The following is a 99,062-nucleotide window of genomic DNA, read 5'->3' as shown; positions in this document are numbered from 1 at the left end:
AACCCAAAGCTTCTGACTGAAGCCCCAGTAAACGGCGGCCGTAACTATAACGGTCCTAAGGTAGCGAAATTCCTTGTCGGGTAAGTTCCGACCTGCACGAATGGTCTAATGAGTTGGACACTGTCTCTACCACGAGCTCGGTGAAATTGTAGTATCGGTGAAGATGCCGGTTAATCGCAACGGGACGGAAAGACCCCGTGAACCTTCACTACAACTTAACATTGATTTTGAACAACAGATGTGTAGGATAGTTGGGAGACTATGAAGCAGCTTCGCCAGGAGTTGTGGAGTCAACGTTGAAATACCAACCTTCTGTTGTTTAGAGTCTAACCTTGTAAGAGGGACATTGTTTGGTGGGTAGTTTGACTGGGGTGGTCGCCTCCTAAAAAGTAACGGAGGCTCGCAAAGGTACCCTCAGTACGGTTGGTAATCGTACGCAGAGCGCATTAGTAAAAGGGTGCTTGACTGTGAGGCCGACAAGCCGAGCAGGAGCGAAAGCTGGCTAAAGTGATCCGGTGATTCTGCATGGAAGGGTCATCGCTCAAAGGATAAAAGGTACTCCGGGGATAACAGGCTGATCTCCCCCAAGAGCTCATATCGACGGGGAGGTTTGGCACCTCGATGTCGGTTCGTCACATCCTGGGGCTGGAGAAGGTCCCAAGGGTTCGGCTGTTCGCCGATTAAAGTGGCACGTGAACTGGGTTCAGAACGTCGCAAGACAGTTCGGTCCCTATCTGTTGTGATCGTTAGTAAATTGCGGGGACATGACCTTAGTACGAGAGGACCGGGTCGTACGTACCGCTGGTGTATCAGTTGTGCCGCCAGGTGCAGTGCTGAGTAGCTATGTACGGAAAGGATAAACGCTGAAAGCATCTAAGCGTGAAACCTACCTCAAGATGAGTTTACTTTTAAGGGCCGTCGGAGACTACGACGTTGATAGGCTACAGGTGTAAGGGTGGTAACATCGAAGCCGAGTAGTACTAATTGCCCGTAAGCTTTAATTTTATTTTTTTGTGACTACTGTTATAACTTTCCCAATATGTAACTTATTGTAAAGTCTGTTATCGGAATATCGCTGTAAAGTGCTGATGACAAGACGAAGATCATATTAAAGATCTTATGGTGGTTTTGCCAAGGGTGTTCACCTCTTCCCATTCCGAACAGAGAAGTTAAGCCCCTTATGGCCGATGGTACTGCACAACCATGCGGGAGAGTAGGTAGCTGCCATATTTATTGAAAAAAGCTCCGGACGTAAGTCTAGGAGCTTTTTTTATTTATATACTTCCTAATTGCATGATCTTTTTCTAAAATCATCATACCAATACTCCTCCTCTTGTATTTTTATCTATAAACAATTCCTGTCCATCTGAATCGTCTATATTAACATTGTAATTATGGACATATTGCCCATTAGCCATAATAGCGATATTCTAAATACTGCAAATGCTGCCTGGAAGTAGGTAGGAGAAATACTGCCTTTAAATTATATTTTTCTTCAAGCAAAGGCTCGTTTACAATATTAGGTACATAAATATGGCTGTACACGCAGACAATATCAACAGCATGCTGGAATAAGAAATAGCTGCCACGGGGAAATAATTTCGTATGACAGAATAGGGATAAGCGTTTACTTATTGCCTGCTTGACTCTCGCTCAATTAGCTCAACGGGGAATACAAAATGTTTGGTAACCTTCATAGTATCACCATAATTAATCAGCTGAACAAGCGTATCAACTGCTTTTTGTCCCATTTTGTAACCTGATTGCTCTATAGTAGTAAGCGCAGGGGTGATAATTCTGGAAGATTGGTCGTTGGAATAACCTACAACTTTAATCTCTTCAGGAATTTTGACATGTTGCCGTTTGGCTTCCTGGATAAATGCAACGGCCGAAGTGTCATTTGCCGCAAACAATCCGTCCGGTCTCTCAATCTCTGATAATAATTCTTTTGATGCGGTAGTAGCAGCTTCCGTAGTAAGATTGTGCACGTATACCAGTTTCTCGTCGTAAGGGATAGCGTAATTGTCAAGTGCAGCTTTGTAGCCGCTCAGACGTTGCTGGTAAAGATTACAACTGAGTATTCCAGAAAATAAAGCGATTCTTGTGCAGCCTTGCTTAATTAAATGTTCAGTAGCAAGAAATCCTCCTTTAAAGTCATCTCCCGTAATAGTATAGCCTGAAAATTCGGCAGGAACACGGTCATAAAATACCAGAGGAATATTGTTTTTTATGAATGGGGTGAAATGTTCATAATCAGTTGTGAACATAGAAGACACAGCCAATAATCCATCTACCCGAAGTGAAAAGAAAGTATTAACCAGTTCTTTTTCCATTTCGATAGTATCATCAGACTGACCTATTACGATACTAAATCCATACTTATGTGCTTCATGTTGTATGCCACTGATGGCAGTACTTTGAAAGTACATAGAGGTACGAGGTACAATAAGGCCGATAATATTGGAACGGTTCTTACGCAAACTGGAGGCGATCCAGTTAGGGACATAGCCCATATCGGTGGCTGTCTGGCGCACCTTGTCTCTGGTTTCCTGGTTAATCAGTTTATTATTTTGTAAAGCTCTTGATACCGTGGAAGCAGATAAGTTGAGCACTTTGGCGATGTCGTAGATGGTAATTTTTGTACTTCGTTCTTTCACATTTTTGAGGTTCAGTATATAAATATAGCGATATATTGACCAACTTTAATAGTAAGCAACCTCATTATTTTCATAGGGTTAAATATTATCATTTAGAAACCATAAAGGCCTAGGTATACCCAGGCCTTTATGGTTAAATTATAAACAGTTAAGTTATTTGGGCTCAAGTGCCTGACCAATTCTTTCAGAAAGATCATTGAGATGATAACGGCTCAATGGGTCCTGAATTGCAGTTGCTGCAGCACGGATGTCACTACGCAGAGATACCAGATGTGCACGTGCAATACTGCTAACATCTGATTTGGTAGGGTCAGCAGGTGCCGCTCCAAACATTATAACCATACCACCCATACTTGGCTGATCTTTAGGCGTAAGAAGCTGAATGATATGATCAACGTAAGACTTCTGAAGATTACGGCGGAATACGTCTATGTTCTTTCTGGTATATACTTCGCTAAAAATACCCTTTTTAACATCATTGAGGAAAGTAGTGGCCTGATAGCTACCAGCTCCGTCATTAGCTTCGGTGTTAATAAGCTTTACCAGTGTATTAGTGCTCAGTATGCGATCTAATACCGGGTTCTGGCGGGCACTGACGATAGTAGTAGCATTAGTACCAGTACGGGCCAGTATATCTTTATCAAGTAGCCATTTAGGAGTTGTAAACACTTGGTCGTTCAGGAACTGAACAGCTTCCAGCTGAATGCTTTTTGGAACAGCTTCATACACGCCGCCTTCCTGTTCTACAGTTTTAGGGGTCTCATAAATACCGCCTATGTTTTTAGCTGCATGACCAAGGTAACGTCCGAACTGGGTATTTACCTCCCGATATAGTTCTGTGAGATTGGCATATCCTTCATTATCTTCTTTCGTCCAGCTAAGTAGATTAGGCATGATGCGCTGAAGATTTTTAATACCATAAGCGCCCGCTTTCATAGCGTTGTCACCCAAATCCTCATTCTGAGATCTTGGATCATCAGGATTCATTTCTGTTCCAAACCAATATTTCTTGTCTTTGAGTTTCTCAACAGTCCATTTATTCAATATAGCTTTTTCGGATTCAGCAGTAGTCGATTCTGGGATGAGTTTATACCCCCATTCGATTGCCCATTTATCATAGAAGTTTATGCGAGGATAAAGATCGCTGCCAGTAATGCCATCTTCTGCTTGCGCAATGTAGTTAAAACGGGCATAATCCATAATAGATGCAGCAAAGCCGTTTTCCTTTGTCCAGGCTTTGTCTCTTAGTTTCTCTACAGGGTAGGTTGAACTTGAACCGAAGTTATGTCGAAGACCAAGAGTATGACCTACTTCATGAGAAGATACAAACCGGATCAGTTCTCCCATTAATGCGTCATCAAACTGCATTTTACGAGCCCGCGGATCATTTGGAGAACACTGTACAAAATACCAGTTACGGAGCAGGCGCATTACATTATGATACCAGTTGATGTGGCTTTCCATAATCTCACCGGAACGAGGGTCATGGATATGAGGGCCGCTAGCGTTAGGAATATCTGAAGGTTTATATACTATAGCAGAAAAACGAGCATCTTCGAGACTCCAGGTCGAGTCCTGGTCGCGTGTGGGGGCCACCTTTGCAACGATAGCATTCTTAAAGCCCGCTTTCTCGAAAGCAGATTGCCAGTCATTTACCCCTTGAATGAGATACGGTACCCATTTTTTGGGTGTAGCTGGATCGATGTAAAAGATAATTGGTTTTACAGGCTCTACTAACTCACCACGCTTGTATTTTTCGAGATCTTCTGCTTTAGGCTCTAAGCGCCAGCGGGTAACCATGGATAGCCTTTTTACACCCTGAGGATCCTGATCGAAGTCTGTTACCGATGTAGTAAAATAGCCTACGCGAGGGTCAAAGTATCTTGGTTTCATTGGAACAGCAGGAAGCAAAATCATTGAAGAGTTCAATTCCAGAGTTGCATTACCTCCGGATGCAGCCATACCCGGACCAGGTTGACCAGCAGATTTTGAATAAGTTTTGACAGTCTTTATTTCGGTGTTGATAGGATAAGATTTAACATCAACTATATAGGATTTGTCCTGCTGTACCGCCCCTAGTTTAAGCATTGATTTGACGCGTGAGTCAAAGAAAAAGATGTCATTATCGCCCTGGAGATAATCGGTCAGATCAATGACGGTACCTCCCTTATCTGAGAATGCCTTAATGTCAAAGGCCGCTGCAATTGGCTGTATGTTAGAGTTCATAACAGCATGGAACATTGGCTGGCTGGAATCCCTGGATATTTCTGAGTAAGAAATGTTCTTAAGGAAGATGCGGTTATTAGGTCCTTTTTCAAACCGGATGACATTTTCGCCGATTTCATCACCACTATAACCAATCATAGCAGCACGTAAACCCGCGGCTGATTTGGAGATACGATTTACTACCAGGATATCTCGACCTAATAGTGAATCAGCTATTTCAAAGAAGACTTTATCATCCTGTTTGTAGATGTTAAATAGACCAGAGTCTGCTACAGCAGCGGATGTGATTACTTCCCCAAACTTCTTGGGCGCTGTTTTAGGGCCATTTTTAGCCAGCATAGGTGGACGTACAGTCGAATCTTTAGCGGGAACGGGTTCCTGTTGGGTCTTCTTTCGCTTTTGTGCTATCGACATAGTGTTGATACTCAGTACCAACAGTAGCGTACCTGCTGTTGTGGCGATGGTACGGATTGAATGTTTCTTCATTTGCGTTTATTAAAAAAGGTCGGTTTATTTAGAATTTGGCAGGGTAATCTTGAAAATACACATATTAAGCAGTAACTTATCGGGTAATTCCATGAACGCTTAAAATATTACAGGAATGGAGATAGGGGAAGGGAGCAGAGATATCGTTACACCATTAATATGGAGACAGCGTTATGAATAAATTTATTGATATGGTATCTTTTATGCTTATATTACAGAGTGAATGAACTAATGCCATGTCAATAATATAAAGGTTTTTCAGCGGGCAATGAAGATTTCATTCCACGTTTAAAACAGTGAAACGAATATGTAATCTGCTGTAATTGTGTGGCGTTATAATGACTACAAGGGAAAGCGAAAAAGACGCAAAGTGTGGATGGTAGCGGATAAGGGGAGAAAAATATGGCTGAAAATTTCTGTTGGAACATTTAAAAAATTTCTTAAATTGTGCGTCCAACTTTGAAAAAAATCAATAAATTTCAGGTTCCAAGGGATAGTTATCATAAGGGGTATAACCCATTTCTTTGATGTAGGTTGCAATTGACATTTAAGTGTATGCTCAATAAAACAGGAGATTGTAAGGCTGCCTGCTGGCGGCTTTCGGTGGTAGCGTTAAATTTTGTGAGATTTTAAGAGCTGCACTTGTTTTTTTGGGTCAACCGTATAACTTTGCGAATCACGTATTTATATTGCAGAAATAACAAAAAACAATAGTTTAATCTTTAACACTAAAATTCAATCAACATGGCTGAGACTAAAACAACTGTGACTGCAGGTTCTGCCAAAGCATCTTCTCATCAACCTAAGAAGTCATCCAACGTATTTGCAATGCTGGCTGTACCTATCTGTATTGTTATAGGTGTTCTCTTCTACATTTTTGTATTAGGTAATGACGCTAACTTCCAGGGCGGTGTAAAAGGTCCGAACGCTCATCCAGTTGAAGATGGTATCGGAAAATGGTTCGCAACAGTTTATCAGGGTGGGGTTATCGTACCTATTCTTATTTCTGTACTATTAATCTGTGTAACTTTCGTAATTGAGCGTTTCCTTTATATCAACAAAGCTAAAGGTAAGTTCAGCGGCGCTGATCTGGTAAGAAGAGTTCAGTTCCACCTGGCTAACAAAAACGTAGACGCAGCTCTGGCTGAGTGCGACAAACAGAAAGGTTCTGTAGGTAACGTGTTGAAAGCAGGTCTGAAAAAGTACAAAGAAATGATCACCAACACTGAGCTGGACACAGAACAGAAGATCCTGACAATCAAAAACGAGATCGAAGAAACTACAGCTCTGGAACTGCCAATGATGGAAAAGAACCTGGTGTTCCTTTCTACTATCGCTTCAGTAGCAACCCTGCTTGGTCTGTTCGGTACAGTATTGGGTATGATCAAATCCTTCTCCGCGATGTCTGCTGGTGGTGCTCCAGATTCTGCTAAACTGGCATTGGGTATCTCTGAGGCGTTGATCAATACCGCTCTGGGTATCGGTACTTCCGCTATCGCAATCATCATGTATAACTTCTTTACTACAAATATCGACGGCATTACTTATGCAATCGACGAGTCTGGTTTCACTTTGACTCAGAGCTTCGCAGCTAACCACAAATAATTTTTAATTATTTGTGTGGAAAACGCGCAGTTTTGAATCTATATAAAGTAAACTAAAAAAGGAGTAAAGATGCCTAAAGTTAAAATGCCCAGGAAGAGCACGTTGGTTGACATGACCGCGATGTGTGATGTGGCTTTCTTGCTGCTCACTTTCTTCATGCTGGCAACCAAATTTAAGCCGGATGAGCCGGTAACTGTGGTTACTCCGTCTTCCATCAATACTAAACTGCTGCCGGATTCTGATGTGATCATGCTGACAGTTGATAAAGACGGTAGAATATTTTTCAGCATGGACGGCCAGCCTAAAAGGCAACAGCTGATCAATGATCTGGATCAACAGTTTAAGCTCGGTCTGACTGAGACAGAGAAAAACAACTTTGTCGTTGGCTCCAGTGTAGGTACCGACATCAAAAGTCTGAAGACTTACCTCGAAATGAAACCAGAAGAGCGTAAGAAAGCAGGCCTTGAAAAAGGTATTCCTTCTGATTCTGCCAATAATGAAGTAGCTGTATGGATCGAATATGCAAGATCTGCACAGGGTGGAAACCCAAGACTGCAGTACTGCATTAAAGCCGACAATGGTACTCCATATCCTAAAATCAAGGAAATACTGGATACCTTCAAGGAGAAAAAGATTCAGAAGCTGAACCTGGTTACTAACCTTGAAGCTGCTCCTGCAGGATCTGCAGCAGCTCTGGCACGTGCCGAAGGTAAATCCGAAGAATAAACAGATTTCAAGCAAACGGCAGGCAGCGCTGCGGCACTGAGTTGCTATTGAAAACTAAAAAAAAGAGCTACTATGGCAGAAATGGATACCAGCAGTAGTGGTGGGAAAGGTAAACACCAGGGTACGAAATCCAAGAAGCAGTCTACGCGCGTAGACATGACTCCAATGGTGGATCTCGGCTTCCTGCTGATAACATTCTTCATGTTGACTACGACTATGAGTAAGCCCAAAACAATGGACTTGATCATGCCGAAGGATACTAAGGATGAAAAAGAGCAGAACAAGGTAAAAGAAAGTACTGCACTCACTATACTGCTCGGACAAAAGGACCGCGTATACTATTACGAAGGTCTGGCACAGGACCCGAATGCTTCGGCAAATCCTGACTTTTTCAAAGCAACTAGCTTTGCTAATACCGGCGGCATCAGAGATGTAATTATTAAAAAGCGTGATGAGGTTGCTCAGTTAAGGAACTCAAAGGGAGAGCCTGAAGATGTGGTGATAATCATTAAAGCAGATGATAACGCTACATACAAGGATTTCGTTGACATTCTGGACGAAATGGCCATTAATCGTATTCAACGTTATGCTACAGTTGACATCAGTGACCAGGATAAAACCTGGATACAACAGACTGAAACAGCTAACGGTGGAGGAGGTGGCTCCAAGTAATTTAGAAACAATCTTTGTATCCATCCTTAAAATTTAAACAATGGATTCCGCTAAAGTCTTAAAGTCCGATTTTCTGGATATCCTGTTTGAGAACAGGAATAAGGAATATGGGGCTTATGACCTCAGACGACAATACGACAAAAGGGTGCGCAACGCCGTTATCGGTAGCGCAGCACTGATGCTTGTTGTTATCGCAGGTTATGGTATCAGTAATTATATCAACAAATTAGAACGGGAAAATCCTGATAAGAAACCCGTTATAGAACAGATTAAGATGGAGGATGTGAAGATTCCGGATGATCCGAAAACTCCACCTCCGCCTCCACCACCACCAGCTCCACCACCACCGGTGAAGCCATCCGTACAGTTCACTCCTCCTGTAATCAAGAAGGATGAAGAAGTACCGGAAGATGAAGTACCGCCTAAAATCAAGGAAATTGAGAATAAGGCGATCAGTACTAAAACTGTAGAAGGTGATCCTAACGGTATAGATCCGGGATTGCTGGAAGACAGTAAAGGTACAGGTGTGGTAGAAGCTCCTCCTCCTCCTCCAAAAGAAGAGATCTTTACATTCGTAGAACAGCCTCCTACCTTCCCTGGTGGTGAAGAAGCGCTGGCTAAGTTCCTGAGCAAAAACATCCGTTATCCTCGCGTTGCGCAGGAAAATGCGATCTCTGGTACTGTGTTCGTACAGTTCGTAGTTGACTCAGACGGTAACATCAAAGATGTGAAAACTGTAGGTGCTGCGAAAGGTGGCGGTCTGGAAGAAGAAGCAATCCGTGTGGTAAAAATAATGCCTAAATGGAAAGCTGGTAAACAGAACGGCCGTCAGGTATCTGTACAGTTCAACCTGCCAATCCGCTTTACTTTGCAAGAGTAGCAGATCTAAGGATATTTATCTAAAACCCGGTCCCGGCTTTGCTGAGACCGGGTTTTTCTATTTATTGGTATATTGCTGCCTGAATTGTGAATAATTATGCTAGGGAATAATCTTACAGGATACGACGAAACAATAGTAGCATTGGCGACCGCACCAGGTATAGGCGCAATTGCGGTGATCCGCCTCAATGGAACAAATGCAATTGACATCTGTAATACCCTCTTTCCTGCGAAAGACCTGCATAAACAGCCAGGACACACACTACACTTCGGATCTATTATAGACAGAGGACGTACGATTGATGAAGTCGTAGTCAGCCTCTATAAGGCACCCCGCTCTTACACCGGAGAAGACATCGTGGAAATCTCCTGCCACGGATCTCCTTATATACAGCAACAGATCATTGATGCATGTATCAACGCCGGCGCCAGAATGGCCAAGCCAGGAGAGTACACCATGCGTGCTTTCCTCAATGGCAAACTGGATCTTACACAGGCGGAATCTGTGGCTGACCTCATCGCTAGTAACTCGGCAGCCAGTCACCAGACGGCCATGCAACAAATGAGAGGCGGCTTCTCCAAAGAGCTATATGCGCTCAGAGAACAACTGATCAGCTTCTCCGCTCTGATAGAACTAGAACTAGACTTCAGTCAGGAAGACGTAGAATTTGCCGATCGTACTCAATTATACAAACTTATCAATGAAGCTAACGGCGTAGTGACTCATCTCGTAGAATCTTTCCGAATGGGTAATGTCATCAAAAATGGTGTTAACACTGCTATTGTTGGTAAGCCAAATGCAGGTAAATCTACCCTGCTCAACACGCTCCTGAATGAGAATAGGGCTATCGTAAGTGATATTGCGGGTACTACACGCGATACCATTGAAGAAGTGCTCAATATCCAGGGAGTATTATTCCGTCTTATTGATACGGCAGGTATTCGTGAAAGTGCAGATGTCATCGAGAGTATCGGGGTGCAGAAAACCATGGAGAAGATCCGGGAAGCCGGTGTAGTCCTTTATATGTTTGATACAAATCAGACTTCACTAGAGGAACTGCGAACCCAGGTAGAAACATTCGATAAAGAAGGAATCAACTACCTGCTGATTGGTAACAAAACAGATGTTCTTGGACTACCTGTTATGCAGGAGAAGTTTGCACCCATAAAAGACATCCTTTTTATCTCTGCCAAGCAGCATGAACATATACAGGAATTAAAAGACCGCCTGGTACAGAAAGTAATGAGCGGCGACGTGAATACAGAAGATACAATTGTTACCAACGCACGGCATTATACCGCTTTGCAGGAAGTCCTCAAAGCTTTACAGGATGTCAGAGCCGGACTGGATAATCAGTTACCAGGAGACCTGCTATCCCTGGATATCCGCAGATGCCTTCATTACCTGGGTGAAATAACCGGACAAATTACCAATGAAGATCAGCTGGATTTCATATTCAGCAAGTTCTGTATCGGAAAATAGTGCTGTATAATAACTAGCATTATACCTTGGCGGATTACCAACAGCTGCGGGATGACAAACCGGGATAAGCAGTAACTTAACCTACTATGCCATCCGGTTACTTCTCCACTCTGCATTCCTCTTTGAAGAAGAATTGAGCTGGTGGAGAGACCTCGGCATTTGCCTGGCCACTACTAGGGATAATACCAATTGGTCAGCTGCGCTGTCAAAAAAAACTATAACAGATGGCAATGCCCGTATAGGCCTTATGATAAGTATTACCACTATCTCCAGAAGAGGGCGCTTATATTGCCTGGGGTCGATCGCCTCCTCCAGAAACTCTGTGTATCCCGAAAATGATGTACAGGATAATGTGGCATGCTGCTAATATCACTTCGGCAATTGATGTATACCAGGAACCGACAATCTGAATTTCACCGTAGGCAAAAGATCAAGGCGGTGCGGCAGGCTGCAAATATTACCTTGAATATTGATGTACACCAAGAACCGACTATCCGGAGTCCACCACAGGTAAAAGAACAGCGAGTGTTGCGACACGATAATGTAAACTGCTTGGATTGTGTACGAGTAAACAATTAGGGTTATCTTTGTATAACCTCAGAACAACTATGATTTTCTCCACAGCTCCACCAACTAGTCAATATGGACTGTTACATATTGTGCCTTATAAATCAGTAATTTTTATCTTGTTATCCAGCAGTTAATCGAAAGGGACAGGTCCTACATTGATCAAGTCCACCTCTTGTTCGTCGCTTGTTCGTCGCTTGTTCGTCCCTTGTTCGTCCACAGTACTACCAAATAGCATCTGCCCCATGGTTATTTAAGCCCGGCCAAGTTCAGCGGTCGTATTTTATTCTTAAGTATAAAAACGCTAACCAATAATGCACATCTTTCGCTTATTCTTCAAAAGTACTACCGGATAACATTTGCCTACACCAGGCCAAGTTCAGCGGTCGTATTCTATTCTCAAGTATAGAAATGCTAACCAATAATGCACATCCTTCGCTTATTCTTCAAAAGTACTACCGGATAACGTTCGTCTAAACCAGGCCATGGTCAGCGATTGTACTTTATTATCGAGTATAAAAACGCTAACCAATAATGCATATCCTTCGCTTATTCGTCAAAATTACTACCGGATAAAGTTTGTCTCAAACGGGCCAAGTTCAGCGGTCGTATACTATTCTCAAGTATAGAAACGCCAACCAATAATGCACCTCCTTCTATTGTTCGTCCAAAGTACTACCGGATAACATTTGTCTAAAACAGGCCATGTTTAGCGATTGCACTTTATTCTCAAGTACAGAAATGCTAATTAACAATGCATACCCTTCACTGATTCATTAAAAGTACTACCAGGTATCATTTGTCTAAACCAGTCCAAGTTCAGCAGTCTTATTCTATTCTCAAGGACAGAAACGCTAATTAACAATGCCCCTCCTCCGCTTAATTGTCCAAAGTAATACCGGGTAACATCTGCCTGATGATGGTTTTCAGCAGGCCATGTTCAGCATTTGTGCCGTACTCTCAGGTATGTAATTAGGCACATCCACCTTATATATGATAAAAATTAATGGATCAGTCGGAAGGCTGCTTACCTAAGTATATTTTCATCTTATACTAAACCAATTCAATATTCCGTTGTTTTAAGAGATATAATCAGCATATTACAATTATACCAGGGAATCTATGTCGGAAAGACAAGCAACAAATGAACGGAATCCCATACCCCCATCGGACAATCGCCTTTTATCTTTATCGGACCTACGTTCCCTGCAGGAACTTATCCATGAAAAAGCGCTCCTCCAACCCGATAAGCCAGTGCTACGCTTCAGGGATCACGTAATAACATATCATAAATTAAATAATTCTGCCAATCAATTCGCCCGCCTGCTCGCTGACTATGGCATCCGTAAAGGAGCTATTGTCGGATTGGCTGTTGACCGCTCGCCGGAAATGGTGTATTGCCTGCTGGCTATTGTAAAAGCCGGCGCAACTTATTTGCCGTTAGACCCGGAATATCCGAAAGCAAGAATTGAATTTATGCTCAAAGATGCCGGCGCAGGTTATCTCATCACTTCAGAGAAATATAGCGGACAATTCACGACTGACGCCCGGGTCATATTAATGGAAGACATCCTCCGGCAGGCTCCCCAATATGCGGTAACGCCTCCTGATGTGCCCATCAGTATGGACGATGTAGTGTATGTTTTATATACTTCCGGGTCAACCGGCCAGCCCAAAGGTGTACAGATTACGCAGCTTGGACTGGTTAACTTCCTGATCGGTATGCTCAAAGCGCCCGGACTGGACGAAAACGACCGCGTTCTTGCCCTGACTACTATCTCTTTCGATATCTCCGGACTGGAATTATACCTCCCTTTGCTGGCAGGTGCTGAGATTATTTTAACTGATGTACAAACATCCAGAGATACACGGCAACTCATGGAGATAGTTCGCCAACGAGGTGTTACTGTTATGCAGGCAACGCCTGCCACCTGGCGCATGATGCTGGAGTCTGCCTGGGAAGGAAAACTCCCTCTGAAAGCACTAATCGGAGGAGAAGCCCTGTCCAAAAAGCTGGCAGAGCGACTGCTGGAAAAATGTGATAGTCTGTGGAATATGTACGGTCCTACTGAGACTACCGTATGGGCCACACTCAAGCAGATACATCTGGATGATGAAGTGATCACCGTTGGCCGGCCGATAGAAAACATGGTGGCCTACATCCTGGACAGCCAGTTAAAGCCTCTGCCTGACGGTACTGTGGGAGAGATATTTATCGGCGGAGCAGGCGTAGGTCCTGGTTACCTTAACAGACCGGAACTAAATGCGGAACGTTTCATGGATGATCCCTTTTCTACCGTTCCCGGTGCCAGGATGTACAAAACAGGCGATCTGGGCAGGATTGTAAATGGGGATGAAATTCAATGCCTGGGACGAATGGATCACCAGGTAAAAATCAGAGGTTACCGCATTGAACTTGGCGAGGTAGAACATGCTCTCGGTAAACAGCCGGGAATCAAAGACGTTGTTGTGCTCCCGAAAGATGAACGACTGGTCGCCTATGTAGTTATGGAAGGCAACGATCCTGTTAATTTCGCAGACTGGCAACATGCATTGAGAGATTATCTGCCTGAGTATATGGTGCCAAGTAATTTTGTGCTGTTACCCAGGTTTCCCTTATCACCCAATGGAAAAGTAGATCGTAATGCATTGGAAGCCATGGGTATTGAGCTAGAAAAAGCCAATAGGGTCTATGTGGCCCCCCGTACGGAACAGGAGAAGCTGGTAGCTGGTATATGGGAGGAATGCCTCCAGGTGAAGAAAATAGGCATCAAAGACGACTTCTTTGAGCTGGGGGGTACATCTATAGTCGCCATGCAGATAATGGCCCGTATTGAGCGGGAAACAGGCAAACGTCTTCCACTTGCCAGCCTGTTCACTGAAAATACCATCGAAAAGCTATCCAGGGAAATGCTGTTGGATGATCAGGCTATCTCCTGGGATTTGCTGGTTCCCGTCAAACCCACCGGTAATAAACCACCCATTTTTATTGTCAATGGTCTTGACATGAACGTGCTGCTGTTCAACAACATCGCCCGGAATATGGATGCCGACCAGCCAATATATGGTTTCCAGCCCCGCGGACTTAACGGTGTGGATAAGCCCTTTGAAACACTGGAAGATATGGCCGCGGAATACATTGCTGCATTACTGGAAAAAGGGTTTACTGACGGCTACGCCCTGGCTGGATATTCCTATGGAGGGGTGGTCGCATTTGAAATGGCCAGGCAGCTGCAGGCCATGGGAAAGACTGTAAAGCTGCTGGCTATGTTTGATACCTACGCCTACAATAAAGGTCACTTTGAAACAGGAGTACCCAAGTACGTCAGCAAGGTAAAAAGGCAGTTTCCTAAATTCCTGTTCATTACAGGATCGTTGTTCCGTCATCCGAAGGAGACGATTAGTTATCAACAGGCGTACTTCGTCAGGAAATACAATGAACTGGCAGTATATGTTGGCTTGCAGCAAACCCCCGAATCTGACAGGGCAGAAGATAGGATCAATGAGAAATATGAAGCTGCCTACCGCAAATATTATATGCAACCATCCGACGCCTGTATTATTGACCTGTTCCGGGTAGGTACCAGGCTGTATTACCTGGATGACCCCATCTACCTTGGATGGAAACCCTATGCCAAAGCCGGTATCCATGTACATGATGTGAATGGTGATCATAAGACGTTTCTGATGCCTCCAAATGATAAAGATTTTGCTATCTTGCTGCAACAACTGGCAGACGAACGCATGAAGTCATAATGCCAGTCGCTAAAGCCTCCAAACCAAATGAGAAACTGTATCTTTTCCTGCGCTATCGCGCTCCTGTCCCTGTTATCTTATAAACATAGTACTGCGCAGAAGAATACTATCAGACAAAAAATCGCCACTATTGCTGCTACTGCCCGTGGACACGTAGGCATGGCCATGATGTCACTGGAAGATGGAGATACCATCACCCTGAACGGATATGACAGGTATCCGATGCAAAGCGTATTTAAAGTGCCGCTTGCCATTGCTGTACTCGACCAGGTAGATAAAGGCAAGTTATCCCTGGATCAGCTTATCCATATCAGGAAAGAAGAATTACTTCCCACATGGAGTCCTATAGGTAAGAAATTCCCGGAAGGAACAGATATGAAATTACGCGATGTACTGGCATACACCGTATCGCAAAGTGATAATAACGGCTGCGATATCTTATTCCGCCTGGTAGGAGGTACTACTTATGTGGAACAATATATTCGTGGTCTGGGCATTGACAGCATATCCATAAAAGCCAACGAAGAGCAAATGGCAAAGGCCTGGGAAGTGCAATATACCGACTGGTGCACACCGGTAGCTATGCTGCAGTTGTTAAAAGGAATACATGCCGGCCAATATCTCTCTGCCTCCAGCAATGACTTCCTTTTACAAATCATGCGGGAAACAACTACAGGACCTGGCAGAATGAGAGGACTGCTTCCCAAGAATGCAGAAGTGGCTCATAAGACCGGTACTTCCGGCTCAAAAGATGGTATTACTGCAGCTACAAACGATGCCGGTATCGTTACTTTACCCAATGGTAAGAAGTATGCCATCGTAGTATTTGTCAGTGATGCCAGGGCAGATGAGGCAACGCGCGACAGCGTAATTGCACAACTGACGAAATTATTCTGGGATAAAGCTAAGTAAGCTGCTGCTGCTTTTGCATCGCTACCATGGAATCATAATATTTACTCAGAAAATGATAGATCACTAACTCATGTTTCCTTTGATTAGAAGACAACATTCTGTTCAGGAACATGTGTATATAACTCGATAACAGATTGTCCCGCAGACTGAATGGTATATCGCTGATAGCCGCTCTGATGCGGGACGATCTTTTTTCAAACAGCAATACGGCGTCTTCAATGGCATTGTGAACATCCCGTTGCGGATCAAGAAAGCTGCTGATCTGACGCATCTGTTTGCGGTAAGTATTATTCAGCTGTTGCTGTAACGGTTGACTACCGCCAAATTCCTGGAAGAAATGCTGCTGTAAACGCTTCATCCAGGCAGCGCGCTGTACAAGCGAATAATCAAAATCCTGCAGTAGCATATCCACCCCTCTTATCGCCAACAGCCAACGGTATTGTTCTCCTTCTTCTCCTTCCAGGAGATCCAGGCAGCCAGCTACAGCCTCGCTGTCATACCAGAATACAAGTTCACTCAACGCCATTGTGGCTGCACCATAACGTTCTATCTCCCTGGTATAAGTGTCTGTTTGCACGCGGTGTATCAGTCCCGGGGCAATGGCAGTAGCCAGCCGGGTATTCAGTTCTGATAGTACTGTTTTCCAGAAGTCTTTGTTTGTGGCATGATGGAATCGTACGCGCAGATGGTCATCAGGATCAGTATAGCGGATAAAGAACCATTGATCGATAATGTCACCTGCCAGCAAGTCTTGCACTAGTGGAAGGAGGACTGTTTTCAACACCTTCTCTGCTGTGTTAATTCCTGTGTATATCTTGACGTACAACCATTCACTGCCGGGAGGAAAGTGACGTTGTGGTACCGTATGATGGCCTGGCGGTATTACATCAACTGACTGCTGCGTTACGTGACTAAAAGGGATGATCACTTCATTGGTAAATCTACCTGCATCTCCTTCCACCCAGCATCGTTCCGGCGTTTGCAGTACTTCCTGTAATGTCAGCTGCGTCTTTTTCAATAATGTGGTTACCAGCAAATAAATACAGGTTTCATTATCAAGATCAATAAATAGTTCATTATCCCGTTCTGCAATAGAAATATACCTTGGTAACCTTAAAGCTGCTCTGATAGCTTTGAATGCCGTAACATATACCTCAAGGCTGTCGTTTCTCTTCAGTGCAGGGTAGTCTTTACTGTGGATAACCCATGTGGCTTTCTGTAAGACGAATTGCCTGTACCTTACCCGGGGTAAAAAGGGAGCGTCTATGGGTAATTGCCATTGCCAGCCGGTTGCATGCTTTAACTGCTGAAACTGGAGATCACAGAGAAACTTGTATATGGGCAGACTTCCAGTTGTGAAGTTATGTGCGGTGCTTAATCTTGGTATCACCTGTTTATTAAATTTCTTTGAACGTAGGATGATCTTATCCTGTTGTACGCTTACCAGCAAGTCTGTCACCGGAATTTGTCTTTCTGCAGCTACACTGCCAATGCCCAGGTAAGTTATTTCATAATCCCTGAGTTGTGGCCTGAGCAATATATTTCCGGTGCGGGCTTCTGGCAGATGGATAATTTCGGCAAAGATAACGTCAGGCCGGCATTGCGCTTCTTCATCCAGGCAATCTCTGACAAGCGTTTTCAGTTGCTGATCTCCGTGACAGAATCGTCCCAGCAGATTAGCAGCAGAGGGTCCTCCGCAGGAACTGAAATCGAAGAGGTAATTTCCATTGTCTACCGCAGTAGCATTGTCGGCTATGATACTTCCCATCAGGTAAAAACTATCCGGAACCGGGGCTTCATCCGGAGAGGCGAGGCTATTGATATCATCTTCCGTTAATTCAAGTTCCATGTATTGCTGCTGTAAGCAATCGATATACCGCCTGAGCTGAAACTGGCGCATGTTATTCCAGGGAATAGTATCACTATTAGCGGTATTGCCTGCGGTGATCTCTTCCAGTAATGGCGCAAAGGCTGCATAATGGCTGGTATAAGCACCGTAACCAATGCCGGTTTCTGTATCCAGTGCAATTGCCAATGGAATTTCCTGCTCTTCATAACGCTGACTGAAATTTTTGCTGAACTGCTGAAGATCAGGGTGTTTATTTACAGCAGATAACTTCCATAAAGTAGTCATCTGATCTTTGATATCGTCGATGATGTGCCGGCTGATAGTATTGATAGTTGTTGCAAGGAAGAGGTCCGTCTGTATCAGGTCTTTATTAGTGGTGTTGGGCAATAACTGTTTTACCAGTGCATGCGTTTGCAGATATTTCTCTATCCCTGCTTCCGGTAGCTGCAATAGCTGCCGGATACTTATCAGTACCTGGTAGATGTCATTCATGCTTTCTATAGGGCGCAGCGTTTCGCAGAGTACATGAAAAAATTCATCTCCGGTGATGGTGGGAGAGAGGTCACTGACGAGCAGCTGTGCATTTATCAGTTCCTGAATGAAGTCCTGGGCTTCCTCCTGATCAATTTCTGCATCTGTAATATGTGTATAGAGTGTTTGTCTGGTAGCTCCTGTTGCGGCCCTGTCAAGCACAGCCTCCAGGTAGGTAGAGTGATTGACTGCGGTAAGGTCATACTGGCGGAATTTGTCTTTTACAGTAAATGCCGCATAGCGGTAAGTGTCTCCGGTTCTGTACAGTGAATTATTGGGGAAATACAGCAAGTGGTCCTGCATAGCGGGTAATGCTTCTATCGCTGATGCAAGTTCTGCAACATAGTTCATGTCAAGTCTGCAATGCTTTGTATGCTGGTCGGTTGTCTGAATATGTATATCAGAACGCGTCCCTATTGTGCCTGTAGCACATCCGGCAAAGAGACCATAGGGTGTACAGCGCGTACTCATGCGTAGTACATATCTGAACAAGGAGAGCACTAGTTTTTGTGTGTCTTTTTCATGCAGAGCGTGACCTTGCTGCCATTTCCTTAGTTCGCTGCTCAATTCCGGGGAAGCTATGTAAATCGCTTCAGCAAGGTAGGGTAAAGAAAAAACTGATTTAAGTTCATCAGCCAATGCTGCATGTGGCAGCTGCAGGATACGGGTCACAAAATCTACCGGCATCAGCGGAGATCTGAGCAGGTAAAATCCTTTATTAACAATCATAATCTTCTGAATAGGGATAATAAGTTAGCGCTTATCCCGAGATTGGCTGCCCCCCTTAAAAGGTGATATTTTGTGAACAGGAAAAAAAGGCAAGAAAATCCCCCTTTCCAGTGATAGGGGAGAGCAGGCATTATCGTTATCTTTAAGACTAATGAAACCCGGAACCCTCATTGTCCACAAAAAAAACTGACCACTAAAGAGATAGTATTCATTTCCTAATATAAATCATTTGTTAACTATGAAAAAAGCGACAAGCAGAAAGCTAAGTCTCGGCAAGATAAAAATTGCAAGATTGAGCGCAACAAAGCAGGAAGTAGTCAATCAGCAGGCGAATGCGCCAACTTATACTGGTTGCAGTCTGTTCAAATGCCCTCCTCCTCCGGATGCCAGAAACTAAGTACAGCTGATTATTGAAACTCTAAAACCGCATTTTTATGAAAAAGACAGTTGAAAAGAAACTTGATCTGGGTAAAATTAAAATTGCCAGTCTGAACCGTGCTAAACAGGATATGATGAATGGTCAGGCGTTAGTGCCTACCACAACAATCATTTCCTTTAAAGTTTGCACTGACAACATTAGCCAGGGTGCACCCATCTGCAGTGTTGACTCCTGCCGTTTCTAATTTTATGTATCGTAGTGCGGTGGAATGCTTTCTGCCGCACTATGATGTTTTGTGAGGATCTAATATGGATTATAAGAAAAGTGCCGGAAAGACGTTACGGGAAATCAGCGCTTCACTTGACAGCTTAGTACTACATGATACCGGTCCCGGCTTATTGGGGGGCTATACCGGAGCTGCTTTATTCTATGCTTACTATTACCAGCTCACAGAAAAAAGAAAACACCTGAAGAGGGTGCACCAGCTCCTGGAAAATGCCTTGCAGGATATGGGAACCAATGCATTACCATTTTCGTATTGCAGCGGTATTGCCGGTATTGTATGGGGGGTGCAACACCTGATGAAGGCTGGTTTTGCGGGTGAAGACGGTCTTGAAGACATCTTTGAAGACGTAGATGAAGTACTTGGTACGGAAATGACAGCTGCCTTACAACAGGGCGGCCATGACTTTCTGCATCAGGGATTGGGCATTGCCTTATATTTCCTGGAACGGGAACAGCACCCGGTTGCCGGCCAATGGCTGGAGGCAGTGGTGAACAGTTTACAGAAAACTGCTATTACAACAGCTGCCGGGATCACCTGGCAGGATCACCTTACAGCCACACCTGACCTACCAGGAACAACCATGTCCTTTAACCTGGGCATGGCGCATGGGCTACCTGCTATTTTGTCTATTTTAGGCATGATTCATCAGAAAGGTATCGCTACCCGGAAGACTGCTGACATGCTTAGAAAAGGCATCAGCTGGCTTCAGGCATGTAGGAATCCATCAGATGAAGGAGGCGTTGCATTGTACCCGGTACTAGTAAATATTGAGCATCAGCCGCTTACCGGCAGACAAAGCCGTATGGGCTGGTGTTATGGAGACTTAGGTATAGCTACGCTGTTATTGAATGCTGGCAGCTGGCTGGGAGATGACAGCTATAGAGAAAACGCTTTACAGATATTTGAACATACCCTGAAGCATAGGAATATAAGTAACAGCCATGTTCATGATGCTTGTCTTTGTCATGGTAGCGCAGGCATTGCGCATATTTACAGGCGTGCATGGTTGCAAACGAAGGAACCCTTGTTATTGGAGGGAGCTACCTATTGGTTACAACATACTTTACAACAAAATACACATCAGGGAGGACCTGCCGGTTTCCGCTTTTATGGTAAAGAAGAATATGAAAACAGCTACGGCATTCTGGAGGGAGTGGCCGGTATCGGACTGTCACTGATTGCTGCTGTAAATCCTGAGATCAATCCCGCATGGGACCGGTGTATGTTATTATGCTAATATTTTTGGTATATTTAGTATAAAGCCGCTTGCCCGCTGTAAGTTAAATGTTACCCGTAACTGCCCACTTTGGCATATTTTAAATGGATACACATGATCCGCCTGTTTCTCGTAAACAATCATCCTCTTATCCTGGAAGGCCTGCACTCTTTTTGTGATGATGAAAATGATATCATAATAGCCGGCCACGCCAGAAGTGGCTATGATTGCCTAGAATTTCTGCTGCACAACAGCGTTGATATGATCGTTATTGATACTTGCCTGCCTGATATAGACAGTGCAGAATTGTGTGCCAGCATCAAAGTAGAATATCCTACCGTAAATATTGTAGTACTTAGTTTTCTAAAGGAAGAAAGATATATAGCAAGGCTGCTGCAAAGTGGAGCCGGGGGTTATGTATTAAATACTGCTGAGAAAGAAGAACTTTTGTTTGCTATCCGTTCCATACAGGATGGAGAGCTGTATTTGTCACCTGCTATTAAACAGGCTATGAGCAGTGAGCGGGGAGGGCTACAAAAAAATTTCCCTCCTCTTACGAGAAGGGAAAAAGAAGTTTTAAGTCTTATATCTGAAGGGAATACGAATGCAGAAATTGCAGAAAAGCTGTTTATCAGTGCAGATACTGTGAATAGTCACCGGAAGAAGTTACTTGCCAAACTGGAAGTAAAGAATACCGCTATGTTGATAAAGTATGCAGTTGATAACAAGCTACTGGTGTGATTAATTGCTTTTGAAAGCGATCTTGTCTATGACTACACCCAGCTTTTTCATAGCAGAAGCGTCACTCTTTACTCTTTTATCGCCTGTTACCTGGTCATAGAGTTTTGGGTCGCTGGAGTTATTGGCTTTGAACATAATGTTTACACCTTTACCGGCAAATGCACCGCCTTCCCAATCAGCTATTTCACCACCGTTATCCCATTCAAAACCATGGATTCTGAAGTCGCGGCCGTTCACTTTTACTACTTTATCTAACGGGTCGCCAACTTTGATACCAAAGGGAGGCTTCCATTTGGAATTTTCTTTGGTCAGGATAATTCCAGTGCCTTTCTCTCCATCGAATATTACCTGCATCTCATTGTCGGTATCCGGAAACACATAATAAGCAGTACCTATATCATTTCCCTGGAAGTCCTGGGCGGAGCGTGCAGATACATTTTCCTTTCCATAGAGCGCATACAGCTGCTCAGGATCTCGCAGTTTGAAGACAGGACGTACATCCCAGTTAAAGTTATCAGTGGCTGCGTTAGCTGGTTCTGCCGGAGTAGTTCCTGGTTCCGCAGGAATGCTGGTATTACCTGGCGTTGTGGTATTGCTGGCGGTTGCGGCAGACTCATTGCCGGAGTTATTTGCATCCGGCGAAGTATTGTTATCAGCTACTGCAGGTACTGGCAGTTGTAAAGGTGGAAGTTGGGCAGGAATAGCGCCGGTTGTATAAAGAGTTGATTTCTCTTCCAGCAGTTCCTTAGCTTCACCTTTAAACTTGTTGACCGTATAAGTAGCCAGTGGAAATACACTATTGGTTTGCAGGTTCATTTCACGTAAATTGGTAATGAACTGTTGCCTGTTGGCATTGCTATACTGGTAGATGAATTTTAAAGATGCATCGAGAGCGGCAGGATCTTTTTCCAGCTCGGTCATTGTCTTATCAATATCCAGACCTGCAGCTCCGCTTCTGGACATTTGTTCGGTTACGAAAACGATAAGAGAATCAGTCCTCACTTCATAACGCTTTGCGAACTTACTGGAATAGTCTTCCGCAATTTTGTCCTCCAACTTTGTCTGCGCCTGAATGGTAAGGGGTAAAGTGAATGCTAATATGGCAATGATGCGTTTCATGCATGGTCGTTTTAGTAACAGGAAATTGCCTGTAACAACCAGGCTATTACCATGACTAAATTATATAATATTCCTGATTGTTGGCGCGGGTACAGCCATTTTACCTCACGGAAGAACAGCAATAAGAAGATGATAGTTCTCTTTATGCCAAATATTCCGGAAGAGTGTAACCATGAAACGTTGCTAAAACTGACGTTTCCTGGCAAGCAGCTGTGTACCCCAGGCTGAAGGGCTAACGTTGAAGGGACGTGAAATATTGCATACCGGGGTACTGTATGAATCAGGAAGAGTATTTCATAACGCGGAATTTTTCAAGGCAGATTGGCTGGCACTGTTCAATATTCCAGCCTGGATGATCAATGTTCACTGTTCGGCTTATAATTATCTTTTAACGTAGATATAGATGTATTTCAGTCAGGCAAGTGGGATAAAAGGGCGACTTTGTTGAGGGCAATATTGACTAAAGAAGTCATTATGCCAGGGTAATAAGACCTATAAAAAGTTAATATGTGTCTGAGTATACAGGATGCATATTACCAGACCGGGTAGATGCTTTTACAGGTCCGATAAAGCTAATAAAAATAAATATTAAAAACCAAGCAAACAGCAGACTAATATCAGTGGAAAACTGATGTGCTATGGATTTTTTGTTTTATATATCTCCACATTAAAAAAGTGGAACATGCCGGCGTATAGCCATTATGTTCCACTTTATACTCTAAATTGGAGGACAATTAGTTGTCGGCAGATAGTTTACCTACAAGCTTATATCCCCGTGAATTATCGGCATTGGTTACTTCCTGATAATACATACCATCCGGAGAAACATACAGTTGCTGGCCATTGATTTCTACACCACGGCAGCCGTCCGGTAAGGTGGCCATTATTTCTTCTGACTGCGGCGCTTCTGTATTGTCCTGATCCTGCTGATCGTCGCCGGTGTTCAATTCGCCGTTTTTACCAACAACAGCGTATTTAGTCTGGTTGTCCTGTAATACTTCCTGGTAGAAAGTGCCATTCTTCTCATAGTAGGTATTACCATCAATCACGACTGTTTTTGCGCCGCTTGGCAGTGATGGAACCACTACTCCCATAGGCGGATCAACGACCTCATATTGCTCTGTCTGTGTCTGTGTATTGGCGTAAGACCGGTAAAAGAAGCCATCGTAGTAATAGTATGGCCCCCAGCCGGTGTTAAAGGTCAGGAAACCATATGGCAGTACTCCGACTCGGAAGCCGATAGGCGGACCGAAATAGCGGTAAGGCCGGTAGTAATATCCACCACGGTAATAGTGGCGGCCGTAGTAGCGTACGGGTGGACGATAATAACTACCCCAGCGGCGGTATCCACCGTAGCGGGCACCCACACCTATCCTTGCAGATACATGTGGGGCAGAAACAATTCTTCTGCTTACTCCCGGGCCTACAGATACCCGTCCACCTCCGCCGAAACGTCCGCGTTGCGCATATGCACTGCTGATGGTACTCAAAGTGGCCAGTACAACCAGTGTGCCCAGAAATAATATCCTGTTTTTCATTGTGATGAATTTAGTGTGGTGCTACAAGCTCGATCATCTGGCTGCAAATCAACCGTTTTTGTACCAGTTGAATGAGTGCTGATTGTCCCGCTGTATTGGTAATTAGACGTATTTCTTATAGCAGAGTTTAACTGCTAATGGATTTTAACAATTCCTATACCAAATAAGTATTGTTTGATAATCAGTTAGATAGAAGTTATAGTGCTGGCTGATATCATAGGGGAGGCTTCCAGGAGATATGGGCTAGGAAGTGTTGCTCAGTGACCGGGTAATAGGTGGTAACCTTGCGAAGCATGAGTAAGTTTAGCTGTGATAGATTAGTGGGGCTAACTAACAGTGAAACATCTGACAGATGTCGAGAAGATATATTATTAAACGAACTAATAAAGCTGATTGCGCAGAATCCGCTTGATCATCTGTATAGTGGTGCGGCTGATCTGGCCTTTGTATCTTTCAAGGATTGCATTTTCGCTTAACCCTTCTCCAAGGTCATTTACTATACGCAGCCATTTACTGAGAAACTCGGAGTTAGGAGTACGATACTTGAGCAGGCGGCGTACCGTTTCTATCACCGCTTTGCTGACCTGCCCTTCATTAAGTTCAAAGATTTCGTCTGTATTAAGTCCCAGTTCGATGTCCTGGGCAACACGGGAGTAGTCCTGGAGGTATTTTTCGTTAGCCTCCATTACCTGAAGTAATGGATTATCACTATACCTGATAACCGCATATTTTCTTGCCTGCTTGTGTAATTCTGTCAAGGCATAGTTTCGGGCTATATTATCGCAGATCACCAGATCATCTTTACTGAGTTCAAACCATTCACCTTTTACCCGTTTATGCTGAAAGACGATATGGAGACATTCCTCCAGTTCACTCATGTTAGCAGCGGTATACTGCCTGATGACCCTGAACATAACAGGCAGGTGGGTATGATAAGCTGCAAGCCTTTTTTGAAGGTCCTGCGTCTTTCCAATTTTAAAGAGGTTTTTACCCGTATTGATAATGTAAACACACTTTCCGATCTGTACCTGCTCCATCGGTGACTTGTTACGAGGGTGTCATAATAGGTTGCTACTGCAAATTGCCGATTTTTTTTGACAATTGTCCATTTTATATGATTCGACGGCCTTGTCTTTGAATACCTGCTTATCATTTCGAGATACAGCTCTGAGCAGTTTACAGCCTGCAGGAAAGGTGATTGCCTGCTGGCCTAAAGTACTATGTGCTGGCTTTGGGCGAATCTCTTCGAGGATATTATATGCGTTAAATATTGCCTCTAATAATGGCAGACTAAGGTAAATAAAGTAGTGTCTGGTTAGGGATGATTATCAATATACCGTAAGTTGTGCGATTCTCATTCTGATAATGTAATTATTACAATGATAAATTATTGATTAACAGTGTATTGAATGCTATTTTGAAATAAATTGCACGCTATGAAACGTGCACGGGTATATGACATCAGAAACGGAGACACAGATTACCATAACATGTTGTCTCCGGATGGAAACTTCATATTCTGGAGCGAAGAACAGCTTTCGGGCAGCATATCAGGAGAACATATATTTTTCATCAACCGTGCGGAAGGAATAGGGTTATTTGCGATTGCAACGGGCGTTCTAAGAAGGGCAAAGTTGGATCCGGTTACCATGAAGCCGGTATTTAGCTATCTGTCAAAGACATATACGTGCGAGACTGGTGAGGTATTCAGAAAATATACGATCGTGCAGCGCGCGTCCATCCCACAACAATGGAAATGGCGCAAGGCCTTCCGGCATCATGCAACTGCCAACCTATGGGTGAAACATGATGGTAATACCCGCAGGCTTGAAATGATACAGGACCTGCAGCAGATATTTACAGATGGGCCAGCGTGGGAGCAGCTGGACCGTTACCACGTAGAGGTCACCAACCTGGAAATACCAGTTAACCAGAGTAAAGTAAAACTGCAACTTGTGTCGCCGGCGCAAAATTCTTCTTCCATTCATTCTAGTGACAGCCAAGAGTCAGTCAACCGGCCTATTGCCTTCGATGATACATACCGTAAGCTGTTGATGGCTATCAGAACAAGGCCTTTCCTGCTGTTAGGCGGTGTAAGCGGCACGGGCAAGTCATGGACAGCACGTAAGCTTGCTTATCTTACCTGTACAGATGAGGCATTGAGGAATGTAAGTAGTCCCGGTAATTTTCTAATGGTCCGCGTCAGGCCGGACTGGCATGAGCCGGATGACCTGCTGGGATATGAGGCCCGGCAGGGGGGATTACTCAGATACCATTGTACAGATCTGCTCCGCTTCATAGTAAAGGCATGGCAATATCTGCAAGTCCCATTTTTCGTATGCCTGGATGAAATGAACCTGGCCCATATTGAGTATTATTTCTCTGACTACCTGAGCATACTGGAAACGGCAAGAACACATAACGGAAAGATTGCGTATGACCCGTTTATCACTGGTTCCAATGTAAGGCAATATGACAGAGAAGACGATACGTTCTGGGTACAGTTAAGAGTAGAGTCAGACTATAAACTGCAACAACATTTTAAGGAGAATGGCATCGCCATGCCATCAAATCTGATAGTGGTAGGCACCCTGAATATGGATGAGACAACGAAAAGTCTGAGCATCCGGTTGCTGGACAGGGCAATGGTAGTAGAGATGACGAGGCCGCAGCTGAGAAGCGTCTTGTCAGCTGCGCCCGAAAAGTGGGAGTATAGTGAGGACGATAAGTACGCCAGGTTGCTCGTAGCTGCTCCGTTAGACAGGGTTCAGGCTTATAATGACAATCCTAGTATAGGAGAACGCATTATCAGAGAACTGGAAAAACTGTATGCCATCCTGGATGAGCCTCCATTTGAGCTATCAACGCGGGTAACTCATGATACCCTGGTGTACTGTTTTCTGCATTGTGAAATGGTCGCTGATATGCCCGAAGAGTGGTTATATACCTGCCTGGACGAGATTATTTCCATGAGAATAATTGTGAGGATATCCGGAGAGGACGAAGCCTGCCGTCCCCTCTTAAATAAACTGATAGCTGCTACAAAGCATTATCCGGTAAGTAACAAAAGATTGATACGCATGCTGTCTATGCTTGAAAACGGAAGTCATACCTATTACTGGTAAGTTATGGAGATACTATATATAGAGCATGAACATTTTGTGTTGGATGTACGATTGCAGGACGGGACAGATGATCTTGATTTCATAAAGATGTACCATGCTGCAGAAAAATGTCATGGGCCTGAGTGCTTTGTCACTTCCTACCAGTTCTCATCCCCGTATGAGCAGTTTTTTATCTGGAGAAGTGACGTGACCGGATTTAAGCAGTCGGACATAAGCAGGGCTATACATCCGGTATTTTTCAATAATACAGGCTACTATTTTGATCTGGACTTCAAGGGAGAGGTCATACGTCCATATATCTTTACCAGATTAAAAAGCGAAGAACGGCAATTTCACATGCGATTAACAGCGGTGGACACCTGGAATGCTTCAGCATTACTTAACTTCAGAGACGAACCCGGCTATTATGAGCTGCACATCTACTATCACTATAGGACTATACCGTATCATGTCACTTTCCGGTTTGAAGTGTTTCCGGTAAAGCTGAACTTCAAGCAGCATTTCCCGGCAATGCTGCGGCAGATAGATATTATTTACCCTCATCTGGCGCTTGACTACCTGAAAAAGACCTATCACAATTTTGAGCTGAAAGGTATTGATACAAGCAACATCGTATGGTGGACAATTTTCAGTAATCTCTACAGTGCTATACTAAGAAATGTGAGAATTATTATTGATGATCCATATAAGACTTTTGGTATCGTAAAGCATCCGGTAAAGGCACGGAAAATAAAGAAGCCCAAAGGGGCGGTAGCGTATAAAATGGACTTGCTGGCGGGTGATCCTACCCAGTATTTCGAGGTATCAGGCACGCAGCTTATAGAGGATAATTATGAGAACAGATTCGTGAAATACATGCTATTGGATATCCTTTCAGATTATGACCAGATATACAGGCAAGTAGTCAAAGACAATAGTATTAAGCGGATATCCAAGCAATACCAGGTTCAGCTTGAGTTTTTTGGCGAGGCCCTACGGCCGGTATTGAAGCATCGGATTTTTAAATCTGTGAAGAAGTTTGATGGCCGCAGGTTACCCTCACAGGTGTTGAGGCTCAGAGCAGGATATGCGGGCCTTTTTAAGAGCTGGCAGGCTTTAGAAAAAAGCTACAGGTTACTGGATGGATTATATAAGATTGAATTGAAGGATATAGCCTACCTATATCAGATCTGGTGTTTCCTGGCGATAACAGATTTGCTGAAGCGTATTACTGGTGTTACGCCTGATATTACCAAAATGCCGGTTATTAAAGATGCCGGTTTCCGGCTTTCCCCACCAAAGGACATGCAATCGAAAATTACCTTCAATTGCAAGGACAGAACCGTGGTGGAATTGTATCAGGAACTGCGGTATACAGCAGACTTTAACGAAACAAATGCAGGCACAGTGGAAGGATTGGTACGGCCGGATATTATTGTTCGGATCGGTAAAAAAGACCAGCCACGTAATTTATATCTCACCTATCTGTTTGATGCCAAATATAGATTCAGGGAGTCAGAGAAGTACGGGAATATGGATGTTCCGTTAGTAGAAGACCTTGAGCAAATGAGCAACTATAAGGAAGCGATTTACAATAGAAAAATGCAGGGTAGTGGCTATGAATATACAAAAGAGATTGCAGCCGCCTATGTATTATACCCGGGTAAATGTAAGGAAGACAGCTACAGGCTATATTATGAAGAAGTGGTACTGAGAGGTAATAAGGGCGGTATTCCTTTGCTACCTGACGAAGTAACAGGTAGTATATTCCTGGAACAGCACCTGCGTATGCTGCTAAGTTCAGACAGTAAGACATTGCTGAACAATCAATCTATACAGAAGGGGCTTGACGCAAAGAATGTTGACGCTTACGTCTTTGTTGCTCCGGTATCTGCCGCTGACGGGATCATGGGCGAGCTGCTGGTTGACCAGGTGGCCTTGTTGTTCCCCTGGAGAAAATGGGAGTCGCTGATAAGTTTATCTGTAGTAAGGTATTTCGCGCCCTACATTGAGGGGAAGGGTATTAGTTGTTTCTATGAAATTGCAGGTACCGACAAGCAGGCCTGGCGGGACATATATCCACCAACACATCCATTGTTCAGAGATGACGGGCATCAGTATATGGTAATTAAGCTGAAGTATAAAGAGTTACTGGATGGGGATGTACATATAAAAGGAATGGCTAACAATAAACGGTATACGCAGATCAAACACCTATACAGGCCAGTCAACGGATATATTCATACTATTTCCGAGGCGGTAGTAAAGGCTGCTTCCCGTGATAAAATGTAACTGTATTAGCAATAGACAGGATGGAGGGAAATGCTTAAATTAGTTCTATGAACTACAATATACTAGGCAATTCTAATCTGGATATCAGTGAAATCGCTTTTGGATGTATGTCCCTGGGTAATAATGCCACTGAAAATGAGCAGTTAATCAGACAGGCACTTGATAAAGGAATTAACTTCTTTGATACCGCAGATCTGTATCAGCAAGGAGAAAATGAACGGCAATTAGGTCAGGCCCTTAAAGACCGCAGGGGCGACGCGATCATTGCAACTAAAGTAGGAAATCAGTGGCGTAGTGACGGAAGCGGATGGGATTGGAATCCTTCGCCTGAATATATTGTGAAAGCGGTAGATGAGAGCCTGCGTAGATTGGGTACAGATTATATAGATCTGTATCAGTTACATGGCGGTACGCTTGAAGACCCTATTGATGATATTGTTGCCACTTTTGAGCAATTGCAGCATATAGGTAAGATCCGTTACTATGGTATTTCGTCCATCAGGCCTAATGTGATCCGGGAGTGGGTACACCGTTCTAATTTAAGTAGTGTCATGATGCAATATAGTCTCCTGGACAGGCGCCCGGAAGAAGATATGTTACCATTACTCGATAAGCACAATGTAGGGGTACTGGCAAGGGGTAGTGTGGCGAAGGGATTATTAGCCGGCAAGCCAGCAGAAGCCTACCTGAACTATAGTGCAGAAGACGTGAGGAAGATGGCAGACGCAGTTGTCAGGTTTTCGGAAGATAAGCGTACACCTGCACAGACAGCGATGTGTTATATCCTGGGCGAGCCAGCTGTAAGGGCGGCAGTAGTAGGAATAAGAACGCCGACGCAATTGGAAGAGGCAGCAGGTTTACCAGCGACCACCCCGCTCACGTCAGCGGACAGATTATTGTTAGGCTACGAGCTGGTCGCTAATTATTACGATCAGCATCGTTGATAGTCTTTACTGGATTTGTTTACTTCTGCGGTAGTCTACCATCCCGTTAAATCTTGGAGACGTAATGGAATGCTGTATAGCCGAACGTTGAGAAGCCGCGGTCTGGGTAAGCACCCTGGCGTTAGCGGAGGTTCGGGCAAAGCTACCAGTGTTGATATAATTAAAAATCCGATCAAGGTTATCATCATCAGTATGATATCCCCAAGGTACATTGATATAATCATTGGCCACCTGGTCAGGTGCGATACCTTTATAGTACCCGCCTGTGCGGTTCGCGTTTTCAGTAGCAAAGTTGATAGCATACAGATCGGCAAGGCGTTGCTTGGTATGTGTGCTATCATACTTTGAAATATTAAACGTGATAAATCCTACGGGCTTACCGTAAGTAGTATCTCCGACAAGTTTCACATTCATGTAAGGTAACAGGTTATTCAGCGTTAATTCGCTGGCGGATGCTGTTTGCGAAGAGGTAATGAAGAATACGTTATTCAATGACAATCCGCCGGTTACAGACGGGAACTGCACGTTGGTTTCCAGTCCTGTTCCATCAATGTTGGCCGTCAGCTTGTCATTGTACTTGTAATAGTACATTGTTTTGCCTGCTGCTGATGCAGGTGCAATAGCGCTATCCAGGTATTCAGCCGTCGTTACCGATCCCCCGCCATTGTAACGGAAGTCTACGATCAGGTTGGTGATACCTGCGGCCTTGAATTTGGAAAAGAGTCTATCCAGGCTGGTTTTGGTCAGCGTTGCCGTGCCTTGGCTATTATAGGTATTTGTAAAAGTATATAGTACAAAATAGCCTGTCTTCTGATTATTTACTGTATATACAGTATCAAACAATACTGGGTTAATACTAAAAGTTCCGGCCTGCAGGGAGTAGTTAGCTATAGTACCAGTTACAGCTTTTTTAACCCGCAAGGTTACAGAAGGAGCGTAGTAAATGGCGTTGGTTACCTTCTGTACATTGGAGCCGTTGTCATAGGAGATGTTGGTATCACCATTGACAGCGATAATTTCGTCGCCCCGTGTCAGTCCTTGTTTACCGGCAGGCGAGTTCTTGTCAGCATATACAATATATAGAAATGACTGATTACCGTCGGAGGCATAGCTGACTTCCATTCCGAAATTGCCTGTAGCGCTTACCTTATTAAAGGTTTCAGATAGACCATCCTGCAGGGAATTGGACAGGTCTCCGGTACGGTCGAGGAAGCTATAGCGGTCCATTAATTCACCGTTCGTCACAGCATATCCTTTGATAGCCTGTAGCAGATCTTCTGCAGAAGTATAGCTGTTACTGGAAGGGTCCAGCTGGGGTACCTGGTTGTACCAGAGGTAAGTAGGCAGGTCAGTAGTCTTATTACGGCCGCCGTTAATGTACGTCACTTGCATGATGCGGTACATAAGATACTTCAGAGAGTCTTCGTCACTTACTACTGAAGAGGAGGTTGGCGTGGTGTTATCGATCTTGCCGGCGTCGTTCTTACGGCAGGCATAAAGCAGCACACTGCAGAAAATACCCACTAGGGCCACTTTCGCGGCTATCGTAAAATGTCTGATCATATGTTCAAAGTTCATTATAGCTTATATGTAGAACAGGAATAATGCTGATATGAAGGCTGATTTGCGTCGAACGGTAATAGAACGGCAGATGCTGTATTTCTGGTATGTTATTCACTCACATGGTCTTATTTAATCTGCCGGCAACTCAAATCTATCGTTTGACTGGACAGTTGGGGGGCAGGTTTATTCCCATAACAAAACATATTAGGTTTTTGATAAAGACGGTCTGATAATTCATACAAAGCTAAAACATTTTAGCCGCGCCACTGGTCATAGTATCGCCATTTATAAAATAAACTAGTACTTTTCAGTCGAAACGCTATTTTTACAGATACATAAAAGCTAAAATTCCATTCAGTCTCAACATGAAAAGAGTTATCTTATCTGCCCTTATGCTGGCGTCGTGCTGGGTAAAGGCACAGACCGTCAACAGTGTAACCGATCCGGTAGAGTGGGTGAACCCACTGATGGGTACCGATTCTAAAGTTTCCCTCTCTACAGGAAACACTTATCCTGCTATTGCCACACCATGGGGTATGAACTTCTGGATGCCGCAGACAGGTAAGATGGGAGATGGCTGGGCTTATACCTACGCTTCTGATAAACTGCGCGGTTTCAAGCAAACTCACCAGCCTAGTCCTTGGATCAACGATTATGGACAGTTTGCCATCATGCCTGTAACCGGGAAGGTGAAATTTAAGGAAGACGACAGAGCAAGCTGGTTTTCTCATAAATCGGAAGTATCTAAGCCCTATTACTATAGTGTATATCTGGCTGACCATAATGTAACCACCGAGATAACACCAACCGAAAGAGCAGCAGCGATCCGCCTCACCTATCCTCAGACAGATAGCGCATTCCTGGTACTCGATGCATTAGACAAAGGATCTTATGTAAAGGTTTTACAATCTGAACGTAAGATTGTGGGGTATACAACCAAAAATAGTGGTGGTGTACCTGCTAATTTCAAGAACTACTTTGTATTGACTTTTGATAAGCCATTCACCTACGTTGCTACCTTCAAGAACGGTGAGTTGAAGCAGGGTGAGGCAGAAGCACAGGATAAACACGTAGGTGCTGTAATTGGTTTTGCTACTGCGAAAGGGGAGAAGGTAAACATAAAAGTAGCCTCTTCTTTCATTAGTCCTGAGCAGGCAGAATTAAACCTGCAGTCAGAGATTGGCAGCAGCAACTTCGATCAGGTGAAGGATAAGGCAAAGGCAGCCTGGAACAAAGAGTTGGGCCGTATTAAAGTAGAAGGTGGCACTTACGAGCAAACCCGCACTTTCTATTCCTGCCTCTATCGTACAATGCTGTTTCCTCGCAAGTTCTATGAATATGATGCAAAAGGCGCAGTAATGCACTATTCTCCATACAATGGTCAGGTATTGCCGGGCTACATGTTCACAGACAATGGTTTCTGGGATACATTCCGCGCTACCTTCCCGTTCTTCAACCTGATGTACCAGTCTATGAATGCGCATATCATGGAAGGTATGGTGAATGCTTATAAAGAAAGTGGATGGTTGCCGGAGTGGGCAAGCCCTGGTCACCGCGATTGTATGATCGGTTCTAACTCTGCTTCCCTGATAGCTGATGCCTATTTAAAGGGCGTCAGAGGTTTCGATATTAATGTAGCTTATGAAGCGTTGCTGAAAAATGCAGACAACGCGGGTCCACTGACATCCGTTGGTCGTGCAGGTGTTAAATATTACAATGAACTGGGGTATGTGCCTTACGATGTTAATGTAAATGAGAACACCGCTCGTACATTGGAATATTCTTATGACGACTTTACAATCTATAAGCTGGCAAAGGCGCTGAACCGTCCTGCTGCTGAAGTAGACAGGTTTGCAAAACAGGCTCGCTATTATCGTAATGTGTTTGATAATGAGACTAAGCTGATGCGTGGTAAGAACAAAGACGGTAAATTCCAGACACCTTTCAATCCTTTTAAATGGGGTGATGCATTTACCGAGGGTAATAGCTGGCATTACACCTGGTCAGTATTCCATGATGTACAGGGACTGATCAATCTGATGGGTGGTAAAGAGACATTTGTTTCTATGCTGGATTCCGTATTCTCTATGCCTCCGGTATATGACGACAGTTACTACGGTGGTACTATCCATGAGATCCGTGAAATGCAGATTATGAACATGGGGCAGTATGCACATGGTAACCAGCCTATTCAGCACATGATCTACCTGTACAACTATGCAGGTCAGCCGTGGAAAGCACAATATTGGCTGAGAGAGGTAATGAACCGTATGTATACAGCAACTCCTGATGGCTATTGCGGTGATGAAGACAATGGTCAGACTTCTGCATGGTATGTGTTCTCGTCTATGGGCTTCTACCCGGTATGTCCTGGTACACAGCAGTATGTAGTTGGGGCACCACTTTTCAAGAAGACAACTGTAACCCTGGAGTCAGGAAAGAAAGTCGTGATCTCTGCACCTAAAAATAACGAGGCTAACCGTTACATCAAAGGCGTTACCCTGAATGGTAAACCTTATAGTAATAACTGGTTGGATCACAACGAATTGATGAAAGGTGCTGTCATCAATGTCGATATGGATGCAGTTCCAAACAAGTCAAGAGGTGTTGCAGAAGGCAATGTGCCTTACTCCCTCACACAAGAACTTAAATAAGATACCAGCGTTAAAGAGATAAAACTTCCCTTAGCGGCATAAATCAAGCCCGGCTCCCCTAAAAGGAGCCGGGCTTTGTTATTAATTAATAGATAATCATTAAATTAAATTACCAAAGAAGCATTCGATGACGCAATATGTCTGTTTACTATTATGGGTAATCGCAGCAACCATATATAGTTGTGCCCCGAAACCCTACGCAGCAACCAATAAAATATACCGGCAACAGGCCAAACAGTATGCTAGTATACTAAAAGCAGAGCCGACCCCTATACCTGCCAGTGGTGCACCAATACCGGCAAGCTGGATAGGAACGACCAATTTTAATATGCGTAAGCCCAATTACGTAATTATTCATCATACGGCCCAGGGCTCCTGTGATACGACTTTTAACACCTTTACACTACCCCGCACGCAGGTAAGTGCGCATTACGTAGTTTGTAAAGATGGTACCATCACGCAGATGCTGAATGATTATCTGCGGGCATGGCATGCAGGTGTGTCTAAATGGGGCAATGTGACAGATATGAACTCTTGTTCTATCGGTATAGAACTCGATAATAATGGCCTGACGCCTTTCCAGCCACAACAGATTAATAGTCTATTAGTACTGCTGGATACCCTTAAACATAGATATAACATCCCTGCTGCCAACTTCATAGGTCATGGAGACATTGCACCTGGCCGTAAGGTAGATCCAAGTGCCTGGTTCCCCTGGCAGCAACTTTCAGAAAAAGGTTTTGGCCTTTGGTATGGAGATACCTCCAAGGTGATATTACCGGTGGATTTTAACAGCCGGCAGGCATTACGTATTGTCGGCTACGACACCAGAGATACTTCGGCCGTTATCAAAGCATTTAAACGGCACTATATACCGGTAGATTCAACCAATAGTTCCAGTCTCGATGAAGGTCAGAAGAAAATATTATTTACATTGATGCAACAAAGCGAATAACCCTTTAACTGCTGTTTATGACACCCAAAATATTCCGCTTTTATTATATTTTATCCTTAGCATGTTTGATGTCCATCTCTCTATTTGCGCAGAAGGGAGATTGGTATACCAGTACTGCCGGCGCTTCGCCTATTTGTCATATTAAGATTAGTGATGACGAGCTGGTAATAGGAGATGCCGGTATTCCCTCAAGAGAAGTGAAGCTGGCAGGCGGAGGGAAAAAAGATGATGGACTGGTGCATATTGCGGTCAAGCGTATGAATGCTAATGGGCGTACTTATATGTTCCACATGTCAGAGGATGATTTATATTTTTGTACCACCTTTAAATACTTCAAAGAGCAGGATTCCCTGGTCATGTTCTGTGCCGATGGCGCTGACGACGCTTACAAAACCTTGCAGGATGCAATGAATGCCGCCAGAAAAGATACTGGTTCTCATTTCAGTATCACTTTATACAGAAAGGAGCGGCTGGATGCACAAAAACGTAAAATACCTATCAGTAAAGTTTCGGAACAGGGGTTTAGCGAAGGACTGACTCGTTTTACCGGCGAGATGGACAAGTTCTGGCAGTATCGTGGCTATGGCCGGTACGAGCCCTTTTACCTGTGGATGAATCTTATTAATGGGAATGCTTTTGCGAACGCGTTCAGCGACCAATATAATCCCCTAACTCTGGACGCTAAAAACCTGAAGGTGGCTATAACTAAATATGGCAGTAACCCGGCCATCAAAAAGCAATTACAGGATGCTGGCCTATTAAGTGAAGAAAATCCATAAGTGCTATCTTGTTAATAATCAATCTGATTTGTACTGAAATAAATATTATTTCAGTCTATTTAGTCTACTCGCTTTGTAGATTACTAAATGTATGTTAATTTTGTCCCGTACTTAAAGCCATACATTAAAAATGTTTACAGCCTATAGGGTAAATAACGGTGCTGCAAAAGGGGTCTGTACCAATGTCATATCTTCCATGTCCGGGTGTTGTACCAGGACGTGTCATGCTTCTTGTTCGTGCAAGTAAATTGATGCCATCTTTCAAGAGTAATTAAATCAAATATAGGAACCAGCTAACAGCAACTACCGGTCTTCTCCGGCGGACAAGGACATTCCTTTGCCTGCCAGGCCAGTAATCCTTCATATAACAATCTCGATAAATCTGATACAATGATTAAACAATTACAAAGAACAGCTGCGATACTGTTATTTGTGCTTCTGGGTCTGCAGAGTGTTCAGGCACAGGAAAACAAAGTGTCTGGTGTGGTAACAGCCCGCTCTGATGCACAGCGTATTCCTGGTGTTATCGTTACCATAAAAGGTACAAACCGTGGTACCAGTACTGATGCAGATGGTAAGTTCTCTATTTCTGCCAGTCCAACAGATACACTTCATTTCTCTTTTATAGGATATAGCGCTGTTGACCAGGTTGTAGGTAACGGCAAAGTTGTGAACGTTGCCCTGGAAAGTACAGAAAGCCGTCTGAATGAAGTAGTAGTGACAGCATTAGGTATTACCAGAGAAAAACGATCATTGGGATATGCCGTACAGGAATTAAAGTCAAAGGACATTGCGGAAGCCCGGGAGAGCAACCTGGTAAATGCCCTGGCAGGTAAACTGGCCGGTGTGACTATCACCAACAGCCAAGGTAATATGGGTTCTTCCCGCATTATCATCCGTGGTGAGACTTCAGTAGCAGGTAATAACCAGCCATTATTTGTTGTGGATGGAATACCTGTAGATAATAGCCAGCTTGGTGTAGGTAGTGGCCGGGACTTTGCCAATGCAATATCTGACCTGAACCCAGACGATATAGAATCACTGAACGTATTGAAAGGCCCCAATGCAGCCGCTCTCTATGGTTCACGCGCTGCTGCCGGCGTACTGGTGATTAAGACAAAGACAGGAAAAAGCGCAAAGGGCCTGGGTGTAACTGTTAATTCCAGCGCTACCTTTGAAAGCCTGCTAGTGCTGCCAAAGTTCCAGGACGTATATGGTCAGGGTACAGGCGGACAGTTCTCCTATGTAGACGGTAAAGGCGGTGGATTGAATGATGGTGTGGATGAAAGCTGGGGCCCTAAAATGGATGGTCGCCTGATCCCCCAGTTCTTCTCTAATGGTGAGGCAGTTCCTTTTGTACCTCATCCGGATAACGTAAAAGATTTCTATGAGACAGGTTATACTTTAAACAACGGCGTATCTGTTGGTGGCAGCAACGAAAAGCTGGATTACCGATTCTCTTATAATAACACCAAACAGGAAGGTATTCTGCCAAATACTGGTATTACCCGTAACTCATTCGCTTTAAACAGTACCTACCGCATCACGCCAAAGCTGACATTGAGCACCTTTGCTAACTATGTAAGAGCTGGGGCTGATAACCTACCGGGTGTAGACGGCCGCCGTGGTAACAGTGTTACCCTGCAGTTCATCTGGTTTGGCCGCCAGGTAGATACCCGTTTACTGCGTAACTATAAAAATCCCGATGGTACTGACTACAACTGGAACCACAGTTACTACAGCAACCCATACTGGATACAAAATGAAAATACGGTAGGTCAGGCACGTAACCGTTTCTTCGGTAATGCACGCCTTTCATACGACATTACAGACTGGTTATCTGCCAACCTGCGTGTAGGTACAGATACTTACAACGACAAACGTAAATACAAAGTTGCCTTCTACACAAATGGTACACCATTCGGGTCTTACACAGAGGATAACTATGTAGTAACAGAAACTAACCTTGAATTTACACTGAATGCAAAGAAGAAGCTGAGCAGTGACTTCTCAATTGACGGACTGATAGGTGTGAATGAACGCACGAACCAATATGAACAAAACTATCAGCAGGCACCTAAACTGGCAGTAAGAGATGTGTATACACTAGCCAACTCCAGAGATCCGTTGATTTCTACCAGCCTGTTTACCAAGCTGAAGGTATATAGTGCTTTCGCATCTGCTCAACTGAGCTTCAGAGATTGGGCATATGTGAATGTGACGGCACGTAACGACCGTTCTTCCACACTGCCATCTGAGAACAACTCCTACTTCTATCCGTCTGTGAATGCAGCTGTAGTATTAAGCGACGCGCTGAATATTAAGAGTCCTGTGCTATCTCTCCTGAAGGTCAGAGGTGGTTGGGCACAGGTAGGTAAGGATACTGATCCTTATAACCTGATCAATACATATCCTTTTAGTCAGCCGTTTGGCGCTAATCCAATGCTGACTGTAAATGATAAATACCTGAAAAGAGATCTTAAACCAGAGCTTACAAGAGCAGCGGAAGTAGGTCTTGAAGCTAGTTTCCTGGATGATCGTATCCGCACGGACATCACATATTATACCTCTAACAGTTATAACCAAATTCTGCTGGCAGACGTAAGTGCGACCACGGGTTATCTGAAAAAGCTGCTTAACGGAGGTGAAATCAATAACCATGGCGTTGAAGTAACATTAGGTGCAACCCCTGTATCTACTGCTTCCGGTTTCCGTTGGGATGTTAACTTCAACTATGCGAAGAACATCAGCAAGGTAATCTCGCTGGATGAAGAAGGATACCTGAATGACTATGTACTGGGTAGCTCCGGCAATATCCAGGTACTGGCCAGCATGGGCAAACGTTATGGCGCACTGTATGGTAAAGCATATGCACGCGATGAAGAAGGACGTATTCTGGTCAATGCCAATGGTACGCCGCAGATCGCTAACGATAAAAAAGTACTAGGCTACTTTACTCCGAAATGGACTGGTAGTGTAAATAATAGCTTCTCCTTCAAAGGATTCTCCCTGGGCTTCCTGATCGATACAAGACAGGGTGGTTCTATCTGGTCAGGTACCAACTATACAGGTATTTATACTGGTGTACTGGCGGCGAGTCTGCCTGGTCGTGACGCGGAAAATGGTGGCCTCCCGTACTACTATGCAAATAACAGCACTAATGGTACCGCTATTCGTCTGACAGACCATAACGCAGCAGCGCCCAACGGCGAAACTGTTTATCATGATGGTATGATCTTCGACGGCGTTACCGCAGATGGTAAGAAGAATGAGGCCATACTGCCTGCACAGCGTTACTATAAATCAGTATATAGCTCTGCACTCAACGAGAGTAGTGTATATAGCGCCTCTTTCATCAAGCTGCGTGAAGTAAGACTGGGATATGCCCTCCCGCAGGAGTTGATCAAAAAATGGGGACTGCAGGCGGTAAACCTGACGGTTACCGCACGTAACCTCTGGTATATTGATAAGAAGGTGCCTAACATTGATCCGGAAACAGCGTTCAATACTGGTAACGGACAAGGCCTGGAAACATTGCAGATCCCTACTACCCGTAGCCTTGGTCTGAATCTGAGGGTATCCTTTTAATTGAAACGATTAAAGCAGTAAATCATGAAACTAGTTAAATATATATTAGGTCTTGCAGGTGCCGCTCTTCTCTTGAGCAGCTGCTCTAAACTGGAAGATATTAACAAGAACCCGAACGAATCAGAGCAGGTGCAGCCAGATTACCTGTTGACAAATGGTATCAAGCAGAATGTGGATACTTATTGGGGTAACGATGCGGCAATGGAAACAAGTCTGTTGTATGTACAGTATTGGGCAAAAATCCAGTATACTGATCCTGACAGGTACATTCCTGCTGCTACCAGTATCCAGACTGTATGGAACAACTTCTATGCGCAGGGTGTGGCTGACTTCACAAAACTGATCGAGTTGGGAGATACCCTGCAGAATCCCAATTATAAAGCAGTTGGTATCATCATGCGGTCATGGATATTCCAGGTGCTGACCGACTTTTATGGGGATATTCCATATACCGAAGCCGCAAGGATTGAAAGGTACTTAACGCCAGCCTATGATAAGCAAAAAGACGTATATCTTGGCTTGCTGACTGAATTGAAAGGTGCTGCAAGCATCATTACGCCAGCTGCTAATCCTATCAGTGGAGATATTCTGTACAACGGAGATATGAACAAATGGAAGAAGTTTGCCAACTCCCTCCGGCTTCGTATTGCCCTGCGTATTTCTGACAAAGAATTTGCTGCGGCAAAGGCAGTGTTTGACGAAATAGGTACAGATGACGCCAGCCTGATTGTCAGCAATAGCGATAACGCCCAACTGGTATACCAGGCATCTCCAAACCAGAATCCGGTAGCCAGAAACAGGGAGACCCGGAATGACTATAGAATTAGTAAGAGTGTGGTGGATAAGCTCAATAGCCTGAATGATCCGAGATTGACTATATATGCAGCAATGCCAAGGGATACAAATAAGATTATTGGTGTAACAAATGGTCTGGCTACTGACTCAGCATCCCGTCTGGGCTTTAATAAAACTTCCGACGTAGGTGCTGTATTTACGGCAACTACTGCTCCGGCAGTGCTGTTCAATGCAGCTGAACTACTATTCATCAAAGCAGAAGCTGCACAGGTTGGTTTGATATCCGGTAATGCCGCGACATTATATACCCAGGCAGTAACAACCTCTCTGAAGCAGTATAATGTAAGTGATGCTAATGTTGCTACTTACCTGTCACAGGCATCTGTTGCATACAATGCGGCTAACTACAAGCAGTCAATTGGAGATCAGAAATGGCTGGCGCTGTTTGGCGACGGACTGGAAGGTTTCGCAGAGTGGCGTAGATTGGATTACCCTAAATTACCGGCCGCATTTACCGGTAATCTGAGTGGTAAAATACCTTTAAGATTAACATATCCGTCTTCAGAGCAGGCGCTGAATGGTACCAACTATAAAGCAGCTGTCGCCAATCAGGGAGCAGATGCTTTGACTACGCGCCTGTGGTTTGACAAGGAATAACTAAAAAGCGGGATACTTTTCCCGCTTGCGTAAATAAAATTCCGTTTTTGCTTTACTGGATGAAACAGGAATGTGGACTTTTGTTATCTCAGATACACACTTGTTCAATTTGTAATAGTAAAAAGTGATGAATTAGGCCCCGGTTTATGCCGGGGCTTTTATATTACTATAAGTTTAAAGTACAGGAGTTCTGCCACCGTCTACACATATGTTGGTGCCGGTAATGTACGCTGCTGCGGGTGTAGCCAGAAAGGCTGCCGCCGCCGCAATCTCTTTAGGGTCTCCAAATCTTTTCATGGGAATCTCTTTCAGTAGCTCTTCCTCGATGTTATTGAGTGTAGTATTGCGTTTATCGGCATTATACTCCAGCATTGACTGCAGGCGGGCTGTATTAGTCATGCCAGGCAGCACATTATTTACCGTTATGCCATAGGGGGCTAATTCGCCCGCCATCGTTTTCGCCCAGGAAGCAACACCTCCCCGGATAGTGTTGGATACTCCCAGGTTCTTTAAGGGTGATTTAACTGATGTTGAAACAATATTGATAATGCGTCCATAGCCTGCAGCTGTCATGCCGGCTATCACTGCCTGTACCAATATATGATTGATGATCAGATGCTGCTGAAAGGCATCTGTAAATTCATGAATGTCTGCTTCTATGATCGGACCGGCTTTGGGGCCGCCGGTATTGTTAACAAGTATATGTACCGTTTTGCGCTCGGTAATACTTTTTATGGCCTGTTCTACCTGTTTGGTATCACGGAAGTCAGCTACCACATAGCTATGCTCCTGCAAATGTTCAGTAGCCAGTTCGGCAACTGCCATTTTCAGACTTTCTTTGTTCCTGGCCAGTAGAATACATTCTGCTCCCAAAGCTGCCAGCTCACTGGCTGTCGCCAATCCTATTCCCTGAGTGCTTCCACAGACAACGGCGGTTTTCCCCTTTAACGATAGTTCCATACTATTAGATAACTGATAATTACACAATGATCTGCAAAAGCCGTTGAGATAGTTTTAGCTAAGATAGGATATCCTGTTCTATTCTAAACACGTATGTATATACGTCTTTTGTCCAAAACCTTCCCTATGCTCCAGCAAAACAACATAAATACTAACGCAAATAACAGCGACCCAGGTTTGCCCGGAGCTATCGGCTGAAAAATATTTGCATTGATCCATCTGTAAAGACTAATATCGCCTACCCTAAAAAAGAAGAAGAGTATCACTACTACTTCGGACAATAAGTACAGGAACAATGGGTTCTTACCAAAAACAGTAAAGAAGCCTGTCCATCTTTCCAGCTTCAGAAAGTCGATCACATAAATCAGGATGGCCAGCAACAACAGGTCAATACCCACAGTATATAACACATAAGAGCTTGTCCATAACTTTTTGTTGATAGGGAATACGATATTCCACACCAGTGCCAGCAATATGAGGAAGGTACCCATTTGTACCAACCTGCCCAGCCCTGATCTTGTCTTACCTTTTTCCTGCATAAATAGTCCTGTATAATAACCAGCAAGCACATTTACAATAGCCGGCATCGTGCTGAGTAGGCCTTCCGGATCAAAGGCAATTCCTTCCCCGTGGTACAGGTGACTATCTCCCATTATCAGCTTATCAAAATAGATGGCGGCATTGCCGGTCAGGCTATATGGATCTGCCGGACTGCCATAGGTATACATGATGGCCCAGTAGCCAAGCAGCAATAAAGCGCTCACTGCCCATACTGCTTTCTGTGGCAGATAATGAATCAGGAGTGAGGCGAAGCAATAACACAGGGCGATACGTTGCAATACCCCCAGAACACGGGTATCAGATAGTGGTATAAATTCAAGGCCTGTATCGGTGTGCCTAACAAAGGGCAGCCAGTACATCAGGAATCCTAACAGGAATATCAGCAAGGTGCGTTTGAATATCCTGGTTAACACAGTGGCATTATCCAGTTGTTGAAACTTGCGCATGCTAAAGCTCATCGCATTACCTACTGCAAATAGAAAGGACGGGAATACCAGGTCTGTAGGGGTACAGCCGTTCCACTGCGCATGGTTAAGGATGGAATAGGAGGTATCCCAACCGGGTGTATTCACAATGATCATGAAACATACGGTCAGGCCCCTGAACACGTCCAGGGGTAAAAAGCGCTGCGGTGATGTCGTAGTCATAGATTTCTGTTGGATATTCTATAAATATAATACAACCATTTTACTACGCATAGGCAGAAATTTTAGCGTATCCGGAATGATTTTTTTACTTTAGTGGTAAAGCATCCCCTTAGTTGAATAACAAAGTCACCATAGCAGACATCGCCAGAGAACTGAATTTAACAGGTGCTACTGTTTCCAGAGCCTTAAATAACCGTAAGGGTACCAGTGAAGAGACGCGGAAGCTGGTACAGGCAGCCGCCGAGAAAATGAATTACCGCCGGGATCGAATTGCCTGGTCACTCCGCTCAGGACGTACCAATATCATCGGTGTGATCATCCCCAGTGCAGAGATCAACTTCTTCGGTTCTGTGGTCCACGGTATTGAAAGTATGGCCAATCAGCATGGCTACAATGTGCTGATCTATCAGTCTAATGAGCAGCCGGAATACGAGAAGAAGGCCATCGAAACCTTCCTCAGTACGCGTGTGGATGGTATCCTGGCGTCTATTGCCAAGCAGACGATGGAGTTCAGCCACTACCTGGAGATCAAAGAACGGGGCGTACCCCTGGTCTTTTTTGACCGTGCAAATGATAGTCTGAATATACCCTCTGTAGTAATAGATGACTTCAAGGGTGCCTATTTTGCTACAGAACATCTATTAAAACAAGGATATGCCCGCGTTGCCCATATAGCAGGACAACAGCACCTGAAGATCTTCAAAGACCGTCTTGAGGGCTATAAAGCCGCTTTAACTGCCTATAATGTTCCCTTTGATGACTCCCTGGTCTACTTCGGAGACGTTTCTATTAATGCCGGCCGCCAGGCTATCGCTCATCTGCTCTCATTATCTCACCCGCCGGACGCTGTATTCGCAGTGGAGGACTTTACTGCTTTAGGTGCGGTCAAAGAACTGAAAGACCGTCAGGTGGATATTCCGGCCTCCTTCGGTGTAGTCGGATTTGCAAATGAATCTTTCGACGAGCATATTACTCCCAGTCTTTCCAGTATAGATCAACAAACCGTTGAAATGGGAAAAGAAGCTTGCCGCCTGCTGATGGAACTCATTGAAGGGAACGGTGCTGTTACTACACAGGTCCGTTCCAAGGTGGTGCTTGACCCCGTTACCCGTTTTCGTCAATCCTCCCAAAAACACTAATCTGACCCTTCCCTAACTGCTCAGCTAAAGCGAGGCTTGTAAAATTGAAAGTAAACGATTACATTTAATGTCTATTCCACAGTCTTTTTTAGATACAGTGCTGTTTATCAATTATTTATTGTAAATGATGTCAATAGGTTGAAAGTGCCGCACAGTATTTTAGAAGCAGGTATTGTAATCGTTTACGTAAATCTTTTAACTTTGAGTATTATTCCACAAAAAGCAAATTCCATGGATATCTCCGCAGTCAGTAGATAATGCCAACAATGTTTCTTTCTATTCAATCATATAAGCTCCACAAAATTGAAAAAACATGAAAATGAAAGTATTTCTGACTGCTCTGCTATCAGCAACAATGGCCACTGTTGCTTTTGCGCAAGAGACTCCCAGGGAAATCTGGTCCAAAAAGAAAGCCGCTAAATGGTATAAGCAGCATGCCTGGCAACGGGGAAGCAACTTCATTCCCAGCTACGCAATCAACCAATTGGAAATGTGGCAGGCAGAAACATTTGATACTGCCGCCATCAATCGGGAACTGGGCTATGCAGCAGGCATTGGGATGAACTCTATGCGCGTATTCCTGCATCATGCGGCCTGGGAACAAGATGCGGAAGGATTCAAGCAAAGAATAAACAATTACCTGGATATATCTGACAGAAACGGCATCTCCACCATGTTCGTACTATTCGACGACTGCTGGAACAATACCTACGCAACTGGTACACAGCCTGCACCTAAAACAGGTATACATAACTCCGGCTGGTTACAGGACCCTGGCATACGACGGGAAACATCCCCGGCGCTGACCGATACCCTGGAGCGATATGTGAAAGATATACTTACCACCTTCGCAACAGACAAACGCATACTGCTGTGGGACCTGTATAATGAACCAGGTAACTCCAAATACGGTAACAAAAGCATGGACCTGCTACAGAAAGTCTTCCGCTGGGCCAGACAAACGCCGGCAGAACAGCCACTGTCGGCAGGCGTTTGGTCCAAAGACCTGACAGACCTGAACGTGTATCAGCTGAACAACTCAGACGTTATCACCTATCATAACTATGCAGATGAAAAGGAACATCAGCAGGCCATTGACAGCCTGCGTAAGTATGAACGTCCGCTGATCTGTACAGAATATATGGCTCGTACCAGGAATAGCCTGTTCCAGAACATAATGCCCCTACTCAAGAAGGAAAAAGTAGCCGCTTATAATTGGGGACTGGTATCTGGTAAGACCAATACCATCTATGCATGGGATACACCCATGAGAGATGGCGGCGAACCTGCTATATGGTTCCATGACATCTTTCGTCAGGACGGCACACCTTACAAGCCAGAAGAAGTAACAGTTATTAAATCATTGACGGGAGCACAATGACCTCCCTTTAGTATATCATCAAAAAAATAAATACAGTGGAACAAGCTAAATTAAACGCCTTTTCCCGGCAGCATTTCGACCAGGAACCAATTATGGTAAGAGCGGCAGGGCGTATTAACCTGATCGGAGAGCATACTGACTATAACAACGGGTTCGTATTGCCCGCTGCCATAGATAAAGCGATTTACCTGGCTATCGTAAAACGTAACGACCGTAAGATCGTTTTACATGCACTGGATGTAAACGATCGCTTTGAAGGCTCGCTGGATAACCTGGTGCGTACTGCCCAGCAATGGCCTGACTACCTGCTGGGTGTTGTACAGCAGCTACAGCAGGCGGGCCACATCATTGGTGGTTTCGAGTGTGCTTTTTGCGGTAATGTTCCCCTGGGCGCCGGCCTTTCATCCTCCGCAGCATTAGAATGTGCAACTATCTATGGTCTAAATGAACTTTTCGGACTGGGAATAGGCCGCAAAGATATGACCCTGCTGGCACAGGCAGCAGAGAACCACTTTGTGGGCGTACGCTGTGGCATCATGGACCAGTTTGCAAGTATGTTTGGTAAAAAGCAACAGCTCATTAAACTGGACTGCGCATCACTGGACTATGAATATATTCCTTTCAACTTTGATGATGTAAGCCTTGTGTTACTGGATACCCAGGTAAAACACTCACTTGCCTCCTCTGAATATAATACCCGCCGTGAAGAATGTGAGACTGGTGTGGCATTAATAAAGAAGCACCATCCGCATGTGAACAGCCTGCGTGATGCTAACATGGACATGCTGGATGCATATGTGAAATCATATAATGCAACTGTATATGACCGTTGCCGCTACGTGGTAGAGGAAATCCAGCGTTTGCAGGATGCATGTGAAGACCTGCAGCGCAACGACCTGGAAGCCTTCGGTAAAAAGGTATTTGCTACGCACGAAGGACTGGATAAACTGTACAATGTAAGCTGTCCTGAACTGAACTGGCTGGCAGAATTTGCAGCAGGGCAGCAGGGAGTACTTGGCGCTCGTATGATGGGTGGGGGCTTTGGCGGCTGTACCATCAACATAGTGAAAAAATCGGCCGTGCCTGAACTGCTGGAGAAGGCAGGCGCAGGTTACGAACAGGCGTTCAAAACTCCGTTGAAAGCTTATGTAACCAGTATTGAAGATGGTTGCCGCACTGTAAATGATCTTGTTAATAACTAAGTAATGATAGCGTAGGGTGGTCTGATACCATGTCCCGGACCACCCTTCATTAAATGTTCTGAGAGAATGTCTGAAAATACCTTTGATCTGACTGCACATCCCCATACCCGTTTAAACATCCTTACAGGAGAGTGGGTATTGGTATCACCGCATCGTTCTAAACGCCCATGGCAGGGAAAAGTAGAATCGCCCGCCCTGGTGCAGCGTCCCGCCTATGTAGAAGACTGTTATCTGTGTCCGGGTAATACCCGCGCAGATGGTACTGAAAATACGCAATACGACGGACCAATCGCCTTCACAAACGACTTTTCTGCACTGCTGGCAAATACTCCGGCTGGTGCTGTAGATGAAGATGAATTGCTGATAGCACGTTCACAAAAAGGCATCTGCCGAGTGATCTGCTTTAGTCCGAGACATGACCTGACATTACCTGAAATGGAACTGCCGGATATCCGTAAGGTAGTAGACCTCTGGCATACCGAGCTGGAAGCGCTGGCGGCAGTACCATTTATCAAATACATACAGATCTTCGAGAATAAAGGAGAGATCATGGGATGCAGTAATCCGCACCCGCATGGTCAGATCTGGGCGTCTGAAGATGTGCCGATGGAGCTGGAAAAAGAAACTCGTCAGCAACGTGAATACTTCAGGAAACATGGCCGCAGCCTGCTGTCTGCCTACCTGGAAAAGGAACTGAAACAGGAAGAACGTATCATCGCTCAGAATGAACACTTTGTAGCACTGGTACCTTTCTGGGCAGTATGGCCATACGAGGCGATGATTATCAGCCGCCGTCATGTCACCAATCTGTTACAGTTCACACCTGCAGAACGCGATGGACTGGCAGCTATCCTGAAAGATCTTACCACCAGATATGACAATCTGTTTGAGACATCATTCCCATATTCAGCTGGTATGCACCAGATGCCTTTCAATGATGGCGACGACCATCCGGAGTGGCACTGGCATATGCACTTCTATCCGCCATTATTACGCTCAGCTACTGTGAAGAAATTCATGGTAGGTTATGAGATGCTGGCGCATCCGCAGAGAGATATTACGCCGGAATTTGCGGCGGCACGTCTCAGAGAACTGCCGGTAGTGCATTACAAGAAAGCAGGCATACCCGCTTAAACTGTTTATTTTTTTGAACCAATAATGTGCAGGGACTGCTTTTTAGCAGTCCCCTTTTATTTACTGCTGATGACAATAGCTTAACCATCAACCATTGACTCCATAAAAAAAAGCTGACCCTTGCAGATCAGCCTTTGTATGTTCGTGTTGTTATATTAACAGGTCAGAGTGTAACTCTTACACCACCGTAATAGTTTCTGTCAGGGGCCGGGTTGTAGTACCGGGAGCCTACTGCATTCAGGTCATTACCGAGGCTGTAACGCTGATTCAACAGATTGTCAGCGCCTGCATATACTGCCAGCCATCTGTTTACTCCCCAGTTTACTTTTGCCTGTACCAGGTGATATTCATTTGCAAAAGCAGTATTCCCATCATCCAGAGGCAGCCTGTCTGTGTAGTTATACTGCCCGTACACTGATACGCGGGCAGGCAAGGCAACAAGCAGGGAGGTAGCTACTACATGTTTCGGTACTCCCGTCAGCATATTACCAGAAAGATCTTTACCGGCACTATTGTAATTACTGAACCGGAAATGGCTGTAGGTATAACTGCTGGTGAGTTGAATACCGCGTACAAATCCGGTTGTTTTAGGCACCTGCAGCCAGGCGCTTCCCTGAAATTCTACCCCTGTCTGGTTGGTGCCACCGGCATTGGTGAAGAACTCTGCCCCGTCATCACGGAGATTACGTACTATAGCATCTTCCAGCTTGTAGTAGAATACAGATGCATCGGCCTGGAAACGGTTGTTACGGGAGTTCACCCGGAGTCCTGCTTCATAGTTCCAGCCGGTTTCAGCCTGCAATGCTGTGTTAATAATATTGTCAGAAGCCCTTACTTCCGCTATGGAAGGAGGGGAGTATCCTCTGCTGACGGTTGCACGGGCTGCCAGGGAAGGTGTGACCAGGTAAGACAGGGAAAAGCGGGGCATCAGCTCTGCGGAGAACTTTTTTCTGCCATCAATGCCTGCTGCTACATCATTAAAGTGATAACGATAATAGTTGACACTCACGGCTGCTTCAGCTACCCATTGCTTTCCCGGACGCAGGGTCAGGCCTGTAAAATAGAAGTACTGTCTGGCGGTGATATCGCTGGCTGCCTGCAGGGTATCTCTTACTCCGGCACGGTTGCCATAGTTGTCGATATCTGAAGACGTCTGCTGCCATTCTATACCGGTGGTCCAGTCGAGGCGCATACCACTGTTACCCAGTGGCTGATCCTGTAAGGCGATGTAGGTACGTGCACCGGCGGTATTCTCATCCCTGGCTTCATAGTTAGTAATGAACGGATTCTCGAAATGTGTGTTACTGCCGTATACTGTAATTACATGCTGCCAATGTGTGGCCAGCTGGGAGGTATGTACCAGACCGCCGAAAGCTGTCTTATTGCGGATGCCCGCTTGCTGTGTTACAGCTCCAGGTAAGGCGGGCGTGGCCGGACGCGCAGCTTTAGGGTTAGCTTCCATCTGCGCCAGTGTCAGGCCTCCCGGTGTATGATAGTCCAGATCACTGTAGAAGGCAATCAATTTCAGTTGATTGCGGGGATTGTACTGCCATTCCTGAGCGGTCTGTATATAATACCGCTTCATGGCGCTATTATCTCTGTATCCGTCTGAGCGGTGTACCGCCTGAAAGATGTTCAGTTTATAGTTGCCCCACTGATGCTGCCATCCGAGTTGTTCACGAAAAAGACCGTAACTGCCACCCTGTATATCAGCACGGAGGTGATTACTGTCTGGCAAGGTACCTGCGGGATGCAGCCGTATTACCCCGCCGGAGTTAGCCCCAAACTGGCTGCCGTCAGGCCCTTTCAATACTTCAATACCCTGGAAGCTGCCGGGATCAGACAGATTGAGATAGGTGTTGCCACCGGCATCTGTCAGCGGGATCTCGTCCAGGTATAGCTTTACATTCCTGATGCCGAAAGGTGAACGCAGCAGGCTACCTCTTAATGATAAGCGGTAACTGCCCGGAGAACGTTCTTCCATACGTACCCCTGGCACTGTATTCATGGCAGGTAGCAGTGTAACGCCCTGCTGTAATGATAATTGCCTGGAGGTAAGTACAGTGCTGCTGGTAGGTACCTGCAGCAGAGAGAATTGTTTGCCAGGGTATGCCTGTATCACTACTTCCCGTAAACGATGGGTAGTATCGGCATCTGACTGCGCATAACTGGCCAGTGGTAGTATTCCAAGGGCCAATAGAATTTTTTTCATCAGGTAGTGTCTTCTATTCGTTCAAAGCTAGTTGTATTTTCCTTATCTCACCCGCCAAATGGTATTACCGGCATCGTCGGCTACCAGGAGTGCGCCATCTGCCGCTACAGCAATACCCACCGGACGTCCGTACACTTCGCTTTGTTCTTCATCAGCGATAAACCCTGTCAGGAAGTCTTCAGGTCTTCCTGCCGGTTGGCCGTTTTTGAAGGGCACAAAGACAACTTTATATCCCGCTAGGGTAGAACGGTTCCATGACCCATGCTGGCCAATGAATGCGCCGTTTCTGTACTTTTCAGGTAAGGCCTTACCCTTGTAGAAAGCGAGTCCTAATGAGGCGGTGTGTGCGCCCAGGGACAGGTCTGGTGCTATCGCCCTGTCTACCAGGTTAGGCTGCTGCTTGTCTTCCATTCTCGGATCGGGATTCTTACCCCAGTACGAGTAAGGCCATCCATAGAAGCCACCTTCCTTCACACTGGTGAGGTAGTCGGGTACCAGTTCGTCGCCCAGGTCATCTCTTTCATTTACCGCTGTCCATAACGTTTTGGTACCTGGTGCCCAGTCCATGCCTACAGGATTGCGTAACCCGTTGGCATACAGCTTTTCACCGCTACCGTCAGGATTGATTTCCAGGATGGCGGCACGGCGGTGTTCTACTTCCATACCATGTTCGGCATTGTTACTGGCAGAACCTACGCTGACATATATCTTGTTGCCGGCGGCATTGGAAATGATATTACGTGTCCAGTGGTTGTTATAACCGCCTGCGGGAAGTTCAAGGATCTTCTTACCCTTTGCTGTAATAACAGTATCACCATTAGTATAAGGAAACTGCATTATACCGTCGGTATTGGCCACGTAAAATGTTTTATCCAGCAGTAACATGCCAAAAGGCTGATTCAGATCTTTCAGAAAAATGCTACGCACTTCTGGCTTACCATCTCTGTCAGTATCGCGCAATAAAGTAATGCGGTCTGCACTGTTGCCGAAATTCCCCGAACCGGCTCTGCCGCTTACTACATCTTTTACCTTTTTACCCACATCTGAACGGGTACTGGATTCTGCCACCAGGATGTCGCCATTAGGTAATACATATATCCAACGAGGATTTTTCAGGTCTGTTGCCAGTGCAGATACAGTAAGACCTGCTGGCGCAACCGGTGTTTTACCTTCATGCCATCCCATCACATTACTATACCTCGTTACTGACTTGGTGGCATAAGGTGCAGGCAATGAATCATTACCGGTAATGTTCTCTTTGTTGACAAGACTGTCTGCTGATTGGTCGGCAGGCTTCGGAGCGTTGTTACAGGCAGCTATTGATAACAATACAATAGCTGCAGTTGGTAAATGTTTTCTCATATGATAATCAGTAGTTTGCTCTGTACTATGGGTACACAATTATTCTGCCTGAAAAAAAAATACAGCTTCTGATTTGGAAATATAATTTACTGCTGTATATTTGTCTACAGAATCAGTAGACTATTAGTATTTACCACCACCCGGAGAAAAGCGCTGAGTATTCTCCTTGTTCTGAACCACCAGCAGAGCAATCTTTATCAGCTCGTGAAAATCAAAAACTGACGATATTATGCTCCAGCATAACCAATTATTGATACATACTTATTCAGTGGGTGAAGTGGTGATGAATGATCATATCACATCTTGCAAGGCAGTTGTTGATAACAGCTGTTGCTGATCACTAAAGATATTGTTTGCTATTAGCTGTAAATAAAAAATGCCCGGTCAGGTTAGCGGGGAAGGTGTGTTGCAGATTTATTGGTGGTAAATTCTATGTAATATACCTCCCGCGCCCCCTGGCATTATTCCTTCACTCATGTACAGCTATAGGCAGAAACAGTTTGCCTGCATTAACTTTCCACCTTACTTCTTATCAATATAACGATATTATACCTGCCAGGTAACATCATCATTGTGACCTGGAGAAGATAGTGAATACTTCCTTTAGCAAATAGGTGATCCCAATCTGGATCTCAATCTGGAATGGTGACTTTTTTGAGTACTATTTATGCCTGACCTGAAGATATTTGTGTATCAACATAGTTGTTATCACAGAGAAATAGTGAATACTTCCTTTAGCAAATAGATGATCCCGATCCGGATCTTGATCTGGAATGGTAGTTTTGTTGAAAGATTTAGACCTTACATTTTATCAACCAGCATCTTCCCACATGGTAGCACTGTTGTCAATGAACTGAATAAACAGTGCCTACCCACTGGGGTATTGATCTTTGCACCTCTCTATCATCAACACTTCCAGCATTTTTTTTCGAAAGTATTTAACGGCTGTTCTATCATTATTGCATGCTATCTATCTCCATTCGAACAGTCTATCGCTGTTTCGTAAGATGCTGTATATACCTGTTATACAATCGTAAAACCATGCTCCGGATAACCACAGTCGTTTGTAGTATTTTTATGATATCACCAAATACAACAACGATGGCAAAGCAAACCTCATTGATCACGTTCACTGGCCGGTTAGGTAACCTGATCGGTTATTCCCGCAAGGGTAAATATTTTCTGCGCAGTAAGCCGGAAGTAGTACGGCAAACGCCTGCCACACGGCGTGCTGCAAAGCGATTCGGTAAAGCCAGTAAAAGGGCTGCGCTGATTCGTCAGGCATGTGTACAAGAGCTGGATATAATGCCTGATGGTCAGCATGTAAACCGGTTGACCAGTATGTTATTGCGTACCGGTATGCATCATATCAGCAAGCTTGCCGGCTTCCGGTTCCATCAGCATACAGGCATCAACCGTTTCTTTGCGTCGATGCCTGTTTTATCAGCTGATAATACCGTACATATTCCTGCTCAGGTCTTGCCGGTACATAAGCATATGTCAGCGCTGGAAGTGAAGATCATCGCTACGCGTATTGACTTTATCACACAACAGGTTACCAGCACAGATGTAGCCTGTATGGTCATTGACTTACATGTACCATTCACAGGAGCGGCTATGACCATGTATGCACCTGGGCAGGGATGCCTTGTGATGACCCTGCAGGTAAGATGTCTCTCTGGCGATGTGCCTTCAGCGAATGCGCAGTATATAGCTGCAGATATTATCGCTGTACAATTACCTGCTGTGCAGCCATCAGCTGATAGTGCTATCTGCTACGTATATCCGCGTGCGTACAGATATACGAGGTATTCGTCTGCATGTGCGTATGATACAACTGCTACAGGATTTATTCAACGTGAATAAGGGATGACTGCCAGGTAGTTGTATTGTGGTGAGTCAACCTATCCATTCCGTAACATATCTTTTACTGCATCTACTGGGTCGTCTTCCCAAAGATGCGCTGCCTGAATAACGGGCGGCGGGCCATCTCTTGCCTTATCATACGCTCGCCAGCGTTTTCCTTTACTTTCATTGTCTCTCCTTGCCGGCATACCATCTCCGGATCAAGTCCACCTTCTGGGCATGGCTACTTCTATGTCTGCAGGTAACTGCTTCGGTGTATATATTACTTCGACTGTCTGTTATTATTAATCATACAGCAGGCAGTAACTAAAGTAAAAAGAAATTTTTTTTATGAATCCGTATGGAAAACTATTTACCCCGCATCTATATTGTAAATGTTTATCCCATGAATGCAAGAACTATTATTAACGCAGATTTTCTCGACATTCTTTTTGATGGTCGCAATAAAGACTATGGTGCCTATGAGTTACGTAGAAGTGAAAACAGGCGTGTACGCAATGCTATTGTAGGCACTGCATCCATCGCACTGGTAGTGATAGGTGGATATGTGGTGAGTAATAAACTGATGGCTGCGGACATGCATACACGAAAGGAAATTATTGTTCCACCTACTGTTATTAAAATACTGGAGATACCGGAAGAAGCGCCGGTTACACCGCCGCCACCAGCTGTTCATACACCCCCGCCGGCCTCTTCAACCATTGGCTTTGTAACACCTAAAATTACGGATCAGGAAATTGCTGAAAATGAGACAGAAGTACCACCTATGGATAGTATAGGTAATAAAGCTATCGGGCTTGCCAACACAATAGGAGACGATATCAACGGAGTAGACAATCCATTTGAGAGCGGCGACAATCACAATGGCGTTGTTGAACCGCCTGCTGCCAAAGCGCCTGTAGATCATCCACCCTATGTATGGGTAGAACTGATGCCTTCTTTCCCTGGTGGAGATGCAGCATTGAGTAAATTCCTGCAGAAGAATATGCGTTATCCCCGGATGGCGCAGGAAACGGGTATTGAGGGGAAGATATTTGTGCAGTTTGTCGTGAACAAGCAGGGTAAGATCAGTGATGTACAGACGGTAGGTGCGCATAAAGGTGGTGGACTGGAAGAAGAAGCGATGCGCGTTGTGAAGATGATGCCTGACTGGAAGCCTGGAAAGCAGAACGGGGAATATGTAAATGTGCGATTTAACCTGCCTATCGGTTTCCAGCTGGAGCACTAGTATGACTGATTTCTTTTTATCAGATAGTATTATTTAATTAACAGATTTATTCTCTCAATACACCCCGGATTTACGGGGGACTTGCAACAAGCCGCGGCATTATGCTGCGGCTTATTTGTTTCAATAACTTTGCATACTACTTTGTAAGTATTTTATATTATTTTTAGCTCCCGGTTGGCAAAGGCTCTTTTAATATTACCAAATTTAGTTATGGAAGCACCGGTTAATAATACCTTACAGTTGTTTAAGAACCTGGTTGGTACCAAGTTCCAGTTATACAATAGTCTTTTTACCGCATTACCTTTTCATAAGGTGGAAAGAACCGGCGTATTTCTGTCTTTATTTCTCATCCACTGTGAAGAAGGGTACTCAAAGGAAAAAAGTCCCCAGGAAATTCTTGACTCTTATTTTAAACAGTACACTGCTTGCAGCAATGAGCAGCAGAAGCTGGATCAGATGTTCCGCTTTGTGCAATATGCTGAAAGGCAGGTAGTCTTATTTGACGCACTGGAAGATGCAGCCTTCCGTCACATCCACGATGTGCATGGTACAGGTACGCTCAGTCACCTCTTGTCGGAAATTACCGCAGAACAGGCAGAGGACATGCTAGCCAAAAAGCTGCAGGACTTTTCTGTAAGACTGGTATTGACTGCTCACCCTACCCAGTTCTATCCTGGCGGGGTGCTGACTATCATCAACGACCTTTCCCGTGCACTGATCAATGACAATACCGCCCAGGTGAATGCTTACCTGCAGCAATTGGGTAAGACCCCATTCTTCAAGAAGGAAAAGCCAACCCCATATGATGAGGCTATCAGCCTGATCTGGTTCCTGGAGAATACATTCTACCCTGCAGCCGGCCGTATCATGTCTAAGCTCAAGGCGCATTTCCCCACTGCGATCAATAGTAATAACCCCGTTATCAGAATGGGCTTCTGGCCCGGTGGCGACCGTGATGGTAACCCATTTGTAAATGCGGATATTACCCTGCGTACTGCGGAAGCATTGAGAGGCGCAATCCTGAAGTGCTACTACCTGGACGTCCGTAAGCTGAAACGCCGCCTTACCTTCAAAGGGATTGAACCTGAACTGAACACGCTGGAGCAACGGTTGTATAATAAGCTGTTCGTACCCGGCCATCCTGAAACAATTACACAAAAAGAGATACTGGATGTGCTTGCGGGCATCCGTATCATCCTCATAGAACAAAATAATGGTCTGTTCCTGAATCTGCTGGACGACCTGGCAAGCCGCGTAGAGCTTTTCGGCCTGTTCTTCGCTACCCTGGACATCCGTCAGGATAGCTCAGTACACGGACCTTTGCTGGATTGCCTGGCAGAGAAGACCGATCTGTTACCTGACAACTACAAAGAGCTGTCAGACAATGAGAAGATCACTCACCTGCTCAATATCAAAAAGAAGGCAGATCCGGAAGTGCTGACAGATGAGCTGCAGAAAGATACACTGGCTACCATTGCTGCTGTGAAGGAAATACAGCTTAACAACGGAGAGTTTGGTTGCCACCGATACATTATCAGCCATAGCATGAATGCGCTGAACGTAATGGAAGTCTTTGGCCTTTTCCTGGCATCAGGGTGGGAGAAAGAACACCTGAGCGTCGATATAGTACCGCTGTTTGAAACTATTGATGACTTAAGAGCTGCCGGCAATGTAATGCGGGAACTGTATGACAATGAGGCTTACAGGGCGCATCTGAGCAAGCGGTATAACAAGCAGACTATCATGCTTGGTTTCTCTGATGGTACCAAAGATGGTGGTTACCTGATGGCTAACTGGAGCATTTATAAGGCAAAGCAGGAGCTTACCCGTATATCCAGGGAGTATGAGATAGACGTTGTCTTCTTTGACGGCCGTGGAGGTCCTCCTGCGAGAGGTGGCGGAAAAACCCACCAGTTCTATGCCTCAATGGGTAAAGACATTGCCAATGAGGAAATTCAGCTTACCATCCAGGGCCAGACTATCAGTTCTAATTTTGGTACAGTGGAATCTGCCCAGTTTAACATAGAGCAGCTAGTACATGCCGGTATTGCCAATGAATTGTTCTCTTCAAGAGCCAAGACATTGTCAGACGAGGAAGAAGCATTGCTGCAGCAACTGGCAGATGAAGGCTATGTATCATTCAATAAACTGAAGCATCATCCTGATTTCCTGGACTACCTCGATTTTGCCAGTCCGCTGCGTTATTACGCAGAGACTAACATCGGTAGTCGCCCTTCCAAGAGAAATGCATCAGCTAAACTGAGCCTCAATGATCTGAGGGCGGTACCCTATGTGGGTGCATGGAGCCAGCTGAAACAAAACGTGCCTGGCTTCTACGGTGTAGGCGCTGCACTGGAAGCACTGGAAAATGCCGGTAAATGGGAAGAACTGAGGGTGTTGTATAAAAATTCACTCTTCTTCCGTACATTGCTGGGTAACTGTCAGATGGCGATGAAGAAAAGCTATTTCCCATTGACGGCAGCATATGGAAAACATCCGCGTTTCGGTGAAGTATGGAATATGATCCATGACGAATATCAGCGTACCCGTACGTTTATACTTAAACTGGTAGGAGAAACGGAACTGATGGCTGCATATCCGACAGACCAGCTGTCTATCCAGATGCGTGAACGTATCGTATTGCCACTGCTGACCATACAGCAGGCTGCATTGGCACGTATCCGCGAACTGAATGAAGGCGGTAATGGCGACGGACTGAAAGAACTATATGAGAAACTTGTTGTACGTTGTTCTTTCGGAATCATCAACGCCGGCAGGAACTCGGCTTAATTTACAGGCTATACACTTGTCATATAAAAAGGCTCAATGCGATACTGCATTGAGCCTTTTGCATTCTGTATTTTTTGTGTAAATTAACGCTGGGAAGATCACTGAACAATTCATTAACCCATTCCCTCCGGCCAGCGGTCAGGAAAGATAAGACACTATTAAACCAAAATCACTATGCACTTAACGGCAAGGGAGACTGAAAAGCTATTGTTATACCTGGCGGGAGAATTGGCAGAGAAGCGTAAAGCCAGGGGACTCAAACTCAATTATCCGGAAGCCATAGCACTTATCAGCAGCCGACTGCAGGAAGCCGCCAGAGATGGACAGACCGTTGCACAACTGATGCAGTTTGGTGCTACCATACTAACACGCGATGATGTAATGGAAGGTATTCCGGAAATGATTGATGAGATACAAATAGAGGCAACCTTTCCGGATGGTTCCAAGCTGGTAACAGTACATCATCCTATCAGATAAGACACGCACATCAACCAAATTCTAAACCTTACCGTCAGCGTATGATCCCAGGTGAATACTTTATAGCACCCGGCGTAATTGACGCCAACAGTGGCCGCGCCGTGGCGCAGGTCCGTGTAGTAAATACAGGTGACAGGCCTGTGCAGATAGGTTCGCACTGCCATTTCTTTGAAGTGAACCGCATGTTATCGTTCAACCGGGAAGCCGCCTTTGGCATGCGGCTGAACATTGCCGCCGGTACTGCTATCCGTTTTGAGCCCGGAGAAGAGAAGGCCGTAGAACTGGTCGCCCTGGGCGGCAATCGCCGCGCCTTCGGGATGAACAACCTGGTAAACGGGACTACAGTTGGCGAAGAAGCCCGCCGTAAGGCCATGCAGCAGGTAGTTGAAAAACAATTTAAACATCAGCCGGAATGAGCCTTAAAATAACCCGTGAAAGGTATGCGGCCATGTACGGCCCTACCACAGGCGATAAAGTACGCCTGGGCGACACAGATATTATCATCGAAATAGAACATGATCATACCGTATATGGCGATGAGGCCAAATTTGGCGGCGGCAAAACCATTCGTGACGGAATGGCCCAATCAGCTACCGCTACCCGGGACCAGGGCGTGCTGGATATGGTCATTACCAGTGTAATGATCATTGATCACTGGGGGATAGTGAAAGCCGATATTGGTATTAAAGATGGGCGCATCGTCAAGATCGGCAAAGCAGGCAATCCGGATACGATGGAAGGTGTTGACCCGGAAATGATCATCGGTGCAAGTACGGAAGTACATGGAGGCGCAGGGTTGATAGCTACCGCTGGTGGTATTGATACGCATATTCACTTTATCAGTCCGCAGCAGATCACCCATGCCCTGCATAGCGGTATTACTACCATGATCGGTGGGGGTACCGGTCCGGCAGATGGTACCAATGCCACCACGGTAACACCGGGTAAATGGTTCATCAGGAAGATGTTACAATCTGCAGATGCGTTTCCCATGAATCTGGGCTTTCTGGGCAAGGGAAACTGTGCGACCGATGTCCCACTATGGGAGCAGATAGAAGCAGGCGCGCTTGGGCTTAAAATACATGAAGACTGGGGTTCTTCTCCGGCAGTGATCAACGCATCACTGAAAGCGGCGGATAAATACGATGTGCAGGTTGCTATTCATACAGATACACTGAATGAGTCAGGCTTCCTGGAAGATACCATTCAGGCTATCAATGGCAGGGTTATTCATACCTATCACACCGAAGGTGCAGGCGGCGGGCATGCCCCTGATATCATCAAGGCCGCGATGTACCCCAACATCCTGCCATCGTCTACAAATCCGACAAGACCATATACTGTCAATACGATAGATGAACACCTGGATATGTTAATGGTGTGTCATCATCTGGATAAAAGCGTACCCGAAGATGTAGCCTTTGCAGACTCCCGTATCCGGCCGGAGACGATCGCCGCAGAAGACATCCTGCATGATATGGGTGTATTCAGTATGATGAGTTCAGACTCGCAGGCCATGGGGCGGGTAGGGGAGGTGATCATCCGCACCTGGCAAACGGCAGATAAGATGAAGAAGCAGCGTGGCCCGTTGCAGGAAGATGCAGGCCATGATAATGATAATTTCAGAGCTAAAAGGTATGTCGCAAAATATACCATCAATCCGGCTATTACACATGGCATAGCGTCATATGTAGGGTCGCTTGAACCGGGTAAACTGGCAGATATTGTGTTGTGGAAACCTGCATTATTCGGCGCTAAGCCAGAAATGATTATCAAAGGCGGAATGATCATCTGCAGTCGTATGGGCGATCCGAACGCGTCCATACCTACACCGCAGCCAGTAATGTACCGCGAGATGTTTGGCGCATTCGGAGGGGCTTTGCATAAAACCTGCGTAACCTTTGTATCGCAGGCGGCAGCAGGTAAAAACATTGCACAGGAATATGGCTTGCAGAAGATAGTATTGCCTGTAAAGAACTGCCGGAATATTGGCAAGAAAGATATGATTCACAATAATGCTACTCCGGAAATAACAGTGAACCCGGAGAGTTACCAGGTGACAGTAGGGGGGCAGGTATTGACCTGTGAACCAGCTACCGTATTGCCGCTGGCACAGCGGTACTTCCTGTTTTAAATACATATATGATCATTATAGAACAAATAGCAGGCAATATTCTTACCTGTCAGACAGAACCGCGTACGACAGATCTGTTCCAGCTGGAATGGTTTGAAGCAGGGAAGCGGGTATTGCGTCGGTATACGCTTGGCGGGCAGGAAGTAGCGCTGCGTTTTATGCGTGAGTCGCCCATGCTGATGCAGGGGGATATATTGTGGATGGATGATACTAAAGCAATTGTAGTCAGCATCCTGCCGGCACAGGCCATTGTTCTGCAACCGGCCACTATGTATCAGATGGCCGCTATCTGTTATGAGATCGGCAATAAACATCTGCCTTTGTTCCTGGAAGGTAATGAGGTACTGGTTCCCTATGAAGATCCCCTGTTCCGCTGGCTGGAAGCAAAAGGATATGCCCCGGTGAAGGAACTCAGGACATTGACGAATATGCTGAGAAGCAATGTTACTCCACATGAACATGGCAGTTCAGGATCACTCTTCAGTAAGATCATGCAGCTGGCCGGAAAATAGCGTACTATGCACAACTGGTTACCATATCTGTTGCACCTCAGCGATCCGACATTGCCGATAGGTGCCTATACACATTCCGGCGGACTGGAAACATATGTGCAACAGGGATTGATTAAAGATGCCGGTGATGCAGCGGCTTTCATTCGTAATATGCTGGAACATAATCTGCCCTACAATGATGCCTTGTTCACCGTCATGGCATATCGTGCTGCCCTGGCAGCAGATGCCGTTATACTTCTTGAGCTGGATCAGGAATGTACCGCACTGAAAGCGCCGCAGGAGTTACGCATGGCCAGTCAGAAATTAGGCGTGCGCCTGCTGAAATTACTGTCACCACTGGTGAAGCACGCTATGGGGGAAAACTATCAGGCAAAGATAAGAACCGGGGAGGCTACCGGGCATTATTGCCTGGTATTTGGTATATATGCCGCATTCGCAGGTATTCCACTGGAAGAAGCATTGACAGCATTTTACTACAATGCGGCAACAGGAATGGTTACCAATAGTGTAAAGCTGGTACCATTGGGGCAACAACAGGGGCAGCAGTTATTATTTGAATTATTACCACAATTACCGGCATTAGTAGCGCATACCCTGACCATTCCCCGGGATATGGCCGGGCGTTGCAGCTTCGGATTTGATATCAGGAGCATGCAGCACGAAAGGCTGTATTCGAGACTATATATGTCGTAGTCTGTAATTGCGTACAATCAGTACCGTATCCAATCATTTTATGTAAAAACGTATTTGTTATGTCGGCACGCACATACATCAAAATAGGAGTAGCCGGACCGGTAGGCGCGGGTAAAACAGCGCTTATAGAAAGGTTATCGAGGAAGCTGCATCAGCAGTATAGTCTGGCAGTGATCACAAACGATATTTATACCAGGGAGGATGCAGAGTTCCTGGTAAAGAATAGCCTGTTGCCCGCAGCGCGGATCATTGGTGTGGAAACAGGAGGATGCCCACATACGGCTATCCGTGAAGATGCCAGTATGAATCTTGAGGCGGTGGAAGAACTGGCAGAAAGATTTCCGGATGTGCAGCTCATTTTTATTGAGAGCGGAGGTGATAATCTGTCGGCTACTTTTAGTCCCGACCTGGCAGACGTCACCATTTTCGTAATAGATGTTGCAGAAGGAGAGAAGATACCTCGTAAGGGAGGGCCGGGCATCACCCGTTCGGACCTGTTGGTGATCAATAAAACCGATCTGGCTCCATATGTAGGTGCGAGCCTGGAAGTGATGGAGCATGATGCCCGTAAGATGCGTCAGGGAAGACCGTTTGTGTTCACCAATCTGAACACGCTGGACGGACTGGATGCAGTGATTGGCTGGATCAGGAAATATGCATTACTGGAAACCGTTGAGGAGCCGGCCTTATTGCAATGACCAGTGAACTGGACATCCATGCAGCAGTAAGAGGCGCGCGTACCTTTCTGCAACATAGCTATTACACCATGCCTTTTAAGGTGGCGGATATCAGCGGTAGCAGGTCCGGACCGCTGCATCTGACAGTGATGACCGCCTCGCCGGGAATACTGGATGGGGATAATTACCAGATTAGTATCCGGTTGGATGCTGACGCCCATGTGCATCTGTACACGCAGGCTTATCAGCGGATCTTTCAGATGAAGTCAGGCGCAAAGCAACGAATAAATGTAGTGATGGGAAAAGGTAGCAGTTTGTACTATCTGCCACATCCTTCAGTGCCACATGAACACTCAGTGTTTGACAGTGCCAGTCATATAGCGGTGGAGGAAGGATGCAGCTTACTGTGGGGAGAGATCATTACCTGCGGCAGAAAGTTGAGTGGCGAAGTATTCCGGTGTGACTATTTCCGTAATGTGCTGGAGCTGTGGCAGGATAAGCGGTTATTGTTCAGGGATGTGACGATACTGGAACCGGCAGTGATAGCGCCGGCAGGTACGGGGCAGTGGGAAGGCTATTCACATCAGGCGTCGCTGTTATGGTATAATCAGCAGCAGGATATGGCAGCTATGGCAGGCCAGGTAGATGTACTACTATCATCTGAAGAGAATATAACCGGCGGTGTATCACGAACAGCTTGTGGGGCCTTGTTGGTAAGGGTGCTGGGGCATGGTGGAGAGCAGCTGTATGAACTATTTAAAAAGATAGCGGTACTGGCAGGACAGGAACGAAAACTCTGAAAAGAAGAAACTATGGATACAGAATTGCGGGTATTGATGCTGACTGCAGTGACTATCAGTTGTCTGCATACAGTGACGGGGCCTGATCACTATCTTCCTTTCATTGCCCTTAGCCGGGTAAGGGGGTGGACGGTAGCCCGGACAATAGGATGGACGTTGTTGTGCGGAGCTGCGCATGTGGGCAGTTCCGTATTACTTGGATTAGTGGGTATAGGCCTGGGCTGGTCGCTGTCAAAGATCAGCGGACTGGAAGATATCCGTGGTGGGTTGGCAGGGTGGGCATTGCTCACCTTTGGACTACTGTACACAATATGGGGGCTGAAGCGTGCAGCAGGTGACCAGGTGCATAAACATTTTGATGTGTATGACAGCGGGGATGTGTATGTATATGAACATAAGCATGGGGAGATTGTTTATCCACAGGAACGGATGAAGGTAACACCGTGGATTATGTTGCTCATTTTCGGCCTGGGGCCGTGTGAGCCTTTGATACCTTTGCTGACGTATCCGGCGGCGCAGCATTCAACGTATGGCATGCTGCTATTGGTTATCACTTTTACACTGTTTACCCTATTGACAATGACGGGAATGGTTTTATTGGGTTATTACGGATTTTCTGTATTGAAAACCAGCCGTTTGGAACGGTATGTGCATGCCTTGGGAGGGTTGACGATATTGATATGCGGCATAGGGATGGTATACCTTGGATGGTAAGATTTAAGGAAAATTTAAGAGTCTGCGGAACATTGCATTTATCGCGGATTCTAATGTATAAATGGCGGTAATTGATTAGGTATGTTCATAGTTTTGTCAGCTCAGATAATAGTATTTGCAATTGGTAATTGATAATTCGTACTTTTACTTCATTCTTTTAGGCACTTACACGATAATTTATGGCACAAAGCGTATTCGATTTTGGCATGATTGGTCTGGGCGTAATGGGGCGTAACCTGTTACTGAACATGGCTGATCATGGTTTTTCCGTTATTGGTTTTGATAAAGATAGTACCAAGACCGGGGCTCTGGAATCTGCTGCTACAGCTGGCACTACTGTAAAGGGAGTGGCAGAACTGGCAACCATGGTAGAATTACTGGAGCGTCCACGCAAGCTGATGATGTTGGTACCAGCCGGTCAGCCGGTGGATGATGTGATTGAGTCACTGATTCCGCTGCTGGAAAAAGGGGACGTTGTGATTGACGGTGGTAATTCGCATTATACGGATACATTACGCAGGGTGAAATACCTGCGCGAGAAGGGGATTCATTTCATGGGTATCGGCGTATCCGGTGGTGAGAAAGGTGCCCGTTCGGGACCTAGCATTATGCCAGGCGGAGACAAAGAAGCATATGAAAAAGTGAGACCAATGCTGGAAGCAATTTCTGCAAAGGTAAATGGTGAACCTTGCGTTGCTTACCTGGGTAGGGAAGGAGCAGGTCATTATGTAAAAATGGTGCACAATGGTATTGAGTATTCTATCATGCAGCTGATCAGTGAAGCTTATTCACTGTTAAAGCAGGCAGGACTGGATAATGATCAGCTGCATCAGGTATTCAAGACCTGGAATGAAGGTGATCTGCAATCTTTCCTGATTGAGATTACTGCGGATATTTTCCTGCAGAAAGACGACAAGACCAGCGCAAGACTGGTGGATGTTATTTCTGACAAAGCAGGTTCAAAAGGAACTGGTAAATGGACATCACAGGATGCAATGGAATTGCCGGTACCTGTTCCGGTAATTGATACAGCTGTGGCATTACGTACTATTTCCGGTTATAAGGATGAGCGTGTGCAGGCCGCTGCTTTATACAAATCACCGGCGGCTAAACTTAATACACCTACAGACACCTGGATTCAGCAGGTACATGATGCTTTACATTTTGGTATCATCATCAGCTATGCGCAGGGTTTAGCGATGCTGCATCAGGCATCTAAAGAACTGCAGATGGAAATACCTTTACCTGAAGCGGTAAAAGTATGGAGAGGCGGATGTATTATCCGTTCTACACTGCTGGAAGTATACATGCAGGCTTACAAGGCTGCGCCTGAATTACCTAATATCTTACTGGACAAAAATATTGCTGCCCTGGTAGAAGGTGCTATCACCAATACCCGCGCTGTAGTAGCACAGGCTGCGCAGACGGGCGCTATTGCTGCCGGTATCATGTCTGCCCTGGCTTACTTCGATGCATACCGCACGGAGAGTATGCCTACCAACCTGGTACAGGCACAGCGTGACTACTTTGGCGCACATACCTATCAGCGTATAGATGTTGCTGGTAGTTTCCACACTGTTTGGGGAGAATAAAGAGTTTTGAGTGGCCCATTGGGGCCACTCAACTATAAAATATAGTTGTTATGCAGAATCATAAACGTCCGCCTGCCTCCATCATCTTTATCTTCGGTGGCAGCGGCGACCTGAATTACAGAAAACTTTCGCCGGCTTTATATAACCTGTTTCTCGATAACTACATGCCGGAGAAATTCGCTATTGCCGGTATCGGCCGTAGTTCGTATGACAATGGCGCTTATCGTGACCGCTTACTGGATGGTATTCAGAAGTTTTCCCGTCGTAAGGGAGAGCAGAATGGCCATTGGAATGACTTTAGTCAGCATGTTACTTACCTCCAGATGGATGCGGAAGACAGAGCTGCCTACAGCGCGATCACTGATTTTGTGAAAGCGAAGGAAGAAGAGTGGGGCGTACATCCTAATGTAATTTTCTACCTGTCAGTAGCGCCTCAGCTGATGCCAGCCATCGCACAGAAACTGGGTAGTCTGAACCTGTGCAGTGATAAACACAGCACCCGTATTGTGGTAGAAAAACCGTTTGGTCATGATCTGCAAAGTGCCCATGAGCTGAACGAACTGCTGTTAAGCATGTTCTCCGAAGAACAGATCTACCGCATTGACCATTACCTTGGTAAGGAAACCGTACAGAACCTCATCGCGCTGCGCTTTGCCAATGCGTTATTTGAGCCTTTATGGAATCGTAACTATATAGATCATATACAGATCACCGCTTCTGAAACCGTAGGGCTGGAAGGCCGCGGCGGTTACTATGAGAACTCGGGTGCACTGCGCGATATGGTGCAGAACCATATCCTGCAGGTAATGTGTCTGATCGCAATGGAAGCGCCTGTATCTTTTGATGCAAACGAAATCCGTAATAAGAAAGTAGACGTATTGAACGCAATCCGCAAGTTCACAAAGGACAAGATCCATGAGAACGCGGTACGTGGTCAGTATTCTGCAGGCTGGAGAAAAGGACAGGAAGCGCCTGGCTACCGTGAAGAGAAAGGTGTGGATCCTCAATCCGCTACTGAAACCTACGCAGCAGTCAAATTCTATGTTGATAACTGGCGCTGGCAGGGTGTACCATTCTACGTACGTACCGGTAAGAATATGCACCAGAAAGCGACCAATATTACACTGCAGTTCCGTCAGCCGCCTCATTATGCGTTCCCGACAGAATCAGCAGAAACATTCCGTCCAAATCGTCTGACTATCAGCATACAACCTGAAATGGATATCCGTATCCGCTTCCAGGCAAAACGTCCTGGCCAGAGTATGGAACTGGATCCTGTTGAAATGGTGTTCAACTTTGACCGTCAGTATGGCGACGACCATGCACCGGAAGCATATGAAACACTGCTGCTGGATGTAATGGAAGGTGATGCTACCCTGTTCATGCGTGCAGATCAGGTAGAAGCTGCCTGGAAAGTAGTGATGCCGATACTCGAAACATGGGCATCCCGTACACCGGTTGACTTCCCTAACTATCCGCCTGACTCCTGGGGACCTGAGGATGCAGATGCTATGATCGCAAGAGACGGACATGCCTGGATCAATCTACCTAAATAAGACAAATGGAACTACATATAGCTAAAAACACCCAGGAACTGAGTGAGAACCTGGCAGCCTGGATCAGTAACTATATCCAGGAAGTATTACAGGATCAGCCCATCTTTACATGGGCACTCTCCGGGGGCAGTACGCCAAAGGCACTGTATACACTGCTGACGAAAGAACCTTACAGGCTGATGATCCCATGGGAGAGGATTCACTTCTTCTGGGGAGATGAAAGAGCTGTACCTTTTGAAGATGAGCGCAACAACGCCCGCATGGCATATGATACCCTGCTGGATGTAGTAGGCGTGCCTTCTGAAAATATTCATGTCATGCGCACGGATATTGAACCAGAAGCTGCGGCAGCAGAATATGAGTCCATCCTGAGACAATATTTCAAGAAGGAAGAGACTACTTTTGATCTTGTATTACTAGGTATGGGAGATGATGGACATACCTTGTCCCTTTTCCCTGGTTTGCCGGTGGTACATGAGAAAAAAGCCTGGGTAAAGGCGTTCTTCCTGAAGGCACAGGATATGTTCCGTATTACGCTGACAGCGCCTGTTGTAAATGAAGCTGCCTGCGTAGTTTTCATGGCTACCGGTAACGGTAAAGCCCTGACACTGAAAAGTGTAATTGAAGGCGACTTTGATGCAGAGAAATTCCCCTCTCAGCTGATCCGTCCACAGGAAGGTGAACTACACTGGTTTGTAGATGAAGCAGCAGCCAGCGCACTGGAAATGTAAGCAATGATAATCAATGGTGGGCAGTGTTCTATTGCCTGCTGTAAATAACAGCAGAACAGGCTGTATCATACCAATGATACAGCCTGTTCTCATTTAAGGGCTATCTGCCGTAATGCCTGAATATTATACCGGTTCAGGTGCAGATGCTATTAGGAATTACTGCCCGGGAAATCTATATTTAGTTACAGTTTATTAATCACGGTCTCGTACTATCAACTACGGTTATGAAAAAACTCATTCTCTATGCAGCCGCATTCCTGTTCGGCTGTGCTCCATTGGCTGCCCAGCAATATACTGCCGACTGGGCCTCCCTGAATAAAAGGGGAATACCTGCCTGGTTTAACCAGGCGAAGTTTGGCATATTTATACACTGGGGGGTATACGCGGTACCTTCTTTTGCAGTAGTAGGTCCCGGCGGTTACTCCGAATGGTATTGGTATCAGCTGGATGGTACAAATAACGACACGCATAAGAAGGTAAAGGCCTTTCATGATAAAAATTACGGTAAAGATTTCCCTTATCAGCAGTTTGAATCACAGTTTAAGGCAGAACTATTTGACCCTGCACAGTGGGCGGATGTATTCAAACGTTCCGGCGCTAAATATGTAGTGCTGACCTCCAAACATCACGAAGGGTATTGCCTGTGGGATAATAAACAGGCAGATTCTGTATGGGGCCGGCCCTGGAATGCGGTAACCGGTACGCCGAAAAGAGACCTGCTGGGAGACCTGACTACAGAAGTAAGAAAGGCGGGTCTGAAAATGGGATATTACTATTCGCTGTATGAATGGTTTAACCCCCTATGGAAGAAAGATAAAGCCAGTTATGTCAGGAACGTCATGATGCCACAGTTCAAAGACCTGGTGACGCGTTATAAACCATCTGTGATCTTCTCCGACGGAGAATGGGAGCAGTCAGATACTGCCTGGCATAGTACGGAACTCCTGGCCTGGCTGTACAACGAGTCGCCGGTTAAAGATGAAGTTGCGGTAGATGATCGCTGGGGTAGTAACACCAGGGGGCATAACAATGGTGCTACCTACCTGACCTCTGAATATGGCAGCGGTATGCAACCGGGCGTAGTATGGGAGGAAAGTCAGGGTATTGGCAGTTCTTATGGTTATAACAGAATGGAAACTGTAAACGACTATAAGCCGAGCAACGACCTGGTATTACTACTGGTGGATATTGTATCCCGTGGGGGCAACCTGCTACTGGACATCGGCCCCACTGCTGATGGCAGAATACCAGTAATTATGCAGCAACGCCTGGTGGATATTGGGGACTGGCTGGAGGTCAATGGCGAGGCGATTTACAATACCACACCCTGGAAAGAAACCCGCCAGTGGAGTGCTGGTAACCGTCCGCCAGTGAAGGAAGCCAGTTATATGTCAGACTATAATGTCGAAAAGATGAGTAAGCCTTCAAAAGAGTATGCGCATATTGAAATGTTCTTCACCAGGAAAGAGAATACGCTGTACTGTATCTCTACAGGCTATCAGCCGCAATTGCGCATTAAGAACTTTACACCTGCCAAACAGGCTAAAGCAACTATCCTGGGGTACAGTAAGCCACTCACCTGGCAACAGCAGGGGAAGGACTGTGTGATTAATCTTACAGGTTTACGGCCAGGAGATGTAAGTAGCAATATGTTTGTAGTAAAGATCCAATAGTTTAATCGCCGGCTTTAATAAAGCGTTTTACGAATATCTTTTTAGCGCCCTCGTATATCACAAAAAGGTATACGCCGGGCGCTATTCCTTTTAGCGGGTAGGTTTGCCGTATGCTGTTCAGTGGCGCGGCAAACAGGGTACGGCCCGTCATATCTGTAATACGGACCCGGAAGTCTCCGAATTGTTTGCTGAGCAGTGTGATTTCCTGTCCTGCCGGTACCGGGAAAATATGAAAGTCCTGGTTGATGAGTACCTGCACCGTCTGTATATCTGAATAGATCATCCGGCCGTCGGTAAGTTCCAGTCTGACGCGGTACTGGTAGATACCGGAACGGGTAGGCTGGTCTTTGTAGATATAGCTGTCAGCCGTTGTAATTGGCTGTGTTTCCAGTGTAACAAATTCATTGCCCTGCAGGCGCTCCCATGAGATGGCTTTAAGCCTGATTAAGGTGCTGAGAGATACGTAGATATCCACGCTGTTATCCTCCATCACGTCGGCAAGTACTTGTTTGAAGAAACAGCCAATGCCCTGCTGCTCATAATTGTAAGTATTGCTTTGTGTGCCGGTCCAGCCTTCAATATGTACAGGGTGTACGGTAATAAAGGGGGCAGTGAGTTTTGTTTTTGCGATGAGTATTGAAGTATCTGGTGTGCTTGTGATAGGTGAAAGCGTCTGCCCGGTTATGGTCAGTATCTCATAGGCGGTGGCATTGTTGACTTTTGGCCAGTATAGCTGTAGGGTGTCCGGGCAGTTAAATCCGACATTGATGGCCACAGGCGCGGAGATATGGAAGTAGCCGCTTGTCCAGCTGGTGTCTGCCGTTGTTATACGCAGCAGGCCTTTGCTGAACACAGCAGGAATATTCCATCTGCTGGTACCTAATGATAGCGGGACGTTGCTGGCGATAGTTGTCCAGGTAGCGCCGCTGTCGGCACTGAAAGCAAGGTCGCCGTTGCCGCTGTGAATAGTGTGCCAGCGGATAGCGATGTTCTTTTCTGCACTGAGTTGTTCTCCTGCTACAGGGTATTGCCATTCAAAGGATGAGCGGGGTACTGCCTGGTAGGCTAGTGAGAAGCGTTGTACATTTCCAGGTTTCAGTCTGCCGGCATCCACCCGTATCAGGGTAGTAACAGCTGCCGGCGCTGTGATGGTAACCTGCTCAGTGTTATTCAGGCTGTCCCGGCCAGTGGTAGCCGCTGCGCCTAAAGAATCCCGGTGTGGATAACTGCTCAGTATCCAGGGGTAATAAATCTTTTGTCCTGCTGCTTCAGCAACAGAGAGGTCCAGGTCATTTATAAGTGCTTTTGCTGCCAGTTCAGGTGCTGCTGGGTCGGTCCAGCAAAGGGTGACTTTCAGCAGGGCAGTATTAGGAGGGACGGTGACAGGAAAGGTGATCTGATTCCCTCCGGCAAGTTCTCCACTGAATACTCTTTTATCTTTGACGGTCTGTACTGCCGACAGTGCATTCACTATACCGAAGCCGCTGCGGTAGTCAGGCCCGGGTATACCGGTATCATCTGCACTATTGATCAGGATGGCTTTGGTCATGGCAGCAGCTGGTGTACGGCCATAGGTTTGTTGAAATGCTTCCTGTACCAGGGCTGCAATGCCTGTAGTGGTAGCCGCGGCGTCAGAGGTACCTGCTTGTCCGAAAGCGACTACCTGCGGCATAATGCGGCCATCATAGGCAGGCCCCTTGCTGCTGAGCAACGGAATGAGGTAGTTGGTATCAATACCACCGGCAACAAGTACATTCTTGGCCTGTTTGAAAGTGCCGGTCAGCGTGGCATACCCACCGATGCCAGCATATATACCGGTGGCAGGAGCGGTATTGCCCACATTACCTGAAGAGAAGACATGAAGCAGGGTATCCAGTGCCAACACCTGCTGGTCGTAAGCCGCGGCTTCTGCGCCATAGTGGTTTTCGATGCTGGTACCGTATGAGTGGTTTTGCAGGCTGATACCTGCATTTTTGAAGTAGCTGTTATCATCTGGTAGCAGCCGCATATAATCTGATGAACTAAGTCTGGCTTTAACTGCTACACCTTTGCCCCGGGGGCCGGAATTGCCATGTCCGGCAATGATAGTTGCCATTGTCGTGGCATGTGGATTCAGGGTAGTGGCCGCAAGGGGAGAGGGATAATATTTTCCCAGCAGGTCAATATCGGTAGTATCGAACAATTCTTCTTTTATTCCTATGATATGACGTTCCCCTTGTAAATTAGGGTATTGCTGGTGCAGGGCGTTAATAAAATCAATGGAGGGTAAGGCATTGCTGATAGTTACCTCCGTTTGCGGAGTACGTAGCCGCTCAGCAAAGCGCATATTTTCCTGTGCTGTAAACAGCGTCCAGTCTTTTTTCTTAACAACCGCCAATGCTACGGGATAGTCTGACGCGACACTGAATGGACGGCAGTACTTTAGCCGGCTGATATCTTGTGAGTAAGATACCTGCAGCCAGATACTGTCGTAATCGGGTACTGCGGCAGCTTCTTTGACCAGCGCATCGCTGCATTTCCAGTTATTATTGGCATCAAATACTGCTATGACTTTCTTTTGTTCCAGGCTATCGAATGTGGCATGTCGAAGGATGTGGTGCTGTCTGCTCAGAGAGCGTATCAGTCCATGCTTCGATAGAAGCGCATCACCAGGGAATACATTGAATTTTACCAGGAAATAAGAGGAAGCAGCGGCAGTGGTGTCTGCATAAAGTGTTAGGATACTGTCAGTTGCTAGGCGCTCCTGTGCGGATAACTGTGGCGTCGTGCATAGGTGGAGCAGCAGGTAAAGGCTGAATATCAGCAAGCGGGCATTCATGGATGAGCAATAGGTTTTGGTCGATAAACTGAATGTAGGAAAAAAAATCAGGAATCAGGCATCCGGAATGAAGAATTGAAACAGCGAAGGATTCAATTCCTGGGATTTAATTCCGGATGCCCGACTCCTGGTTTCTAAGTTATTTAGTTCCAGTTATCGATATTGATCTTAGCCAGTTCTTCACTGGTCAGCAGGGAACCAGCTGTTACGCTCGGGTATATCTCCTCGAAACTCTTCACCTGGTTCATAAACACACGACGGGAGATATGGCCGCGTGTTACGTGGTGAGGTGTTTCCAGGCCAGCGGCAGCAGCCAGTTCGATAGCGCTTTCTATCGTATCCTGGTGGTAGTTGGCTACGCGGTGTTTTTTGTCATCTACGACGAGACCGGCCATCAGCCATTTGTCCTGGGTAGCTACACCTGTAGGGCAGCGGTTAGTGTTACATACGAGCGCCTGTATACATCCCAGGGCCATCATCATAGCGCGGGCGCTGTTACAGGCGTCTGCGCCTAGTGCTAATGCCCGCAGGATGTGGAAACCGGTTAGTATCTTACCGGAAGCGATCACTTTTATCTTAACCCGGATGTTATAGCCGGTAAGTGTATCGTGTACGAAGGCCAGTGCATCCATAAGTGGCATACCTACAGAATTGGAAAATTCAGGAGGTGCAGCGCCTGTACCGCCTTCACCACCGTCTACGGTGATAAAATCAGGGTAACAGCCAGTTTCCAGCATTGCTTTACAGATAGCATGGAACTCGCGTTTTTGTCCGATACAGAGTTTAAAACCTACAGGTTTTCCTCCACTCAGCTGGCGCATACGGGAGATGAACTGCATCATCTGCCTGGGTGATCCGAATGCGGTATGATATGGAGGAGAAGCTACGGTTGTATGCGGCGTTACATGGCGGATAGCTGCAATCTCAGGGGTATTTTTAGAGGCAGGGAGGATACCTCCGTGGCCCGGTTTTGCACCCTGGGATATTTTCAGCTCAATCATTCTGATCTGTGGAGTAGCACATTTCTCGGAGAATAGCTGCTCGTCAAAATTTCCTTCCGCAGTACGGCAACCGAAATAGCCGGTACCGATTTGCCAGATGATATCTCCTCCCTGATTAAGATGATGACCGCTGATGCCACCTTCTCCGGTATTATGAGCGAAGTTACCCAGTCTTGCGCCGCCATTCAGGGCCTCTACAGCATTGGAGCTGAGTGAGCCATAACTCATGGCAGACACGTTAAGGATACTGGCAGAATAGGGCTGCTTACAGTCACTACCGCCAATCAGTACGCGCGGGTCCTTGTTCATCTTTTCAAATGACCTGGGCTGGATGGAGTGCGCCATCCATTCATACCCTTCGGCGTACACATTAAACTGGGTACCAAATGGTTGGGAGTTTAACTCCCTTTTGGCGCGCTGATAGATAGTAGAACGGTCTACACGATTGATCGGACTACCGTCAATGTCGCTTTCCACGAAGTACTGATAGATCTTCGGACGGATATCTTCCATAAAATAGCGAAGACGACCCACAATTGGGTAGTTACGCATAATTGCATGTCTTTTCTGGGTGATATCCACGAAACCGAGGATTACCAATGGCGCTACCAGCACCAATAACCACCATGCCCAGGGAAAAAAGTATCCCAAACAGGTAATAAAAGCCAGGCTGACCAGCGTAAAAGCAATAAATCCTTTCATATATAAGCTCCCTTTAATTAGGGGCTAAGATAGGAAAATCAGATCAGCTTACTGTCCTTTAGCACGGCAGTTATTTTCATAATGATCTCATTTTTTGTGCTTTCAAAAGTCCGGATGTCCTGGTTGATGATCCAGCAGGAGACTGTTACTTTAAGGTTTGCACCGTCGATGTTGGTAAAATATACGTCCGGCTCGTGGGTAGTGGAAAGGTTATCCACTTCTTTAAGGGCCTCTCTTATCAGTTGCTTGATACCCAATGTATTTTCGTTGGCAGCTGCCGCATTGAAGGTAATCTCTGCCCGGCGTTCCGGTGTAAGTGAATGATTAATAATAGGCTTCTGGAATATATCCTTGTTAGGGATGATTACGTGAAGGCCGTCCAGGGTGCGCAGGCGGGTAGCCCTTAACTGTATCTCTTCCACATTGCCGGAGAAGCCGTTTGTCTCAATCTGGTGACCAATTTCAAACGGACGCTTGAAAGTGATGAATATACCTGAAATGAAATTGGAGGTAAGATCCTGAAAGGCGAAACCTAATGCAAGACCAATGATACCAGCGCCTGCCAGCAAAGAGGAAACCGCCTTTTCCAGTTTCAGCACATCCAGCGCAACAAACAATCCGATTAATGTAACAATCACGGATATCAGGTTCGCAAACAATCCACTGAGTGCAGGCGTATGTGAGATCTTCAGTACAAATTTGTACGTCAGCATCCGGATAAGCCTGGCCAGCAGATAAAAGGCAACGATTACCAATACGGCAACTGCCATATTAGGCATCATTTTGATAGTAGCGGTCGTCCAACGGTGCAGCTTATCCCAGATCAGATCACCCCATTGCGTGTAATCGGTGTTCATAATGAATCAATTTTAAATGAGTAGATAACTATCTCCTTGTAATAACTGTGCCATCCAGATAAAAAACGTAAACTGCGGAAAAACTTACCCGGTATCCGTTTGTTTTCAAAGGGTATCGCCTTATCTTACAAAGATTAACTACGTTCAGCTTATGCATTTTCGCCAATTATTATTAGCAACGGGACTGCTCGCAGGAGCAGTAGCACCGGTGCGTGCACAGGCGCCTTTTGACGCCTCCAGGATTAAAGTTTCGTGGGAAGTGGTAGAGAACAATCACCAGGGTAAAGCGCAGTTCCTGTCTGCGTTTACATTGGTCAATAACAGTAAAGTGCCTTTCCCTGCTCAGGGCTGGCAGCTGTATTTTAACTTCGTCAGGTCTATCAAACCAGGTCCTGTTAAAGGTGGCGTATCGGCAGCACATATTAATGGCGACCTGTATAAGTTGTCTCCGGTAGCTGATGCAAAAGGTATTGCCCCGGGTGATTCTCTGCGTATAGAAATCGTAGCAGACGCCTGGGCTGTGAACTTCACCGATGCGCCGGACGGACTATATTTTGTATGGGATAAAGAGCCTGCAAAAGGCTACAAACTCAATCCCCTGGAAGTAAGGCCATCTACCCAGCCTAAACAGTACCTCCGCTTCCCGGGTGATAAGACTGCCCTGATTTCTCCGGCAGACGTATTTGACCAGAATAAAAACATCAAAGACATTCCTGCTGATCAGCTGCCGCCCGTATTCCCCACTCCGCAGGAGGTCATCCCCGGTACAGGCGCCTATGCCTTGCAGGCCGGTTTACATATCAATGCGGCTCCCGCTTTTGCGAAAGAGGCCGCTTACCTTTCCGGTGAGCTCACCACCTTGTTCGGTACGCCACCTGCAATAGCTGCAGGCAACGGTATTGCGCTGGAAGAAGATCCCAGCCTGGCACCGGAAGCCTACCACCTGACAGTAACATCTACTGGTATCACTATCAAAGCTGCAGATGGTGCAGGTATATTTTATGGTATCCAGACCTTGAAAAGTCTGATGCCTGCAACATCCTGGGCAGGTAAACAAAAGTCTATCCAGATACCTGCTATGCAGATTAAAGATGCACCACGCTACGGCTATCGCGCGTTTATGCTGGATGTATCCCGAAACTTTCATAGCAAACAGGATGTACTACGCCTGCTTGAAGTAATGTCTCTGTACAAGCTGAATGTTTTCCATTTCCACCTTACAGACGATGAAGGCTGGAGACTGGAAATACCAGCCTTACCGGAATTAACCCAGGTAGGCGCACGCCGTGGACATGGTGTGGATGAAAAAGAATTTCTGCTGCCATCATATGGCTCAGGACCTGATGTAACAGATGCAGCAGGCAGTGGATTCTTCAATAAGCAGGACTTCCTGGAGATACTGCGTTATGCCACTGATCGTCACATTACGGTGATTCCGGAAATTGAGACGCCAGGCCATGCACGTGCAGCTGTTAAAGCAATGGAAGCACGATATGCAAAGTTACAGGCACAGGGCAAAACTGCAGAAGCTACTCAATACCTGCTGTCTGACCTGGAAGATAAATCTGAATATCACTCTGTACAAAACTGGAATGATAACGTCATGAACGTGGCCCTGCCATCTGTATATACCTTCCTTGACAAAGTGCTGGAGCAATTACAGGCTTACTACAAAGAAGCAGGCGCTCCGCTGGAGTACGTGCATATGGGCGGTGATGAAGTACCTGCCGGTGTATGGCAGAAATCTCCCGTTGTGCAGGCACTGATGCAGAAAGAAGCTGCTATCAAAAATACAGATGACCTGTGGTACTACTACTATGGCAAAGTATACGATCTGCTTAAAGCCCGCGGCCTGAAGCAATACGGTTGGGAAGAGATGGGTATGCGCAAAACCACTGTTGATGGTAAACCGCATAACATTCCTAATCCTGAGTTCAGCAATAATGGTTTCATGGTCGATGTATGGAATAATGTAATGGGCGGCGGTGCAGAAGATCTGGCATACAGACTTGCGAATGCTAATTATAAAGTGGTATTATCCGGCGTGAGCAATATGTATTTTGATATGGCTTACATGAAGAGCTTTGAAGAGCCAGGTTTTTACTGGGGCGGATTTGTGGATATAGATAAGCCTTTCTACTTCATCCCTGAAAACTATTACAAAAACTCTAAAGTTGATGCACTAGGCAATCCACTGAACCCTTCCATATTCCAGGGTAAAGACAAACTTACTGCTTATGGAGCAGCTAACATTGCCGGCGTACAGGGTTTGTTATGGAGTGAGACTGTTAAGACGTCTGACCGTATGGAGTATATGATACTACCCAAATTATTTGGTCTGGCAGAGCGTGCATGGGCTAAGAATCCCGAATGGGCAACAGAGAAAGACAGTGCTCGTAGTGAAGAACTGTATGCCAAAGCATGGAATACATTTGTAAACGTAGTCGGCAAGAAAGAACTGGTAAGACTGGATCACTACAATGGTGGTTACAACTACCGTATTCCTACGCCAGGTCTGAAGCTCAGCAATGGTGCAATCAGCGCAAATATCCAGTTGCCAGGATTTACCATCCGATATACTACTGATGGTAAAGAGCCTAACAGTAAGAGCAAGGTATATACCGGTCCTGTAACCGATAATGGCACACTGAAGTTCAAAGCCTTTGACACAAGAGGAAGAGGAAGCAGAACAGCTACAATGGTGAACAGGTTGCGGCCGCAAACCTTGTCCGATAAGTCAAGCAGAAATTAACTATGACGCATCAGGTATGCAAATGTGACAGCGTATCCGCGTTTGCAGCGAATAGAATTTTAATTCTTTTTTAAGGAGTATCTAATGTACATTAAAATATAAAAGGGCGTTCCTGGTATGGGAACGCCCTTTTTGTTTACCTGCGCTTCTCTTGCATCTTAGTCGCAGATTCTTAATTTTCAGCTTCCTTAAAATCTGCTTAAAGTCGCTTTGCTGCTGGTTTTGCCGTTTAACTTACGCGTAGCTTTGTTGTAATGCTTTCAAGCATTATCACTAAACTATAACCTGTAATGTATGGCGTTGAAAGACGGATTGAATGTAGGCAAGATTATCAGAAAGCTGCATTGGAAGGAGCTGCTGGCGGTATTATTTATACTGCTGGCTATTTACTTCTTTCGTCAGCAACGGCATGAGTTGTATTCGCTGGGACCGGCTATCGAGAGAGCAGACAGGATGTGGGTAATTATCGGGGTGCTGCTGACAGGCGGCTATATACTGTTACAGGCATTGATGTATAAATACAGTTTCCGGTCAGTAGGGGCAGACCTGGAATTAAACAGGGGAACTGAACTTTTTCTTAAAAGAAACCTGCTCAGTATCTTTCTGCCGGCGGGTGGGGTAAGTTCACTGGCATATCTTCCACAGAGCATGCGCCGGGGGAATCTCAATAAGCAACAGGTACATCAGGGCTCAGGAATTTATGGGTTTACAGGCATCTTTTCTGTGTTTCTGGTAGGTATTCCCGTAGTTGGCTATGCCATATTGCATGATGAGTCGATGGCAGAAGCTGTTGGCGGACTTATCACCATCCTGGGACTGCTTGCCGTTGTAGTATGGCTGGTACGGTCTATACAATACCGGGGAGCAGCGTATCATTTGCTGGCGAAATATATACCCGGCGCTGTAAGGCATGTGGATGAGATCTTCGCATTTAACCTGGACAAAACTTCTTTCGTTAATACAATTCTGGTATCAGCGGGTATCGAAGTGGTAGGCATTGCACACCTGTATATCAGTATGCTGGCTACCGGCGCTTCCCCTTCTTTAGAAGCCGCCTGCGTAGGGTATATAGTGGCCACTATTTTCCTGATAGTGTCCCCTTTTCTACGTGGTTTAGGGGCTATAGAATTGTCGCTTGCATACCTGCTGACCAATTATGGTTTCTCTTCCCTTCAGGCCCTGGAAATAACCTTATTATACCGGTTATTTGAATTTTGGCTGCCATTGGTAGCCGGTGTATTTGCTTTCATACTGAAAGGACGTCATCTGTTATTACGATTATTACCGCCGGTATTGATTTTTCTGCTGGGGATGGTCAATATATTTTCAGTACTGACACCACCTCTGGGCGGACGTCTTAAAATGCTGCGCGGATATATTCCGGTAGAGAGTATTCATGCATCCAATTTGCTGGTGGTCTTTCTGGGGTTGGTACTACTGGTGACCGCTACGTTCTTATTCCGCGGATTACGGAGTGCATGGATAGTAGCGTTATCTGTATCATTATTATCAGTAGTGGGACATATTAGCAAAGCCTTGGATTATGAAGAGGCCTCGCTTGCAATGCTCACCGCTATTACACTTATCATCACCGCCAGCCAGTACAGGGTAAGAAGCAACCGGCAACTCGTGAATATAGGTGTAGTTACCGCAATAGGAACTTTTATTGTAGTACTGATATTTGGTACAATCGGCTTTTATTTTCTCAATGCACGGCATTTCGGAATGGAATTTACCTGGTTGCGGTCATTGCGGGCGTCGTTCCATGGTTTTCTATTACTGGAAGACGATGGCCTGCGGCCGGTGACACGATTCGGGAAAGAATTTCTCAGTGCCATCCGGGTATTGGGTGTAGGAGCCTGGACATTCCTGTTTTATACGGTTATCCGCCCTTATTTGCCGGCAGGCAAACATAGTAATGCCGCAGTGGAAAAGGCGCATTATTATCTGAGTCAGTACGGTAGCTCATCGATGGATCATTTCAAAGTAGGAGATGATAAACTGCTTTTCGTTTCAGATGAATACCAGGGCTTTATTGCTTACCGTATTGCGAGCAGTTTTGCTATCGTACTGGAAGAGCCGGTATGTGCAGAAGATGTGAAATTACCTTTGTTACAAGCATTTGAAAAACAATGTCGTACAATGGGATTAAGACCTGCCTTTTACAGGGTGGATGAACAGAGCATGTACTATTTTGAGCATCTGCGTAAGAAGCGTTTGCTGATAGGGCAAGAAGGAATCGTGGATGTAACAGCGTTTACATTGAGCGGAAAAGATAAAAAATCATTACGGAATGGATTGAATAGTCTTTCCGCCAAAGGTTATACAACAACGATACATACAGCGCCTTTGCCGATTGCGTTGGTACAGGAATTGAAGGAAGTGTCTGATGAGTGGCTGGCACAGTATGAAGTGAAAGAGATGACTTTCTCACAGGGACTGTTTGATACAGAAGACATCCGTGAGCAGGACGTTATCACAGTAACAGATCCGACTGGAAAGATTGCGGCTTTCCTTAACATCATTCCTGATTATGCACCGGGAGAATGCACTTATGACCTGATTCGTAAACGTACCGATGCCCCGGGCGGATGCATGGATGCGCTGATTATTGCTTTGATACAGGACGCTAAGGATAAGGGATTGCAATACCTGAACCTGGGACTGGTACCTATGTCGGGTATACAGGAACCTCAGAATACGGCAGAACAGGTAGTGAAGTTTGCCTATGAAAAGATAAAGGCCTTCCGTCATTACCACGGACTGCGTGAGTTCAAGGAGAAGTATGCAACAGAATGGGCTAACAAGTACCTGGTGTATGAGCATGATTTTGACCTGATTCAATTGCCGGGAGCATTAAGCAAAGTGATGAGAGCCTGAGTATAATTAGTGATCAGGAATCAGGAATGGTGTTAGAAGGATCGTCCTTGTTATAGAGACAGAATGTTCAGCAGGTGTAGTTATCCTTTGGCGAGATTGTTATGTACTACTATGCAGCGCTTGCAGTAAAGTATATAGTTCCTGATTCCTGACTTTTAATTGATAGATATGTTAGTACGAAACTTTGCGCTTTTTATATTGTTGATAGTGTCAGCGTCTGTTACTGCACAACAGCGTGATATCAGTAAGTTACCCGTTACTGTAAAAGCGCCCGCCGGAGGCACTACCGGCCATCCGGTTGTATTGTATATCAGTGGGGATGGCGGGATGAAGAAGTTTTCAGCAGATATGGTAAATACGTTAGCCACGAAGGGTTATCCTGTTATTGGTCTGAATGCACTGAAGTATTTCTGGACAAAGAAGACGCCTCAGCAGTCGGCGGCAGATGTTGCTGCGTTGATACAGTATTATGGTACACAATGGAACAATCACAATTTCATATTGATCGGCTATTCCATGGGAGCGGATGTGCTGCCATTTATTTATAACAGTTTGCCTGCGGGGTTACAATCGCAGGTACAGCATCTTGTTTTCATGTCGCCTTCTTCGAGTACAGATATGGTAGTGCATATATCGGATATGCTGGGTAAGACATCTACACCGGGTAGTATGAATGTGCCGGCGGCGATGAACCGTATAACGGGTAAACCATTATTATTGATATTTGGTCAGGAGGAGAAAGATTTTGATAGTAAGTGGCTGACCATTAACAATTACAGGCAGTTGGTATTACCGGGTGGTCATCATTACAATGACGATGCTGCCGGGGTTGTACAGCAGATCCTTTCGCACTTGTTATAACATTATCCCCCTCTTTATTCGCTTAACAATACGTTAACGCCTCTCTGTTTTTGTGCTAAAACGTTGTACCTATTAGGTATTATAATGCTTTCATACACATTGGCTTATAACCGATGAGTCGGACAATTTTCTTCCGTTAACATCTTATTAACTAATTTCTGCAACCTGAATTGTAGTATTACAACCGTAGTGATGCAGCAGAGAAATTATAAGGATATACCACTATTTGTCAGCCATGGATATAGCCCTCAGGTATCTACCTGAGAGTTTTCATCACGGTTGAAGGTTACAGCTACATTGGATAAATATATTGTAAGCAAGATATTACCCGGTTGTGGATATGTGCAGTCGAAAACCGCGGCAGATAAGACTTTTAATGGTTGGTTTTTGATGAATACTCCCCAGGTTTCAACCGGGGGAGTTTATTCTTGCTGTAGAAATAACAGCAGCAAAAACCAGCAGCCCTGCAACAAAATAGCAGTAGCTTTCTTTAGCTTGCATAGAGGCTATCCTTGTGGGAGTTGAGTTAGATCACATACCCTCAAAATATATAGTTTATGAAAATTACAATTAAGACCGCCGGTAACGGTGAGCCCTGTTTGTCTGATCCGGATCGAATGACGCCTAATGAAGATGCCTTTGCAACTATCAGATTATTATTATAGCATTCCAGTATTTGATACAAAAAAGACACATACACTATGGCTACTCACAACATAAGTCCGGAGACAGCCCACACGGATAAGGACCAGAGAACTACTTGTTATTATTATTTCTTTTCATTGTAAACCCCCACTATGCCAGCATGCCTAAACGTTATTTTGAAAGACTGCAGACCATTGACTACCTAATCAGGATCAAAGGCACCGGGAAACCCGCCCATCTTGCTAAAAGATTGCGCATTTCCGAAAGAACACTATTTGAATTTCTTAAGATGATGAAAGAGCTGGGCGCACCAATAGCTTATGATCGTTATAAGGAAAGTTACTATTACTCGGAAAAAGGAGGATTTAATATCCGGTTTGTTAAAAACCTGACACTTGCCATGGTTGCACTCCATGGGATGTTTATGGATATATCAATGCTTGTGCCTTAACCCATTTTCCACCTGCTATTAATTGTATTCTGCAGGGGATTTCCCTTGCCTGTACGGATTTGCTGCGGAGTTGAATACTCCGCAGTTAACTCCGTATTAACTTTTGTGTTAACAGCGGATTAACTCTTGCTGGCAGAATCCTCATTACCTTTCCAGCCTATATCTAAAAGAAATTTTTCAGACTACTTTTCTCATAAGACGGTTTAGATTTCATAAGCTTCTGTACGCAGGTTTCTATTCAGTTACCTGCCGGTTTTATAACTATGTTCTATACTATCAATAACTTAAATCAGTCATAATCCCTTGCATCGAAATGAAACACCAAGCTGCTTTTTACGTGCTCTCAAAAGGGCAACGCATCCGTATCCCCATTCAGGAATTACAGTTCGTAGAAATCCGTACAGACGGTTGTATTCTTCATCTGCTCCATACACATGTAACAACTGAAGAACCTCCGGAAAGTGTCTGGTCACGGCTACCTGCAGATCATTTCCTGCCTGTAAGAAGAAAGTTTATGATCAACCTGCACTATATAGCCGGCATCTGTGACCATTATATCCATCTGCATACCGGGCGCATACCCCAGCGGGACAGACAAACAGGCAGTATCAGTGCCCATTGGATGCAGCCGGCAGGGGTCGCCATCTGACAAATGAACATGCTGATTGTAACTGGTGAAAACTCATGGTAGCAACAGATTGCCTGGATGCACCAGGAATAGTCTGCGCCCGCCCGTTTATTGCTGTTATAGTAGTACTGTCCCCCGCAGTCAGTATAGTACTATGGTTATACTGATCCGCCTGGTTACAGGTTGTAATTACAGGGGTATCCCTTATGCTACCCCCCGCTGCACTTATATCCTGCATCGCATGGTAGGATCCTCCCATAATAGTTGAAACCTACGGCTAACAGGCAGTTCCCTGTTGTCACACTTACTGCATCTGCATCCTGAAATATCAGGTATCATCCTCCTACCATCATCCCTGCCCTTAGTTACAGGGTATTTCCCTGTTGCAACACTTACTTCACCCGCGCCCCGGATCATCCACAAGGAATAACCTCCGCCTCTTGACGCGATGCTCAATCTTCCGAAACCACCCCGCCCAACAGTTGTTACGGCAGCTATAATCATATTATTAGTATGCATTCATTCAGGGTTCTCCTTTTATTCCATCGGAGCGTCAGTAGTTCACCAAAAGGGCACCTCAATATCCCCCCGATATTGAAGTGCCCTTTTGATGCCCTATTGGTGAAGCAATAGTGTAAAACATAAACCCTGATCAGACAAACAATTGTTCTCGCCCTGACCTGGGTTCCTGAACGCCGTTGTCATGCGAAAGCCGGCGGTTAAAAAGTGGAAAAGCCGCACTGATGGCGGCTTACTTCTTCTGCTGGCCGGAACGCTGCTACCACTTGCGCAATAACAGAACAATCGCCTGGAAGGACGTGTAAAACGAGGCAGCACCTGCCTATACTATGGACACTGGTACTACCGCCCGCCAGCTTCTGCGTCACAATTTTATTCAACCATTCATGGTCTATGGTCCCCAGGCCCAACAAGCCACATAGCAATCACTTCTGGTAGCTGAAAGTACCGGATCAATTGAATGCTGGATATATATGGGAATACTGTTGGTACACAAAAAAGGCCCTTACCAACTGGTGTGTAAGGGCACTGAACATTCACATGTCAACCGTTGCGGATTCAAAAATGGCAAGAATATCGATCTCCGCAACAAATAAAACGTTTTGATAATCAGTACTAAATGGGGTTATTGATTTCAAAGCTAGGACTTATCTTCGGCATTCGGGGTTAACCGGTTGTTAAGACCAGATTCAGCTTTTCTTCAGATTTTAGTTGCTCTTACCCGCAAATTTACCTCGCCGGCAATCCCCTGCACTTTTTTCATTATTTACCTGTAAATTGCTATTATAAAAGTTCCACGTTACACCTATGTCAAGCTCTTCACAAGTAGAATATCCTGTGCTCCGTTTCGGGATATTTATAATATTGTATAATTTGCTTATTAGTATTTATTGAAAAATCATATACTTATCCGATTGACTACTGGCGGTATTTGTATCAAATTTGTTTCCGTATGTGAAACCATTAGATCCAGCCTGAAGTAGAACCAACGACCATACCAGCAAAAGAATCACCAGCACTTACAGTCATCGGAATTAAGGTTTCGCAATACACTCAAACCCAAAAGTAACATTATGAAAAATGTGAGGCCTAACAACGTAGGACAGACTGATGAGGATGGTGCTTTAGAGACGGAAGGGCAGGCCGAAGCCAACCAACTTGTGCAGCAACTGGCTAAAGATATAAGCAATGTCATCTTTATGGATATGGATATACCGGGTTTAAAGCCAACCGAAGCTGCCAGTATATTGAAAGCAGCTTACCCGGAAATGAATATCCTTCTATGCTCATTACAAGGCAATGACCTTTCGATCACCAATGTTCATCCACGTAATGTCTCTACAGATTCTCCTGCTTCTCTGACCAATGTCTTTTCACAGGTATATGAAGCAGCTATGCAAACTAATACGCTGGCAGTACAAAAAGTGCTCGCCTTCTTTAACCGTAAAAGTACCGCCGTACAGGAACAACGCTACGGCTTGTCTCCTCGTGAACTAGAGGTGCTGGATTGTCTTGTGAACGGAGACACCTATAAGAAAATAGCAGAACATTGCCATATCAGTGTAGGTACTGTACGTTCTCACATTATGAATATCTATCGCAAACTCGATGTCAACTCCCGTTCCGGCGCCATCGTGAAAGCTATGCATGAACGCCTGGTAGGTAGCTGAGCCTGTATATCTCCCCTTAACTTTTATTTCCCCATTTTGTTATATAAACGGAACTTGCTATTTTACATCAGACCTTTTTGTCTGATCTAGCTGCTTTATCACCACTTGTCATTTGAGTTGCTGTAATAACCCTCAGTATCACTGGATATACTGTACAGCGGTTGTTTGTCCGTTTACCCGTACCACCTTTGTAATTATTTAACCACCGAACTAAACTACGAACAGTCAGCATTGAAAGATTCATCACACCCAAGCAAAATCAATCGTTATGAGAATTAATGGTACAAAAACAGCAGGTGTATTGCTGTTGCTGTCACTGTCTGCAGTATTGACTGCTTCAGCACAGCAAACACCGGCGCAAGGGGGAGTTATTGTTCCCAGCAATACTGCAGATCAGGAGGGACCAGTCAGGGGGACTGTAAAGGACAAAAATGGTGTCGGCCTTATTGGTGTAACTATCCGCGTAAAAGGCACCTCCGCAGGTACTACCTCCGGGCCGGACGGCGCATTCACACTCACTTTGCCAGCAGGAAAAGATACGCTGGCGTTTTCTTATCTCGGATATATTTCTCAGGAAGTCAAAGCCGGCCCTGGCCCTGTAAACGTTATCTTACAGTCATCCGAAAGCCAGCTCGAACAGGTGGTAGTAGTAGGTTATGGTACACAGCGTAAGAAAGACCTGACAGGTTCTATTGCGTCCGTGAAAGGGGAAGATCTGCTTACCCAGCCGGTGCAAACTGCCACCCAGGCTGCACAGGGCCGCATAGCCGGGGTACAGGTTATTTCCTCCGGACAGCCAAATGCCCAACCTCAGATCAGGGTGCGTGGTACCGGTTCCGTACTGGCAGGCGCTAACCCACTCTATGTTGTAGACGGTGTACTGACAGATGATATCCGTAACATCGCTACCGCCGATATCCTGACCATGGATGTATTGAAAGATGCATCTGCTGCTATCTATGGTGTACGTGCGGCGAACGGTGTTATTATCATCACCACCCGTAAAGGAAAATCCGGTGCCCCACAGGTAAGGTATGATGCGAATGTAGGTTTCAGAGAGGCGACTAACCTGGTGAAAATGGCCAGCCGTGATCAGTACATCTCCTATCTTACAGCCGCTGCTCCCGGTAAAGATCCGCTCAATAATCCATATGTGTATAACGGTACTACCAACTGGTACGATCATATACTCAGGAAGGCTTTTCAAATGAACCATAACGTGTCTGTATCCGGTGGTTCAGAAAAAAACACTTACTATCTGAGCGCTGGTTACATCCAGGAAGATGGTATCGTACAGACCAATAATTTCAATCGTTTTACCTTCAGAGCAAATAACGATCTTCATATTACCGACCAGCTTCGTTTTTCAACAATGATCTCTTACTCCCGTGCTACTGCGCAGGATGTGGAACTGCGGGATACCTATCGTAACGTATACAGGGCCGCCCCCATTATCAAAGCGTATGAAAACGGTCTGTATGGTAATACCTCCGGTTGGGCCAACGTAGGAAATCCATTGCTGTCGCTGGATAAAAGAAATGACCGACGTCAGGAAAGCCGCCTGCAGGGAAATGTAGCCCTGGAATATTCCCCGGTATCATCGCTGAAATTCCGTTCTGGTTTTAATGCCGACCTCGAATTTGGGAATGATCGCATCTACGCCTACAGGTTCCTGAATGATAACAATACTTTTCTGGTAGCAGGTGGTAATCAGCAAAACCAGACCAGCCGCCTGACCGGTGAAGAATACCGCTCTCAGGGATGGGTATGGGATAATACCGTTACGTTTGATAAGACATTCGATAAACACTCCCTCACTTTACTGGCAGGTTCTGTAACAGAAGGCTTCTATAGTACATCCCTGAAAGGCGTACGTATCAATGTGCCTGAATCTGAAGACCTGTGGTACCTCGACCTGGGCGATCCGAACGTACAGTCTACAATTGCCAATGTAGGTGATAAATATGCACGTCAGTCATTCGTAGGCCGTGTGAACTATGGCTATGACGGTCGTTACCTGTTGTCTGCATCGCTTCGTGCTGATGGTAGCTCCAAATTCAGCGAGCGCTGGGGATATTTCCCTACCGTAGGACTTGGCTGGGTACTGTCAGAAGAAGGCTTCCTGAAAGAGAAAGGTATTTTCGATTTCCTGAAACTACGCGGTAGCTGGGGACGCCTGGGTAATGATAACATTCCTACAAATGCCTATATCGCTGTAACTAGCGTGGATGCACCCTATATATTCAATGGTAATGTGAATATAGGCGGAGCCTTGAAGGAAGTGAAAGATCCGTTCCTGAAATGGGAAACCACCACACAGTATGACATAGGTTTTGAATTTGCATTGCTGAAAAACAGGTTAAGTGGTGAGGTTGATTATTATAGCAAAAAAACGACTGACGCGCTGGTGATAGTTAATGCTCCGGCCATTCTCGGCGACCAGGATAATTCCTACATCACCAATGCTGCCTCTTTCCAGAATAAAGGCTGGGAGTTTTCACTGAACTGGAAAGACGATATCACCGATGACCTGAGCTATAACATCGGTGGTAACATCACCTTTAATAAAAATGAGCTGACAGGACTGAATGGCGGACAGGCGCTGCTGGGTGGTAACGTAGGACAGCAAAGTTTTGTTACACGCACCGACAATGGTCAACCTGTAGGTAGCTTCTTCGTCAGAAAATCACTGGGCGTATTCCAGACCCAGGAGGAGATTGATAACTATAAAAGCGCTGCCGGTAAAGTTATTCAGCCGGGCGCAGCTCCTGGTGATCTGAAATATGAGGATGTAGACGGAGATGGTGATATTGATGATGGCGATAAAATATATGCCGGCTCTTTCCAGCCGAAGTGTTTCTTTGGTTTTAACCTGGGACTGAATTACAAGGGTTTTGACTTCAGCGCTAACTTCTATGGAAATGCAGGTAATAAGATCTACAATGGTAAAAAGGCGTATCGTTTTGATCCTGCAGACAATATCGAGGCGGATTATGCAGCTAACCGCTGGACGGCCGAGCGCCCTTCTGCTACCGATCCACGCCTGATCACAGCCAGTACGCCGGCTTCGACGTACTTCATAGAATCAGGTACTTATCTGCGTCTGAACAACCTGATGCTGGGGTATACCTTCTCATCAAAAACGATGAAGCTGATCGGTATCAACAGTTTCCGCGTGTATGCAACTTCACAGAACCTCTTTACCCTGAAGAAATTCAGCGGTTTCAGTCCTGAACTGCCGGGAGGTACTATTGATGATGCCAATTCTACCAATAACCGAAGCGGTATACTGGATGCTGGTATTGAACTGAACGCATATCCTACCACCCGTACTTTCGCGCTGGGTGTTAATGTCTCATTTTAAAACGGAAAGGCCATGAATTTCATACGTAAACATAAAAAACTATTGTGCTGCCTGATAGTATTGCTATTTACAGGTATCACATCCTGTAATAACTACCTGGATGTAAAGCCTCAGGGGCAGCTGGACCAGGAAGCATCTGCGCTTGATCCTGCGACTGCGCAGAAACTGGTGATTGGTGTCTATAATACCATGTGGGAGGGAAATATGCACGGATTTTCATTTGTGCAGATGACCAATATCGCTTCTGATGATGCTGACAAAGGCAGTAATGCCGGTGATGATATGCCTAATTCCGGTGCATTGGATAATCTTACAGCCGATGCATCTGTGAATACACTGAATAGCATCTGGAGTACCTTTTACCTTGGAGTGGCAAGAGCTAATCAGGCATTGTCTTCACTGGAAGGTAGTACGTTGGATGAGACATTGAAGAATCAGCTGATGGGTGAGGTACGGTTCCTGCGGGCATATTTTTATTTTGATCTGGTACGCTTCTTTGGAGGGGTGCCTAAGATAGATAGGGTGCTTACTCCACAGGAAGCAAGTAGTGCTGAGTTCCAGACCAAAGCCAGTAAAGATGAGATCTATGCGTTTATCATCGAAGATCTGGAATATGCCCTGGCAAATGTAGCTGCAAAAGGGCAACCTAATGCAGCTGCCGGCAGAGCGAGTAAGGCTGCCGCCGCAGGAATGCTGGCCAAGGTGATGCTGTATCGTCAGAACTGGCAGCGGGCTTACAATCTGACTGACTCCATTATTACACAGCAGCTGGGTAGCTACGGATTGCTGGATAATTATTTTGATATCTGGAGAGAGTCAGGCGCTAATAGCCGCGAATCATTGTTTGAAGTACAGACAGGTCAGAATGCAGCCTGTGAAGCGGCAATTGCCAACTATGCAGAGTCGCAGGCACCACGTGCCGGTGGCAGATTTGGATGGGCAGATCTGGGCTGGGGATTCGGCACTCCTTCACAAAGCCTTGTAGATGAGTTTGAGGACGGTGATCTGCGTCGCGCCGCTACCATTATCACCATACAGCCAACCGGTACTTTCCTTTGGGACGGTTTCCGTATACCGGGTAGGGACAGTGTGGAGAATGACCGGTATAACTATAAATCCTATCATAGCCAGATAGCTGAGGCGAACTGTGGCAACAGGGGCCGTTTACCTAAGAATCTGCGTATACTTCGTTACGGGGAGGTATTACTGATACATGCAGAAGCAGCATTGGCACTCGGAAACGGTGGTACAGCAGCAGGCGATATTACACAGCTGCATCCACGTGCGGGACTAGGACCGGTAACGACTGTTACCAGGGAAGATATCTGGCATGAAAGAAGAGTGGAGCTGGCCATGGAACATGACAGGTTCTTTGATCTGATCAGGCAGGATGAATTATCTCCCGGCAGAGCAGCAGCAGCTTTTACTGCACATGGGAAGACTTTTAATGAGCGCAATAAGGTGTTTCCTATACCACAGCGTCAGATAGATCTGAGTGGTGGTAGTCTTGAGCAGAATGAGGGCTACAACTGATTTGTTTAGTAATAAGAAATTTACAGGAGCGGGTGTATCAGTATGATACATCCGCTCTTTTATTATTGGCAGTAAGTTACTCCCAGAAGCCGGCAGGTTTTACCTGTTTTGCACCTAGTTGCTTTAATAGTTTACGCGTTTGTACAACCAGTCTGATTTGTCCGGCTACATAAAAAGTAACATCTCCCATAGGCAGTTTGTGCTGATTCAGCCATTCGGTAACAGCAGTAGTATCGTTGAGTATTGAGTGGACAGGCATATCCAGTATAGTAGCGGGGAGTGACTGGTGATGGCAGATAAGCGCATTGAATTGCTGTTCTGCTGCTTTTCGTTGATGGAGAGAAGAGAAGTGGCCTATTGCACTGGCATCTCCGATACAGACGAGGTGAGATGCCGCGGTAGGCTGGTGAAACCCTCCACCGGGACCAGCATATAAGGTAGTATCTCCGGGTTGCAGCTGGCGTGCCCAGTTACTGCCTGCCCCTTCATGGCCAGTGTCTATGAGTAAGGTTGCTTCAAGCTTGGCAGCGTTCCAGGAAGCAATGGTATAGTCACGGTAGTGCAACTTTGCTACTTCAAATTTCAGGTGCTGGCAGCTTCGCCATTTAAGTGCGTCGGGAAGGCGTAGTCTGACAGCCAACAGGTGATCAGTAATATATGCAGTATTGATGACGTGTGCTGTTTTGCCCAACCTGGCCATGAAGAAGGCCTGGGCTTTATCTTTCAGGTATGACATATAGCAAAAGTAGTTGGGTGTGTAGCGGCAGAGATTATACTATTCCGGGGCAGATACATACTTTTCCCGGGATTTTTCTCTGAATACTGCCGGAGTAATACCCGTATGTTGTTTGAAGAAGCGATTGAAGTAGGATAGTTCATTGAACTGGAGGCTCCAGGCAATTTCCTTAATACTTTCTTTGGCGTGGAGCAGCAGGCGTTTGGCTTCGAGCAGTCTTCTCTCATTAATATGTGCCGAGACGGTCTGACCGGTATGTTGTTTAATCACTTCGTTCAGATGATCTACAGATACATGCATTGCCTTGGCATATTGCGAAGGTTTAGTCCATTCGAGGAAATGAGCAGCCAGTAATGCTCGGTATTTTGACAATAGAGGGTGCCCTGATTCATTATGTGTAGGGGCATGCCGGAAGAACAATGTGAGTAGTAGAGCAAGATAGTGTTGTAGCATTGCCACATATTGTGGAGCCTGCTGTTTGTATTCCATTAGCAGCTGGGTCATAATGATATCAGCCTGCAAAAAGTCTTTGTCTGACAGCTTAACCGGTCCTGACGGATGTATGGGTAAAGTTGCATGATGATCTACCAGGAAATCGGCGTTGAATGCAGTAATGTAGCCTTTGTTTGAATTGTATTCGAGTGGCTGATGTACTTGTCCGGGAATGATTAGCATCATCTCTCCGGCTTTCAGATCAATTTGCATGAAGTCTACCATATGGCTGCTTTCACCTTCGATGCATATTGCCAGCATGAAGTAGGAGTGGCGGTGAGTAGCTTTCAGGTGTGTATGCCTGGCGTCAGCCGGTGTTACGGCATCGACCATAAATGGAATATCTGCGGGAGAAAAGTCAGCCAGCTGATAAGAAGTGATAAAAGGAGCGGGTGCGGACATAAGTGATTCGCTTTGCATAGATGTAGACGAAAGCGAGGGGAGGAAATTGTATCCGGGGGCAATAAAAAAAATATTGCCAACTCCTTGTTTATTAATTGTATTATGAATATATTTATATGCCTATGCAAAAACACATAACCTATGAAATGGATTGAAGAACTCAATGTAATCTACCAAAAGCTCGGTGCTGTTGGTTTTGAAGAAGTAAAAAAAGAAATCCTGAGAGCCCAGATGAGCGGGCACGGCGGAGAAACCTACTATCTTGTTCTGCAACAGCTCATTATGATCAAAAAAGATAAAGTACAGATCTACGAGCTGATTAAAGGTGAAGTAGAGAGTATTATTCACTTCAGCAAGCATATGATACACCTGAACTAGTAGTTCAGTTCTTCCTTCAGGCGGGCTGCTTTCCAGTACACGGTTGAATTTTCCGGTATTTTAAGTATCCATTCCAGGCATTGTTGCTTATCATCTTCGCGGATGTAGCTTAATGCCATGTAGAAGGCGGCGTCATAGCGATAAATGGAGCGGCTATTGAAGACTTTATTGAGATCAGTACGCGCTTCCATCAATTTACCCTCGTCTACCAGGCTGACTCCCCTGTAGTAACGGGCAGAAGTATGCAAGGAGTCCCTGACTATTACCTGATCGAGCAAACCGATTGCTTTATTGAAATGACCATGATTGAAGGCCACCGCTGCCTGATGCATGAGTAATGCTGTATCCTGTTCTGAAGCCACGTGGTTAGCATGTACCATCTCCGTCCCGGAAAACTGGCGGTAGATATCTTTATGCCATGGGCTGATGAAGAGGAGGGCTGCGAGACCAGCGCCAATAATTGCTGTGATAATTACATATATACTGACGTTGCTGTGAGGGCCATCTTTTGTATGGAACCAGCGTTCGCGTTGATCAGCAATCATTTCTTCCAGTTCGCCGCGGGTATTATCAGTACCCTGCCGGGTATGTGGAGCGGCGAGTGCGGCTTCGATATACTTTATATGTTGTTCATCCAGGCCAGGAGCTGGTGCCTGTGGATGGAAGGACATTGCTTTATTAGGCGATTTCTGCATGAGGTCCTGTTTCCATTTCAGCTGGCAGGCATAAAGGAAGAAGGGCTCAAATCGATTGGTAAGATTCAGTTTATGAAGATGCGCATAGTCATAGATGGCCATGATCACTTCTTCAAATACATTCGCGGCTTCTTTGATGTTGCCGCCCCAACCTGTAACCATGTGCTTTACTTTACGCGCATAGCGTTTGTAAATAGCGTCAACAATTGCAGGGGAGCTGTCTAGCAAACCATCGATATATTCATCGTCATTATTTATAATCCGGCTGGAAACCATAAGTTGCTACGTGTGCTACTTGATATTAAAAGTATTAAATCACTGGTCAATAGACAAAAATATTAATACAATGCGTGTGCCGGAATCTGCGCCGGGCGTATTATAGAGGCATTTTATATATGAGTTTACATTGTATTGTTATAATTGCAATGTGTAAATCATTTTTGAACATTGGAGAGAGGAGAGTATAGCAGGCTGCTCAATATTTTTCCCCATATGGCATAGGGGAAGGGCGGGTGTGATCGAAAACAACAATGCCTGTTCCTGATTTTTCCAGAATCGGGAACAGGCATGTGGTAAATGGAAATATTGATCAGCACTGCGGGTGTAAACTGAAGACCAGTTTACTTAAGACTCGTTTCAGAGATACGGCATCTTCGGCCCCGACGATGTGAGTATATTCTTCTTGTATTTCCTCAAAACTTTCTGCAGCGCAGATGATGAGCTTTTTGCCTTCATCTGTAAGTGATATAACCGCAGCACGGGCATCGCTGGCATGTTTGCAGGTATGAATGAAGCCTCCTGCTTCCAGGTTCTTCACTACTTTGCTCATTGCCTGTTTGGTGATACGGGCTTTTCTTGCCAGTTCATTATTGATGGTCCCTTCCGGTTCAATATTCACGATCAGCACAAGATCTCCCAGCTTAAAGTTATTATAACCTTTTTGCTGTAGTTTTTGCATGATCCTACAGTCCATATCTTTTTTCAACAAGCCTAACATCCTGATCAGGCTATGTTGCCGTTGCGCCAGATGTTGCTCTAACTGCTCATCCAGTGAACTGTTCATATGAATTGTTTTTTTGGAGCTACTTAATAAATGATCAGCGTTCTTGAATCCAGCTGCTTACTTTTTCGTTTCTAATCCCAACCTTATAAAGCTGCCAGTAGGCTGCAGGTGTGGACTTTCATCTGTTGGAAATTGAGCGGGCAATGCCGAGTTCAAGTCCCCGGAGTTCAGCAAGTCCGCGTAAGCGGCCTATGGCGCTGTAGCCGGGATTTGTTGTTTTGTGGAGATCGTCCAGCATCTGGTGCCCATGATCAGGGCGCATGGGAATAGAGGTATTCCGTTTATGCATCACAGACAGGATAGCTTTCACCACAGCGTACATATCCACATCACCTTCCAGGTGATTAGCCTCATGGAAGTTGCCAATACTGTCGCGTTGGGTACTTCTGAGGTGTATAAAATGAATATGTTCTCCCATCCGCTCTACCATTCCTGGCAGGTCATTGTCAGGACGTACGCCGTAAGAGCCTGTACAGAAGCAGAGACCATTGGAGGCGTAAGGAGCGGCTGCCAGCAACTCTCTTGCATCCTGTTCTGTGCTGACGATCCTTGGAAGACCCAGAATAGGGAAAGGAGGATCATCTGGATGGATAGCAAGTTTTACGCCTACTTCTTCTGCAACAGGCGCTATTTGCTGCAGGAAATAGAAGAGGTGCAGTTTGAGCTGAGTAGCATCAATACCTTTATATTTATCCAGTGCAGCCTGGAATTTTTCTAATGTAAAGCTCTCTTCAGAGCCTGGAAGTCCGGCAATAATATTCTTTTGCAGCAGTGTTTTTTCTGCATCAGTCATACTATCGAAATGTTCCTTAGCCATGGATATTTCCGCAGGATCATAATCGTTCTCTGCACCCGGGCGCTGTAACATGAACAGGTCGAAAGCCAGGAAGGCGGCTTTTTCAAAGCGCAGGGCCTTTGAGCCGTCAGCAACAGTATATGCCAGGTCAGTCCTTGTCCAGTCCAGTACAGGCATAAAGTTGTAGGTCACTATATAAATACCGCATTGAGCCAGGTTACGCAGGGTTTGCTGGTAATGTTGGATATACTCTATAAATCTGCCACTCTGTGTTTTAATATCTTCATGAACAGGTACACTTTCTACTACCGACCACGTAAGGCCAGCAGCTTCGATGATTTCCTTTCGTTTTTGTATCTCTTCAACTGTCCATATCTCGCCGTTCGGAACATGGTGTAAAGCCGTTACAATGCCTGTAGCTCCGGCTTGTTTGATATCAGCCAGGCTAACCGGATCATTTGGTCCAAACCAGCGCCATGTCTGTTCCATTCTTAGCATACGCATATAAAGGTTTAAGCCCCAAAAATAGGACTTCCGAAAATAATTAATGATTTAGTAATAAATGATTCTTTTCATGCTACAGGGTTAATAGTATGGCCTTTTACCTTTTTTATACTAGAAAAGCGTGTACTCCAATGGTTTATGATCATCCTGTCCCTGTAGAATTTTTGCAAACCTAAGAAAATATGATCGGAACAACCAAAGCTTCAGTAAATGATTACAAGCATGATATCCATTACATTCGTCTGTGTAGGCCCGGTTTTAACTAATCCGCCTGCTTTTTCAAAGAAATGGTAGGCATCGTGTTGCTGCAGAAAGGCAGTAGCATTCAGTCCTTCAGCGGTGGCATGCAGCATCAGGTCCTGGTCAGCAAATGCACCTGCAGCATCTGTTGGTCCATCGGTACCATCAGTACCCGCACTCAATAATAGTATACCAGGAAGCTTATGTAGCAAAATGCCTGCTTCCAGTGCCAGTTGCTGGTTTCGACCTCCTTTTCCACTGCCAGTAACTGTTACGGTACTCTCTCCACCCATAAGTAGGCAAGCGGGTTTTTTACCTTCCCATTCCTGGGCAGTACTGATTAAATAGTTAGCAAGACTGGTAACAGATCCAGTTGCTGTTGTTGTAAGTATTTGCGTATCATATCCTAACTGATTGGCAGTAATTTGTGCAGCTTTCAGTGCAATCTGATTACTACCTATTAAAAAGTTATGCACATGCTGAAGGCCTGGATGCCCGGGTTTAGGCGTTTCAGCTATCTTACCAATACTCCCTTGTCGTAAGTGTTGATAAATGGCAGGAGGTAACTTATCAGTTAGGTGATATTTGTCCAGAATATGTATGGCCTCGTTAAATGTTGAAGGGTCTGCCACTGTAGGGCCGGAACCAATGACAGACAGATCATCGCCTACAACATCGCTGAGTATAAGCGTACACCAGGCCGTCGTATTTGCGAGCAATGCCAGTTGTCCGCCTTTGACTGCTGAGAGATGTTTGCGTACAGTATTCATTTCATAGATATCGGCTCCGCTTTTTAGCAGAAGAGAGAATACTTCCTGTGTCTGTAGCAGATCAGCGCCTGCGGGATAGTCAGCCAGCAGGGCAGAAGCGCCTCCTGACAGCAGGAAGAGTACAACATCGTCCGGTTGCACCGTTTGCAGCTGCGCAATCAGTTGTGTAGTAGCCTTTACCCCATCTTCATCCGGCAGGGGATGATCTGCTTCCGCAACTTTAACTTGGCGTAACGGCAATGCATGCCCGTACTTGGTAATAACCAGGCCTTTGAGAGGTAATGTTTCCAGGATCTGTTCAACGGCATGCGCCATGGACGCGGCTGCTTTTCCTGCACCAAATATCCATACTGTAGTAGCAGGAGAGAGCTGGAACTGCTGTTCACATACCGTTAATACATTACTTTGTACATGTATATGCTGCTGCATCAGACTAGCTGGCTGTACAGCAGCTACAGCGGCTTTAAATATTAAAATTGCATCTGCTCTGCTCATGATCACTATATTAAAAACATAAGGATGCTGACCAGCATCCTTATGTCGTTTCTATATTAATAGACCAGAATAATGGGCATTCCTTCTTTCCTGCTTTTTGTCCATTCTGGCTTCTCTTTGTTCATGCTACATTAGCTTCCAATCATATATTTCTTATACCGGCCTGCAGTCAATACCAGTACGAAATACCTGCTTCTTGCTTTATGCAGTGCTTTCGCTTAGTGACCCTTGCCTTTCCTGGAAAGCTATATATTTCAATTGAACATTTTCTGGCTTAGCATAATATCCGTACTAGCTGCGAGAATGTCTTGCTCTTGTTGTTAGAAAATATATAGCCGCTGGTCAGCTTTATCACTCATTTTATCATCGCGTTGAACCGTAATAAATCCTATTTTTCTGGCAATAACAGGCTCCATTATATCACTGTTTATTGTAAGCAAAAAGCAGGCTGATAGCCAACTAAAGTGGATCATATTGCTTTTGATGTAAAACAGGTTTTTCTCCCTGATAAATATAGGGAATTAGCACAATATTACTACCAGTCATCAAAAATCTGCTGAAAGATGCAGACACCACATTAATCATTTGTTACTTTTAGGGCTCAGGGGGATAATGCTGTATAGGCAACCCTTCTGATTGTCAGGAGTCTATGAACCCAAAATCTAAATTGTCAAACACAAACCAATGAGTAGTTTTTTCTCGCCGCGTAAGCGGCTATCCCGCCTGTGCCTATTGCTAAGCGGCCTTTTAGCGGGGTCGTATGCATCTGCACAGGAGACATTTCCTGTGAACGGTATTGCCGATCCCAGAGAGGGATGTTATGCTTTTGTAAAAGCGACTATTGTAAAGAGTGCAGGGAATGTGCTTACTAATGCCACCCTGGTGATCCGTAATGGACGTATTGTAAGCGTGGGTAATAGCCCCGCGCCTAAAGATGCAGTAGTAATTGACTGTGAGGGTAAGTATATCTATCCTTCGTTCGTGGATATTTATAGTGATTATGGTACGCAGCCAGTGAAGAAAGCTGCAGGTGGTTATAGAGGAGAACCACAGTTCCTTTCTGCTACAAAAGGTGCATATGGCTGGAACCAGGCAATCAAAAGTGAGGTGAATGCAGCTAGTGTATTCCAGGTTGACGGAACTACTGCCGAATCATTAAGAAATGCCGGTTTCGGTACCGTACTTACCCATCAGCAGGATGGTATAGCACGCGGTACAGGAGCGCTGGTATCGCTGGCAGATGATAGAGAGAATAAGGTGATGATCAGAGAGAAAGCAGGTGCCTATTATTCATTTGATAAGGGCAGTTCCTCACAGAATTATCCTGGTTCCCTGATGGGTAGTATTGCATTGTTACGTCAGACATTCCTGGATGCACAATGGTACCAGTCCCGTCCGGCAAAGGAGGGGACCAACCTGACCCTGCAGTCCTGGAATGAAAACCGCGCCTTACCGCAGATATTTGACGTACAGGACAAATGGGATGCACTCCGCGCTGATAAAATCGGTGACGAATTTGGTGTACAGTATATTATCAGGGCAAGTGGTAATGAATATCAGCGTATTCCGGAAATGGTGGCTACCAAGGCTTCTTTCATCCTGCCTTTGAACTTCCCGCAGCCGATAGATGTAGAAGATCCCAATGATGCACGTTTTGTAGCGCTCAGTGATATGAAGCACTGGGAACTGGCTCCGACAGAAGCAGCTGCTTTTGAGAAAGCTAATATTCCATTTTGCCTGACAGCCTCCGGTTTGAAAGATCTGAAACAGTTCTTGGCTGCAGTGAGGAAATCTATAGAACATGGCCTGAGCGAGCAGAAGGCACTGGAAGCACTGACGCTTGCTCCTGCACGTATCATCAAAGCAGAAGATCTGGTAGGCTCTCTGGAAGCAGGAAAGCTGGCTAATTTCCTTGTAACCTCCGGAACTATTTTCAATGAACAAACCGTATTGTTCCAGAACTGGGTACAGGGCAAAAAGTATACAATTAAAGAAGAAGGGTGGAAGGATATTCGTGGTACTTATACCCTGACCATTACCCCAGGTAACCAGAAGTACACGCTGTTGCTGAAAGGTACACC

General features: G+C 45.5%; 69 protein-coding genes and 2 rRNA genes (1 of these 71 only partly in view). 50 read left to right on the top strand and 21 right to left on the bottom strand.

Translation table 11 applies throughout. From position 1 onward, the window contains the following. Both K1Y79_RS09005 and rrf read left to right on the top strand, forming a co-directional pair. Nucleotides 1-1,005, top strand: a 23S ribosomal RNA gene (locus tag K1Y79_RS09005); the annotation flags it as partial. A gap of 113 nt (nt 1,006-1,118) precedes the next feature. Further along, nucleotides 1,119-1,230: ribosomal RNA gene (gene rrf / locus K1Y79_RS09000) — 5S ribosomal RNA — on the top strand. A gap of 401 nt (nt 1,231-1,631) precedes the next feature. Here rrf and K1Y79_RS08995 read toward each other — a convergent pair. Both K1Y79_RS08995 and K1Y79_RS08990 read right to left on the bottom strand, forming a co-directional pair. Beyond that, nucleotides 1,632-2,657, bottom strand: coding sequence for a LacI family DNA-binding transcriptional regulator (locus tag K1Y79_RS08995; protein WP_220249644.1), 1,026 nt, complete (start codon nt 2,655-2,657; stop codon nt 1,632-1,634). Between the two features lie 153 nt (nt 2,658-2,810). Beyond that, nucleotides 2,811-5,369, bottom strand: a complete 2,559-nt coding sequence (locus tag K1Y79_RS08990; protein WP_220249643.1) for a zinc-dependent metalloprotease — start codon at nt 5,367-5,369, stop codon at nt 2,811-2,813. A 744-nt stretch (nt 5,370-6,113) separates the two neighbouring features. On the opposite strand from K1Y79_RS08990, the gene K1Y79_RS08985 reads away from it, so the two are divergent. The 7 genes from K1Y79_RS08985 (at nt 6,114) to bla (ending at nt 15,969) form a co-directional block, all read left to right on the top strand. After that, on the top strand, nt 6,114-6,974 hold the full coding sequence (locus tag K1Y79_RS08985) for a MotA/TolQ/ExbB proton channel family protein (RefSeq protein ID WP_220249642.1): 861 nt from the start codon (nt 6,114-6,116) through the stop codon (nt 6,972-6,974). A gap of 69 nt (nt 6,975-7,043) precedes the next feature. Further along, nucleotides 7,044-7,700, top strand: coding sequence for an ExbD/TolR family protein (locus tag K1Y79_RS08980; protein ID WP_220249641.1), 657 nt, complete (start codon nt 7,044-7,046; stop codon nt 7,698-7,700). A gap of 72 nt (nt 7,701-7,772) precedes the next feature. Further along, complete coding sequence (locus K1Y79_RS08975; RefSeq protein WP_220249640.1) at nt 7,773-8,372, top strand: ExbD/TolR family protein; 600 nt, start codon at nt 7,773-7,775, stop codon at nt 8,370-8,372. Between the two features lie 40 nt (nt 8,373-8,412). Then, nucleotides 8,413-9,252 carry an energy transducer TonB gene (locus tag K1Y79_RS08970; protein ID WP_220249639.1) on the top strand — a complete coding sequence of 280 codons (840 nt, stop codon included), beginning with the start codon at nt 8,413-8,415 and terminating at the stop codon, nt 9,250-9,252. Nucleotides 9,253-9,348: 96 nt separating this feature from the next. Beyond that, nucleotides 9,349-10,734 carry a tRNA uridine-5-carboxymethylaminomethyl(34) synthesis GTPase MnmE gene (gene mnmE, locus K1Y79_RS08965; RefSeq protein WP_220249638.1) on the top strand — a complete coding sequence of 462 codons (1,386 nt, stop codon included), beginning with the start codon at nt 9,349-9,351 and terminating at the stop codon, nt 10,732-10,734. A 1,689-nt stretch (nt 10,735-12,423) separates the two neighbouring features. Then, a complete protein-coding gene (locus K1Y79_RS08960) occupies nt 12,424-15,057 on the top strand; it encodes a non-ribosomal peptide synthetase (RefSeq protein WP_220249637.1) in 2,634 nt (877 codons plus the stop codon). A gap of 27 nt (nt 15,058-15,084) precedes the next feature. Then, nucleotides 15,085-15,969 carry a class A beta-lactamase, subclass A2 gene (gene bla / locus K1Y79_RS08955; RefSeq protein ID WP_220249636.1) on the top strand — a complete coding sequence of 295 codons (885 nt, stop codon included), beginning with the start codon at nt 15,085-15,087 and terminating at the stop codon, nt 15,967-15,969. On the opposite strand, the gene K1Y79_RS08950 is transcribed toward bla, so the two are convergent. After that, entirely contained in the window at nt 15,962-19,078 is a 3,117-nt protein-coding gene (locus K1Y79_RS08950) for a lantibiotic dehydratase (protein WP_220249635.1), read from the bottom strand. The two genes, bla and K1Y79_RS08950, sit on opposite strands and share 8 nt — an antisense overlap. A 238-nt stretch (nt 19,079-19,316) precedes the next feature. On the opposite strand from K1Y79_RS08950, the gene K1Y79_RS08945 reads away from it, so the two are divergent. The 4 genes from K1Y79_RS08945 (at nt 19,317) to K1Y79_RS08930 (ending at nt 21,700) form a co-directional block, all read left to right on the top strand. Continuing rightward, complete coding sequence (locus K1Y79_RS08945) at nt 19,317-19,475, top strand: class I lanthipeptide (protein ID WP_220249634.1); 159 nt, start codon at nt 19,317-19,319, stop codon at nt 19,473-19,475. A 37-nt stretch (nt 19,476-19,512) separates the two neighbouring features. Beyond that, nucleotides 19,513-19,701, top strand: a complete 189-nt coding sequence (locus K1Y79_RS08940; protein ID WP_220249633.1) for a hypothetical protein — start codon at nt 19,513-19,515, stop codon at nt 19,699-19,701. A 64-nt stretch (nt 19,702-19,765) separates the two neighbouring features. Next, on the top strand, nt 19,766-20,980 hold the full coding sequence (locus K1Y79_RS08935; RefSeq protein ID WP_220249632.1) for a lanthionine synthetase C family protein: 1,215 nt from the start codon (nt 19,766-19,768) through the stop codon (nt 20,978-20,980). Nucleotides 20,981-21,073: 93 nt separating this feature from the next. Then, nucleotides 21,074-21,700 (top strand): LuxR C-terminal-related transcriptional regulator, encoded by a 627-nt coding sequence (locus tag K1Y79_RS08930; protein WP_220249631.1) that lies wholly within the window; start codon nt 21,074-21,076, stop codon nt 21,698-21,700. Here the strand turns inward: K1Y79_RS08930 and K1Y79_RS08925 are convergent, their stop codons facing one another. From K1Y79_RS08925 to K1Y79_RS08915, 3 genes are all read right to left on the bottom strand, one after another. Next, entirely contained in the window at nt 21,701-22,819 is a 1,119-nt protein-coding gene (locus K1Y79_RS08925) for a hypothetical protein (RefSeq protein WP_220249630.1), read from the bottom strand. It abuts the gene before it with no gap. Between the two features lie 734 nt (nt 22,820-23,553). After that, nucleotides 23,554-24,357 carry a DUF6515 family protein gene (locus K1Y79_RS08920; protein WP_220249629.1) on the bottom strand — a complete coding sequence of 268 codons (804 nt, stop codon included), beginning with the start codon at nt 24,355-24,357 and terminating at the stop codon, nt 23,554-23,556. Nucleotides 24,358-24,737: 380 nt separating this feature from the next. Beyond that, a complete protein-coding gene (locus K1Y79_RS08915) occupies nt 24,738-25,394 on the bottom strand; it encodes a GIY-YIG nuclease family protein (RefSeq protein ID WP_220249628.1) in 657 nt (218 codons plus the stop codon). 399 nt (nt 25,395-25,793) lie between these two features. Between K1Y79_RS08915 and K1Y79_RS08910 the strand changes: the two genes are divergently transcribed. Genes K1Y79_RS08910 through K1Y79_RS08900 form a run of 3 tightly spaced genes read left to right on the top strand, consistent with a single transcriptional unit; the run spans nt 25,794 to nt 30,697 of the window. Beyond that, nucleotides 25,794-27,482: an McrB family protein gene (locus tag K1Y79_RS08910; protein WP_220249627.1), complete on the top strand. Its 1,689-nt coding sequence runs from the start codon at nt 25,794-25,796 to the stop codon at nt 27,480-27,482. Between the two features lie 3 nt (nt 27,483-27,485). Then, nucleotides 27,486-29,753, top strand: a complete 2,268-nt coding sequence (locus K1Y79_RS08905) for a DUF2357 domain-containing protein (RefSeq protein WP_220249626.1) — start codon at nt 27,486-27,488, stop codon at nt 29,751-29,753. A 47-nt stretch (nt 29,754-29,800) separates the two neighbouring features. Beyond that, on the top strand, nt 29,801-30,697 hold the full coding sequence (locus tag K1Y79_RS08900) for an aldo/keto reductase (RefSeq protein ID WP_220249625.1): 897 nt from the start codon (nt 29,801-29,803) through the stop codon (nt 30,695-30,697). A gap of 6 nt (nt 30,698-30,703) precedes the next feature. Here K1Y79_RS08900 and K1Y79_RS08895 read toward each other — a convergent pair whose 3' ends face one another. Further along, nucleotides 30,704-32,260, bottom strand: a complete 1,557-nt coding sequence (locus tag K1Y79_RS08895) for a S41 family peptidase (RefSeq protein ID WP_220249624.1) — start codon at nt 32,258-32,260, stop codon at nt 30,704-30,706. Between the two features lie 365 nt (nt 32,261-32,625). Between K1Y79_RS08895 and K1Y79_RS08890 the strand changes: the two genes are divergently transcribed. The 5 genes from K1Y79_RS08890 (at nt 32,626) to K1Y79_RS08870 (ending at nt 41,688) form a co-directional block, all read left to right on the top strand. After that, the gene (locus K1Y79_RS08890) at nt 32,626-34,914 is read left to right on the top strand and encodes a GH92 family glycosyl hydrolase (RefSeq protein ID WP_220249623.1); all 2,289 of its coding nucleotides are present in this window, start codon (nt 32,626-32,628) and stop codon (nt 34,912-34,914) included. Nucleotides 34,915-35,041: 127 nt separating this feature from the next. Continuing rightward, entirely contained in the window at nt 35,042-35,869 is an 828-nt protein-coding gene (locus K1Y79_RS08885) for an N-acetylmuramoyl-L-alanine amidase (protein ID WP_220249622.1), read from the top strand. A gap of 68 nt (nt 35,870-35,937) precedes the next feature. Then, complete coding sequence (locus tag K1Y79_RS08880) at nt 35,938-36,648, top strand: hypothetical protein (RefSeq protein WP_220249621.1); 711 nt, start codon at nt 35,938-35,940, stop codon at nt 36,646-36,648. A gap of 390 nt (nt 36,649-37,038) precedes the next feature. After that, nucleotides 37,039-40,236 carry a SusC/RagA family TonB-linked outer membrane protein gene (locus K1Y79_RS08875; protein ID WP_220249620.1) on the top strand — a complete coding sequence of 1,066 codons (3,198 nt, stop codon included), beginning with the start codon at nt 37,039-37,041 and terminating at the stop codon, nt 40,234-40,236. A 24-nt stretch (nt 40,237-40,260) separates the two neighbouring features. Continuing rightward, nucleotides 40,261-41,688, top strand: a complete 1,428-nt coding sequence (locus tag K1Y79_RS08870) for a SusD/RagB family nutrient-binding outer membrane lipoprotein (protein ID WP_220249619.1) — start codon at nt 40,261-40,263, stop codon at nt 41,686-41,688. 174 nt (nt 41,689-41,862) lie between these two features. Here K1Y79_RS08870 and K1Y79_RS08865 read toward each other — a convergent pair whose 3' ends face one another. Together K1Y79_RS08865 and K1Y79_RS08860 are read right to left on the bottom strand one after the other, a co-directional pair. Next, on the bottom strand, nt 41,863-42,648 hold the full coding sequence (locus K1Y79_RS08865) for an SDR family oxidoreductase (protein WP_220249618.1): 786 nt from the start codon (nt 42,646-42,648) through the stop codon (nt 41,863-41,865). An 83-nt stretch (nt 42,649-42,731) separates the two neighbouring features. Then, nucleotides 42,732-43,856 carry an acyltransferase family protein gene (locus K1Y79_RS08860; protein ID WP_220249617.1) on the bottom strand — a complete coding sequence of 375 codons (1,125 nt, stop codon included), beginning with the start codon at nt 43,854-43,856 and terminating at the stop codon, nt 42,732-42,734. A 113-nt stretch (nt 43,857-43,969) separates the two neighbouring features. Here K1Y79_RS08860 and K1Y79_RS08855 point away from each other — a divergent pair, with 113 nt between their 5' ends. The 4 genes from K1Y79_RS08855 to K1Y79_RS08840 all read left to right on the top strand — a co-directional run bounded on the left by K1Y79_RS08855 (nt 43,970) and on the right by K1Y79_RS08840 (nt 48,712). Next, a complete protein-coding gene (locus K1Y79_RS08855; protein ID WP_220249616.1) occupies nt 43,970-44,995 on the top strand; it encodes a LacI family DNA-binding transcriptional regulator in 1,026 nt (341 codons plus the stop codon). A gap of 313 nt (nt 44,996-45,308) precedes the next feature. Then, the gene (locus K1Y79_RS08850) at nt 45,309-46,376 is read left to right on the top strand and encodes a glycoside hydrolase family 2 TIM barrel-domain containing protein (RefSeq protein WP_236059528.1); all 1,068 of its coding nucleotides are present in this window, start codon (nt 45,309-45,311) and stop codon (nt 46,374-46,376) included. Nucleotides 46,377-46,411: 35 nt separating this feature from the next. After that, nucleotides 46,412-47,578 carry a galactokinase gene (gene galK / locus K1Y79_RS08845; RefSeq protein WP_220249615.1) on the top strand — a complete coding sequence of 389 codons (1,167 nt, stop codon included), beginning with the start codon at nt 46,412-46,414 and terminating at the stop codon, nt 47,576-47,578. 66 nt (nt 47,579-47,644) lie between these two features. Next, on the top strand, nt 47,645-48,712 hold the full coding sequence (locus K1Y79_RS08840; protein ID WP_220249614.1) for a UDP-glucose--hexose-1-phosphate uridylyltransferase: 1,068 nt from the start codon (nt 47,645-47,647) through the stop codon (nt 48,710-48,712). Nucleotides 48,713-48,875: 163 nt separating this feature from the next. Here the strand turns inward: K1Y79_RS08840 and K1Y79_RS08835 are convergent, their stop codons facing one another. Continuing rightward, a complete protein-coding gene (locus K1Y79_RS08835; RefSeq protein ID WP_220249613.1) occupies nt 48,876-50,924 on the bottom strand; it encodes a TonB-dependent receptor family protein in 2,049 nt (682 codons plus the stop codon). A gap of 42 nt (nt 50,925-50,966) precedes the next feature. Next, the gene (locus K1Y79_RS08830) at nt 50,967-52,286 is read right to left on the bottom strand and encodes a PQQ-dependent sugar dehydrogenase (RefSeq protein WP_220249612.1); all 1,320 of its coding nucleotides are present in this window, start codon (nt 52,284-52,286) and stop codon (nt 50,967-50,969) included. 1,101 nt (nt 52,287-53,387) lie between these two features. Between K1Y79_RS08830 and K1Y79_RS08825 the strand changes: the two genes are divergently transcribed. After that, complete coding sequence (locus K1Y79_RS08825; RefSeq protein ID WP_220249611.1) at nt 53,388-54,152, top strand: hypothetical protein; 765 nt, start codon at nt 53,388-53,390, stop codon at nt 54,150-54,152. A 38-nt stretch (nt 54,153-54,190) separates the two neighbouring features. Here K1Y79_RS08825 and K1Y79_RS08820 read toward each other — a convergent pair whose 3' ends face one another. Beyond that, complete coding sequence (locus K1Y79_RS08820) at nt 54,191-54,340, bottom strand: hypothetical protein (protein WP_220249610.1); 150 nt, start codon at nt 54,338-54,340, stop codon at nt 54,191-54,193. 197 nt (nt 54,341-54,537) lie between these two features. On the opposite strand from K1Y79_RS08820, the gene K1Y79_RS08815 reads away from it, so the two are divergent. From K1Y79_RS08815 to K1Y79_RS08750, 14 genes are all read left to right on the top strand, one after another. Beyond that, nucleotides 54,538-55,380: an energy transducer TonB gene (locus K1Y79_RS08815; RefSeq protein WP_220249609.1), complete on the top strand. Its 843-nt coding sequence runs from the start codon at nt 54,538-54,540 to the stop codon at nt 55,378-55,380. A gap of 210 nt (nt 55,381-55,590) precedes the next feature. After that, nucleotides 55,591-58,170 (top strand): phosphoenolpyruvate carboxylase, encoded by a 2,580-nt coding sequence (locus tag K1Y79_RS08810; protein WP_220249608.1) that lies wholly within the window; start codon nt 55,591-55,593, stop codon nt 58,168-58,170. A 174-nt stretch (nt 58,171-58,344) separates the two neighbouring features. After that, nucleotides 58,345-58,647 carry an urease subunit gamma gene (ureA, locus tag K1Y79_RS08805; RefSeq protein ID WP_220249607.1) on the top strand — a complete coding sequence of 101 codons (303 nt, stop codon included), beginning with the start codon at nt 58,345-58,347 and terminating at the stop codon, nt 58,645-58,647. A 41-nt stretch (nt 58,648-58,688) separates the two neighbouring features. Then, nucleotides 58,689-59,063 (top strand): urease subunit beta, encoded by a 375-nt coding sequence (gene ureB, locus K1Y79_RS08800; protein ID WP_220249606.1) that lies wholly within the window; start codon nt 58,689-58,691, stop codon nt 59,061-59,063. Continuing rightward, nucleotides 59,060-60,781, top strand: a complete 1,722-nt coding sequence (gene ureC, locus K1Y79_RS08795) for an urease subunit alpha (protein WP_220249605.1) — start codon at nt 59,060-59,062, stop codon at nt 60,779-60,781. The genes ureB and ureC overlap by 4 nt, the downstream gene beginning before the upstream one ends. Nucleotides 60,782-60,789: 8 nt before the next feature. Continuing rightward, a complete protein-coding gene (gene ureE, locus K1Y79_RS08790; RefSeq protein WP_220249604.1) occupies nt 60,790-61,293 on the top strand; it encodes an urease accessory protein UreE in 504 nt (167 codons plus the stop codon). A gap of 6 nt (nt 61,294-61,299) precedes the next feature. Next, complete coding sequence (locus K1Y79_RS08785) at nt 61,300-61,986, top strand: urease accessory protein UreF (RefSeq protein WP_220249603.1); 687 nt, start codon at nt 61,300-61,302, stop codon at nt 61,984-61,986. Nucleotides 61,987-62,045: 59 nt separating this feature from the next. After that, the gene (gene ureG, locus K1Y79_RS08780) at nt 62,046-62,684 is read left to right on the top strand and encodes an urease accessory protein UreG (RefSeq protein ID WP_220249602.1); all 639 of its coding nucleotides are present in this window, start codon (nt 62,046-62,048) and stop codon (nt 62,682-62,684) included. Further along, nucleotides 62,681-63,463, top strand: coding sequence for an urease accessory protein UreD (locus tag K1Y79_RS08775; RefSeq protein WP_220249601.1), 783 nt, complete (start codon nt 62,681-62,683; stop codon nt 63,461-63,463). The genes ureG and K1Y79_RS08775 overlap by 4 nt, the downstream gene beginning before the upstream one ends. Before the next feature lie 12 nt (nt 63,464-63,475). After that, entirely contained in the window at nt 63,476-64,177 is a 702-nt protein-coding gene (locus tag K1Y79_RS08770; protein ID WP_220249600.1) for an urease accessory protein UreH domain-containing protein, read from the top strand. Nucleotides 64,178-64,356: 179 nt separating this feature from the next. Beyond that, on the top strand, nt 64,357-65,769 hold the full coding sequence (gene gndA, locus K1Y79_RS08765; protein ID WP_220249599.1) for an NADP-dependent phosphogluconate dehydrogenase: 1,413 nt from the start codon (nt 64,357-64,359) through the stop codon (nt 65,767-65,769). A gap of 50 nt (nt 65,770-65,819) precedes the next feature. Continuing rightward, nucleotides 65,820-67,325, top strand: a complete 1,506-nt coding sequence (zwf, locus tag K1Y79_RS08760; RefSeq protein WP_220249598.1) for a glucose-6-phosphate dehydrogenase — start codon at nt 65,820-65,822, stop codon at nt 67,323-67,325. Nucleotides 67,326-67,330: 5 nt separating this feature from the next. Further along, nucleotides 67,331-68,056: a 6-phosphogluconolactonase gene (gene pgl, locus K1Y79_RS08755; RefSeq protein ID WP_220249597.1), complete on the top strand. Its 726-nt coding sequence runs from the start codon at nt 67,331-67,333 to the stop codon at nt 68,054-68,056. A 224-nt stretch (nt 68,057-68,280) separates the two neighbouring features. Then, nucleotides 68,281-69,729: an alpha-L-fucosidase gene (locus K1Y79_RS08750; RefSeq protein WP_220249596.1), complete on the top strand. Its 1,449-nt coding sequence runs from the start codon at nt 68,281-68,283 to the stop codon at nt 69,727-69,729. Nucleotide 69,730: 1 nt separating this feature from the next. On the opposite strand, the gene K1Y79_RS08745 is transcribed toward K1Y79_RS08750, so the two are convergent. The 3 genes from K1Y79_RS08745 to K1Y79_RS08735 form a co-directional block, all read right to left on the bottom strand. Further along, nucleotides 69,731-72,547: a S8 family peptidase gene (locus K1Y79_RS08745; RefSeq protein ID WP_220249595.1), complete on the bottom strand. Its 2,817-nt coding sequence runs from the start codon at nt 72,545-72,547 to the stop codon at nt 69,731-69,733. Nucleotides 72,548-72,690: 143 nt separating this feature from the next. Next, nucleotides 72,691-74,250, bottom strand: coding sequence for an FMN-binding glutamate synthase family protein (locus K1Y79_RS08740; protein WP_220249594.1), 1,560 nt, complete (start codon nt 74,248-74,250; stop codon nt 72,691-72,693). 38 nt (nt 74,251-74,288) lie between these two features. Further along, nucleotides 74,289-75,107: a mechanosensitive ion channel family protein gene (locus K1Y79_RS08735; protein WP_220249593.1), complete on the bottom strand. Its 819-nt coding sequence runs from the start codon at nt 75,105-75,107 to the stop codon at nt 74,289-74,291. A gap of 151 nt (nt 75,108-75,258) precedes the next feature. On the opposite strand from K1Y79_RS08735, the gene K1Y79_RS08730 reads away from it, so the two are divergent. The 8 genes from K1Y79_RS08730 (at nt 75,259) to K1Y79_RS08695 (ending at nt 90,410) form a co-directional block, all read left to right on the top strand. Next, nucleotides 75,259-77,859 carry a family 20 glycosylhydrolase gene (locus K1Y79_RS08730; RefSeq protein WP_220249592.1) on the top strand — a complete coding sequence of 867 codons (2,601 nt, stop codon included), beginning with the start codon at nt 75,259-75,261 and terminating at the stop codon, nt 77,857-77,859. A gap of 294 nt (nt 77,860-78,153) precedes the next feature. Then, on the top strand, nt 78,154-80,739 hold the full coding sequence (locus tag K1Y79_RS08725; protein WP_220249591.1) for a phosphatidylglycerol lysyltransferase domain-containing protein: 2,586 nt from the start codon (nt 78,154-78,156) through the stop codon (nt 80,737-80,739). A gap of 168 nt (nt 80,740-80,907) precedes the next feature. Next, complete coding sequence (locus K1Y79_RS08720; protein WP_220249590.1) at nt 80,908-81,600, top strand: virulence factor; 693 nt, start codon at nt 80,908-80,910, stop codon at nt 81,598-81,600. Nucleotides 81,601-82,405: 805 nt separating this feature from the next. After that, nucleotides 82,406-82,696, top strand: a complete 291-nt coding sequence (locus tag K1Y79_RS08715) for a hypothetical protein (protein ID WP_220249589.1) — start codon at nt 82,406-82,408, stop codon at nt 82,694-82,696. 313 nt (nt 82,697-83,009) lie between these two features. Continuing rightward, nucleotides 83,010-83,345 carry a LytTR family transcriptional regulator DNA-binding domain-containing protein gene (locus K1Y79_RS08710; protein ID WP_220249588.1) on the top strand — a complete coding sequence of 112 codons (336 nt, stop codon included), beginning with the start codon at nt 83,010-83,012 and terminating at the stop codon, nt 83,343-83,345. Nucleotides 83,346-84,916: 1,571 nt separating this feature from the next. Continuing rightward, complete coding sequence (locus tag K1Y79_RS08705) at nt 84,917-85,513, top strand: response regulator transcription factor (RefSeq protein WP_220249587.1); 597 nt, start codon at nt 84,917-84,919, stop codon at nt 85,511-85,513. 268 nt (nt 85,514-85,781) lie between these two features. Continuing rightward, complete coding sequence (locus K1Y79_RS08700; protein WP_220249586.1) at nt 85,782-88,877, top strand: SusC/RagA family TonB-linked outer membrane protein; 3,096 nt, start codon at nt 85,782-85,784, stop codon at nt 88,875-88,877. 12 nt (nt 88,878-88,889) lie between these two features. Then, nucleotides 88,890-90,410, top strand: a complete 1,521-nt coding sequence (locus tag K1Y79_RS08695) for a RagB/SusD family nutrient uptake outer membrane protein (protein WP_220249585.1) — start codon at nt 88,890-88,892, stop codon at nt 90,408-90,410. A 76-nt stretch (nt 90,411-90,486) separates the two neighbouring features. Here K1Y79_RS08695 and K1Y79_RS08690 read toward each other — a convergent pair whose 3' ends face one another. Both K1Y79_RS08690 and K1Y79_RS08685 read right to left on the bottom strand, forming a co-directional pair. Beyond that, nucleotides 90,487-91,146 carry a siderophore-interacting protein gene (locus K1Y79_RS08690; RefSeq protein WP_220249584.1) on the bottom strand — a complete coding sequence of 220 codons (660 nt, stop codon included), beginning with the start codon at nt 91,144-91,146 and terminating at the stop codon, nt 90,487-90,489. A gap of 39 nt (nt 91,147-91,185) precedes the next feature. Then, nucleotides 91,186-92,040, bottom strand: a complete 855-nt coding sequence (locus tag K1Y79_RS08685; protein WP_220249583.1) for a helix-turn-helix transcriptional regulator — start codon at nt 92,038-92,040, stop codon at nt 91,186-91,188. 141 nt (nt 92,041-92,181) lie between these two features. Here K1Y79_RS08685 and K1Y79_RS08680 point away from each other — a divergent pair, with 141 nt between their 5' ends. Next, the gene (locus K1Y79_RS08680; RefSeq protein WP_089809602.1) at nt 92,182-92,418 is read left to right on the top strand and encodes a hypothetical protein; all 237 of its coding nucleotides are present in this window, start codon (nt 92,182-92,184) and stop codon (nt 92,416-92,418) included. Here the strand turns inward: K1Y79_RS08680 and K1Y79_RS08675 are convergent. The 4 genes from K1Y79_RS08675 to K1Y79_RS08660 all read right to left on the bottom strand — a co-directional run bounded on the left by K1Y79_RS08675 (nt 92,415) and on the right by K1Y79_RS08660 (nt 96,981). Continuing rightward, nucleotides 92,415-93,341, bottom strand: coding sequence for a tetratricopeptide repeat protein (locus K1Y79_RS08675; protein WP_220249582.1), 927 nt, complete (start codon nt 93,339-93,341; stop codon nt 92,415-92,417). The two genes, K1Y79_RS08680 and K1Y79_RS08675, sit on opposite strands and share 4 nt — an antisense overlap. A gap of 361 nt (nt 93,342-93,702) precedes the next feature. Continuing rightward, a complete protein-coding gene (locus K1Y79_RS08670) occupies nt 93,703-94,176 on the bottom strand; it encodes a MarR family winged helix-turn-helix transcriptional regulator (RefSeq protein ID WP_220249581.1) in 474 nt (157 codons plus the stop codon). A 118-nt stretch (nt 94,177-94,294) separates the two neighbouring features. After that, on the bottom strand, nt 94,295-95,476 hold the full coding sequence (uxuA, locus tag K1Y79_RS08665; protein ID WP_220249580.1) for a mannonate dehydratase: 1,182 nt from the start codon (nt 95,474-95,476) through the stop codon (nt 94,295-94,297). 203 nt (nt 95,477-95,679) lie between these two features. Further along, nucleotides 95,680-96,981, bottom strand: a complete 1,302-nt coding sequence (locus K1Y79_RS08660; protein WP_220249579.1) for a glycerate kinase type-2 family protein — start codon at nt 96,979-96,981, stop codon at nt 95,680-95,682. A 684-nt stretch (nt 96,982-97,665) separates the two neighbouring features. Here K1Y79_RS08660 and K1Y79_RS08655 point away from each other — a divergent pair. Next, nucleotides 97,666-99,062, top strand: partial view of an amidohydrolase family protein gene (locus K1Y79_RS08655; RefSeq protein WP_220249578.1) — the 5' portion only. Its footprint extends 1,621 nt past the window's final position; the window shows 1,397 of its 3,018 coding nt (coding positions 1-1,397); it begins with the start codon at nt 97,666-97,668; its stop codon lies off the right edge, out of view.

The sequence above is a fragment of the Chitinophaga rhizophila genome (genome assembly GCF_019492185.1).
Lineage (GTDB): Bacteria > Bacteroidota > Bacteroidia > Chitinophagales > Chitinophagaceae > Chitinophaga > Chitinophaga rhizophila.
This window is presented reverse-complemented; position numbering and strand designations above follow the sequence as displayed.

What these genes read in the sequence shown, in the direction of transcription:
- K1Y79_RS08990 (WP_220249643.1), bottom strand. Translation starts at nt 5,369, where the DNA reads ATGAAGAAACATTCAATCCGTACCATCGCCACAACAGCAGGTACGCTA.
- K1Y79_RS08985 (WP_220249642.1), top strand. Translation starts at nt 6,114, where the DNA reads ATGGCTGAGACTAAAACAACTGTGACTGCAGGTTCTGCCAAAGCATCT.
- K1Y79_RS08980 (WP_220249641.1), top strand. Translation starts at nt 7,044, where the DNA reads ATGCCTAAAGTTAAAATGCCCAGGAAGAGCACGTTGGTTGACATGACC.
- K1Y79_RS08975 (WP_220249640.1), top strand. Translation starts at nt 7,773, where the DNA reads ATGGCAGAAATGGATACCAGCAGTAGTGGTGGGAAAGGTAAACACCAG.
- K1Y79_RS08970 (WP_220249639.1), top strand. Translation starts at nt 8,413, where the DNA reads ATGGATTCCGCTAAAGTCTTAAAGTCCGATTTTCTGGATATCCTGTTT.
- mnmE (WP_220249638.1), top strand. Translation starts at nt 9,349, where the DNA reads ATGCTAGGGAATAATCTTACAGGATACGACGAAACAATAGTAGCATTG.
- K1Y79_RS08960 (WP_220249637.1), top strand. Translation starts at nt 12,424, where the DNA reads ATGTCGGAAAGACAAGCAACAAATGAACGGAATCCCATACCCCCATCG.
- bla (WP_220249636.1), top strand. Translation starts at nt 15,085, where the DNA reads ATGAGAAACTGTATCTTTTCCTGCGCTATCGCGCTCCTGTCCCTGTTA.
- K1Y79_RS08950 (WP_220249635.1), bottom strand. Translation starts at nt 19,078, where the DNA reads ATGATTGTTAATAAAGGATTTTACCTGCTCAGATCTCCGCTGATGCCG.
- K1Y79_RS08945 (WP_220249634.1), top strand. Translation starts at nt 19,317, where the DNA reads ATGAAAAAAGCGACAAGCAGAAAGCTAAGTCTCGGCAAGATAAAAATT.
- K1Y79_RS08940 (WP_220249633.1), top strand. Translation starts at nt 19,513, where the DNA reads ATGAAAAAGACAGTTGAAAAGAAACTTGATCTGGGTAAAATTAAAATT.
- K1Y79_RS08935 (WP_220249632.1), top strand. Translation starts at nt 19,766, where the DNA reads ATGGATTATAAGAAAAGTGCCGGAAAGACGTTACGGGAAATCAGCGCT.
- K1Y79_RS08930 (WP_220249631.1), top strand. Translation starts at nt 21,074, where the DNA reads ATGATCCGCCTGTTTCTCGTAAACAATCATCCTCTTATCCTGGAAGGC.
- K1Y79_RS08925 (WP_220249630.1), bottom strand. Translation starts at nt 22,819, where the DNA reads ATGAAACGCATCATTGCCATATTAGCATTCACTTTACCCCTTACCATT.
- K1Y79_RS08920 (WP_220249629.1), bottom strand. Translation starts at nt 24,357, where the DNA reads ATGAAAAACAGGATATTATTTCTGGGCACACTGGTTGTACTGGCCACT.
- K1Y79_RS08915 (WP_220249628.1), bottom strand. Translation starts at nt 25,394, where the DNA reads ATGGAGCAGGTACAGATCGGAAAGTGTGTTTACATTATCAATACGGGT.
- K1Y79_RS08910 (WP_220249627.1), top strand. Translation starts at nt 25,794, where the DNA reads ATGAAACGTGCACGGGTATATGACATCAGAAACGGAGACACAGATTAC.
- K1Y79_RS08905 (WP_220249626.1), top strand. Translation starts at nt 27,486, where the DNA reads ATGGAGATACTATATATAGAGCATGAACATTTTGTGTTGGATGTACGA.
- K1Y79_RS08900 (WP_220249625.1), top strand. Translation starts at nt 29,801, where the DNA reads ATGAACTACAATATACTAGGCAATTCTAATCTGGATATCAGTGAAATC.
- K1Y79_RS08895 (WP_220249624.1), bottom strand. Translation starts at nt 32,260, where the DNA reads ATGATCAGACATTTTACGATAGCCGCGAAAGTGGCCCTAGTGGGTATT.
- K1Y79_RS08890 (WP_220249623.1), top strand. Translation starts at nt 32,626, where the DNA reads ATGAAAAGAGTTATCTTATCTGCCCTTATGCTGGCGTCGTGCTGGGTA.
- K1Y79_RS08885 (WP_220249622.1), top strand. Translation starts at nt 35,042, where the DNA reads ATGACGCAATATGTCTGTTTACTATTATGGGTAATCGCAGCAACCATA.
- K1Y79_RS08880 (WP_220249621.1), top strand. Translation starts at nt 35,938, where the DNA reads ATGTCCATCTCTCTATTTGCGCAGAAGGGAGATTGGTATACCAGTACT.
- K1Y79_RS08875 (WP_220249620.1), top strand. Translation starts at nt 37,039, where the DNA reads ATGATTAAACAATTACAAAGAACAGCTGCGATACTGTTATTTGTGCTT.
- K1Y79_RS08870 (WP_220249619.1), top strand. Translation starts at nt 40,261, where the DNA reads ATGAAACTAGTTAAATATATATTAGGTCTTGCAGGTGCCGCTCTTCTC.
- K1Y79_RS08865 (WP_220249618.1), bottom strand. Translation starts at nt 42,648, where the DNA reads ATGGAACTATCGTTAAAGGGGAAAACCGCCGTTGTCTGTGGAAGCACT.
- K1Y79_RS08860 (WP_220249617.1), bottom strand. Translation starts at nt 43,856, where the DNA reads ATGACTACGACATCACCGCAGCGCTTTTTACCCCTGGACGTGTTCAGG.
- K1Y79_RS08850 (WP_236059528.1), top strand. Translation starts at nt 45,309, where the DNA reads ATGAAAATGAAAGTATTTCTGACTGCTCTGCTATCAGCAACAATGGCC.
- K1Y79_RS08840 (WP_220249614.1), top strand. Translation starts at nt 47,645, where the DNA reads ATGTCTGAAAATACCTTTGATCTGACTGCACATCCCCATACCCGTTTA.
- K1Y79_RS08835 (WP_220249613.1), bottom strand. Translation starts at nt 50,924, where the DNA reads ATGAAAAAAATTCTATTGGCCCTTGGAATACTACCACTGGCCAGTTAT.
- K1Y79_RS08830 (WP_220249612.1), bottom strand. Translation starts at nt 52,286, where the DNA reads ATGAGAAAACATTTACCAACTGCAGCTATTGTATTGTTATCAATAGCT.
- K1Y79_RS08825 (WP_220249611.1), top strand. Translation starts at nt 53,388, where the DNA reads ATGGCAAAGCAAACCTCATTGATCACGTTCACTGGCCGGTTAGGTAAC.
- K1Y79_RS08820 (WP_220249610.1), bottom strand. Translation starts at nt 54,340, where the DNA reads ATGCCGGCAAGGAGAGACAATGAAAGTAAAGGAAAACGCTGGCGAGCG.
- K1Y79_RS08815 (WP_220249609.1), top strand. Translation starts at nt 54,538, where the DNA reads ATGAATGCAAGAACTATTATTAACGCAGATTTTCTCGACATTCTTTTT.
- K1Y79_RS08810 (WP_220249608.1), top strand. Translation starts at nt 55,591, where the DNA reads ATGGAAGCACCGGTTAATAATACCTTACAGTTGTTTAAGAACCTGGTT.
- ureA (WP_220249607.1), top strand. Translation starts at nt 58,345, where the DNA reads ATGCACTTAACGGCAAGGGAGACTGAAAAGCTATTGTTATACCTGGCG.
- ureB (WP_220249606.1), top strand. Translation starts at nt 58,689, where the DNA reads ATGATCCCAGGTGAATACTTTATAGCACCCGGCGTAATTGACGCCAAC.
- ureC (WP_220249605.1), top strand. Translation starts at nt 59,060, where the DNA reads ATGAGCCTTAAAATAACCCGTGAAAGGTATGCGGCCATGTACGGCCCT.
- ureE (WP_220249604.1), top strand. Translation starts at nt 60,790, where the DNA reads ATGATCATTATAGAACAAATAGCAGGCAATATTCTTACCTGTCAGACA.
- K1Y79_RS08785 (WP_220249603.1), top strand. Translation starts at nt 61,300, where the DNA reads ATGCACAACTGGTTACCATATCTGTTGCACCTCAGCGATCCGACATTG.
- ureG (WP_220249602.1), top strand. Translation starts at nt 62,046, where the DNA reads ATGTCGGCACGCACATACATCAAAATAGGAGTAGCCGGACCGGTAGGC.
- K1Y79_RS08775 (WP_220249601.1), top strand. Translation starts at nt 62,681, where the DNA reads ATGACCAGTGAACTGGACATCCATGCAGCAGTAAGAGGCGCGCGTACC.
- K1Y79_RS08770 (WP_220249600.1), top strand. Translation starts at nt 63,476, where the DNA reads ATGGATACAGAATTGCGGGTATTGATGCTGACTGCAGTGACTATCAGT.
- gndA (WP_220249599.1), top strand. Translation starts at nt 64,357, where the DNA reads ATGGCACAAAGCGTATTCGATTTTGGCATGATTGGTCTGGGCGTAATG.
- zwf (WP_220249598.1), top strand. Translation starts at nt 65,820, where the DNA reads ATGCAGAATCATAAACGTCCGCCTGCCTCCATCATCTTTATCTTCGGT.
- pgl (WP_220249597.1), top strand. Translation starts at nt 67,331, where the DNA reads ATGGAACTACATATAGCTAAAAACACCCAGGAACTGAGTGAGAACCTG.
- K1Y79_RS08750 (WP_220249596.1), top strand. Translation starts at nt 68,281, where the DNA reads ATGAAAAAACTCATTCTCTATGCAGCCGCATTCCTGTTCGGCTGTGCT.
- K1Y79_RS08745 (WP_220249595.1), bottom strand. Translation starts at nt 72,547, where the DNA reads ATGAATGCCCGCTTGCTGATATTCAGCCTTTACCTGCTGCTCCACCTA.
- K1Y79_RS08740 (WP_220249594.1), bottom strand. Translation starts at nt 74,250, where the DNA reads ATGAAAGGATTTATTGCTTTTACGCTGGTCAGCCTGGCTTTTATTACC.
- K1Y79_RS08735 (WP_220249593.1), bottom strand. Translation starts at nt 75,107, where the DNA reads ATGAACACCGATTACACGCAATGGGGTGATCTGATCTGGGATAAGCTG.
- K1Y79_RS08730 (WP_220249592.1), top strand. Translation starts at nt 75,259, where the DNA reads ATGCATTTTCGCCAATTATTATTAGCAACGGGACTGCTCGCAGGAGCA.
- K1Y79_RS08725 (WP_220249591.1), top strand. Translation starts at nt 78,154, where the DNA reads ATGGCGTTGAAAGACGGATTGAATGTAGGCAAGATTATCAGAAAGCTG.
- K1Y79_RS08720 (WP_220249590.1), top strand. Translation starts at nt 80,908, where the DNA reads ATGTTAGTACGAAACTTTGCGCTTTTTATATTGTTGATAGTGTCAGCG.
- K1Y79_RS08715 (WP_220249589.1), top strand. Translation starts at nt 82,406, where the DNA reads ATGCCTAAACGTTATTTTGAAAGACTGCAGACCATTGACTACCTAATC.
- K1Y79_RS08710 (WP_220249588.1), top strand. Translation starts at nt 83,010, where the DNA reads ATGAAACACCAAGCTGCTTTTTACGTGCTCTCAAAAGGGCAACGCATC.
- K1Y79_RS08705 (WP_220249587.1), top strand. Translation starts at nt 84,917, where the DNA reads ATGAAAAATGTGAGGCCTAACAACGTAGGACAGACTGATGAGGATGGT.
- K1Y79_RS08700 (WP_220249586.1), top strand. Translation starts at nt 85,782, where the DNA reads ATGAGAATTAATGGTACAAAAACAGCAGGTGTATTGCTGTTGCTGTCA.
- K1Y79_RS08695 (WP_220249585.1), top strand. Translation starts at nt 88,890, where the DNA reads ATGAATTTCATACGTAAACATAAAAAACTATTGTGCTGCCTGATAGTA.
- K1Y79_RS08690 (WP_220249584.1), bottom strand. Translation starts at nt 91,146, where the DNA reads ATGTCATACCTGAAAGATAAAGCCCAGGCCTTCTTCATGGCCAGGTTG.
- K1Y79_RS08685 (WP_220249583.1), bottom strand. Translation starts at nt 92,040, where the DNA reads ATGTCCGCACCCGCTCCTTTTATCACTTCTTATCAGCTGGCTGACTTT.
- K1Y79_RS08680 (WP_089809602.1), top strand. Translation starts at nt 92,182, where the DNA reads ATGAAATGGATTGAAGAACTCAATGTAATCTACCAAAAGCTCGGTGCT.
- K1Y79_RS08670 (WP_220249581.1), bottom strand. Translation starts at nt 94,176, where the DNA reads ATGAACAGTTCACTGGATGAGCAGTTAGAGCAACATCTGGCGCAACGG.
- uxuA (WP_220249580.1), bottom strand. Translation starts at nt 95,476, where the DNA reads ATGCGTATGCTAAGAATGGAACAGACATGGCGCTGGTTTGGACCAAAT.
- K1Y79_RS08660 (WP_220249579.1), bottom strand. Translation starts at nt 96,981, where the DNA reads ATGAGCAGAGCAGATGCAATTTTAATATTTAAAGCCGCTGTAGCTGCT.